Below are 115,343 nucleotides of genomic sequence, written 5' to 3'. Positions count from 1 at the left end.
CCGCCTTCGTCTTTGGACAGGATGTACACTTCAGATTCGAACTTGGTGTGTGGCTTGATTGAGCCTGGCTTAGCCAGTACCTGACCACGTTCGATTTCTTCACGTTTGATACCACGCAGCAGAACACCTACGTTCTCACCAGCACGGCCTTCGTCCAGCAGTTTGCGGAACATTTCAACGCCGGTACAGGTAGATTTCGCAGTATCTTTGATACCAACGATTTCAACTTCTTCACCTACTTTAACGATACCGCGCTCTACACGACCAGTAACAACGGTACCACGACCGGAGATGGAGAATACGTCTTCGATTGGCAGCAGGAACGGCAGGTCGATTGCACGTACTGGTTCTGGGATGTAAGAATCCAGGAAGCCAGCCAGTTCAACGATTTTAGCTTCCCACTCAGCTTCGCCTTCCAGCGCTTTCAGAGCAGAACCACGGATGATTGGGGTGTCATCGCCTGGGAAGTCGTACTGAGACAGAAGTTCACGCACTTCCATTTCAACCAGCTCCAGCAGCTCTTCGTCATCAACCATGTCGCATTTGTTCAGGAACACGATGATGTAAGGAACGCCAACCTGACGACCCAGCAGGATGTGCTCACGGGTCTGAGGCATAGGGCCGTCAGTCGCAGCAACAACCAGGATAGCGCCGTCCATCTGAGCAGCACCGGTGATCATGTTTTTCACGTAGTCGGCGTGCCCTGGGCAGTCAACGTGCGCGTAGTGACGAGTCGGGGTGTCGTACTCAACGTGGGAGGTGTTGATGGTGATACCACGAGCTTTTTCTTCTGGTGCGTTATCGATCTGGTCGAATGCACGAGCAGAACCACCGTAGGTTTTAGCCAGAACGGTAGTGATTGCAGCGGTCAGAGTGGTTTTACCGTGGTCAACGTGGCCGATAGTACCAACGTTAACGTGCGGTTTTGTACGTTCAAATTTTTCTTTAGACACGGCTATATTCCTTACTATTGTGCCCTCCCCTTGTGGAGAGAGCACGGGATCATTGTGTTAAAAGCGTTGGCTTATTTGCCACGAGCTTCGATTACGGCCTGAGCAACGTTGTTAGGTGCGTCATCATACTTCAGGAATTCCATGGAGTAAGATGCACGACCTTTGGTCAGAGAACGCAGCTGAGTTGCGTACCCGAACATTTCAGACAACGGAACTTCAGCATGAATCTGTACGCCAGTAGCGTTAGATTCCTGGCCTTTCAGCTGACCACGACGACGGCTAAGGTCACCGATAACGTCACCGGTGTTCTCTTCCGGAGTTTCAACTTCAACCTTCATGATAGGCTCAAGCAGAACTGGTTTAGCTTTCTTAAAGCCATCTTTGAAGGCAATAGAAGCGGCCAGTTTAAACGCCAGTTCGGAGGAGTCAACGTCATGGTAAGAACCGAAGTGCAGACGCACGCCGAGATCAACAACCGGGTAACCCGCCAGTGGACCAGATTTCAGCTGCTCCTGGATGCCTTTATCAACGGCAGGGACGTATTCGCCAGGAATTACGCCGCCTTTGATGTCGTTGATGAACTCGTAACCTTTAGGGTTAGAGCCCGGCTCCAGTGGGTACATGTCGATAACAACATGACCGTACTGACCACGACCACCAGACTGCTTGGCGTGTTTACCTTCGATATCGGTAACTTTAGCGCGAATCGCTTCGCGGTAAGCAACCTGAGGTTTACCGACGTTCGCTTCAACGTTGAATTCACGCTTCATACGGTCAACGATGATGTCGAGGTGCAGTTCACCCATACCGGCGATGATGGTCTGGTTAGATTCTTCATCAGTCCATACGCGGAATGATGGGTCTTCTTTAGCCAGACGGCCCAGAGCCAGACCCATTTTTTCCTGGTCAGCTTTGGTTTTTGGTTCAACGGCGATGGAGATTACCGGCTCTGGGAATTCCATACGCTCCAGAATGATAGGCGAATCTGGATCACACAGGGTGTCACCAGTAGTTACGTCTTTCAGACCGATAGCAGCCGCGATGTCGCCTGCGCGAACTTCTTTGATCTCTTCACGTTTGTTAGCGTGCATCTGAACGATACGGCCAAAGCGCTCACGAGCAGCTTTAACGGAGTTCAGCACGGTATCACCGGAGTTAACAACGCCGGAGTAAACGCGGAAGAAGGTCAGGTTACCAACGAACGGGTCAGTGGCGATTTTGAATGCCAGAGCAGCAAACGGCTCGTCGTCAGTTGCGTGACGCTCAGCCGGCGTGTCTTTACCGTCATCCAGAATACCGTTGATTGCCGGTACGTCGGTTGGTGCTGGCAGGTAATCGATTACCGCATCCAGCATCGCCTGAACACCTTTGTTCTTAAATGCAGAACCACAGGTAACCAGGATGATTTCGTTGTTCAGAACGCGCTGACGCAGAGCTTTCTTGATTTCTTCCTCGGACAGCTCTTCGCCGCCCAGGTATTTTTCCATCAGCTCTTCAGAGGCTTCTGCAGCGGACTCGATCAGGTTCTGGTGCCATTCGTCAGCCAGGTCCTGCATGTCAGCTGGGATATCTTCGTATTCGAAGGTAACGCCCTGATCTGCATCGTTCCAGTTGATGGCTTTCATTTTCACCAGGTCGATAACGCCGGTGAAACCTTCTTCAGCACCAATCGCCAGCTGAAGCGGAACAGGGTTCGCGCCCAGACGGGATTTGATCTGGCCTACAACTTTCAGGAAGTTTGCACCCATACGGTCCATTTTGTTAACGAACGCGATGCGTGGAACTTTGTATTTGTTAGCCTGACGCCATACGGTTTCAGACTGTGGCTGAACACCACCAACTGCGCAGTAAACCATTACTGCACCGTCAAGAACACGCATGGAACGTTCTACTTCGATGGTGAAGTCAACGTGCCCTGGGGTGTCGATGATGTTTACGCGGTGCGGTTCATACTGCTTAGCCATACCAGACCAGAATGCAGTAGTTGCAGCGGAGGTAATGGTGATACCACGCTCCTGCTCCTGCTCCATCCAGTCCATGGTTGCAGCGCCGTCATGAACTTCACCGATTTTGTGGTTTACACCGGTGTAGAACAGAATACGTTCGGTAGTCGTGGTTTTACCGGCGTCGATGTGTGCACTGATACCGATGTTACGGTAGCGTGCAATGGGTGTTGTACGAGCCATTTGATTCCTCTATATCCTGGGACGTTCAAGTTAAGTAACCCAAAGCGGGCAGCTTCATGAAGCGCCCGCTTGGGTAACACTACGAAGGATTTATTACCAACGGTAGTGAGCGAACGCCTTGTTGGCTTCAGCCATACGGTGAACGTCTTCACGTTTCTTCACTGCAGTGCCTTTGTTTTCTGCAGCATCAGACAGTTCATTCGCCAGGCGAAGAGCCATGGATTTATCACCGCGTTTACGAGCAGCTTCAACGATCCAACGCATTGCCAGAGCATTACGACGAACCGGACGAACTTCAACTGGAACCTGGTAAGTAGAACCACCTACACGGCGGGACTTAACTTCGACGGTCGGACGGACGTTGTCCAGAGCGACTTCGAAAGCTTCCAGCTCGTTTTTACCAGAACGCTGAGCCAGGGTTTCCAGCGCGGTATAAACGATAGATTCTGCAGTAGATTTTTTACCATCTACCATCAGGATATTTACAAATTTAGCCAGCAGCTCTGATCCGAACTTAGGATCCGGCAGAATTTTACGCTGACCAATCACGCGACGACGTGGCATAGGAATACTCCGTTGTTAATTCAGGATTGTCCAAAACTCAAAGAGTTTATTTTGACATTAATTTAAAACGTTTGGCCTTACTTAACGGAGAACCATTAAGCCTTAGGACGCTTCACGCCATACTTGGAGCGAGATTGCTTACGGTCTTTAACGCCGGAGCAGTCAAGCGCACCACGAACAGTGTGGTAGCGAACACCTGGCAGGTCTTTAACACGACCACCACGGATCAGGATCACGGAGTGTTCCTGCAGGTTGTGACCTTCACCGCCGATGTAGGAGGTGACTTCAAAACCGTTAGTCAAACGCACACGGCAAACTTTACGCAGTGCGGAGTTTGGTTTTTTAGGAGTGGTGGTATATACACGGGTACATACACCACGTTTTTGCGGGCAAGCTTCCAGCGCAGGCACGTTGCTTTTTGCAACTTTGCGTACGCGTGGTTTGCGAACCAGCTGGTTAACTGTTGCCATTAAATAGCTCCTGGTTTTAGCTTTTGCTTCGTAAACACGTAATAAAACGGCCTCATATAATATGAGGACGCAGAATTTTAGGGCTGAGCCGAAAAGGTGTCAAGAAATATACAGCGATCCGCCCTCACCAGGCGAACTGCTGGCTATGTTTTATCGTTAATCTGACGAAGTCAGTATAGCCGACACGCTCAATTTTGGATGAAATTTGAGCAGAGAGGCCACGAGCCTCAACATCTTCTTGCAGAGCGCTAACAGTAATGGGGGCGGAAAGCAGTAATTCAAGCGCCCGGCTGCCATTCAGCGCGGCAATCACGCCGTCTTCAATCAGCAGTAAATCGTCACCAGGCTGGGCATAACGCAGAATCTCGGTGATATCACACTGGAAGGGCGACTGACGTAAGGTATGCAGCATAGGAGCCTCAGAAGGTAAGTACCACATCGTACTGATTCAGTTTTTCCCGAAGCACATCAGGCTCAAGCGCTTCCGCATCGATAACCCAGGATGCCTGACCCGAAAGCCCTCTTTCCCTTACTGAGGCAGCGCAAAGGAAACACTGCTCAATATCGTACAGCGGCAAAATGCGGAAAGTGGCAATGTAATCCCTGCCCAGCACTTTGGCAGGCTGTTGCCCCGGCAGCAGCTGTAGAACGCCATCGCCAACAAAGAACACGCCGATATCTTCTGACAGGGCCGACGTCGACAATAATGCATCCAGCCCTTCCCGGCCAGCCGTGCAGCCGTGCGGCGCCGATCGAAAAACAAAAGCGACACGTTTCATTAGAACTGCACCATTCTTTCGCAGGTAAGCGCGGATTCTGCCAGCGCCCCGAGGCCACTAAGCGTAAAGCCAGGCTGGAGATTACTCACCTTGAGCCCCAAAGATTTGGCCTGCTCTTCATCGGTCACACCGCGACGCAATGCCGCAGCCACGCAAATATGCAGTGCCACACCGTGCTGCGCGCTCAGCCTCTGCCACTCGCGAACAAGATCAACTTCGTCGCTTGCCGGGGCGGTCAGCTGATTGGCGTTATAAATCCCTTCACGGTAGAAAAAAACGCTCTCCAGCGAGTGTCCTTCCGCCAGCAACGCCCGGGCAAACAGCAATGCACTGCTTGCCTGCTGCGTCCCATAAGCCGGGCCAGTAACCATCAAGGCAAAACGCATTACTTATCCTGACCGAGGAAGTCGCCGTTTTTGAACTGGCGAATGTAGAGATAAACGGTGTGTTTGGAAATGTTCAGCCGATCGGCAACCTGGTTGATGGCATCTTTGATGTCGAAGATCCCTTTTTCATAGAGGTTGAGCACTATCTGGCGGTTCTTGGCGTTATTTGAGACGTTACGATCGGCATTCACTTCTTCAATCGTGAATTCCAGCGTTTGCATCACCAGATCCTCCACGGAGGACGCAAAGTTTACCGAAGACGGCACTTCCTGATCCTGAGTTTCCGGTGGAATAAAGGTCGACATGATCTGGGAGAACGGCACGTCGAGGTTCATGTTAATGCAAAGCAAACCAATCACACGCTGGTCGCGGTTGCGAATCGCAATCGTCACCGACTTCATCAGAACGCCGCTTTTTGCGCGAGTGAAGTAGCATTTAGAGACGCTGCTGTCGGCCCCGGTCATATCGTGCAGCATGCGCAAGGCCAGATCGGTAATTGGCGAGCCTATTTTTCGCCCGGTATGCTCACCATTAGCGATACGAATAGCTGAACATTTCAGGTCCTGCAGGGAGTGCAGAACGATTTCGCAATGGGAGCCAATCAGCATCGCTAACCCGTCCACGACCGCTTCATAGGATTTTAATATTTCGAAGTCGGTTTGTTCAAAAGGACGCTGGTCCAGCAAATCAAGTTCACTGGTTTCGTTGGTTAAAAGCGAATTGGACATGAAAAAATACCACCCTCTCAGATTGATGACAAACGTCCGGACAACGGGGTTCTCGGGCGTTTGGGGTAAATCAGCAGACTTCGTCCATTATTTTTATTGCTGCAAATTGAGCGTGTTATGGATAAAAGACGTTGCCAGCAATTTACTCTAAAGAGAGCCTGTCGCGCTTTGATGGTGTCAGGGCAGACTCATACTCGGTTGAAACGCTGCCCGCTAAGGTAATACAACGTAAGATGTGCTTTCCAGTCTTTATTCTCCTCATTACGCGTGGGGGGAATAAACGCTGGTGCCAAAAACAAAACCGCCGCCCGGTGGGCGGCGGCTCAAACGACCTGCTAATTACTTGCTTTTGGCTGCGTCAGCGGCTTTAGCATCTGCAGCAGCGGCTGGCTTAGCGTCAGCTTTTGGCGCTTGTTTAATGTCCAGCAGTTCAACTTCAAACACCAGCGTAGAGTTGGCAGGGATCCCCGGCACGCCGGTTTTGCCATAAGCCAACTCTGGTGGAATAACCAGCTTGATCTTGCCGCCTTTCTTGATGTTTTTCAGGCCTTCAGTCCAGCCTGGGATCACGCCATCAAGACGGAAGGACAGTGGCTCACCGCGGGTATAGGAGTTATCAAACTCTTTACCGTCGATCAGCGTACCTTTGTAGTTAACCACAACGGTATCGGTATCCTTCGGCGCATCACCGGTACCGTCTTTCTCAACTTTATACATCAGGCCGGTAGAAGACGTTTTAACGCCTTTCTCTTTGGCGAAAGCATCACGGAAGGCTTTACCTTTGTCCGCGTTCTCTTTAGCGTCTTTCTCCATTTTCTCCTGAGCGGAGGCTTTTACGCGAGTCTCGAACGCCTGCAGAGTCTGTTCGATTTCCTGGTCAGACAGTTTGCTCTTATCCGCAAACGCATCCTGTACGCCCGCGATCAGCTGAGCCTTGTCCAGGGTGATCCCCAGTTTCTCCTGCTCTTTCAGGGAGTTTTCCATGTAACGCCCGAGCGATGCGCCTAATGCATAGGCGGCTTTCTGGTCGTCGTTCTTAAAGGCCGCTTTGCTGTCAGCCTGAGCCGCAGGTGCATCTTTCGCTGCAGCAGGCGCCGCAAAAGCAGGGGCATTAAGGGCAACGGCCATTGTGGTCGCCAGAAGCGTTACTTTAAATAATGATTTCATCCATCTCTCCAAGGGCCGGGGCCTCTCACCCCAGGGTTTCAAATAAGCTAAGTGACGTACTATAACGTCGTGAAAGAAATCTACACAATCTCTCAGCGAGTTATCGAGTCAAATTGAGATTCTTTTTGTTTAAAGAAGTTTCCTTCAACGTGCTTCTGCGCTGTAAAGCTGGGTCATTTTCAGTAAAATCACCGCATATTGTCCATCGCGCAGGCAAAAGAGGAACCGCCATGCACACTAAATCCACCGAACAACGGCTGGAAGATCTCGAGAGTCGTCTTGCCTTTCAGGAGATTACGATTGAAGAGCTGAACCAGACCGTGACGGCGCACGAGCTTGAGATGGTCAAACTTCGCGAGCATTTCCGTCTGCTGGTTGAAAAGCTCAAGGCCAGCCAGCCGTCGATGATCGCTTCAGAGTCCGAAGAGACGCCGCCGCCGCATTACTGAATAACAGACGTAAAAAAGGCCGCTAATGCGGCCTTTTCTCTTTCACAGCGATCAGTGGCAACCACAGCCGCCGTTACCGCAACCACCTTTACCATGCTCGTGACCATGGTCGTGATCGTGGCCGTGACCACCGCAGCAACCCTCGTGATCGTGGTCGTGATGATGGTCGTGCTCACCGTGAACGTGGCCATGGGCCAGCTCTTCAGCGGTCGCTTCGCGGATAGCAACAACTTCCACGTTGAATTTCAGGTTCTGGCCGGCCAGCATGTGGTTACCGTCAACCACAACGTGCTCGTCTTCCACTTCGGTAATTTCGACCGGCACTGGGCCCTGATCGGTTTCCGCCATAAAGCGCATACCAACCTGCAGCTCGTCAACGCCCATGAAGACGTCTTTCGGTACGCGCTGCACCAGGTTTTCGTCGTACTGACCGTAAGCGTCGTTCGCGCCCACTTCAACGTCAAACTTGTCGCCAACTTCGTGACCATCCAGCGCCGTTTCCAGGCCAGAAATCAGGGAGCCGTGACCGTGCAGGTAGTCCAGCGGCGCGCTCACCGGAGACTCATCGACCAACACACCGTCTTCTGTACGTACCTGATAGGCCAGGCTGACCACCAGGTCTTTTGCTACTTTCATGATATCTCCTGAACGAGCGTAGGGAAAAAACTGGCGCCGATTGTAGCGGAAATCTGCGCCGCTGTACCCTCTAGCTTAAAAAAAGCTGCTCCATCTCGCTAGTCGGGATGAAAAATCCCTATCACTTGCTCCTGCTCGCGAACGTGCTCGCGAACCTGCTTGTCGGCCTCTCGCATCTGATGGCCACACTTTACGCACTCAACGATATCAACGTTGTTCTCGCGCCACAGCGCGAGAGAATCCTTAGCCTGGCATTTGGGACAAACGGCCCCGGCAATAAAACGCTTACGCACTGACATTGGCTTCACCCTTATTCAAATTCGTCCCAGCCGTCCAGCTGCCGACGCTCTTGCTGCATTTCACGTTCAAAAATATCTTCCAGCTCACGCCGGGCTTCCCGCACCCTGGAAATCTGCGCACTGTCCGTGTGAATTGGCATCAGTTCACGCAGCATACGCATATCCAGTCGGCGGAAATGTAATTGAGCCCGGTGCGCCTGGTGAGGATGCATACCCAGCGTGAGCAAGGCCTTACGCCCAAGTTCAAGGGCGCTGGAGAAGGTTTCACGCGAGAACAGTTTAACGCCGGCCTGCAACAATTCATGTGCCTCAACGCGGCCGCGAGCACGCGCCAGTATGGCAAGATGTGGAAAGTGTTGTTGACAGAGATGGACTATCCGCATCGTATCTTCCGGCTCATTGCAGGTGATAACAATGGATTTGGCCTCTTCCGCTCCCGCCGAACGCAACAGTTCCACTTCCGTCGCATCGCCGTAATACACCTTATAACCGTATTTTCTCATCAGGCTTACGGCGCTGATATCCCGTTCAAGAACGGTGATACGCATCTTATTCGCCATCAACAGGCGGCCTATCACCTGACCAAAACGCCCAAATCCGACGATGATAACCTGCGGATGATCGTCCTCAACGTAAGGCGTCTCTTCTGTTTCCTCGCCCGGATTAAAGCGCCGGGCAAGAATCGCATCCACACCTTTCATCAGCAGCGGCGTGGTCATCATCGACAGCGTAACCGTGACCAGCAGCAGCGGCATTTGATCGCCCTGGAACAGCTTCTGTGAGGCCGCCGCGGAAAACAGCACGAAGGCAAACTCTCCGCCCTGGCTTAGCACGCCCGCAAACTGCAGCCGCTCAGAGCTACGCAAACCATACACCCGCGACAGGCCATACAAAATGGTGGCTTTCACCGCCACCAGCGCAACCACGCTCACTGCAATCCACAGTAAATGGGTGAACAAAACGCCCAGATTCAGTGCCATGCCAACAGAGATAAAGAACAGCCCCAGCAGCAGGCCTTTGAACGGATCGATAGCAATCTCAAGCTCGTGGCGATATTCACTTTCCGCCAGCAGCACGCCAGCCAGAAACGTTCCCAAGGCCATAGAAAACCCAAGCGCATCCATAAACAGCGCCGAGCCAAGGACCAGCAACAACGAAGCCGCGGTAAAGACTTCACGCACCCCGGACCCGGCAATAAAGCGGAAAACCGGGCGAAGCAAATAGCGCCCGCCCAATAGCATGCCGATAAACGCCAACGCCTTCAGGCCGACTTTAATCCAGTCGGTATGATCGTCGCCGTTCCCGGCCAGCAGCGGCACCAGCGCCAGCGCCGGGATCACCGCCAGATCCTGGAACAGAAGGACCGAAAAGCCTAGCTGACCGGATTCGCTGCGGTTCATGCTTTTATCGCGCATCAGCTGCAGCGCCATCGCTGTGGAAGACATCGCAAGGCCGATGCCGCCCACCACTGCCGCCTGCCAGGAAAAATTCGTCAGCATCAGCAGGCCCGCGAGCACCACCGCGCTGAGAATCACCTGCGCCGCCCCAACGCCAAAGATAGAGCGCCTCAGTTGCCATAGCTTCGACGGATTCAGCTCCAGCCCGATGATAAACATCAGGAACACCACGCCCAGTTCGGAGAAATGCAGGATTTCATCAACATCGCTGATAAACCCTAAGCCCCAGGGGCCAATAGCGATACCTGCCAGCAAATAGCCCAGCACGGCGCCGATGCCTAAACGTGCGGCAACCGGGACAGCAACAACCGCCGCGAAGAGAAACAACACCCCCGCCAACAGTAAATCAGAACCTTCCATCAGCGGCCTCCCATCGGCAACGGATTCGCCAGCCACTCACCATAAGCTTTCGCGTGGCTTTGCAGCTCCGGCTTAGACTGGCGGCGAGCCCAGTAAACGATAATCGGCATCAGCCAGTGCATCTTGCACATCGCCGCGGTGAGCTCAAAAGGTCGTAAAATTTCGGTTAAGGGGAAGCGGTTATAGCCGTCATAGCGATAGGCCCCTTCCGGCTCGCCGGTGGTGATCACACTGCGCCAGTACTTTCCCGCCAGCGCGTTGCCTCCGATGCCGCTGGCAAAGTCCCGGCTTAGGACGCGATCCATCCACTCTTTCAGCAACGCAGGGCAGCTGTAGGTATAAAGAGGGTGTTGAAAAACAATGACATCGTGCTCCAGCAGCAATGACTGTTCGTGATAAATATCGATAAAGAAATCGGGATAGTGCGCGTAGAGATCGTGCACGGTCACATTTTCAAGCTGCAGAGCCGGCTGAAGCAAAACCCGGTTAGCCACCGAGTCCTGGGATTCCGGATGGGCATACAGCAGCAAAACTTTCGGCGGCTGCGACATCATTACCCTCCAGGGCGTCGTCATAGTCATTATTTTGGGCTACCATGCAGCCCGACCTGTTGCCCAGGCGACATGTTAACGAATTACAATGACAATTTAACATACTCTGAACATACGGCGCTTTATGATTGTTTTCTCCTCGTTACAAATTCGTCGCGGCACCCGCGTTCTGCTGGATAACGCCACCGCCACCATCAACCCCGGGCAAAAAGTCGGCCTGGTGGGTAAAAACGGCTGTGGAAAATCCACGCTGCTGGCGTTGCTGAAAAACGAGATAAGCGCCGATGGCGGGAGCGCAAGCTTTCCCGGCAACTGGCAGCTTGCCTGGGTGAATCAGGAAACACCAGCCCTTGCGATGCCGGCGATAGAGTATGTGATCGACGGCGACCGTGAATTCCGCAAGCTGGAAGCCGAGCTAGACGTCGCCAACGAACGCAACGACGGTCACGCCATTGCGCTGGTTCACGGCAAGCTGGACGCGGTCGATGCGTGGACCATTCGCTCACGCGCCTCCAGCCTGCTGCACGGTCTGGGCTTCAGCAATGAACAGCTGGAACGCCCGGTAAGCGATTTCTCGGGCGGCTGGCGCATGCGTCTTAACCTTGCCCAGGCGCTCATTTGCCGTTCCGACCTGCTGCTGCTCGATGAACCAACCAACCACCTCGATCTGGACGCGGTCATCTGGCTGGAGCGCTGGCTGAAAAGCTACCAGGGTACCCTGATTCTTATCTCTCACGACCGGGACTTCCTCGATCCGGTGGTCGATAAAATTATCCACATCGAACAGGAAAATATGTTCGAGTACACCGGCAACTATTCGTCATTTGAGATCCAGCGCGCAACTCGCCTGTCTCAACAGCAGTCGATGTACGAAAGCCAGCAGCAAAAAGTGGCCCACCTGCAAAGCTTTATCGATCGCTTTAAAGCTAAAGCGTCCAAAGCCAAGCAGGCGCAGAGCCGCGTGAAAATGTTGGAGCGCATGGAGCTGATTGCCCCGGCTCACGTCGATAACCCGTTTCACTTCAGCTTCCGTGCGCCAGAAAACCTTCCCAATCCACTGCTGAGGATGGAAAAGGTCAGCGCAGGCTACGGTGAGCGAGTGATCCTCAACTCCATCAAGCTGAACCTTGTTCCTGGCTCGCGTATTGGCCTGCTGGGCCGAAACGGGGCGGGGAAATCCACGTTAATCAAACTGCTGGCCGGTGAATTGCAGCCGCTGCAGGGTGACATTGGCCTGGCCAAAGGCATCAAGCTCGGCTACTTCGCCCAGCATCAGTTGGAATACCTGCGCGCCGATGAATCGCCGCTTCAGCATCTGGCTCGTATTGCCCCACGCGAGCTGGAACAGCAATTGCGTGACTATCTGGGCGGCTTTGGTTTCCAGGGCGATAAAGTCACGGAACAAACGGCGCGTTTCTCCGGCGGTGAAAAAGCCCGGCTGGTGCTGGCGCTGATTGTCTGGCAGCGCCCTAACCTGCTGCTGCTCGATGAACCGACGAACCACCTCGATCTCGACATGCGCCAGGCGCTGACCGAAGCGCTAATCGACTTTGAGGGCGCGCTGGTTGTGGTTTCGCACGACCGCCACCTGCTGCGCTCCACCACGGACGATCTCTACCTGGTGCACGACGGCAAAGTGGAAGCTTTCGATGGCGACCTCGAGGATTACCAACAGTGGCTGAGCGACCTGCAAAAACAGGAGAATCAGCCCGCGGAATCAGCGAAAGATAACGCCAACAGCGCCCAGGCCCGCAAGGACCAGAAGCGCCGTGAAGCCGAACTTCGCACCCAAACTCAGCCGCTGCGCAAGCAAATTACCCAGCTTGAAAAGCAGATGGAAAAGCTGAACGCTCAGCTTGCAGAAGTAGAAGAGAAGCTGGCAGACAGCGCTATCTACGACCAGAGCCGTAAAGCCGAGATGAACGAATGCCTGCAAACGCAGGTAAAAGTGAAGTCGGCGCTGGAAGAGTGCGAGATGGAATGGCTGGATATTCAGGAACAGCTTGAACAGATGCTGCAGGCCGACTAAACGCGAACGTTTCCCTCTCCTCGCGAGGAGAGGGTTTGCCCTCAACGCCAGATAAGCAGCACGCAGGCGGCGGTTAACACGCCCATGCTGACGTTGAAAATAGCCCAGGAGCGACGGCTGCGCAGGAACAGGCCAATCAGGCTGCCAAAGGCTATCCAGATAACCCCGGCCACAATGTTCACCAGCGCAATCCCTACGCTAATCATCGCCACGGAATGCAGGTAGGCTGCGCCCGCCAGGCTGAAACTGGCTACCGCACCCAGCGCCATCAGCCACGCTTTAGGGTTAATCACCTGCAGCAGGCCACCTTGCCAGAAAGGTACCGGAGACGGCGGGGCCGCATCCGTTTCCAGGCGCTCGTATTTCGCGGTGCCAATTTTCCAGGCTAGCCACAAAAGGTAAACGCTCCCGGCAATCTTCAGGATAAGGTGCAGAGCGGGGTAAAGTAGGATTAAGCTGCCTACGCCGAAGGCAACAAGCACTAAAATGCACTGCATCCCAAGCATGATGCCAATCATCAGCGGCAGGCTGCGGAAGAAACCGTAATTCGCCCCGGATGCGGTAAGTAGCGTATTATTAGGGCCAGGTGTGATGGCGGCGACCCAGAGAAAGCCCAGCATCGAAAGAAAAAGCGTTAAGTCCATGAATTGGGTGCTCCACACCCGAAGAATAATTAGCGAACTAAACGAAACTAACAGTGTGATATGGCCAGTACAAGTCCTTTAGAATTGAATATTCATCATGATGAAGGTGACGATTTCCGCCCGATGCGCGGACTCAGTAACCCGCATCTGCAAACCATGATCCCACGTTTGATTCGTCGTCGAATCAATTTCAAACCCCACTGGCAGCGGCTGGATATGCCGGACGGGGATTTCGTCGATCTTGCGTGGAGCGAAGATCCGCAAACCGCTATGCACAAACCTCGCCTGGTCGTGTTTCACGGACTCGAAGGCAGCCTCCACAGCCCGTATGCTCACGGTATGATAGAAGCGGCGAAAAAACGCGGCTGGCTGGGCGTGGTGATGCATTTTCGCGGCTGCAGCGGCGTGCCGAACCGTAAAGAACGCATTTATCACTCCGGCGAAACCGAAGACGGTACTTACTTCCTCGAATGGTTAAACCAGCGCTACGGTGAAGTCCCCACCGCCGCAGTTGGTTTTTCGCTGGGTGGGAACATGCTCGCCTGCCTGATGGCAAAACAGGGCGCTGCCTGCACGCTGAAAGCCGGCGTGATTGTTTCCGCCCCGCTGATGCTTGAGCAGTGTTGCTACCACATGGAGCAGGGCTTCTCGCGCGTCTATCAGCATTACCTGCTGAATCTGCTGAAGAAAAATGCCGCCCGTAAGCTGAAGAGCTACCCTGGCTCGCTGCCAATCGACCTCCGCAAGCTGAAAAACCTGCGCCGCATTCGCGAGTTCGATGACTTAATTACCTCGAAGATCCATGGCTTTGCCGACGCGCTGGACTACTATCGCCAGTGCAGCGCCATGCCGCTTTTACCGGAAATTGCCGCTCCGACGCTGATTATTCACGCCAAAGACGACCCGTTTATGGATCACCACGTCATCCCGGATCGCGAAACGCTGCCGCCCAATATCCACTACCAGCTCACGACTTACGGCGGCCACGTTGGCTTTGTCGGCGGGACTCTGCTGCGCCCACAGATGTGGCTTGAGCAGCGCATTCCCGACTGGCTAACCCGCTTCCTGGACCACTGAAATGATCATTCCCTGGCAAGATCTCGACCCTGAAACGCTCGACAATTTGATTGAATCTTTTGTATTACGGGAAGGCACCGATTATGGTGAGCAGGAGCGCTCGCTGACGCAAAAAGTCGCCGACGTGAAGCGCCAGTTACAAAGCGGCGAGGCCGTGCTGGTTTGGTCTGAACTCCATGAAACGGTGAACATTATGCCGCGCGGGCAGTTTCGCGGCTGACCGCTGACTGGCAGGGTGATCTATACTGGCTGAAAAGTATAACAAGCAGATACAGATCTCTTTTCCGATCCCTCACGGAGTTTTCACCCTATGTCAGCCAAACACCCGGTTATTGCGGTCACAGGTTCCAGCGGCGCCGGCACCACGACCACCAGTCTCGCTTTCCGCAAGATTTTCCAACAGCTCAACCTGCGCGCCGCTGAAGTTGAAGGCGACAGTTTCCACCGCTATACCCGCCCGGAAATGGACATGGCTATCCGCAAAGCACGCGATGCTGGCCGCCATATTAGTTACTTTGGGCCAGACGCCAACGACTTCGGGTTACTGGAACGAACCTTTATCGAATACGGCCAGACCGGCAAAGGGCAAGCGCGTAAATACCTGCATACCTACGATGAAGCGGTGCCGTGGAACCAGGTGCCGGGCACTTTTACGCCCTGGCAGCCGCTCCCGGAGCCCACTGACGTCCTGTTTTACGAAGGCCTGCACGGCGGTGTAGTCACCCCTCAACATAACGTCGCCGACTGCGTCGATTTACTGGTAGGCGTGGTGCCCATCGTTAACCTGGAATGGATTCAGAAACTGGTGCGCGATACCAGCGAACGCGGCCATTCACGGGAAGCGGTGATGGATTCCGTAGTGCGCTCCATGGACGATTACATCAACTTCATTACGCCGCAGTTCTCACGTACCCATATCAACTTCCAGCGCGTTCCGACGGTAGACACCTCTAACCCGTTTGCCGCGCGAGCCATTCCGTCGCTGGACGAAAGCTTCGTGGTCATTCACTTCCGTGGGCTGGACGACATCGACTTCCCTTATCTGCTGGCGATGTTGCAGGGGTCGTTTATCTCCCACATCAATACATTGGTGGTACCGGGCGGGAAAATGGGGCTGGCGATGGAGCTGATCATGGCCCCGCTGGTGCAGCGGCTGGCGGAAGGCAGGAAAATTGCCTGATGGCGTAAGGGCGGTCTGTATACCGCCCTTTTCTACTTAGGCTTCAATAATTTCGTAGCTGTGGCTAATCTCTGCGGCTTTCTCCAGCATCAACGTCACCGAGCAATATTTCTCTGCGGTCAGCTCAACGGCGCGGGCAACCGCACTTTCTTTCAGCTCTTTCCCGGTCACAACAAAATGCAAATGAATGCGGGTAAACAGACGAGGTGCTTCTTCACGACGTTCGGAAGTCAGTTTCACCTCACAATTCGTCACATCATGGCGGCCTTTTTGCAGAATCGACACCACGTCAATTGAGCTACAACCGCCCGCGGCCATCAGCAGCATTTCCATCGGGCTTGGCGCTTTATCCCCGGAGTTCCCGTCCATCAGAACTTGGTGGCCAGAAGCGGATTCGCCGAGGAAGGTCATGCCTTCCACCCATTTAACACGTGCCTGCATTTTACCTACTCCCGTAATAAAAATTTCTTTCAGATTACGCGTCTACGTGAAAACTGGCAACGTAAGGCGATCCAGGTCATGCTGAAACGAGACAATACAAGACACTAACCAAAAGCTATGCTAAAACAATCCGGATGCTGCTGCGATACAGAGACGTTTATGCCGTAAGCAGAGGAAACGACTAATTACAGGCCGCAGGGTTAACCTGCCCGCCAGCTCCCAGGGCTTGGGAAAATTTCACGATTGCAACGCCAGACAAGAGGTTCCGCGTCTTGTCTTTGGTAGCCAGTTTATAACAGAGGATAACCGCGCATGGTGCTTGGCAAACCGCAAACAGACCCGACTCTCGAATGGTTCTTGTCTCATTGCCACATTCATAAGTATCCGTCGAAGAGCACGCTGATTCACCAGGGTGAAAAGGCGGAGACGCTGTACTACATCGTCAAAGGCTCCGTAGCTGTTCTGATTAAAGATGAAGAAGGCAAGGAGATGATCCTTTCTTATCTGAATCAGGGTGATTTCATTGGTGAATTAGGTTTGTTCGAAGAAGGCCAGGAGCGTAGCGCCTGGGTTCGCGCCAAGTCAGCCTGTGAAGTAGCTGAAATTTCCTATAAAAAATTCCGTCAGCTGATTCAGGTCAACCCGGACATCCTGATGCGCCTTTCTTCCCAGATGGCGCGCCGCCTGCAGGTAACTTCTGAGAAAGTAGGCAACCTCGCCTTCCTCGACGTGACCGGCCGCATTGCTCAGACGCTGCTGAACCTGGCTAAACAGCCGGATGCCATGACCCACCCGGACGGGATGCAAATCAAAATCACCCGCCAGGAAATCGGTCAGATCGTGGGCTGCTCCCGCGAAACCGTTGGCCGTATTCTGAAAATGCTGGAAGATCAGAACCTCATTTCCGCCCACGGTAAAACGATTGTCGTTTACGGCACCCGTTAATTAGCCCTTATAAAGGCGTGTCGCTTCGGTAACACGCCTTTTTTGTCTCTACAATTCAGGCTATGTGGAAGAGATTAATTTACCACCCGGAAGTTAACTACGCGCTGCGGCAAACGCTGGTGCTGTGTCTTCCCGTGGCTGTCGGCCTGCTGCTTGGCAACCTGCAAAACGGTCTGCTCTTCTCGTTAGTTCCCGCCTGCTGCAACATTGCCGGGCTGGACACGCCGCACAAGCGCTTCTTCAAACGATTGATCATCGGCGGCAGCCTGTTCGCTCTCAGCAGCCTTATCCTGCAGCTTCTGCTGCTTTACACCCACATCCCGCTCCCGGCGATATTGATCGTCATGGCTCTGCTGCTCGGCGTGACGGCAGAAATCAGCTCACTTCACGCCCGTCTGCTGCCCGCATCGCTGATCGCCGCTATTTTTACGCTCAGCATGGCCGGGAATATGCCGATCTGGAAGCCCATGGTACTCTATATCTTCGGCACCATCTGGTACGGCGCCTTCAACTGGTTCTGGTTCCGGCTATGGCGTGAACAACCGCTCAGGGAGTCGCTCAGCCTGCTGTACCGCCAGTTGGCAGATTACTGCGAAGCAAAGTACAGCCTGCTGACCCAGCATACCGACCCGGAAAAAGCGCTGCCGCCGCTGCTGGCCCGCCAGCAAAAAGCCGTCGACCTGATCACTACCTGCTACCAGCAGCTGCATATGCTATCGGCCAACCAGCAAAACGGCTACAAGCGTCTGTTACGCGCTTTCCAGGTTGCGCTGGATCTGCAGGAACACATTTCGGTTAGCCTGCATCAGCCTGAAGAGGTGCAAAAACTGGTCGAGCAAAGCCATGCGGAAGCCGTGATCCGCTGGAATGCTCAAACCATCGCCGCGCGCCTGCGCGTGCTGGCAGACGATATTCTTTACCACCGCTATCCAACGCGCTTTACCATGGATAAGCAGATCGACGCCCTGGAAAAAATCGCCCGCCAGAATCCGGACAATCCAGTGGGGCAGTTCTGCCATTACCACTTCAGCCGCATTGCCCGGGTACTGAAAACCCAGCGGCCGCTGTACGTGAGGGATTTAATGGAGGACAGGGAACGCCGTTTACCGTTTTTCCCGGCCCTGAAAAGCTATCTCTCGTTTAAATCCTCCGCTTTGCGCAGCTCCGCGCGCTTAGGTGTGATGCTGACCATTGCCAGCCTGCTGGGCTCCTTCTTACACCTGCCAAAGCCGTATTGGATCCTAATGACGGTGATGTTCGTGACGCAAAACGGCTACGGTGCAACGCGGGTGCGCATTGTTCACAGGGCGGCAGGTACCATGGCGGGGCTATGTATCGCGGGTATCACCCTGCACTTCCACGTCCCGGACAGCTACACCCTGCTGGCGATGTTAATGATTACGCTGGTGAGTTACCTGTTTATCCGCAAAAGCTACGGCTGGGCCACCATTGGCTTCACCGTCACGGCGGTATATACCCTGCAGCTCATCACCCTCAGCGCCGAGAGTTACATTATTCCCAGGCTGATAGACACTCTGCTTGGCTGCCTGATCGCCTTTGGCGGCATGATCTGGCTGTGGCCACAGTGGCAAACCGGCCTGCTGCGTCAGAACGCCCACGACGCGCTGGAGGCGGACCAGGACGCTATTCGGCTGATACTAAGCAACGATCCAGAGCCCACGCCGCTGGCCTGGCAGCGTATGCGGGTCAACCAGGCGCACAATGCGCTGTTCAACTCGCTCAATCAGGCGATGCAGGAGCCAGGCTTTAACTCCCACTACCTGGCAGACATGAAACTTTGGGTGACGCACAGCCAGTTCATCGTCGAGCATATCAACGCCATGACCACGCTGGCGCGCGAACACAACATGCTGACGCCGGACCTGGCGCAGAAATATCTACAGTCTTGTGAGATTGGGTTACAGCGGTGCCAGCAAAGGCTGGAGTATGACGGGCCTGGCGGGTCGAACGACACGAATATCCTGGAATCGGACACGCTGCCCACGGGGCCGTTAAGCACCATGGAGCAGCATTTACAGCGGATTATTGGCCACCTGAACACCATGCATACCATCTCCTCGGTCGCCTGGCGCCAGCGGCCTCATCATGGGATCTGGCTCAACCGCCGTCTGCGACGCTCGGGTTAGCCTTAGCTGGCTACCACGCTGGCAGCCGCTTTGGCGAAGCGCTGCATCCCTTCCAGGATATCCGCGTCCTCGACAATAAGCGAAGGCGCGAAGCGCATAACGTCCGGCCCGGCGTTCAATACCATCACACCTTCTGCCGCGCCAGCGTAGAGAAACTCGCGGGCGCGCCCTTTGTACTTCTCGTTAAGCTCTGCGCCAATCAACAGCCCCATGCCGCGAATGTCGCTGAACAGATCGAACTGTGCGTTTATCTTTTGCAGTTGTTCAACGAAAAGCTGACGTTTGTCCGCCACACCTTTGAGGACTTCCGGCGTGTTGATGATATCGAAAGCCGCCCCGGCCACCGCACAGGCCAATGGGTTGCCGCCGTAGGTAGAACCGTGGCTGCCGACGTGGAACGCGGAGGCAATTTCATGGGTAGTCAGCATAGCGCTTACCGGGAAACCACCGCCAAGCGCTTTGGCGCTGGTCAGAATATCTGGCGTGACGCCGTAGTTGATGTAAGCGAAAAGCTCGCCCGTGCGGCCCATGCCGGACTGCACTTCATCAAAGACCAGCAGCGCCTGGTGCTCATCACACAAATCGCGCAGCCCCTGCAGGAATTCCGGCGTCGCGGCGGTCACGCCACCCTCGCCCTGAATCGGCTCCACCACCACCGCGCAGGTATGATCGTCCATCACCGCTTTCACCGCCGCGAGGTCGTTATACGGCACATGAATAATATCGGCAGGTTTCGGGCCGAAGCCGTCGGAGTATTTAGCCTGTCCACCCACGGAAACGGTGAACAGCGAACGCCCGTGAAACGCATTGTAGAAGGCGATGATTTTGCTTTTGTACGGGCTATGGCGGGTCGAAGCATAATAGCGAGCCAGCTTGAAAGCCGTCTCGTTCGCTTCCGTACCGGAGTTCATGAAGACGACGCGCTCGGCAAAGGTGGCATCAATCAGCTTACGGGCAAGTTTCAGGGCGGGCTCATTAGTAAAAACGTTGCTGGTGTGCCACAGGGTTTCACCCTGGGTTTTCAGCGCCTCCACCAGCGCAGGGTGACAATGCCCCAGGGCGGTCACGGCGATGCCTCCGGCAAAATCCACGTACTCCTTCCCGGCGGTGTCCCACACGCGGCTGCCTTTCCCTTTCACTGGAATAAATTCTGCTGGTGCATAAATCGGCAGAATCACTTCATCGAAGGTTGCCCGCGTAACCGCTGATTGTTCAGTTGTCATTTATTCCCCACCCGTTTTTATGCGTTAGACACCAATGAAAATATAATCACGAAATATGCATAAAAAACCAAAAACAGGCAAGTACCAATTCATCTCTGGAGGAAATTCGCCAGCAGCGCATGCCCCTGCTCGCTGAGAATACTTTCCGGGTGGAACTGCACGCCCTCAAGATCCAGCGAGCGGTGACGGATGCCCATGATTTCCTGTTTGTCCGTCCAGGCCGTGACCTCAAAACAGTCAGGCAGAGTATCGGGATCAATGAGCAGCGAATGATAGCGCGTCACGGTCAGCGGATTATTCAGCCCACGGAATACGCCGCTGCCGTTATGGCTGATGGCAGAGGTTTTGCCATGCATCACCTGTTCGGCCCGCACGATAGCCGCCCCAAACACCTGCGCAATAGCCTGATGTCCGAGACAGACGCCAAGAATCGGTAGCTGCCCGGCAAAGTGATTAATGGCGGCAAGTGAAATACCCGCCTCGGTCGGGGTACAAGGGCCTGGAGAGATCACCAACTTGTCAGGGGTCAGGCGCTCAATACCGTCCAGCCCAATTTCATCGTTACGCTTAACCAACACCTCCTCACCCAGTTCGCAAAAATACTGGTAGAGGTTCCAGGTGAAGGAATCATAGTTGTCGATAAGCAGTAACATGGCAGCTCCAGGGCAAAAAAGAACGCGCTATTCTAGTCGCTTTCCAACGCCAGGCTCACCACTTATTGAAATTCTCTGCTTCAGGGAAGGCGTAGCGCGGGCGATTGAGGCCCGCGCAGAAATACTTAAGGCAGGACCTTCGCGGAAAGAATCACGATAGGTTTAGTCGGCACATTCTGGTACGGGCCGACGTCATGGCTTGGCGCCTGGGAAATTTTATCGGCAACGTCCAGACCTTTGACCACTTTACCAAATACGGCGTAGCCAAAGTCACGCTGGCCGTGGTCCAGGAAGGCATTATCGGCCACATTGATAAAGAACTGGCTGGTGGCGCTGTCTTTGTCTGCGGTACGCGCCATAGAAATGGTGCCGCGGGTATTGCGCAGGCCATTGTCCGCTTCGTTTTTGATAGGCGGGTTAGGCTGCTTCTGATTCATATCTTCGGTGAAACCGCCGCCCTGAATCATAAAGCCCGGGATTACGCGGTGGAAGGTCGTGTTGTTATAAAAACCGCTGTTGACGTAATCCACGAAGTTTTTGACCGAAACCGGCGCTTTTTGGCTATTTAACTCAAGCTCAATATTGCCAGCCGAGGTGGTCAACAGGACGTGCGGATCGCCTTTTGCAGCCAGCGCCGCAGGTGAAAGCGCAGAGAGGGCGAATACAGCTGCAACAGCCGCCAGTGTCGATTTGAGCATGAACAATTCCTTACGAAGGCAGTGAGTGAAGCAAGTGGCTTGATTGTAAAGAGGCACCGCAGCCGACGCCAGCCATTTACGGTTTTTTACTTACACGCAAATCAACGAGTTGCCGCGCCAACACGCTGAAATAGATTGAAATATGTGACACACCTCATGATTCAGTCAGTTTATTTCAGCAATAAATTCATAATTCATTTAAATAGATCACGCAAATGACTAAAATCTGCCCGTCCGCCGCGCTGTCAATGCGCTTTACATTTCCTTGCACAGGCTCGTTATGACTAACAGCAACCGAACCAAGCTCTTATGGATTAGCTTCTTCTCCTACGCCCTGACTGGCGCGTTGGTGATCGTCACCGGGATGGTGATGGGAAACATCGCAGAGTACTTCAATCTGCCGGTGTCCAGCATGAGTAATACCTTTACGTTCCTTAATGCCGGTATTTTAATCTCTATCTTCCTGAACGCCTGGCTGATGGAAATCGTGCCGCTGAAAACCCAGCTGCGCTTTGGTTTCCTGCTGATGGTGCTGGCCGTCGCTGGCCTGATCTTCGGTCATAACCTGGCTATCTTCTCCGCATCCATGTTCGTACTGGGCCTTGTGAGCGGGATAACCATGTCGATTGGTACCTTCCTGATCACCCATATGTATGAAGGGCGTCAGCGCGGTTCCCGCCTGCTGTTTACCGACTCCTTCTTCAGCATGGCCGGGATGATTTTCCCGATGGTCGCCGCTATTCTGCTGGCTCGCAGCATCAACTGGTACTGGGTCTACGTATGTATCGGCCTGGTCTATGTCGCTATCTTCCTGCTGACCCTGGGCTGTGAATTCCCGGCGCTGGGCAAACATGCGAAGAAAGACGACCAGCCTGTCACCAAAGAAAAATGGGGCATCGGCGTGCTGTTCCTGTCCATCGCGGCGCTGTGCTACATCCTCGGCCAGCTAGGCTTTATTTCCTGGGTTCCGGAATATGCCAAAGGCCTGGGCATGAGCATCAACGATGCCGGTAAGCTGGTGAGTGACTTCTGGATGTCTTACATGTTCGGCATGTGGGCGTTCAGTTTCATCCTGCGTTTCTTCGACCTGCAGCGCATTCTGACCGTGCTCGCCGGGGCAGCCACCGTGCTGATGTACCTGTTCAACCACGGTGACCCGGCTCACCTGGCGTGGTTTATTCTGTCGCTTGGTTTCTTCTCCAGCGCCATTTACACCACGATCATCACCCTGGGTTCACAGCAGACCAAAGTCTCTTCCCCGAAACTGGTTAACTTTGTCCTGACCTGCGGCACCGTGGGCACCATGCTGACCTTCATCGTCACTGGTCCAATCGTGGCGCACAGTGGCCCTCTGGCTGCTCTGCACACCGCCAATGGCCTGTACGCTGTCGTCTTCGTCATGTGCCTGCTGCTTGGGTTCGTCACCAGGCACCGCCGCCATGGCGCAGAAGCTGCGGCACACTGATAGTCCTGCGACTCACCCTCTCCTTTAACGGGGAGAGGGTTCTTTCACTCTCCCTCCCGCTATTATTACGTTTTTCGCAATAATGAATTGCCGATAAGGCTTATTCCTGCCCATTATTGCCTGTGGCAACCTGTTTGCATCGTTCGGGGATCTTCCCGCTCAGCCAATCAGGACTCTAAGCATGAAACTCTATAGCTTCCCTCTCTCAGGCCATGCCCACCGCGCACGCTTATTCATTTCCCTGCTCGGTCTCCCCCATGAAGTTGTTGAACTGGATCTGAAAACGGGCGCCAACAAACAGCCGGAATACCTGGCGCTTAACCCGTTTGGACAGGTGCCACTGCTGGATGACGAAGGCACGCTGATCCCTGACTCCAATGCCATTCTTGTCTACCTGGCGAAAAAAAGCGGCCAAAGTGCATGGTTACCGGAAGACCCGCAGGGTGCGGCAGCCGTTCAACGCTGGCTTTCCGTCGCGGCGGGAGACCTCGCTTTTGGTCCGGCAGCTGCGCGCCTGGTGACGGTTTTCGGCGCAAAATTTAATCCCGATGAGGTGATTGCCCGGGCACACGTGGTCCTGGGGCGACTTGAGCAACATCTTGCCGGCCGTGAATGGCTGGTCGGCGACCACCCGACCATCGCCGACGTTGCCATTTACAGCTACACCTCCAGCGCACCTGAAGGGAATGTTGATCTTTCTGCTTACCCGGCCGTTAACGCCTTCCTGCGCCGTATCGAAGCACTGCCGGGATTTGTGCCTTTCGTGAAAACGGCCGCCGGTCTGAACGCCGTCGCCTGATCTCGAGCTTCCGGGGAGAGTAAATAAATGAGCGATAAGCTGGCGAAGAAGTCCGTCTGGCATGAAGGTGAAATACTCCTTCAGGACAAGGTCGGCGTAACCGAACGCATGGCGGAGGTAGGCCAGCGAGTGATACGCGATCACATGCCCGAGCAGCATCGTGACTTCTACGCTCAGTTGCCTTTTATCGTCATCGGCAGCGTCTCCCCAACGGGTGAAGCGTGGGCAACATTTCTGGAAGGCGATCCCGGTTTTATCACATCTCCGACGTCGACCCGTCTGACAATTGCGGCGTCGTTGACAACGGAAGATCCGGCCGCCGAAGGAATGCGGGATCGCGCCTCCATTGGCCTGCTGGGAATCGAGCTTCATACCCGGCGGCGTAACCGGATGAACGGCACGCTCCTGCAAACGGACAACGGTTTTCAGGTCGAGGTCGACCAAAGCTTTGGCAACTGCCCGCGCTATATTCAGCTCCGCGAGTTCACTTTTAGCCGCGCGCCCGGTAGTCATGCAGGTGGTACGGTAGAGACCCTTCCGGGGCTGGACGCTGAAGCAAGCGCAATGATTCAGGCAGCTGATGCCTTTTTTGTCGCCTCCTGGGCCGAAAGAGAAGGTAAGCGACAGGCCGACGTTTCCCACCGCGGCGGTAAACCGGGCTTCATCCGGGTCGGCGACGACGGCACGCTGACCATTCCCGATTTCAACGGCAATCTCTTTTTTGCCACGCTCGGTAACATCCTGCTTAACGGCCAGGCTGGCCTGCTGTTCGTGGACTTTAACACCGGCGACATGCTGCAAATGACCGGCGAAGCAAAAGTCATTCTGGACTCACCGGAAATCGCCGCCTTCCAGGGCGCAGAACGGCTATGGACGTTTAAAGCCCGTCGGGTTGTACGCCGCCGCAACGCGCTGGCGCTGCGCTGGAAGTTTGAAGCCGAGGGGCTTTCTCCTCATTCGCTGATGACCGGAGACTGGCAGGCAGCCAGCAACCGCCTGAAAGCGACGGAACTCGCCACCCGCTGGCGGCCTTTTCGCGTGGCGAAGATTGAGGATGAGAGCCGCTCGATTCGCTCTTTCTATCTTCAACCTGACGACGATGCTGGCCTGCTGCCTCATCTCGCCGGGCAGCATTTACCCATTCGCGTGAAGCCTGATGCCGCAGGGGCGCCGGTTATCCGCACTTACACACTTTCCTCGGCTCCCTCAGATGCTTTTTACCGCATCAGCGTTAAGCGGGACGGAAGTGTCTCCCGGCACTTGCACGACAGCGTTTCCATTGGCGATAGCATTGACGTCCGTGCTCCGGCGGGTGATTTCACCCTGAATGCCCACGAGCCACGTCCGGCCGTCCTGTTGGCGGGCGGCGTCGGCATTACCCCGATGCTCGCCATGCTGCGGCACATTGTCTATGAAGGGTTACGCAAACAACGTATTCGACAAACCTTTTTGTTCCAGGCATCAAGACAGCGGGAAGATTTACCTTTTACTCACGAGATTGGCGAACTGGTCGCGGCGGCTAAAGGCGCCGTACAGGCGATTCGCGTCCTCAGCCAGCCAGGCGATGCCCGGCCAGATAAAGACTATGACGTGCATGGTCATATTGATATGTCGCTGCTCACGAGCCGTCTGCCGTTTAACGACTACGATTTCTATGTTTGCGGCCCGGCGGCGTTCACCCAATCTCTCTATGACGGACTGCGGAAATACAACATCGGCGATGACAGAATCCATGCCGAAGCCTTTGGTCCCTCAGCGTTGGTTCGCACCACAGCCAGTCAAATGCCAAAATCTGACGCCCTGCCTCCGGCCACCAGCCCCGTGCCAGTTGCTTTTATGCAATCGCTAAAAGAGGCTCGCTGGATGCCGGATTCAGGTTCGCTTTTAGACCTGGCCGAAGCCCGCGGATTAAGTCCGGAATTCAGCTGCCGGGAAGGCCACTGCGGAACCTGCCGGACTAAACTCCTCAAAGGCTCAGTCACCTACCCGAAAATACCGTCCGCAAGCACGGCAGATGATGAGGTCCTGATTTGCTGCGCAGTTCCGGCGCAGCTGCCTGCGGGAGAAGAAAACCGCATTCAGCTTGAGCTGTAATACCGGGATTGCGCCATACCCGGCGAATACCCGATACTGAAATTCCTTTCAGGCAGGTGATGAGGTTGCGCATGGATCGTTGGCAGGCGATGAAAATTTTCGTCAAAGTCGCAGAAACCGAGAGTTTTGCCGCTGCGGCACGCCAGCTCCATATCAGTGCGCCAGTGGTCACGCGTGCGGTTGCTGCCCTGGAAGAGGTCATCGGAACCCGGCTGTTTATCCGCACCACACGCACAGTGAAGCTGACCGAGCCTGGCCTGCGATATCTCAACGACTGCCGCACGATTCTCACCAGCATAGAGGAAGCCGAAGCGGCAGCGGCAGGCTCCTATGCCACGCCGTCTGGGATCCTGACGGTTACCGCCTCTGTGCTGTTCGGCCAGAAATTCGTCTTGCCGGCGATCACTGATTATCTTGATGCGTGGCCAACCATGCGCGCCCGGTCACTGTTCGTTGATCGCCAGGTAAACATCATCGAAGAAGGAATCGATGTCGCCGTTCGCATTGGGCATTTGCCCGATTCAGGGCTGACGGCAACCAAAGTCGGCACCGTGCGCCGGGTCGTTTGCGCTTCCCCAGGTTACCTGGAAAAACATGGCACACCGTTGACACCTGCGGACCTCAAAAACCACCGTATTGTCTCTTCGGCCAGTGCCTGGGCCTCACCGGAGTGGCGCTTTGCGGGTGAACAACGCCTCATGATCAACGCCGCGCTCCAGTGCAACAACAACGAGTCATCGATTGCCACCGCAAAAGCAGGCTGGGGGCTGACGCGAGTCCTGGATTATCAGATAGCGCCAGCCCTGCACGAGGGGGAACTGCAAATCGTACTGAGCGAATACGAGCTTGAGCCACTCCCCATACATGTGGTGCATACCGAAGGCCGCCACGCTTCCGCCAAAGTACGCACTTTTGTTGACTTTATTGTTGCCCGGCTCCGCGCGAACCCTTTGCTGAACTGAATATCCTCTAACGCCTGCTACTGGCGGAAAACCAGACAATTCCATAACTTACAAAAGCACATCAAAATCAATGATATACCTCTTAATGGGTATATAAAGGCGCATTTGATTTGCATCAATAATCACCACAGCTGAATCGTTAAGGTAGGCGGTAATAGAAAAGAAATTGAGGCAATTATGAGCAAAGTCAGAATCGCAGTTATCGGTAATGGCATGGTTGGCCATCGCTTTATCGAAGACTTACTTGATAAGGCCCCGCCGGACCAGTTCGACATCACCGTATTTTGTGAAGAGCCGCGTAAAGCCTACGATCGCGTACACCTTTCTTCTTATTTCTCTCATCATACCGCTGAAGAACTCTCCCTTGTCCGCGACGGCTACTACGAAAAACATGGCGTAAAAGTGCTGGTTGGCGAACGTGCCATCACCATCAATCGCCAGGAAAAAGTGATCCATTCCAATACCGGCCGCACCGTTTATTACGACAAACTGGTGATGGCGACAGGTTCTTACCCGTGGATCCCGCCGATTAAAGGCTCTGAAACCCAGGACTGCTTCGTTTACCGCACCATCGAAGACCTTAATGCCATTGAGTCCTGCGCCCGCCGCAGCAAACGCGGGGCCGTCGTCGGCGGTGGCCTTCTGGGGCTGGAAGCGGCCGGGGCGCTGAAAAACCTTGGCGTGGAAACCCACGTTATCGAATTCGCGCCAATGTTGATGGCCGAGCAGCTTGACCGCATGGGCGGCGAACAACTGCGCAGCAAAATCGAGCGCATGGGCGTGCGTGTGCATACCGGCAAAAACACCCAGGAAATCGTCCAGCAGGGCACTGAAGCCCGTAAAACAATGCGTTTTGCTGACGGCAGCGAGCTGGAAGTGGATTTCATCGTCTTCTCCACCGGTATTCGTCCGCAGGACAAGCTGGCTACGCAATGTGGGCTCGAAACGGCCCAGCGCGGCGGGATCACCATCAACGATAAGTGCCAGACTTCCGATCCGGATATTTATGCCATCGGGGAGTGTGCCAGCTGGAATAACCGCGTTTTTGGGCTAGTTGCGCCGGGTTATAAAATGGCTCAGGTCACGGCCGACCACCTGCTCGGCACGGAAAACACCTTTGAAGGCGCCGACATGAGCGCCAAGCTGAAACTGCTCGGCGTTGATGTCGGCGGCATTGGCGATGCGCACGCCCGCACGCCTAACGCCCGCAGCTACGTTTACCTCGATGAAAGCAAAGAGGTTTACAAGCGCCTGGTGGTTAGCGAAGACAATAAAACCCTGCTTGGTGCCGTACTGGTGGGCGACACCAGCGACTACGGCAACCTGCTGCAGCTGGTGCTGAACGCAATTGAGCTGCCGGAAAACCCGGATGCGCTGATCCTGCCGGCACACGCCAGCAGCGGCAAACCGTCTATCGGCGTCGATAAGCTGCCGGAAAGCGCGCAGATCTGCTCCTGCTTTGACGTCACCAAAGGCGACCTGATCAAAGCCATCAACAAAGGCTGCCACACCGTGGCGGCGCTGAAGGCCGAAACCAAGGCAGGGACCGGCTGCGGTGGCTGTATTCCGCTGGTGACTCAGGTGCTGAACGCCGAGCTGGCCAAAGCCGGTATCGAAGTGAACAACAACCTGTGCGAACACTTCGCCTTCTCGCGCCAGGAGCTGTACCACCTGATCCGCGTGGAAGGAATCAAATCCTTCGACCAGCTGCTGCACAAATACGGCAAGGGTTACGGCTGCGAAGTGTGTAAACCCACCGTGGGTTCGCTGCTGGCTTCCTGCTGGAACGACTACGTCCTGCAGCCTGAGCTGACGCCGCTGCAGGACACCAACGATAACTTCCTCGGCAACATTCAGAAAGACGGCACCTACTCGGTGATCCCGCGCTCGGCAGGCGGCGAAATCACGCCTGAAGGACTGATGGAAGTGGGTCGTATCGCCCGCGAATACAACCTGTATACCAAAATCACCGGCTCTCAGCGCATCGGCCTGTTCGGCGCACAAAAGGACGATTTGCCAGAAATCTGGCGTCAGTTGATTGAAGCCGGATTCGAAACCGGCCACGCCTATGCCAAAGCGTTGCGTATGGCGAAAACTTGCGTCGGCAGCACCTGGTGCCGCTACGGCGTAGGCGACAGCGTAGGCTTTGGCGTCGAGCTGGAAAACCGCTACAAAGGCATCCGTACCCCACACAAAATGAAGTTTGGCGTCTCCGGCTGTACCCGCGAATGTGCGGAAGCGCAGGGCAAAGACGTGGGTATTATCGCCACGGAGAAGGGCTGGAACCTGTATGTGTGTGGTAACGGCGGCATGAAACCGCGCCATGCGGACCTGCTGGCGGCGGACCTCGACCGCGACACCATCATCAAGTATCTCGACCGCTTCATGATGTTCTACATCCGCACCGCCGACAAACTTACCCGTACTTCCGTCTGGCTGGAAAACCTGGAAGGCGGCATTGATTACCTGCGTAGCGTGATTGTCGATGACAAGCTGGGCCTGAACGATCAGCTTGAAACGGAGCTTAACCGCCTGCGCGAGAAAGTAATCTGCGAGTGGACGGAAACTGTGAACACGCCGCAGGCGCAGGTTCGCTTCAAACACTTTATCAACAGCCCGCAGCGCGACCCGAATGTGCAAATTGTTAGCGAGCGCGATCAACACCGTCCGGCCACGCCGCATGAGCGTATTCCGGTCACTCTGGTAGAAGTGGAGGAACACGCATGAGCCAGTGGACAACCGTTTGTCAGCTAGACGATATCCTGCCAGCAACCGGCGTTTGCGCCCTGGTCGGTTCGGCGCAGGTGGCTATTTTCCGCCCGCGTAAAGACGAGCAGGTTTACGCCATCAGTAATATCGACCCGTTCTTTGAAGCCAGCGTGCTTTCCCGCGGACTGATTGCAGAACATCAGGCCGAGCTGTGGGTTGCCAGCCCGCTGAAAAAGCAGCACTTCCGCCTGCGGGACGGCCTGTGCCTGGAAGATGAAAGCCGTTCCGTACCGCACTATGAAGCGCGCGTGCAGGACGGGCTGGTGCAGATAAAAGCATAATCCATTCGCCCTCATCCCGGCCCTCTCCCTCCAGGAGAGGGAGAAAGTCACAAAGGCTTCTCCGGCGATCCCCTCTCCCCCAGGGAGAGGGTTAGGGTGAGGGGAAATCAGTTTTTTTTAATTTTTATTTTTTAACTTCATTGGGATAGCAAAAATGTTCACCGACACCATCAATAAGTGTGCAGCGAATGCCGCGCGCATTAACCGTCTCTCGCAGACAAATCCTCTGGGCTTCTGGGTCAGTTCCGCCATGGCTGGGGCCTACGTTGGCCTTGGCATCATCCTGATTTTCACCCTCGGTAATTTACTCGATCCGGCCATTCGTCCGCTGGTGATGGGGGCGACCTTCGGGATCGCCCTGACGCTGGTGATTATCGCCGGTTCCGAGCTGTTCACCGGGCACACCATGTTCCTGACCTTCGGCGTGAAAGCCGGCACCATCTCTCACGGCCAAATGTGGGCGATTCTGCCGCAAACCTGGCTGGGCAACCTGGTCGGCTCGGTATTTGTCGCGCTGTTGTATAGCTGGGGCGGCGGTAGTCTGCTGCCGGTAGATACCAGTATCGTGCACGCCGTCGCGCTGGCAAAAACCACTGCACCAGCGATGGTGCTGTTCTTTAAAGGGGCGCTGTGTAACTGGCTGGTTTGCCTGGCAATCTGGATGGCAATTCGCACCGAAGGGGCGGCGAAGTTCATCGCAATCTGGTGGTGCCTGCTGGCATTTATTGCCTCCGGCTACGAGCACTCCATCGCCAACATGACGCTGTTTGCCCTGTCCTGGTTTGGCCATCATAGCGAGGCTTACACGCTGTCCGGCATCGGCCATAACCTGCTGTGGGTCACGCTGGGGAACACCCTTTCCGGCGTGGTATTCATGGGTCTGGGTTATTGGTATGCTACGCCGAAAGCCGAACGCCCGCAGCCTGCCGCCGCAGGCGCAGCGGAAACCGCCCGTAATTAATTGAGGATTGACCGTGGATCACCTGCCGATATTTTGTCAGTTACGTGGCCGCGCCTGCCTGCTGGTAGGCGGTGGCGATGTCGCTGAACGCAAAGCGCGTTTATTGCTGGAGGCAGGTGCGCGCATCACCGTTAACGCCCTCGAATTCAGCCCACAGTTTAGGGTGTGGGCTGAGCAAAATATGCTGACGCTGGCCGAAGGGGCGTTCTCTGAAACGCTGCTGGACGAAAGCTGGCTGGCAATTGCCGCCACCGACAACGATGAGGTGAATCAGCAGGTTAGCGACGCCGCTGAATCCCGCCGGATCTTCTGCAACGTGGTGGATGCGCCGAAACAGGCGAGCTTCATTATGCCGTCGATTATCGACCGCTCCCCGCTGATGATCGCCGTCTCTTCCGGCGGCACGTCCCCTGTTCTGGCCCGACTGCTGCGCGAAAAGCTGGAAGCCAGCCTGCCGCTGCATCTGGGTAAAATCGCCGCTTTTGCAGGTACTCTGCGTGGCCGTGTGAAACAAGCTTTTGCCACCATGGGCGAGCGTCGCCGCTTCTGGGAGAAGTTTTTCACTAACGATCGCCTGGCGCAGTATCTGGCCAACGAAGACCAGCTTGCCGTTGAAAAAGAGACGGAATCGCTGTTCTCCACCCCGCTCGATCACCGAGGTGAAGTGGTGCTGGTTGGCGCTGGCCCCGGCGATGCTGGCTTGCTGACGCTGAAAGGCCTGCAGCAAATTCAGCAGGCCGATGTTGTAGTTTATGACCGCCTGGTGTCGGACGACATCATGAATCTGGTCCGCCGCGATGCAGACCGCGTGTTTGTCGGCAAGCGGGCGGGCTACCACTGCGTGCCGCAGGAAGAGATTAACCAAATCCTGCTGCGGGAGGCGCAAAAAGGTAAACGCGTAGTTCGCCTGAAAGGCGGCGATCCGTTTATCTTTGGGCGCGGCGGTGAAGAGCTGGAAACGCTGTGCAACGGCGGAATTCCGTTCTCTGTCGTGCCGGGGATCACCGCAGCTTCCGGCTGTTCCGCCTACTCAGGCATTCCGCTTACTCACCGGGATTACGCGCAAAGCGTGCGCCTGGTCACCGGCCATTTGAAAACCGGGGGCGAACTCGACTGGGCTAACCTGGCGGCAGAGAAACAAACGCTGGTGTTTTACATGGGGCTTAATCAGGCCTCGGCTATTCAGCAGCAGCTGATCGCCCACGGGATGGAAGAGAGCATGCCGGTTGCGCTGGTAGAAAACGGCACGGCGGTGAATCAGCGCGTCGTGGACGGCACCCTAAACCAATTAGGCGAGCTGGCCACCCAGGTTGGCAGCCCGGCGCTGATTATTGTAGGCCGAGTGGTGGGCCTTCGTGACAGGCTAAACTGGTTCTCAAACCATTAAATACCAAGGGAGGCACCAGCCTCCCTTTTACTTTTCTGCCTCTGCACAGCTTTCCCGCAAAATTCTTAACACGGTTTCTGCGCCGCTGCGGTTCGGGTTGATGCGGATCATCCGCTTTTCCAGCTCCGGCTCAGACTGTCTAAAGGTCCCGGAAAGCCGATAAAAAAGCGGCGGGATTTCATACTTAGATTCTGCGCCTACCGGATAAGGTAATGCACCCAGCTTTTGTGCGGCCGCCAACACTTTTTCGGCAATCGGTCGATGAAACTCCACCAGCAGCACCTTCGACTGCGCATTGGCGATAAATGCACTTTTAACCTGAGGCACAGCGCCCTGAGACAATAACGCAACCAGCGCATCGTTCACCTGCGCCTGAACGGCATGCATCACCGGGGCGAAGACTAACCCGCGCAGCACCTCCATAGCCTGGAAGCCCTGCACCTGACTGCCGCCCGAGTACATGCTCTGACGCACAGCCTGAACGGCCGATTTATCACCGACCACAACGCCAACGCCCACCGGGCCGAATAGCTTAAAGCAGGAGAAGGTCGACAGCGTGGCTCCACACTCGCAGCCGATGTTGTCGACCTTCATCACCGCATAATTATCGTCGGCCAGCGACGGCAAAGCGTGGCGATTAAAACAGGCCACCACATCAGCCAATGAATAGGCGTCATCCAATGTCTGGCGGGAATGCTGAATCAAAGCTGCAGCCGGACGATGAGCCGCAATAGCGGCTTCCACATCATTTAACGTATTGAAATCTGACCGAATCAGCTCCAGCCCCATCTGTTCGGCGATAACCGCCGTGGTTGGGTACAGCGGAGCCTGATGAATCAGCAGCTTATCGCCAGCGTTTAGCAATGCCACCAGCCCGCTACGAATAGCCCCGGTGCCGGCTCCCTGCACCAGCGCGGCGGCTGGCGCAGAGAAGAAATCAGCCAGAACGGCCTCAACCCGCTGCGTGGTGCTGGGCTGATTCAGACCGGGCACCAGGCCGATATCCCCCAGGCTCAGAAAATCAGCCCCAGGAAAATGCCGGCAGATGATATCCACCAGGGCGAACTGCTTCTGCTGGGCCTGAGCCAGGCTCAGGCTTTGCAATGGCCAGCTTTCCACATAACCCCCTTAGGCCGGGATAAACAGGCCGCAGAAGAACAGAATATTCAACACAATGCCGGTTATCATCACCGCCACAACCGGCGCGGCCATTTTCTGCACCGGGCGACCCAGCGATTCGTTCAGGAAGTACAGCGCTGTCGCAAGGGTGAAGCCGGTATAACCCGCCATTTTGATGGCGGCAAAGATAGAGCCAATCAGCAGCGCCATCTCCATCAGCATGTTCATCGCGTTGCGGATGTTGTCCGAGGCGTTACGCACCGAAGGATAGCGGCCCAGCCATTTCCCGATAGAGCGCAGCAGCAGGACTTCAGCGGAAATCACCAGCGCCCCGACCACAAAAGCGAGTAGCGGGTTAGCAATCAGGTAGCCGACGGCGAATACAAAGGTGAACCCGGCCACGGCATAAACGCCGGTCGCCAGCGCCGTCGTGGCAATCATCGGCACAAAGCCCAGGCCACGCATAAACTCAGCCAGTGCGGCCTGATCAATCAGGCTTTGAGACTGGGTCGGATCCAGCCCAACCTTGTAGGCTTTTTCCAGCGTAAAGATAGAGACCTCGCTGCCTGCAAACAGCTTCATGCTGGCAACGGTGGCGATCAGCCCGCCAACGATGGCGATATACGGCAAATTCTTGATAATACGGGACGTCCGCTCTTCAAACACCGACTGCCCGTGAGCATCGTGTTCATGTTTATCCCGGGAGCGCAGATCCTGAAAAATCGCAATCGCCAGCAGCATAATCATACCCACGAAAATCTCGATCGACTCCGGGTTCAGCTGTGGGAAGAAACGCACCACCAGCACGCGAGTCAGCAGCACAACCACCGCCGCGAACAGGCTGTTCTTCCAGCCAAACTGGTAGAAAATCGCGACCAACGGGAATAGCGCAAAGGCAGATACTACCGGAGAACTCAGCTCACCCAACGAGCCGAGAACATCTACCGGCAGCGCGGTCAGCAGGTGGTTGACCGGCACCAGGCAGGTCAGGATCAGGATCCCCCAAACGGCACCCAGCCCAAACGCCAGCACGCTGTTGGCCGCCAGCACGCCGAGGATGTCGGTCGGCAGGAACAGCAGCCAGCTGTTAAGCAGCCCGGTTTTCAGGGTGAAGGAGATCCCGACGGAAGCCACAAAGCCGATGCTCAGGCCGAAAGCGATACTCCCCGCCTCGCGGCGGTTCATATTGCCTTCAATAAGCTGCGGCAGAATCGGTCGAATCCCGTCATGGAACACCGCCGCGGAGCGGTGCGCCAGTAAAGCCGTCATCCCGGTCAGCAAGGCAACAACAACAAGGTGAAGGTAGAATTCCATACGGATGCCTTTATTTTAAGTGGTTAACGAGCAACGGGATGGCGTGCTCGATATGCTCAACGGAGAGACCAAACGCCACTTTGCCTTCTGAAACCAGGCGGGCAATTTGCTCTTCTTTCGCTTTAATGCCGGGCTTAGCGATGGTGCAGCTGCGGTTGTAGCCAATCACCGCGATGGCGATAGACAATGCCGCACCTGCCCCGGTATTACAGGCCCCAATGTAGTAATCAAGCTGGCCGGATTTCACCTTCAGCGCGGCGTCCATGTCGTTATAGATAAACACTTCGAAGCTGCCCGGCGCGGCGGTTTCGATGGTTTGTTTGATGAGTTCGCGCTGTAGGCCAGCGACACCGATCTTTTTCATGGGAAATCCTTACTTATAAAAGACAGAGGGGTTGTCACGTAACATCAAATCGACGTCTGGCTGGCTGAAACCGGCCTCCAGCAGCATCGGCACAAACGTGGTAAGCAAATAGTCAAAACCTGGCCCGCCGTTCGCTTTCAAATGGGAGCGACGAGTAATGTCCATCGACAGCATGACGTGGTCGAGCAGTCCGCGATCTTTAAGCGCGCTCAGCATCGCAATGCGTTTTTCGTCCGGGTAATAGCTGTTTTTGCCGATGGTATCGAACTGGACGTAGGCGCCCTGATCGATCATCCGCAGGATGTTGTCCAGATTGTCTTTCAGGTCGCAGTGCCCGACGGTGACGCGGGAAAGATCCACGCACCATGACTTCAGAAGCGCCAGTTGCTCAAGGCCCATGGTGCTGAATGACGTATGGGTTGAAATCGGCCTGCCGGTTTCATGATGCGCGATGGCTGCCGCCTGGAAAACTCGCTTCTCCACCGGGGTGATAACGTCCACGCTGGAGCCTATTTCCGCGATGATTCCCGCTTTTAACGCCGTGCCGTCGATGCCAATTTCTATTTCATCGATCATCTCCTGCGCCAGCACTTTAACCGGCGTGGTGGCCACGTGCGGCGGGAAGAAATCGTGCTGGTAGTAGCCGGTGCAGGCCATCACGTTAATTCCAGTATCACGGATAATATCCAGCAGGAACTGGGGGTTGCGCCCCATGTAGCGGTTGGTCATTTCAATGATATTGCGCACACCCTGCGCGTAGAGTGACTTCATTTCACCGCAAATCAGCTCGTACTGATCCAGTCGGCAATCGATGTTGTCCTTGAAGCTGGAAAGATCGATATGAAGATGCTCGTGGGCATAGGTATAGCCCGATGGATCGATATGCTTATACCCCGTCATGATTCACTCCACCTGTTGAAGAGACATTCAGCAGCGGCAGGAACGACGTTCCGTTCTGCGGCGCGGCTGCCCTAAAAAAGTCACAAACCGTGGCGCCGACATCAGAAAGCGTAGCGCGTGCGCCCAGATAAGCGCCTGTTATACCGGGCTGCCAAACCAGCAACGGCACGTTTTCACGAGTGTGCTTGCTGTGGCCAATCGTCGGGTCGTTCCCGTGATCCGCCATGACGACCAGGCAATCCCCGACCTGCATATCGGCCATCAGCAGAGCCAGGTTTTTGTCTACCAGCTCAAGCCGCTCGGCATAGCGCGCAACGTCTTCAGCGTGGCCCGCCAGATCGGTTTCCTGAATGTTGGTACAAATAAAGGCGCTGCCAGGTTTATTCAGCTCATCCCGGGTGATATCAAGAATGCGCTGCGAATCGACCAGATTCTGGTAGCTGATGCCGTGCGGGTTAATCGCAATATCCGCCACTTTACCCACCAGCACGGTTTTAACACCGACCTGATGCAGCTGCTGTGGAGCCTGAACGCTGGCATCCACGCCGTAGCCCATATGCACCACCTGGAACCCACTTTTGTATACCCCGGAACGCGGGGCGTTAATGCCGACATAAAGCCCCTGTTTCTCTTCCGCGGCGTTAATCAGCTGCTCGCTGCTCTCAAGCAAGCCACCAAAGGCAATGACCCGACCCACTTTGACGCAGTGGCGCACGACTTCACCAATGGCGCGTACCTGCTCAAACGGTATGGTGCTGAGATTGCCGCTGATGTTAAACACCTGTCCAAGATCGGCCTCAAGGTTATCTCCCACGGCGACAGCCTGATTTACCCACAGAAACTGCAGCTCGCCACCTCTGCGTTCAACCTGCCAGCCAGCGTCAGCCAGTTCACGTTCTACGTCGTCGATCACTGCAGAAAACGGCATACGGAGTGGCGTTTGTGGCCTTGTGCCCAAAATTTCCTGGTGACCCATAAAAGTGTCCCCACCTTCATGCTGCAATTCGGCTGTGCCATACGCGGCATCGGCGTTCGGCAGCATCACATTGGCCGTAAAACCCAGCGCGTTAATCAGGCCCAGCTTCTCAAGCGTGGGTAAACGCAGGTCGGGAAAGTGCTGCAGGATATGTCCGCAGGTATTCGCGCCGATGTCCTGAGGCCTGACGTCCGGTACATCGTCCATTGCGCCCACGCCGAAGCTGTCTATGACCAGCACCAGAAACTTACTCATGTTGACCTCCCGGAATCGGATGCCCAAGGCTGTCGTACAGCGCTTCGAGCACCGGGTTCCCGCTCTGGATGCCGGACACCAGCGCCACGTCGCTGCGGGTGACAAAAATCTGCGTGCGGAAGCACATCACCACCGGGCTGCCAACGGGGTAGTGGCCCTCCAGCGCCAGGTGATAATCAATGCTGGTGTTGTCTGGCGGCAGCAATCGCGCCTGCTCGGCCTGCACATCGCGGCTGAACACCAGCGCATTCTGCGCATGCCCGCGACGATAATATCCCCCGCCGAAGCAATAGCTTTTGCCCTGAAACTGATGGGAAACTTCTGTCAGATAGAGCATGGCAATCGCCTCGGGCTGATCGCCATGCTGGTTCGCCGGAATGGTGCCGGTCAGCGCGTGGCCCGGTTCGGCATGAGTTACCCCGTGCTCAGCCAGAATGGAGAAAGTGCTGCAGCTTGAGGCCGACGGCGCGTTGATTTGCTCGATCTCAATCCCCTGTTCGTGCAGCAAGTCTCGCGCCTTCAGCAGCGTGATCAAGTTGCGGGTTGGCTGCGTCTGTTGCTGCTCTTCGTTCCAGAGCAGACAGGGAAAATGCGTCAGCCCGGCAAGCCGAATGCCAGGCATTGCGCGAATGGCACGTACCACGTCGTCCAGCTCACCGAGCGGAAAACCGGCTTCCTGGCCCGGGTAAAGTCGGTCGTACTCGGCGAATACCTTCAGCATTACAGCCTGAACACGCCCGCTCGCCAGCGCGGCATCGGACACTTCGCGGGCTTTTTCCAGCGAGAAAAGCGTGATGATTTCCGTCTCGCCGTTCACATTCTCTTCAACCAGGGCCACCGGCACCTGCACCAGATGGCCCACATGTGAGACGGGCACATTGGCTTCACGCAGCGTGCGGGCTTCTTTAAAATCAACGGCCACGGCGCCTTTAAAGCCCAACTCAATCAGCTTGTTGGCAAGCCAGGGGTTACGCCCGATTTGCTTGGTCATAAAGTAGAGCGTGATGCCGTGCTTCTGCGCGGCCGCGAGCAGTTTCCGGCCGTTCTCCAGAACCTGATCGACATCGATAATCCAGGTATCGGGAAGTACCGCGCCCTGCCGCCAAAGCGTTCTGGCCGCATCAATCAACGCCGGGTTCTGTGCCTTGAGTGCCTCAATAAACATGCCTTGCCTCGCGACCTGATAAATAAACCTCTTAAATAATCATTTTTTTGAATATTTAAGCTAAGAAAAAACGCTGTAAATAAATCCGTTAGCCCTTATGAATCAGCCACAGGCTGAACAGGTTAGCCAGCAGATACCCTTCTTCGTTCGGATGCAGCTGCACGTTGAACGGCGCCAGCAATGCGTGGTGGGCCTGCTCAACATCACCAAAGACGCTGTCGGTTTTAATCTCAGCCAACAGCTCTTCATCCAGTGGGTTCACCTCTTCCCCACGGCGGCTGCGCATCAGCGCGTTAGCCATGTGGGTGATGGCCATTGCCCCCTGATCGTTCTGCAGCGGAATAGCCCAGTGGGTCTCCAGCTGCGTCACAACCACTTTCATGCCATCACAAATATCCCGGTCGATGACGCCTGCCTCGCAGAGCAGATTGAGCCGGTCTTCCATACTGATTACCTCTGTCAATAGCTTGGTTCCTGTTCACCGCTCAGCACGCTTTGCTGATGCGCCAGCAGGGCATTCTTATCCACCACCGTTCTCAGCAATTGCTGAATAGGGATATCTTCACTTCGCGTCAGCACCACCGCTTCCGATGCCGTCAGGAAACATTTGTCCCCGCTTAACGGGAGGGCAGTCAGCCCCAGTGCCGTCAAATCGGCTTCGTTGCTGACGTTCCAAATCACCGCATCCACGCTGCCCTTCGCGATTCTGTGCAGACACTCGTGGTACGACACATCAAGCAATTCCACATCCTGCCCGGAGAAATACACATCCGTCATGATGCGCTGATCCGCCGAACGAGGATCAATCCCAATACGGCGGATGCTCTCCTGCTGTCCGGCGCGGCAAATCAGCTTGTGCTCGCCCACGTATGTGTGCGGCCCCAGCGTCAGCGCGATAAAAAGATCCGGGTTGCTGAGGTAGCTGTCCGCTGCCAGCCTGGACACGACGGCCAGGTCATAAACGCCATTCAGCAGACATTCCACGCGAACATCCGACCCACGCATGTGGGCATAATAAAACGGGATCCCGTCAAACTGCGCCTTCAGACCGCTGGCAAGCCCTTCATAAAGCCGGGTGTACGGCAGCGGCATAGCACACACTACATTGCCGATGTCCGCGAACGCCAATAGGGCTTTGTTATCCATGCTCAGCAGGTAGCTGCCGTTGCGGCCACGGCGCTCAACGCTCACGGCCCCGGCCTTCTCCAGCGTCTTCAATGCGGCCTGCGTCAGGCCAACGGAAAAGCCGCATTCACCAGCTAATTCATCTATGGTTTTCAACCTGTTACCACATTTCTCACCCAGTAAATAACGGGCCAGGCTGGACTGGGCAACGCCCTCTTTTTTAATAAAGCTGCGGCTCATCGGTTATCTTCAATTTATTGAATGAATATATCTTCATAAAATTGAATATAGATGGCAAAGGGGAAAATGACAAAAGGAGAATGCAGTCACAAAAAAGAAATAACCCGCCAGGCGGCGGGTTATTCATAGGGAAAGATTATGGATGCGCGACGAAACCGATCGCTTCGTAGACCTTTTTCAGCGTCTCTCCGGCGCGGGCGCGGGCTTTTTCAGCGCCCTCTTTCATGACCTGCTGCAGGAAAGCTTCGTCGTTACGGTAACGGTGATAGCGCTCCTGAAGCTCGGTCAGCATACCGGACACGGCTTCCGCCACTTCGCCCTTCAGATGACCATACATCTTGCCTTCAAAGCTGGCTTCCAGCTCAGGAATCGCTTTGCCGGTGACGCCGGAAAGAATGTCCAGCAGGTTAGAAACGCCCGCCTTCTCTTTCACGTCGTAGCGCACCACAGGCGGCTCTTCGGAGTCGGTCACCGCGCGCTTGATCTTCTTCACCACGGATTTCGGATCTTCCAGCAGGCCGATGACGTTATTGCGGTTATCGTCAGACTTGGACATCTTCTTGGTCGGCTCCAGCAGGGACATCACGCGGGCACCGGACTTGGGAATAAATGGCTCAGGCACTTTGAAGATGTCGCCGTACAGCGCGTTGAAGCGGCTGGCCACGTCGCGGCTCAGCTCCAGATGCTGTTTCTGGTCTTCACCCACCGGGACCTGGTTGGTCTGATACAGCAGAATGTCTGCGGCCATCAGCACCGGGTAGTCAAACAGGCCGGCGTTGATGTTTTCTTCATAGCGGGCAGATTTGTCCTTGAACTGCGTCATGCGGCTCAGCTCGCCGAAATAGGTGTAGCAGTTCAGCACCCAGCCCAGCTGCGCGTGCTCCGGCACGTGGGACTGAACAAAGATGGTGCTTTTTTTCGGGTCAATACCACAGGCCAGATACAGCGCCAGAGTGTCCAGCGTCGCTTTGCGCAGCGCGGTCGGGTCCTGACGAACGGTGATAGCATGCTGGTCAACGATGCAGTAAATGCAATGGTAATCATCCTGCATGTTTACCCACTGACGCAGCGCACCCATGTAGTTACCGATAGTTAATTCGCCTGACGGCTGGGCGCCGCTAAATACGATGGGCTTACTCATGTTCTGCTTCCTGATTTGCTAAAGGTGGTAGCCCGAAAGCGGGCAATAAGTCTTCGAAACGATCGAACACAACGTCCGGGTTGCTCAGCCCAATCGCTTCGCCATAGTTATAGCCCCAGGTCAGGCCGACGCTTGGGCAGCCGGCCGCCTGTGCAGCCTGAATGTCATTACGGGAATCGCCGACAAAAAGCAGCTCATCCGCCGCCAGCCCCAGGGTTTCCATGACTTTGTACAGCGCTTCCGGGTGTGGCTTTTTCTCTTTCACATCGTCCCCGCCGATGATGGTCTGGAAATAATGGGCAATGCCCAGATCTTCCAGCAGCGGCGTGACAAAAGGCGTGGGTTTGTTGGTGACGACGGCGAGCGGCAGGCCTTTTTCTTTCAGTGCAGCAAGCGTTGCGGCTACGCCAGGGAACAAGAAGCTCCCCTCTTCCACCGTTTCCGCATAGAAGCGATCGAACAGTTTGCGCGCCATATTCAGCTGGGCGAGGTCGGGTTCTTTATCTTTCAGCGACCACTTAAGCGCCCGCTGCATCATGATATCTGCGCCGTTGCCGATCCAGGTGACAACGCGATCTTCGCCGGCCACAGGCAGTTCAAGCGCATAAAGCGCCAGATCAACGGCCTGACTCAGGCCAAGCGCCGTGTCGATGAGCGTGCCGTCGAGATCGAAGGCAACACCCCGAATTTTTTGAAACTTATCCATGACTTACCTTAGCCAGTTCAGAACGCATGCGGTCAACCACCGCTTTATAATCAGGCTGGCCGAAAATAGCGGAACCTGCAACGAACATATCCGCGCCCGCGGCGGCAATTTCCGCAATGTTGTCGGCTTTGACGCCGCCATCCACTTCAAGGCGAATATCATAGCCGGAGGCATCAATACGTTCGCGAACCTGGCGCAGTTTTTCCAGCGTGTGTGGAATAAACGACTGGCCGCCAAAACCAGGGTTGACGGACATCAGCAAAATGACATCCAGTTTGTCCATGACGTGATCCAGCCAGGAAAGCGAGGTCGCCGGGTTCAGTACCAGGCCCGCTTTACAGCCGTGTTCTTTGATCAGTTGCAGAGAGCGATCGACATGTTCAGAGGCTTCAGGATGGAAGGTAATAATGCTGGCACCGGCCGCGGCGAAATCAGGAATGATGCGGTCAACGGGTTTCACCATCAGGTGAACGTCGATAGGCGCAGTGATACCGTAATCGCGCAGCGCCTTAAGCACCATTGGCCCCATCGTCAGGTTAGGGACGTAGTGGTTGTCCATAACGTCAAAATGGACGACGTCACCACCTGCGGCAAGTGCTTTAGCCGTATCCTCGCCCAGTCGGGCGAAGTCGGCAGAGAGGATTGAGGGGGCAATCAAATACTGTTTCATCCGCTTCTCCAGGAGTCATTCATCTTTCGGCGGCGGGCGAAACGGCTCAGGCAACCTTCGCTTTATAAAGGGCCAGAAGTTCGTCCACCTTGTTACGTTTACCACCGTTTCGGCTGATGCTGCGGCGAACCTGCAGCTTATGGAAATCGGTGGCGTTCTGATACCACTGGCGAGTCAGCTCGGTGTCGTGATTAGAGATCAGCACCGGAATACTCTGCTCCCGCAGCCTTTCAGCCAGCTCGGCCAGGTGCTGCTGCTGCACCATACTGAAGCTGTCCGTGTGATAAGCGGTAAAGTTGGCGGTGGCGGAAAGCGGCGCATAGGGCGGATCGCAATACACTACGGAACCCGCAGCAACGTTTACCATGCTGACATCATAAGACTGGCAGACAAAAGTGGCATTTTTAGCCCGTTCGGCAAAGTTGTACAGTTCCTCTTCAGGGAAGTAAGGTTTGCTGTAGCGGCCAAACGGTACGTTAAATTCACCGCGCAGATTATAACGACACAGGCCGTTGTAACAATGGCGGTTGAGGTACAAAAACAACACCGCGCGCCGGAATTTGTCAGTGCATTGGTTAAACTCAGTGCGGCAAGCGTAATAAATCGCTTCCTCGTTTTGCGCTTTGGTAAAGAGCAAACGAGACTCCCGCACGTACTCATCTGCGCGGTTTTTGACAATGTCGTAGAGATTAATCAGATCGCTATTGATATCGGCGAGGACGTAGCGTGAGTAGTCGGTATTAAGAAATACCGACCCCGCGCCAACAAAGGGCTCAATCAGACAGTCGCCTTCCGGCAGATGCTTTTTTATGTCGTCCAGCAGGGGGAATTTCCCCCCTGCCCATTTCAGAAAAGCGCGATTTTTTTTCATGCTGTCTTACTATTTACACCTTATCCAGCTGTGGAAAGGCTCCGACAGCGACTGCGCTTATTTTCACTTGAGGTCAGACTGCACCTGATGAATAGGTTTTGCCCACGGATTCTTAGCCTGAACGTCTGCCGGCAGGCTTGTCACCGCGCGTTTTGCATCGTCTTTCGTGGCATAAACACCGCTCACCAGCACGAACCAGGGCTGACCGTTACGCTGAGTCTGGTAAACCATATAGTGCTGCAGATTCTCTTTTTTCGCCCACGCATTCAGGTTTGCGGAGTTTGAAGAAGAGCTCAGCTGCAGCGTGTAGTGGCTGCCTGGCGCACTCTTAATGGCGCTCGCATCCCCCGTTACCGTGCCGCCAGTGCTGGCCGTCGCTGCAGCTTGCGGTGCTGCTTTTGGCGCAGTAGATGCTGTTGCTTTCGGAGCCGGGGTTGAAGTAGCTGCGCTGGTTGATGGTGCAGTGACCGGAGCTGAAACCGCCGGGGCAGGTTCGCTACGTTTCACCGTTGCCACTGGTTTGCTTTCAGCTTTCACCTGTGGTTTAGGCTCGGCTTTACGCACAGGCTCAATCACCGTTTTCTTGCGCTCAGGACGAGATTCAACGGTGCGGGTTGGCTCCTGGGTACCGGCCAGCTTACGCGGTTCGGTTTTGCTGCCAGCGATTGGCGCGACGGTAGCGGGTTCAGTTGGCAGCGTGGAATTGCTCACCACGTTGTCAATCTGGCCCTGTTGCTGAGGCTGAGTCAGGGCGTTATTCAGGTTTCCAGGAACCTCAACGCGCTGCTGCCCTTCCGGCTGCGGCTGCGTCTGAGCCTGGGTTGGTGTAGAAGAAATAGGTGGCAGGGAAACATCCTGCGGATTCTGCTGTCCAGCCGCTGGGGTATTCCCTGCCTGTGGCTGAGCAGCATTTGCCTGGTCGGCAGGTGCCGCACCGTTCGAACCGGAGAGATCGATGCTCTTCTCCGCGCCTGGTTTTTGCTCGGCAGTATCTGGGGTAGATGAAGGTGCTTTCAGGGCTGAACCGATGCCGATGATAAGCAGCAGCAGGACCAGAATCCCGACGCCCATCATGATGTGCTGGCGAGAAGCAGGTGCTTTCTGTTTTGCTGCCTTTTTACGCCCACGCGCCGGACGAGGCTCTGCGGCCAGGCCGTCATCACCTTCGTACTCTTCCTCAACCTCTTCTTCACGCTCACGGCGTGAACGAGAAGGACGACGATCGTCCGCATCAAGATCGACGTCATCAACGTTGATCTGCGGTTCTTTATCGAACTCGTCAGGTTTGCGGGAACGCCCAGGACGACGATCGCTTGGATCGGGTTTCAGCTCGTCTTCTGGTTTAAACTCATCCATTTAACACCCCACTCAAAGGCGTATGCTCATCTCTGCATCACGCCCGAAGTTAAATACTATAAAAATTCTAGTTGTTAAGCCTGCTGGCAATCAGCAATGGCTGATAGAACGACATCGTGCGGTACTCCACCGCGCACTTCACTCTTCCCTATCGCCAGCGGCAGAATCAAACGCAGCTCGCCGGCTAATACTTTTTTGTCACGCATCATGTGGGGCATATACGCGTCAGGGGACATTTCCTGCGGCCCGGTAACCGGTAACCCGGCTCGCACCAGCAGCGCAATCACGCGCTGAACTTCTGCCTCACTGAATTGACCCAGGCGCTGAGCGGTACGCGCCGCCATCACCATACCGGCCGCCACGGCTTCGCCATGCAGCCAGTTGCCATAGCCCATTTCAGCTTCAATGGCATGGCCAAACGTATGACCCAGATTCAGTAAAGCACGTAAGCCGCTTTCTCGCTCGTCTGCGGCAACAACTTCGGCTTTCAGCTCACAACAACGACGAATGCAGTACGCCATTGCCTTGCCGTCCAGCTTTAACAATGCGTCGATGTTTTCTTCCAGCCAGTCAAAGAACTCGCCGTCCAGAATGATGCCGTATTTAATGACTTCCGCCAGGCCCGAAGCCAGCTCCCGAGCAGGCAAAGTCGACAGGCAGTCGAGATCCACCACCACCGAAGCGGGCTGGTAAAACGCGCCAATCATGTTTTTGCCGAGGGGATGGTTAACGGCAGTTTTACCGCCAACGGAGGAGTCCACCTGCGAAAGCAGTGTGGTAGGGACCTGGATAAAACGCACCCCGCGCTGATAGCTCGCTGCGGCAAAACCGGTTAAATCGCCCACAACGCCACCGCCTAAAGCAATCAAGGTGGTGTCGCGGCCGTGAGGTTTTTCCAACAGCGCCGTAAAGACGGTATCAAGCACCGCGAGGCTTTTAAACTGCTCGCCATCCGGAAGAATGACGGTATCCACTTTAACGCCTGCCTGTTCCAGAAGGCCACGAACCTTGTCCAGATAGAGCGGTGCAAGGGTTTCATTGGTAACCAGCATGGTCTGGTCGCCAGCCTTCAGCGGCCAAAAGGAAGCCGGGTCATTGAATAACCCGGCGGCAATGGTAATAGGGTAACTACGTTCCCCGAGAGTGACTGTCAGCCTCTCCATTACGCGGAGCCCACCTTATTGTTGCTTTGCCCGCAGGCGTTTCTTGATTAAGCCAGAATCAGTTGCTTTCCAGCATATGAATGATCTGGTTTGCGACCACTTTGGCGCTTTGATCATCGGTGCGAATTGTGACATCGGCAATCTCTTCATACAGCGGATTGCGTTCACCTGCCAGCGCTTCCAGAACTTCACGAGGTGGAGTCTCAACCTGCAGCAGCGGACGTTTTTTATCGCGCTGAGTACGTGCAAGCTGTTTCTCAATCGTGGTTTCAAGATAAACCACTACGCCACGGGCGGAAAGACGATTGCGGGTTTCACGAGATTTCACAGAACCGCCACCGGTAGCCAGCACGATGCCCTGTTTTTCAGTGAGTTCGTTGATGATTTTTTCTTCGCGATCGCGGAAGCCTTCTTCGCCTTCAACGTCGAATACCCAGCCCACATCAGCTCCGGTACGTTTCTCAATCTCTTGATCAGAATCGAAAAATTCCATATTGAGTTGCTGAGCTAACTGACGCCCAATAGTGCTTTTGCCGGCACCCATAGGCCCAACCAGAAAGATATTGCGTTTCTCTGCCATTTTTTCGGTACTACTAAGACAATTCGTTGATGATAAACCCGCCCGGTAACAACTTGCTGCGGCGGGACATGAACTGAAACCTCATAAGCGTGAGTTCGAGAATCAGACTAAAAATTATCTCAACACTCAAGGGGGTTTGGCAACCGAATAAATCACCTGGCGCCCAGCTTGGGACGAAAACCGTGCGCCAGCTTTACCGGCCGCAGGCTCTCAATACCCAGCCTCCCGAAACGGTACACCTTGTAAGCTAATTCCTCTCTGCCGTCAAACACCTGGGCGCTGTTTGGCAGAAAAACCCGCAGGCGGAAGAGGAAACACGCTAAGGTAATGCAATCAACCTGGGCGTAATGAACACGACCAATTCCCGACGTTGGTGCTTTTTCCCGTCGTGCCGGAACAATTGGCCGATAAAAGGAATATTTCCCAGTAAAGGAACGCTATCCCTGGTGTGGTTGTTCTGCTGCTGGAAGATTCCGCCTAACGCCAACGTCTCACCGTCCTTCACCTCGACCTGCGTTTCAATCTCTTGCTTATCAATGGCGAGGGCTTCCCCATCTGCGTGCTGGAGGCTGCGTCCTGGCATATTTTGACTGATGCGAAGCTGCAGGCGAATGGTTCCGTGGTGACTTATCGTCGGCATGACCTCCATACCTAACACCGCCTCCTTAAATTCCACCGACGTGGCTTCATTCTTGCCATTAGAGACTTGATACGGGATTTCAGTACCCTGCTTGATGCTGGCCGACTGTTGGTGTGCGACCAGCAAGCGTGGGCTGGCGATGATTTCCAGCTGTTGCTGCTGCTCCAGCGCGCTGAGTTCAAGCTCAAGCATACGGCCGTTGATCCGGCCAATATTAAACCCTACCGTTGTGGTTGCCGCGTTTACGGCTAACTCACTTGAGACAGTAGTGGTTTGGTATAACCCGGATGCCGTCTCACCTACCGGGGCGCTCCACTTCACGCCAAGCTCTCGCAGCTTATCCTGGTTGATGGTGACAATATGCGCGGACAGCTCGACCTGCCCCATCGAAACATCCATATCTTTAATCCAGGCCGCAACACGCTTTTGCGCCTGCTGGCTGTCGCGCACCACCAGCCGGTTTGTGCGTTTATCCACGGTAATGCCGCCCCTGGGTCCAAGCAGTTTTTCTTCATTAGCTTTGATCCCCGCGGCAAGGTCGGCAACTTCAGCATATCGCGGCGTATAAACCGCTTGTACCAGCGGCTGTTCAAGCGCTTTTTGCTTACGAGCGGCCTCTTGCTGAGCGCGCCGTTGCGCCGGATCCTGTTTCTGCTGGATTTGAAGAATATTGCCCGTCTTCGACGAAGTCAGGTTTGCTAATCTGAGTACCTGCTGGAAAGCCTGCTCCCACGACACATCGGCCAAACGTAGCGAGAGATTCCCCGTCACCTCAGGCGCAATCATCACGTTAAAGTTTTGCTGCTCGGCCAGCGCCTGCAACACCTGTACGACAGGCGTTTCATCTAGCGTCAGAGTGACGCGATTATTCGTCCACGCCGTCAGGGGCATCAGCATCAGTACGCCTGCCACGATGTGCCTTATCATTGACTCTTCCCTCTATTTTCCAGTGGTAGTAGCGTCCTTCGCAGGCGCCGTTGAGCGAAGCTCTCAACTGCCGCTCAAGAAGCGTGGTCACCTGCACACCAGGCTCCAGAAACAAACCTTCTTTTACCCTTTGCCAGCGTTTCCCCGAGAATTGCATTAAGGCAATACTTTCTGCAGAGCCAGTCGGGTAAAACACGCCGCGTAACTGCCAGCCATCAAGCCGCTTAAGCAGCGCTTCACAGGGTGATACGGGTAAAAGAAAAGGATTACGCGGTGACGACTGCAGAGGCGAGCTGAGTGCGGCCAGTAACATCCAACTAGCGGCTTTCATCGATAAACTCCAGAGTAAGCAAAACCCGCACTTTTTCCCCGGCCTCACTCAAGATAAACGCCGGTATCTTCAGGCTTGAATAGCCGGTCAGTTCCTTAAAAAGGGGCGGCACATTGGGCCAGGGAAGCAGCATTTCCAACACAGAATGTCGCGGTTCAGGCCGCCACATCACCAGTCTCCCGCCGGACCGTTTTACCGCAGCCATGGCAGAAAACGTCTCCAGCGGCACCGCATCAGGCAGCGGCTCTGGTTTCGGCAAAACGGCAATTTTCCGCTGCTGCGAGAGCACATGCTGCCAGCGCTGCTGGTTGTGCTGTTCCTTCACCTGCAATTCCTGTCGCAGGGGCCAAACCAGCAGCCATAAGCAGGCTAAAGCGGTTAATAACAGACACACCAACAGGCTCAACACCCGATATGCAACATGCCCGTCAATGAGGCGCTCCAGGTTACTGAGCATGCTCGCCATCCGGGGTGTTTAAGATGAAGGTAAAGACCAGACCTTTGTGTTTTTCATCGCGCAACTCACCGGGCTTGACCTTAAACGCCCCGGGTAAATCAGCCAGAACTGCTTCAACCTGCACCAGTTCCCGTGCATCTCCCGCTACGCCAGAGATGGTTGCGCTTTCATTTTGCCAGCTAACACTCTGCAGCCAGCTGTTTTCGGGCAAGCGTGAGGCCAGCATATTCAGCACGTTTTCCCAACGTGAAATGTTGCCTTTCCGCATCACCTCCGCCTGCAATATCGCCCACCGCTGCTGGTTATCTTTCAACTCTGTTAGCTGACGTGACAACAGCGCCTTCAGGGCGGACTCATGCACCTCATATTGGGTTGACTGGGCCTGTTGCCAGCGCACTTTCATGGCGAGAAACTGAGTCCAGAGCAGCATCAGCCCCATCATTAAAAGCACGCCACATATGAGAAGGCTGCCCCAAAGTTTTAGCCGATGACGGCGTTTTAACGGCCGCCATGGCAGAAGATTCATCAGCGGCATCATTAGCGTTCGGCTCCCAGAGCGAGCCCCAAAGCGAGCGTGTAAAGTCCGCCATGACGCGGCAACGGCGGCTGCTGGCGGACAAGGGGTTGCCAGGCATTCAGCCTTTCTGCTCCGGCAGGCCAGGAGCGCCCGGCATCGGCATGGCTAAAGGCAATTTCGTCGGCGCTGGCCTCCAACTGCTGACATAGAGCCGGGAAATCCACTGTTTGCCGTTTATCCAGCCAACCGGAACGTTTGCGGTTATTGACTGATGCCCACAGCCAGTAGCCCGGCTCTTCATGAACCAGAAAACGACAATGCGCTGGATAACAATTCTGAGGCAAGGCGCTCAGAATTTTGTCTCCCGGCGTTATCGTACGGGGAAAGAGATTCATGCTGGCAAAAATGGCCTGCAATGCAGCAATATCCGCCTGTTTCGCCGCCGTCACGGAAAATGACGAATCATCCTCCAGGTAGTCGTAGCAAAGTTGTTCCGAGGGCATTTGCAACTGGCGAGCCGTTGCACCCGAGATATACTTCTCTTGAGCCGATTCCTGTAACCGCTGGGGAGGCCTGGGAACCTGGCGTTGCAAAGCCCTCTGTGCAGGAAAACCAACCCGCAGATGATGGCGCACGGGGATTTCTTTACGCCATGCGGCAAGTACCTCGCGCAGTGTGTCCAGTTCGGGTAACATGCCGTCCGCAAGTGTTTGTTTCGGGAAAGGTAAATGCCACCAATGGCGCAACTGCCACCCTTGCCGGTGCCACTGTACGGCTGCGGCACGTATGCCCTCCGCCTGAATATCCAGGCCAATCCGCCAACCAGGAAACATCATGGTTTCGATCTCCTTATCCAGATGATAAACAGCCCTGACCCCGAAACAGTAACGGGTATATCAAAGCTCCTGGCTTGCCTTTATACTACCGCGCGGTTGTTTAGAAACTGCCCAATTGAAACCTGATGGGAAATTTAAGGTGAAGTTCGTAAAGTATTTATTAATCCTTGCAGTCTGTTGCGTTCTGCTGGGAGCTGGCTCGATTTACGGTTTATACAAATACATCGAGCCCCAGCTGCCCGACGTGGCGACATTGAGAGATGTGCGACTGCAGATTCCAATGCAGGTTTACAGCGCTGACGGCGAGCTTATTGCTCAGTACGGCGAAAAACGCCGTATTCCACTGACCCTGAACCAGATCCCTCCGGTGATGGTAAAAGCGTTTATCGCAACAGAAGACAGCCGCTTTTATGAGCACCACGGCGTTGACCCGGTGGGCATCTTCCGTGCTGCAAGCGTAGCGCTGTTCTCAGGCCATGCTTCTCAGGGCGCAAGTACCATAACGCAGCAGTTGGCGCGTAACTTCTTCCTGAGCCCCGAACGCACCCTGATGCGTAAAATTAAGGAAGCGTTTCTTGCGGTTCGCATTGAACAGATGCTGAACAAAGACGAGATCCTTGAGCTCTACCTGAACAAAATCTACCTCGGTTACCGCGCCTATGGCGTCGGCGCTGCCGCTCAGGTTTACTTCGGCAAAACGGTCGATCAACTGACCCTGAGCGAGATGGCGGTGATTGCCGGGCTTCCTAAAGCGCCGTCAACGTTTAACCCGCTGTACTCCATGGATCGTTCAACGGCACGCCGTAACGTGGTGCTGTCGCGCATGCTGAGCGAAGGTTACATCAGCCAAAGCCAGTACGATGAAGCACGTAGTCAGCCGATTGACGCCAGCTATCACACGCCTGAAATCGCCTTCTCCGCGCCATATCTTTCAGAGCTGGTGCGTCAGGACATGGTCGCCCGCTACGGCGATAAAGCCTACGAAGATGGCTACAAGGTTTACACCACGCTGAGCCGTAAAATTCAGCAGGGTGCCCAGGATGCCGTCCGCAACAACGTCATGGCCTACGACATGCGCCATGGCTACCGCGGCCCATCTAATGTGCTGTGGAAAGTGGGAGAAAGCGCCTGGGATAAGAAAAAAATCACCGATTCGCTGAAAAGCCTCCCGGTTTATGGCCCGCTCTTCCCGGCGGTTGTCACCCGCGCCGTACCTGATGAAGCCACGGCCATGCTGGCCGACGGCAGCTCTGTTTCACTGAATATGGAAGGCATGCGCTGGGCGCGTCCGTATCGTTCCGACACCGCGCAAGGCGCCACGCCACGCAAAGTAACGGACGTGGTACAGGCCGGACAGCAGATTTGGGTACGCAAGGTGGACGATGCCTGGTGGCTTAGCCAGGTGCCCGACGTTAACTCAGCGCTGGTTTCACTCAATCCACACGATGGCGCCGTGCTGGCGCTGGTCGGCGGTTTTGACTTTAACCAAAGCAAGTTCAACCGTGCGACCCAGGCGCTGCGCCAGGTAGGGTCAAACATCAAACCTTTCCTGTATACCGCAGCCATGGACAAAGGCCTGACGCTGGCAAGCATTCTTAATGACGTGCCTATTTCACGCTGGGATGCCGGGGCAGGCTCCGACTGGCGGCCGAAGAACTCTCCGGCCCAATATGCCGGGCCGATTCGTCTGCGTCAGGGTCTGGGCCAGTCCAAGAACGTAGTGATGGTACGTGCGATGCGGGCGATGGGCGTCGATTATGCCGCAGAATATCTGCAGCGCTTTGGCTTCCCTGCAGCAAATATTGTGCATACCGAATCGCTGGCCCTGGGCTCCGCCTCATTTACGCCAATGCAGGTTGCCCGCGGTTACTCCGTCATGGCAAACGGCGGCTTCCTGGTTGACCCTTACTACATCACCAAAATCGTCGACGACGCGGGTAATACCGTGTTTGAGACCAGGCCTAAGGTTGCCTGTGCCAGCTGCGATATTCCGGTCATTTACGGCGATACGCCAAAATCAACGGTACTGGAAAACCAGGACGTAGAAGACGTTGCCGTTTCGCAAACGCCGCAAAACAGCAGCGTACCGATGCCTCAACTGGAGCAAGCTAACCGCGGTCTGGTGGCAAAAGCACAGGGCGAGGAGTATGCACCACACGTGATCAACACGCCGCTGTCTTTCCTGATCAAAAGTGCGCTTAACAGCAACATTTATGGTGAGCCGGGCTGGCAGGGAACCGGCTGGCGAGCAGGCCGTGATTTGAAGCGTAAGGATATCGGCGGCAAAACCGGGACAACCAACAGTTCGAAAGATGCCTGGTTCTCCGGTTACGGCCCGGGCGTGGTCACGTCAGTCTGGATTGGCTTTGACGACCACCGCCGCGACCTTGGCCGCACCACGGCTTCAGGCGCGATTAAAGATCAGATCTCCGGCTACGAAGGCGGCGCGAAGAGCGCCCAGCCAGCCTGGGATGATTTCATGAAAATCGCGCTGGCGGGTGTGCCAGAAGAGCCGATGACGCCACCACCGGGTATCGTCACTGTCAATATTGATCGCAGTACCGGGCAGTTAGCCAACGGCGGCAACAGTCGTGAAGAGTATTTCATCGAAGGTACGCAGCCTACGCAACAGGCCGTGCATGAAGTAGGCACGACGCTTATCGATAACGGGGAAGAGCACGAGCTGTTCTAATCCAACCCAAAATAGTAAAGGGCCGCTTAGCGGCCCTTTTTCATTCTTTAGCGGTCAGTCTTTCAGCCTGCCCTGCTGCCTTAACCATTCCCGGACAAGGAACAAAGCGCTGACGTTACGCGCCTCGCTGAAATCATCTTCATTGAGCAAATCCATCATGTTCGCCAGCGGCCACCGTACTTGCGGCAGTTCTTCCGGCTCATCCCCTTCCAGGGATTCGGGATACAGATCTTCCGCAATCACAATGTTCATTTTGCTCGAGAAATAGGACGGGGCCATCGTCAGCTTTTTCAGAAACGTTAGCCGGTTCGCGCCAAAGCCCACTTCTTCTTTCAGCTCACGGTTAGCGGCCTCAAATACCGTTTCGCCCGGGTCGATCAGCCCTTTAGAGAACCCTAGTTCATAGGATTCTGTGCCAACCGCGTATTCACGGATTAAGATCAAGTGGTCATCAACAACAGGCACTATCATTACCGCCTCGCGGGAAGACGGTTTCATGCGTTCGTAGACGCGGCGAACGCCATTGCTAAATTCCAGATCCACCGTTTCGACATTAAACAGCCGCGAACGCGCCACGGTTTCGACATTTAAAATCGTTGGTTTTATTAGTGATTTGCTCATGTGGCCGGGTTCAACAGTGAAAGAGGTAAGTTATTGTGCGGTATGCCGCACATATCGTGCAACGAGCATTGGCTATTATTTACATTTTTGTAACGTTTGGCGCGCTAAAACACGTAATTTTACCCGCTGTCAAGGCAGGTACTATTGAATAGGAATTTACTTGTATTTCGGACGAAGTCGCTTTGCTAACATTGTGTTACTGTAAGTCGGTCGCCTTAAAAATAGCTCAAGTTTGCAGCTTTACCTGCCGATAATGACTTCTGACTCCTTAACCATTTGAAAGGCCGATCTTTTGCCGAGTTTGATGAAAAAGACGATTGTTTGATGGGGAAAGCATGAGCACCTTATTATTTCTGTTAGCTGCTATGCTGGCCTGCGCACTGATTGCCGGATGGCTGATTTGGCGAAGCCTGAAGCTACGTGCCCAGGTTTCGCACGATCGTTCCTTCTCCGGTGCCACCACGCGCAAACTAACCCCAGAAGAGCGCGTTGCCGTCGAAAATTACCTCGAGCGTTATTCCCGTTCCCAGGAGCTGATTGGCCCCTCCGGCGCGAGCAATCCACTGCCAAGACTAACGCTCACCGCGCAAAGCAGTACAGTTTTCTCCCTGACCCGGTCGATCACTCGCTACGGCCTCTCTGCCGATGACGCCAATAAATGGCGTTATTACCTTGATTCTGTTGAAGTTCACCTCCCGCCGCTCTGGGAGCAGTACATCACCAACGATAACGACGTAGACCTGATTCGGACGAGCAGCATCCCGCTGGTGATTTCGCTCAATGGCAATACGCTGCAAAACGATACGCTGGATGTGCAGCAGTACGCCCTGGAAGGCTATTCAGGCAATCAGGCCTCCATTCGCGGCGAAGAAAGCGAGCAAATCGAGCTGCTAAACATTCGCCAGGAAACTCAGGAAGAGTATTCCCTGAGCCGCCCCGACGGCGTGCGCGAAGCCGCGCTTATTTGCATCGCTTTTATCATGCTGTTCCTGAGTCTCGTGACGCCGTCGGTGTTCCTGCCCTGGTTAATTGGCGGCGCCGTCCTGCTGATTGCCGCTGGTTTGTGGGGCCTGTTTGCCCCTCCGGCGAAAACGGCATTGCGCGAGATCCACTGCCTGCGCGGCACACCCAAACGCTGGGGGCTGTTCGGCGAGTCTGACCAGGAACAGATGAACAACATCTCCCTGGGCATTATCGATCTGGTGTATCCGCCCCACTGGCAGCCTTTTGTGGCTCAGGATCTGGGGCAGAAAACCGATATTGATATCTATCTTGACCGCCATGTGGTGCGTCAGGGACGTTTCCTTTCACTCCATGATGAAGTGCGTAACTTCCCGCTACAGCACTGGGTGCGTAACCTGCTGGTTGCCGCCGGCGCGCTGCTGGTCCTGCTGATGATGACTATTTGGGTGCCGCTGGAAATGCCTATCAAGCTTAGCGCCTCATGGTTGAAGGGCGCTCAGTCCATCGAAGCCACCAGCGTTGAGGAACTCGCCAAATACAAGCTGCAGGTAGGCGATACGCTGAGAGTGAATGGCACGGGGATGTGTAATATTCAAACGCCAGGCGGTTATCGCTCGCGGCAAAACTTCCCATTCACCCCCTTCGACTGCTCGCAGATCATCTGGAATACCGCCCGCCCTCTGCCCTTGCCGGAGTCCGACATCATGGACAAAGCGGTCGCTCTGACCAAAGCCGTCAGCGGGCAAATTCATCCTCAGGGTGGAGAAGGTGACAGCAAAGTTAACCCACAGCTCGCGGACGCCATTCAGAAATCAGGCATGGTCCTGCTGGATGATTTTGCCGGGATTGTGAAAAAAACCCAGGCGCTGTGTACCGCAGAAGAAGAGTGCGTCCGCCTGAAGAATGCGCTAGTAAACCTGGGCAACACTAAAGACTGGGATTCCCTGATCAAGCGCGCGGATTCAGGAAAACTGACCGGGGTGAACGTCCTTCTACGGCCAGTTAGCGCCGAGTCGCTGGATAACCTGGTGGCCACCTCAACCGCACCTTTCTTTATTCGTGAAACCGCCCGCGCCGCACAGGCATTAAATAGCCCTGCTCCTGGCGGGTACATCATCATCAACGATGAAGGTGGTGATTTCGTAGACCAGCCGCTGCCGCCAATGTCGCTGTATGACTTCCCGGCCCAGGAACAATGGACCGAATTCCAGCGACTGGCGGAAATGCTGCTGCACACGCCGTTCCACGCCGAAGGGATCATTACCGGCATCTACACGGATGCCAACGGCACACAGCACGTCACCCTGCATCGGATCTCAGACACTCATAGCCTCTGGAGCTACATCGGCATTTCTCTGATGCTGATTGCGATGTTGGCCTGCGCCGCGATAAACGGCGTTCTGGCGGTGACTCGCTATCGCCGTGCCAGTACGAGGCTGGCTGAAATTCAGCGCTATTATGATAGCTGCCTCAACCCCACACTGACTCCGCCTGCGCCGCTGAAGTAGCCGCTACGGGTAAACTTTGCGTACCGGGTTGTGCTACCCTGGTACGCTATTTTCCCTCAATCGAGACTAAAGCTATGTCTGGTGCTATTGCCTGGCAGGACGTGGACACCCTGCTGCTGGATATGGACGGGACCCTGTTGGACCTGGCCTTTGATAACCATTTCTGGAAAAAGCTGGTGCCGGAAACCCTTAGCCTTCAGCGCGGCATTCCGTTGCAGGATGCGTATGAATTAATTTCCCGCGAATACCACGCCGTGCAGCATACGCTAAACTGGTACTGTCTCGACTACTGGAGCGAACGCCTCGGGCTGGATATCTGTGGCATGACCACCGAACAGGGGCCAAAGGCCGCGCTGCGTGAAGATACCGTGCCGTTTCTTGAAGCGGCGAAAGCCAGCGGCAAGCGCCGCATTCTGCTCACCAATGCGCACCCGCATAATCTGGCGGTGAAGCTTGAGCACACGGGTTTGAACCAGCACCTTGATTTATTACTTTCCACCCACACATTTGGTTATCCGAAAGAAGATCAGCGTTTATGGCAGGCGGTGGCCGGGCATACCGGATTCGATGCGGCCCGAACCGTCTTTATCGACGACAGCGAAGCGATTCTTGATGCAGCCGCAACGTTTGGGATTCGCTACTGCTTTGGTGTCCTCAACCCGGACTCAGGTGAAGCGGAAAAAACGTTTGAGCGCCACCCAGGCCTGAGCGATTACCGTAGCCTGATCCCGTCGCTTTCCGCTTAAGGAGGCGCAATGAAAGAAAAAACCGCCGAGGGCGTACGCCTGGATAAATGGCTGTGGGCCGCACGCTTTTACAAAACCCGTGCGGTGGCGCGGGAAATGGTTGAAGGCGGGAAAGTGCACTACAACGGCCAACGCAGCAAGCCGAGTAAACTGGTTGAGCTTCATGCGGTACTCACGCTGCGCCAGGGAAACGACGAGCGCACCGTAACCGTCCTGGGTATTACCGAACAGCGCAGGCCAGCCGCAGAAGCCTCTCAGCTTTATGAAGAGACGGCGGAAAGCATCGCCAAACGGGAAAAAGTGGCGCTGGCGCGCAAAATGAACGCACTGACCATGCCGCATCCCGATCGCCGCCCGGATAAAAAAGAGCGGCGAGATTTGATGAAATTTAAACACGGTGGCGAAGCGTAAATTCGCCGACCAGTAAGAGAGATGACGATGACTCAACACGACCAACTACACCGCTATCTGTTTGAAAACCACGCCGTGCGCGGCGAGCTGGTGACGGTTTCCGAAACCTGGCAGCAGATCATGGAAAACCATGATTACCCGCAGCCGGTCAAAAAAATTCTGGGCGAACTGCTGGTCGCCACCAGCCTGCTGACCGCCACGCTGAAGTTTGACGGAGATATCACCGTTCAGCTTCAGGGCGATGGCCCGATGACGCTGGCCGTGATTAACGGCAACAACAAACAGCAAATGCGCGGCGTAGCGCGTGTACAGGGTGATATCCCGGCGGATGCTGCATTAAAAGATCTGGTGGGTAACGGTTATCTGGTGATCACCATCTCCCCAAGCGAAGGCGAGCGCTATCAGGGCGTGGTCGGTCTGGAAGGGGATACGCTGGCCTCCTGCCTGGAAGATTATTTCATGCGTTCCGAGCAGCTGCCAACTCGTCTGTTTATTCGTACCGGTGAAGTAGACGGTAAAGCGGCGGCGGGCGGTATGTTGCTGCAGGTTCTGCCGGCGCAAAACGCGGAAACCGACGACTTCAACCACCTCGCGACGCTGACCGAAACCATCAAGGCCGAAGAGCTGCTGACGCTACCAGCGAACGATGTGCTATGGCGCCTGTATCACGAAGAAGAAGTCACGCTGTACGATCCTCAGGACGTAGAGTTCAAATGCACCTGCTCACGCGAGCGCTGTGCTGACGCGCTGCGCACGCTGCCGGATGAAGAGGTCGACAGTATTCTGGCCGAAGATGGCGAAATCGACATGAACTGTGATTACTGTGGCAGCCGCTATGTGTTTGACTCCATGGACATCACGGCGATCCGCAACAATGCCTCTCCGGCGGATCCGCAGGTTCACTAAGTTTGCAAAACGCCTCCGATTGGAGGCGTTTTTTTTCAGCGGTAATAGTCGATTTTAACCCGCTGCCCCTGCACCATCACGTCCTGCCAGACCTTCGGCGCCGCCGTCAGTTTTCCTTCAGAAGCGGCCTGCTTCAGCGCTGACATCATCTGGTTTTTATCCAGATCCCGGGCCTGACCGATATCCTTCCAGTTCCCGTCTATCTTGCCGTACACTTTGCAGTAGCTCATTTCCGGCTGGCACAGCAGCCATTCATCCTGCCCGTCGCCGTTCAAATCCATCCCAACCAGCAGACACTTATCCTCGTCATCCAGACACTCGCGAGCCTGGTAACTTTCATCTTTTACCATGGCCTGCCACCACGCGTTTTCCGGCACGCGATTTTTATCCGCCAGCACGATACGCTGACGCAGAGATTCAACCGTCAGCTTCACCACCGCCACACCGCCCGTTTTGCCATTGCTCAACAGCATCGCCAATTGCCTTCTGCGATCGGGACTGGCGACAAACACCGGGTCTTTTTGCAGCTCGCTGAGCGCATCGTAGCCCCGCCGCCCGGCGTATTGCAGCATGGTCATACTCACCTTCTCGGGCTTCAGGACGCCGCTGTGGTAACGCGCCATTTGGTTATTAACGCTGATCCGGTAAGGGTCCAGAAGCGGGGAATTCACCGCGACCAGCAAGGCCAGCGCCAGCAAAAGCACCGCGCGGTTAATCCCTCCCGGCTGTAGAACAGTCTCCCGACGCTGGCGAACGAGCGTGACGACATAGCCAAAGGCCCACACCAATACGGTGAAGGTTATCAGCGCCGCATATACCCTTGTTGGCGTCCAGCCGTATGACGAAACGCGCAGCCACAGCGCATAGCTTGCCAGCAAGGCATAAACCGGCGACAGCAATAACGTCAGCTTTATCGCACCATCAAGCAGAGCAGGATAAGGTCGGGTTTCTCTTTCCGGATGATAAGCCACTGCGGCAGTGCCCATCACCATCAGCGTCAGCGTGTTGAGCAGCGCATTACAGGAGAAGTGCAGTGAAATCGACCCCAGGCCAACCACCGGCAGCGTCGCCAAAAACATAAGAGAAATCAGCGACAGCAGCGGTAAAAGCCCCGTGGCAAAAACGCTGAAGAAATGTTTTACCGCGTTAATAGCCCGAACCTGGTCACGGCAAAGCGTGACCGCCAGCGCCGCTGCCGTACAGGTAGCAATCCAGGCAAACGCCGACGAACTGAAAAACAGGCGATCAAAGAAGGCGATATCCACCAGCTTAAATAACCCGGCCCAAAGCGCCAGCACGCCCCAGAAAAAGAGCACCAGCAGCCCGGTCAGCAGCAGAGTAATACCGTTCCGCCAGAGCTGGCCGTAGAATACCTGCCAGCCTCCCCAACCGCGATTCGAGTGCAGCCGCCCCTGCAGCCAGGGCAAGGTCAGAAACAGCATCACCGCCAGCGAACAGAGATACCCCAGCACAATATCGTGCCGACTCCAGCTTTCCAGCCCCTGGGTCGTCCAGTTCACCCAGCCGCTCATCAGCGCCACAATCGGCAAGGGGAGCAACGCCAGGCCCCAAAATCGCAGGCCATTGAAACGCACGGTGATAAGCGCCAGCGTCGCCGCCAGCACTACGGACAGGGAGCGCAGATACAGGGCTTGATTATCCCCTCGCAGCCAGATGCTACTCACCCTGTCTCCTTCGGTGAGGTACAGCACCACGCCTAAAAGAAACCCCACCAGCAAAATCCCCCAGCGGGTCGCCTTAGGCAACGGTTCAGACATGAACATAGTTGTCATCCCTTATTAGCTCATTTTTGACTTAGTGTAACGACCTGCTGCGACTTGCAAATGACGCTCTTGTTTCATTGCGTTGCGCATGAGAGCGCGTTCATTCACAAAGTTCTTCGTTATTATCCTAATTATTAACATATCTGCCATATTTTCCCCGAAAGCCAGCGAATTCCTGCCATACTCTGCCCCCGTTGCGGCATCCCCTGTGCATTTCCCCTGTTAAATTTAAGCAGGCGCGTAAATTTATGATAGTGGTCGCGGTTAACACCCCCTAAACAACCCTACAATATTCGGCAGTATAAATTGGCTAAGGAGCAGTGAAATGCGAGTTAAAGGCATAACCCCGCAGGATCTCAAGGCTTATGGCATTCATGACGTCAGCGAAGTCGTCTATAACCCCGATTACGACACCCTTTACCGCGAAGAACTCGACCCTAACCTGCAGGGTTTTGAGCGCGGTGTGGTCACTAACTTAGGCGCCGTCTCCGTAGATACCGGGATCTTTACCGGCCGCTCTCCAAAAGATAAATACATCGTCCGCGATGACACCACCCGCGACACCTTATGGTGGGCCGACAACGGTAAAGGCAAAAACGATAACAAACCGCTTTCCGAAGAAACCTGGCACCAGCTCAAAGGGCTCGTCACTCATCAACTGTCGGGCAAGCGCCTGTTTATTATTGACGCTTTCTGCGGGGCCAACGCCGATACCCGCCTGTCAGTGCGTTTTATCACCGAGGTTGCCTGGCAGGCACACTTCGTGAAAAATATGTTTATTCGCCCAACGGACGAAGAGCTGGCAACGTTTGAGCCCGATTTTGTGGTGATGAATGGGGCTAAATGTACCAATCCAAACTGGAAAGAACAGGGCCTGAACTCCGAAAACTTTGTGGCGTTTAACCTGACTGAACGCATGCAGCTTATCGGCGGCACCTGGTACGGTGGCGAGATGAAGAAAGGGATGTTCTCTATCATGAACTACCTGCTGCCGCTGAAGGGCATCGCCTCCATGCACTGCTCGGCAAACGTCGGTGAAAAAGGGGATGTGGCGGTGTTCTTCGGCCTGTCCGGCACCGGTAAAACGACGCTTTCTACCGACCCGAAACGCCGCCTGATTGGCGACGATGAGCACGGCTGGGACGACGACGGTGTGTTTAACTTTGAAGGCGGCTGTTACGCGAAAACCATTCGTCTGTCAGAAGAAGCTGAGCCGGATATCTATCACGCGATTCGCCGCGATGCGCTGCTGGAAAACGTGACCGTCCGTGCCGACGGCACAATCGACTTCGACGATGCGTCCAAAACGGAAAACACCCGCGTTTCTTACCCGATTTATCACATCGACAACATCGTTAAGCCGGTGTCGAAAGCGGGTCACGCTACTAAAGTCATCTTCCTGACTGCGGATGCCTTCGGCGTACTGCCACCGGTTTCCCGCCTCACCGCGAACCAGACTCAGTACCACTTCCTGTCCGGTTTTACCGCCAAACTGGCGGGTACCGAACGCGGCGTGACGGAGCCAACGCCAACCTTCTCCGCCTGCTTCGGCGCGGCGTTCCTGTCGCTGCACCCAACGCAGTATGCTGAAGTGCTGGTGAAACGCATGCAGGCATCCGGTGCCCAGGCGTACCTGGTGAATACCGGCTGGAACGGTACCGGCAAACGCATTTCGATCAAAGACACCCGCGCGATCATCGACGCTATTCTCGACGGCTCGCTGGACGACGCAGAAACCTTTACGCTGCCGATGTTTAACCTCGCCATTCCAACCTCGCTCGCGGGCGTTGATACCCAAATTCTGGACCCGCGTAATACCTACGCATCCCCGGAGCAGTGGCAGGAAAAAGCTGAGCAACTGGCGAAGCTGTTTGTCGAAAACTTCGAGAAATACACCGATACTCCTGCCGGTGCGGCCCTGATCGAAGCCGGTCCGAAGCTGTAAATCTGAAGCATTAGACGAAAAAAAACGAACCCTTCGGGGTTCGTTTTTTATTGGGCCACAGGCCAGCTAGCTTTCCCGATGAGTCACCACCCGGGTTATCGGCAGCGGGAGATAAGCCCTGATTCGCAGCCCTCCCCGCTCGCTCTTCCCGAGATCCAACATCCCGTTATGGTTGTCGATGATGCGCTGCACGATGGCTAAACCCAGCCCTGTGCCGCTGGTACTGCGGGCGCTATCGCCGCGAACAAACGGCTGGAACAGATGCTGAAGCTGGTCTGGCTCAATGCCTGGGCCATCATCTTCCACCTGGAACCAGGCGCGGTTTAATTCGCTGCCGCTGCTGACTTTGATCCAGCCATTGCCGTAGCGCGCCGCGTTCACCACCATATTCGCCACCGCGCGCTTGATAGACAGCGGATGGATATTCAGGCGGATTTCGCCGGCCTGCAGATCGGTATCGATTTCACGCTCGTAACCGCTTTCTGCCGCAATAACTTCCCCGAGCACGCCGTTGAGATCCGCCATTTCCAGCGGCATCTCCTGCCCGGTGCGCAGGTAGTCGATAAACTGTTCGATAATCGCATTACACTCTTCGATATCTTTGTTAATCGACTCGGCCAGATAGCCATCCTCCTGCCCCATCATTTCAGTCGCCAGGCGGATACGCGTCAGCGGCGTGCGCAGATCATGGCTAACGCCCGCCATCAGCAGCGTGCGGTCATCGGCCAACTGTTTAACACCCGCGGCCATATGGTTAAACGCCCGCGTTACCGACCGCACTTCCGAAGCGCCATATTCGCGCAAAGGAGGAGGAATAATCCCTTTACCGACCTGCAGCGCAGCGTGCTCCAGGTCGACCAGCGGTCGGTTCTGTATTCGAATAAACAGCCATGCGCCGCCTATCGCCAACAGCATGATCGCTAGCGTGTAGCGGAACAGCGGGGAGAAATCGCCCTGATGGATTTCGGTCAGCGGAACGCGGACCCAGATATTCGGCGACAGCCAGGTCTTCAGCCAGACAACCGGGGAGCTTTTGTTCACCTCAACGCGCACTTCGGTCGGGCCGCCAAGCTGCTGCGCCATTTGCTGGCTCAGAAACTCGTAGTGCTGCGCCCAGCGCAGGCCAGCGTCTTCCGCCGCCTCGTTGGAGTAAAGTGAAATGCCCAGCTCGCGGTAAATCTCACGACGAAACGCAGGCGGCACCACAAGCTGAGTGCCGTCTTCAAGCTGCAGTTTGTCGGTCATTAGCATTCTGACTTCGTACGCCAGCACCTTATTAAACTGCTGCAGGCTCGGCAGAATCGCGAAGTTCAGAACGACAAGATAAGTCGTCACCAGGCTGACGAACAGCAAGGTGACGATCAGCAACAGCGTACGGGCAAACGAGCTTCTGGGGGAGAAGCGAACTCGCCTCATGCCTTAGCGCCGTCCGGGACAAAGACGTAGCCAAGACCCCAAACGGTCTGGATATAACGCGGATGCGCCGGGTCCTCTTCCACCATGCGGCGCAGGCGAGAGATTTGCACGTCAATGGAACGCTCCATCGCGGAGTATTCGCGGCCACGGGCCAGGTTCATCAGTTTGTCGCGGGAAAGCGGCTCGCGCGGGTGGCTGACCAGCGCTTTCAGTACCGCAAACTCACCGCTGGTCAGCGGCATTGGCTCGTCTTCGCGAAACATTTCACGAGTGCCTAGATTCAGCTTGAACTTACCGAAAGCGATAACTGCTTCTTCCTGAGAAGGCGCACCCGGCAGTTCGTTCGCCTGACGGCGCAGGACCGCGCGAATACGGGCCAGCAGTTCACGCGGGTTAAACGGCTTAGGAATATAGTCATCAGCGCCGATTTCCAGGCCGACGATACGGTCAACTTCTTCACCTTTAGCGGTCACCATGATGATCGGCATTGGGTTACTCTGACTGCGCAGACGGCGGCAGATAGAAAGACCATCCTCGCCCGGCAGCATGAGATCCAGCACCATCAGGTGGAAGGATTCACGGGTCAGCAGGCGATCCATTTGTTCGGCGTTAGCGACGCTGCGAACCTGGAAGCCCTGCTCGGTGAGATAACGCTCTAACAGCGCGCGCAGACGCATGTCGTCATCGACCACCAGAATTTTATAGTTCTCTTGCATCGTTTGTACTCCCAAAGGCTCGAACAGTTGAGTGTGTATTCTTAAAAAACTGCGCTAATACAACCAGTCAATTCTGGTATACATTCTAGTCGAAATTGTTACAAAGCATATTAAACAGTCGGTTATCAACGTTTTAAATCAAAATTTGGTGACTTGCTTCCCAAAATGCGCCGGTTGCATTCCTTATTGAGCATCGGTTTAAATCACACTCTGATTTTACAGGCTGTAGGGCAGAAAGATGAAAACGCCGTTAATCACCCGTGAAGGCTACGAAAAGCTCAAAAAAGAGCTGGATTATCTGTGGCGTGAAGAGCGCCCCGAAGTGACCAAAAAAGTGACCTGGGCCGCCAGCCTCGGCGATCGCAGCGAAAACGCCGACTATCAGTACAACAAAAAACGCCTGCGTGAAATTGACCGCCGGGTTCGCTACATCACCAAATCTCTGGAGCGCCTGAAAATCGTCGATTACTCACCGCAGCAGGAAGGCAAAGTCTTCTTCGGCGCGTGGGTCGAAATTGAAAACGACGACGGCGACATGCTGCGTTTTCGCATCGTTGGTTACGACGAGATTTTTGGCCGCAAGGACTACATTTCTATTGATTCGCCGATGGCGCGCGCGCTGCTCAAAAAAGAAGTGGGCGATTTAGCCGTGGTGCAAACGCCGGCGGGAGAAGCGCAGTGGTACGTCAATGAAATTGAGTACCCTAAACCCGAGTAATGTGCACAGAACTGTCTGAAACCCAATATCCGTGGGTCGTCGGCTGGCATTTTCACGCCCCGATCCGTATAACTGTTTGCTGAATTTTCCGTACTACACAGATGAAAAGCCATGATGAATGATTCGCTTTGCCGCATTATTGCGGGTGAGCTTCAGGCCAGAAACGAACAGGTGGAAGCCGCCGTTCGCCTGCTGGATGAAGGGAATACCGTGCCGTTTATTGCACGTTATCGTAAGGAAGTCACCGGCGGTCTGGATGACACGCAACTGCGTCAACTGGAGACTCGTCTTAGCTACCTGCGCGAGCTGGAAGAGCGCCGTCAGTCCATCCTCAAGTCTATTGCCGAGCAGGGTAAACTGAGTGACGAACTTGCCGGTGCCATCAACGGCACGCTGAGCAAAACCGAACTCGAAGACCTTTACCTGCCGTATAAACCCAAGCGCCGTACCCGCGGGCAAATCGCCATCGAAGCCGGCCTTGAGCCGCTGGCGGATTTGCTGTGGAACGAACCTTCACACGACCCGGAGCAGGAAGCCGCTCGCTTTGTGGATGCCGACAAAGGCGTCACCGACACCAAAGCCGCGCTGGACGGCGCACGCTACATCCTGATGGAACGCTTCGCCGAAGATGCCGCTCTGCTGGCAAAAGTGCGCGACTATTTGTGGAAAAATGCGCATCTGGTTTCCGCCGTGGTAAGCGGTAAAGAGGAAGAAGGCGCGAAATTCCGCGACTACTTCGCCCACCACGAAGCCATTGCCACCGTTCCCTCTCACCGAGCGCTGGCGATGTTCCGCGGGCGTAACGAAGGTATTTTACAGCTGTCGCTGAATGCCGACCCGCAGTTTGATGAGCCGCCGCGCGAGAGCTACTGCGAGCAGTTGATCATCTCTCACCTGAATCTGCGCCTGAACAATGCCCCGGCCGACAGCTGGCGTAAGGCCGTGGTGAGCTGGACCTGGCGCATCAAGGTGTTAATGCACCTTGAAACCGAGCTGATGGGCACCGTGCGCGAACGCGCCGAAGATGAAGCCATCAACGTTTTCGCCCGCAACCTTCACGATCTGCTGATGGCGGCCCCGGCTGGCCTGCGCGCCACCATGGGCCTCGATCCGGGCCTGCGTACCGGCGTAAAAGTCGCGGTGGTTGACGCCACCGGCAAGCTGGTAGCGACCGATACTATTTATCCGCATACCGGTCAGGCTGCGAAAGCCGCCGTGGCCGTGGCTGCCCTTTGTGAAAAACATAACGTCGAGCTGGTCGCTATCGGCAACGGTACCGCATCCCGTGAAACCGAGCGCTTCTTCCTGGATGTGCAAAAACAGTTCCCGAAAGTCACCGCCCAGAAGGTAATAGTCAGCGAGGCGGGCGCTTCCGTTTACTCAGCTTCCGAGCTGGCGGCACTGGAATTCCCGGATCTGGACGTGTCTATTCGCGGCGCGGTCTCGATTGCCCGCCGTCTGCAGGATCCGCTGGCCGAGCTGGTGAAAATTGACCCGAAATCTATCGGTGTGGGCCAGTACCAGCACGATGTCAGCCAGACTCAGCTGGCGAAAAAACTGGATGCGGTCGTCGAAGACTGCGTGAACGCCGTTGGCGTGGATCTCAACACCGCTTCCGTGCCGCTGCTGACCCGCGTGGCAGGCCTGACCCGCATGATGGCGCAGAACATCGTCAACTGGCGTGACGAAAATGGCCGCTTCCAGAACCGCCAGCAGTTGCTAAAAGTCAGCCGCCTGGGGCCAAAAGCTTTTGAGCAGTGTGCGGGCTTCCTGCGCATCAACCACGGCGATAACCCTCTGGATGCCTCTACCGTACACCCGGAAGCCTATCCGGTGGTCGAACGTATTCTGGCCGCCACTCAGCAGGCGCTGCAGGACCTGATGGGCAACAGCAGCGAATTACGCGATCTGAAGGCCAGCCAGTTTACCGATGAGCGTTTCGGCGTCCCAACCGTGACGGACATTATCAAAGAGCTGGAAAAACCGGGCCGCGACCCGCGCCCTGAGTTTAAGACCGCACAGTTTGCCGAAGGCGTGGAAACCATGAACGACCTGACGCCGGGCATGGTGCTGGAAGGCGCGGTGACCAACGTCACCAACTTCGGCGCATTTGTCGACATCGGCGTGCATCAGGACGGCCTGGTGCATATTTCGTCCCTGTCGGACAAATTCATCGACGATCCGCACAAAGTGGTGAAAGCGGGCGATATCGTTAAAGTTAAAGTCCTGGAAGTGGACCTGCAGCGGAAACGCATCGCCCTGACCATGCGCCTTGATGAACAGCCTGGCGAAGGTGGCAGCCGTCGCGGTAATGGGGGTGGCAACGCACCTCGCGAGCAAAAAGGCAGGCCAACAGCACAACAAAAACCGCGCGGGCGTGAAAACGCCGCCGGTGGGAATAGCGCGATGATGGATGCGCTGGCCGCTGCGATGGGCAAGAAGCGTTAATTGTCTGACCTCTCCCTTCGGGGAGAGATCTTATTTTTTCCATCGCCGACAAAAAGCAGAAAAATAACGTACTCTTGATCTAAATCAATTTTCAATATCTACCCCGCCATGAAACCAGCAATTATCATCCCTGTAACATCGGCAATAACGAAATAACATTCATCGTTCACCAAAGAGAAGCCATTACTCTATTTTTCATGCAATTAAGAAACCAATTTCTTCCGCTCGTTAAAAACAACCCCACTAAATCAGCCAGAAAAATACCTATTTTGGTTAAATTCACTCAGAAAAATAAATATTGTCGACAGTAACCATTCTCATTATCATTGCATTGAACGATATTTCTTCTCTTTCTTCCGATAGCTTAATTCGTTTTTATTACACGCATCGCTCGTGAATAAAGCGATCATTCAGTCAGCGTCAATGCAGAGCCCAGCTCTAAGTAGGTCTTATGCAATTCATACCGAATAGCGCGTGGAAAATTACCGGCTTCGCCAGTGAAATCAGTCCGGCTTATCGCCAAAAATTATTGTCCCTCGGCATGCTGCCGGGTTCCTCATTCAACGTCGTCCGCGTGGCGCCTCTCGGCGACCCTATTCATATCGAAACGCGCCGCGTTAGCCTGGTGCTGCGCAAAAAAGATCTCGCGCTGGTCAATATCGAAGCCGTGGCGTAACGGCGGGGAAACGTTCGCGTTATTTTGCACATTCAACGAAGTTTACGAATAAAATGAAAAACTTAACCATAGGTTTAATCGGTAATCCTAACTCGGGTAAAACCACGTTATTTAATCAGTTGACGGGTGCCCGCCAGCGCGTGGGGAACTGGGCGGGTGTCACCGTAGAACGCAAAGAAGGTCAGTTTTCCACCCTTGAGCACCAGGTCACGCTGGTTGATTTACCCGGCACCTACTCACTCACCACCATTTCGTCACAAACTTCGCTTGATGAGCAAATCGCCTGCCACTACATCCTGAGCGGCGATGCCGATCTGTTAATCAACGTAGTGGATGCTTCTAACCTTGAGCGTAACCTCTACCTGACGCTCCAGCTACTCGAGCTGGGCATCCCGTGCGTGGTGGCGCTCAATATGTTGGATATTGCCGAGAAACAGGCGATTCGCATCGACATCGACGCGCTGGCCGCCCGCCTCGGCTGCCCCGTCGTGCCGCTGGTGTCTACTCGCGGGCGCGGTATTGAAAGCCTGAAACTCGCCATTGACCGCAAGCAGCCCAACGAGAAAAACGAGCTGGTGCACTATCCGCAGATTTTGCTGCAAGAGGCAAAAAAGCTGGCCGAGGATATGCCGCAGGAAATGCCGGTGACGCAGCGCCGTTGGCTGGCGCTGCAGATGCTGGAAGGGGATATCTACAGCCTCGCGTATGCGGGCAATGCCACAGACAAACTTGATTCAGCGCGCGCGCGCCTGGCAGAGACCATTGACGATCCCGCGCTGCTGATCGCAGATGCTCGTTACCAAAGCATCGCTTCCATTTGCGACGCGGTTAGCAATAGCCTGACAGCCGAACCCAACCGGCTGACGGTGGCGATGGATAAAATCATCCTCAATCGTTACCTCGGCCTGCCGATCTTCATGCTGGTGATGTATCTGATGTTCCTGCTGGCGATTAACATCGGCGGCGCGCTGCAGCCTATTTTTGATGGCGGTTCGGTGGCGATATTCATTCACGGCATCCAGTGGCTCGGTTATACGCTGCACTTCCCGGAATGGCTGACGATTTTCCTGGCCCAGGGGATCGGCGGCGGGATCAATACCGTGCTGCCGCTGGTGCCACAAATCGGCATGATGTACCTGTTCCTTTCCTTCCTCGAAGATTCCGGCTATATGGCGCGCGCAGCCTTCGTGATGGATCGCCTGATGCAGTCGCTGGGTTTACCGGGTAAATCCTTTGTGCCGCTGATTGTCGGCTTCGGCTGTAACGTGCCTTCGGTCATGGGCGCCCGTACCCTTGATGCGCCGCGCGAAAGGCTGATGACCATCATGATGGCGCCGTTTATGTCCTGCGGTGCGCGCCTGGCGATTTTCGCGGTGTTTGCCGCCGCATTCTTCGGCCAGCAGGGCGCGCTGGTGGTGTTCTCGCTTTATATTCTCGGCATTGTGATGGCTATTCTCACCGGCCTGATGCTGAAGCACACCATCATGCGCGGCGAAGCTTCGCCGTTTGTCATGGAGCTGCCGGTTTACCACGTCCCTCACCTCAAGAGCCTGATTTTACAAACCTGGCAGCGCCTGAAAGGCTTCGTGCTTCGCGCCGGGAAGGTCATCGTGATCGTCAGTATTTTCATCGGCGCCCTGAACAGCTTCTCCTTTAGCGGCAAGCCAGTAGATAGCATCAATGATTCCGCCCTTGCCTCCGTCAGCCGTGTGTTGACGCCGCTGCTGAAGCCGATCGGTGTCCATGATGACAACTGGCAGGCTACCGTTGGACTGTTTACCGGTGCGATGGCCAAAGAAGTTGTGGTCGGCACGTTAAATACCCTCTATACCGCCGAAGATATTCATAATGAAGAGTTTGATGCCGCAAGCTTTAACCTGCTTGATGAACTGGGCGCTGCCGCCGATGAAACCTGGCAGGGGCTGAAAAACACCTTCAGCCTGAGCGTGCTGGCGAACCCGATTGAGGCAAGCAAAGGCGACGGTGAAATGTCCTCCGGGCCGATGGGCGTGATGAGCACGAAATTCGGCAGCGAAGCCGCCGCCTACAGCTATCTGATTTTCGTTCTGCTCTATATTCCGTGCATCTCGGTGATGGGGGCCATCGCCCGTGAATCGAGCCGGGGCTGGATGACATTTTCCGTGCTTTGGGGGCTGAACATTGCCTATTCGCTCTCCACGCTTTACTACCAGAGCGTCACCTTCAGCGAGCACCCGCAGTTCAGCCTGATTTGCATCCTCGCGGTGATATTGTTCAACGTCCTGCTGCTTGGCGGGCTGCGCCGGGCAAGAAGTCGCGTGGATGTATCGCTGCTCGCCACCAGAAAAACGCCGTCGTCCTGCTGCCAAAGCAGCACCGGCGACTGTCACTAAGGAGCGATGATGGCAAGCCTGATTGATATCCGTAACGCCCTGGCGCTTCAGGGCCGCCTGGAAGCGAAGCAGATAAGCCAGCAGCTTGCCACGCCTCTGCCGCTGGTAGCCGCCATGCTCGATCGACTGGAAGCGATGGGCAAAGCCAGACGCATCAGCGAAGATCCGAGCAGTTGCCTGACGGGAAGCTGCAAAAGCTGTCCAGAAGGGAAAAAATGCGTACGGGAACTTTGGGCACTGCGTTAAGTTAATCTGATGAAAGGCGGGCTACCCCGCCTTTTTACTGCCCGTCAGCTAAGCCGTTGTTGCCCCCAGGCCAGCAGAGCCTGGCAGAATTCAGCCGGATGAGAGATAAACGGCGCGTGGGCGGCCTTGTCGAAGATAACCGAGCTGGACTGCGGCCACAGGGCGTCCAGCAGGGGAACCACTTTCCGTGGCACAAGCCCGTCCAGTCGGCCATACAGACGTAAATGTGGTATTACAGAATGCGAAAGCTCCTGGCGCAGATCGGCGGTTCTCAGGATCTCAAGCCCGCCATTAAGCACGGCCACGTCCGGCATCGGCTGTTCCAGAACAACGGTTTTGAGCAGGCGAGCATCCTGGCGCGCGGTTTCTGTGCCCAGGGTTTGCAACGCCAGAAAACGCTCCACGGTACGCTGAAAATCTTCGCTTAACTGCTGCTGGAACCCGGCCAGCACGTCCGGTTTAATGCCCGGCCAGTCTTCTGCGGCGGTAAAACAGGGTGAGGAAGCCACCGTCACCAGCGCATTCACACGTTCAGGCCTGGCGAGCGCAGCCTGGCTTGCTACCAGCCCACCCAGGCTCCAGCCAAGCCATGTGGCACATTCAGGCGCTTTAGCCAGCACAATGTCGGCCATTTCCTCCAGCGTTAGCGCACCAAACCCCCTGCTCCGGCCATACCCCGGTAAGTCGACCAGATGCAGCCGAAATTGCGAGCCGAGTTCGGATTCTATGTTGTGCCAAACCTCCGCATTCAGTCCCCATCCGTGCAGCAGCACAAGATCGCTTTTTCCTTTACCTTTTGTTTGCCACCACAGCTCACTCATCAGTTACCGTTCTCATTTTCATCAGCAAGGAGAACGCTATGCTAGCAATCCCTGGCCGCTGTTGGCTATGCCGGTTACCGCTTGCCCGTCCGACATGGGGCATTTGCTCATGCTGCGCCGCCTCGCTGCTTCAGCCCCTGGCCTGCTGTTTACTGTGTGGTTTACCGGCACTGAGCGGGCATTTGCCCTGCGGGCGTTGCCTGCAAAGAGCGCCTGAGTGGGACGCAATGGCCTATGTGACAGACTACCTGCCGCCGTTAAGCACGCTGATTCATCACCTAAAATTTACCGGAACGCCCTCGCTTGCACCGCCCTTAGCCCGCCTTTTGCTACTGCGTATTCTGGCAGCCAGGCGAGAGGGCAGGCTTCATTTGCCTGATGCTATTTTGAGTGTACCGCTGCACCATACCCGAGCGTGGCGGCGCGGCTATAACCAAAGCGCACTTATTGCTACTCCGCTGTCTCGCTGGTTAGGGCTGGAGCATTATCCCTCTGCAATCAAACGCATACGCGCCTCACCAGCCCAACATACGTTGACAGCAAAGGAAAGAAAGAGGAATTTGAAAGGCATCTTTAGGGTTGAAATTCCCGTTGCGGGTCGCCATATGGCGATTGTGGATGATGTCGTGACGACGGGTAGTACTGTTGCGGAGATAGCGCGATTGCTGAAAAGGCAGGGCGCGGCGACTGTCCAGGTATGGTGCCTGTGTCGAACCTTGTAGACCCTCGATGATGGGCGTATTATAACCGACTAAAATAGTCAACTATTGAGCAATCGTTATGATCCGTATTTCCGATGCTGCACAATCCCACTTTGCCAGGTTGCTGGCAAATCAGGAAGAAGGGACGCAAATCCGCGTATTCGTTATCAATCCTGGCACCCCGAATGCGGAGTGTGGTGTGTCTTATTGTCCGCCGGATGCGGTTGAAGCGACCGACACGGCGCTGCCGTTCGAGCAGTTAACCGCTTATGTCGATGAGCTGAGCGCGCCTTATCTGGAAGATGCCGAAATCGACTTCGTCACCGACCAGCTCGGTTCCCAGCTGACGCTGAAAGCCCCTAACGCAAAAATGCGTAAGGTGTCTGACGACGCGCCGCTGATGGAGCGCGTTGAGTATATGCTGCAGGCGACCGTTAACCCACAGCTGGCGGGCCACGGTGGTCGCGTCACGCTGATGGAAATTACCGACGAAGGCTATGCCATTCTGCAGTTTGGCGGCGGCTGTAACGGCTGTTCTATGGTGGATGTGACGCTGAAAGAAGGGATCGAGAAACAGCTTCTGGCTGAGTTCCCTGAGCTGAAAGGCGTACGTGACCTGACCGAACACCAGCGCGGTGAGCACTCTTACTATTAGTTTGACCCTCACCCTAACCCTCTCCCTAAAAGGGAGAGGGAATAGACCGCGAAACGTGAGACGAAACTACGTCTTCTTACGCCGCTTATCCAAATCTTTCAGCAACTTATTCACCCGTTCATCGGCAAACATCGCTTCCAGAGAGACCGTCAGCTTGCGCCGCCAGTTCTTATACTGATCGCTGGTGCCAGGAATATTCACCGGCTCGGCCATATCCAGCCAGTCCTCCGGCTGCAGCCCCAGCAGCGCGCTATGGCTGTCGGCGATATAACGCTGCATTCCACGGTTGAGCGTGTCGGTCATCGTCATTAACGCGGCCTTATGTCCCGCCCGCTTCGGCAAGCAGCCGTATTTATGCAGCCCGTCCAGCAGGCCTTGCTTAGCCCTTTCGCGGTCTTCATACAGCCCCGCCAGCACCTCTTCATCAGGGTAAAGTCCCAGCGTTTTGCCCAGCGTTAAATCACCGCTATTCCAGTAGCCACGCAGCGTGGGCAAGTCGTGCGTTGTGGCAACCGCCATCGACTGCTTAGGCCATGTGGCCGGAGCCCGGAATTGCTTCTCTCCGTCGTGTTCAAAGTACAGCACTTTGTAAGAATAAACGCCGCTGTCGCGAAGCTTGCCGACGATTTCAACCGGCACGGTACCGAGGTCCTCGCCAATCACCATGCAGCGGTGACGCTGGCTTTCCAGGGCCAGAATCGAAAGCAGATCGTCCACCGGGTACTGCACATAGGCGCCTTTATCCGCCGTCTCGCCGTACGGGATCCACCACAGCCGCAGCATCGACATAACGTGGTCAATGCGCAGGGCGCCGCAGTGGGTCATATTGGCGCGCAGCAGTTCGATAAACGGCTGATAGCCGCGAGCGGCCATGACGTGGGGATCCATCGGCGGCAGCCCCCAGTTTTGGCCTAACGGGCCGAGGATATCCGGCGGCGCGCCAACGGAGGCTTTCAGGCAGTAAAGCTCACGGTCACACCAGGTTTCAGAGCCGCCTTCCGCTACGCCCACCGCCAGGTCGCGATAAAGGCCAATCGGCATCCCGTCATGCTGGCTGGCATCCCAGCAGGCCTTAAACTGACGCCAGGCGAGATACTGCAGCCAAAGCCAGAAGTTGACCTCATCGCAATGTTGCTCACAGAACTGCTTCACTCCCGGGCTATGGGCGTCGCGATAGCCTTCCGGCCACACCGGCCAGCCCCAGCGCAGAGGATCTTCGTTAACCTGGCTGGCATGAAGCGCATCGTAGGCAGCCTGGTAGAACAGACCTTCTCCTCCTTCCGCAACGAACCTGCCAAACGCGACGACTTGTTCATCGCTGGCTGTACGCAACGAGAACTGCTGCCACGCTAAACGCAGTCCCGCAACTTTGAGGGCCGTAACGGCAGAATAATCCACCCACTCGGCATCTCTCGCGGCCTGAAGCTGTTTCTGCACTGTGGATGTTTTCCACCACGTCTGCGCCGCTTTGCTATTCTGGAAATCTTCTACCGCATTGACGTCGATATAGATGACATTCAGCCAGCGGCGTGACGAAGGGCTGTATGGGCTGGCGCTCTCCGGGTTAGCCGGGTAAAGCGAATGAATCGGGTTGAGGCCGATAAACGCCCCGCCCCGCTTCGCCACATCCCCCAGCATCTGCTTCAAATCGCCAAAGTCGCCGATGCCCCAGTTAGCCGCCGAGCGCAGCGTGTAAAGCTGCACACATGCCCCCCACAGCTTTTTGCCCTGCAGTAACGCGTCCGGCTCATAGCAGCGCGGCGGGGCGACGATAATTCGGCTCGTCCAGCTCTGCTTTTGCCGACTGACCACCAGCGAATGGTAGCCCTCGGGTAGCTTTGTTGGCAGCGATAACGTCTTCCCACCGGAAACTTGCCCGCGGTGGGTATGACCTTCTTCAGTGGTCAGCGTCCAGCTAAATTCACCCTCGCCTTCCAGCGTCAGCTGCATTCGCTGCCCGGCAGTGAAAACCTGAACCGCTGGCACAGGATCGGTCGACTTTTTTGCAACAGCGGTGCGGTTCATGGCCTCGAGCAGACGCAGTTTTGTCTCCGCAGGAATAGCCTGCGGTTTGCCGTGGGCATTGATGTAGTTCGGGCTGATACCCGCCGCCAGAGCGGCGCTATCAAGACGTTTGCTCTCCATGGCGCTCCCTTAGCGTTTTGCCTGCCAGATACGTTGTTGGTAATCGCGGATCGAGCGATCGGAGCTGAACATGCCGCAACGGGCGCTGTTCAAAATGGCGGCGCGCGTCCAGGCTTCCTGGTCCAGATAAAGTTTGTCGGCAAGCTTTTGCGCCTCGGCATAAGCAGTGAAGTCCGCCATCAACAGGTAAGGATCGCCGCCCTCTTTGCCGATGCTGTGCAGCATCTGATCAAAGGCGTGTTTATCTCCTTCACTGTATTTGCCCTGCTCCAGTTCTTTAAGCACGGCATCCAGCACTTTATCTTTTTTGCGCCATTTCACCGGATCATAGCCTTTGGCTTTCAGGGCTTTAACCTGCTCGACGGTGTGGCCGAAAATAAAGATATTCTCTTCACCCACCTTCTCCGCAATTTCAACGTTGGCACCGTCCAGCGTCCCCACCGTCAGCGCGCCGTTCAGCGCCAGCTTCATGTTACCGGTGCCGGATGCCTCTTTACCGGCAGTCGAAATCTGTTCGGAAATATCAGCCGCCGGGATCATGATTTCCGCCGCTGATACGCAATAGTCCGGCAGGAAAACGACCTTCAGTTTGTCGCCCACCAGCGGATCGTTGTTGATCGCCTCAGCCACTTTGTTGATAGCAAAGATAATATTTTTGGCCAGGTAATAACCCGGAGCCGCCTTCGCGCCAAACAGGTAAACGCGCGGCACACGGTTTGCTTTCGGGTTCTCGCGGATCTCTTTGTACTGCGCCAGGATATGCAGCAGGTTCAAGTGCTGACGTTTGTATTCGTGCAGGCGTTTGATTTGCACGTCGAATAACGCATCCGGGCTAATCACGATGCCGGTACGAGCCTTCACAAATGCAGCCAGTTTTACTTTGTTCTGATGCTTGATTTCGCGCCAGGTCTGGCGGAATTTGGCGTCATCGGCGTGCTTTTCCAGTCCTTCCAGCACGTCGAGGTTATTCGCCCACTCTTTCTTCAGCGTCTTGTCGAACAGCGTGGCAAGCGCCGGGTTGCACTGCTTGATCCAGCGGCGCGGCGTAATGCCGTTCGTCACGTTATGGAATTTGTTCGGCCACAGCTGGTGGTATTCCGGGAACAGATCTTTCACCACCAGCTCAGAATGAAGCGCCGCAACGCCGTTCACCGCAAAGCCTCCGACCACGCACAGATTAGCCATACGTACCTGCTTGCTATGCACCACGGCAAGCTTCGCCCAGACGGCTTCATCCCCCGGCCAGGTTTTGTCGACCAGCAGCTTAAAGCGTTTGTTAATCTCATTGATGATTTGCATATGGCGAGGCAGCAGCGCTTTCACCAGCTTCTCGTCCCAGCACTCCAGAGCTTCAGGCATCAGGGTGTGGTTAGTGTAGGCGAACGTTTTACTGGTAATCGCCCAAGCGTCATCCCAGCTAAGCTGATGTTCGTCAATCAGCACGCGAAGCAGCTCAGGGATAGCGATGGTTGGGTGGGTATCGTTCAGTTGAATCACTTCGTAGGCCGGCAGCTCGGCGAGCTTGCGGCCTGCCAGATGATGGCGGCGCAGAATGTCAGCCACCGAACAGGCACACTGGAAATACTGCTGCATCAGGCGCAGCTTTTTACCGTTCAGGTGATTGTCATTCGGATAGAGCACCTTGGTGAGCTTTTCAGCGTCAATGCCCTGCTGCTCGGCTTTAAGAAACTCACCGTCATTAAATTTAGTCAAATCAAATGGATGAGCATGTTTTGCCTGCCACAGGCGCAGCGGCTGCGCCACGCCATTTCGGTAGCCCAGCACCGGTAAATCCCACGCCTCGCCCTGGAAAATAAAGGCTGGCTCCCAGCGGGAACGCTTACCGTCCTTCACGAGTTTCCCGCCAATGCCCACCTGCACATCCAGCGCGCTGTTGTGGCGGAACCAAGGGTAGCTCCCGCGCTGCCAGTCATCCGGGGCTTCCATCTGTTTGCCGTCCTTAAAGGACTGGCGGAACAGGCCATACTGATAGTTGAGGCCATAGCCGATGGCCGATTGCCCGACCGTGGCCATTGAGTCCAGGAAGCAGGCCGCAAGCCGTCCCAACCCGCCGTTGCCTAAAGCCGGGTCCGTTTCTTCTTCCAGTAAATCGGTGAGGTTTATCTGGTAATCCTTCAGCACATCGCTCACCTCAGTGAACCAGCCAAGATTAAGCAGGTTATTCCCCGTCAGGCGGCCTATCAGAAACTCCATCGAGATGTAGTTTACGTGGCGCTGTTTGGCTTCAGGTTTTGCTGTTGGCTGAGCCGCTAAGTGCTCTGCAAGCGCACCACTAACCGCCTGCCACCACTGATGCTGAGTCATTTCACTGGCATCATGGAGGCCATAACGCTGCCACTGGCGCGTCAGAGCGGACTGGAACTGTTCTTTACTGAAGATCGGCTGTGACATAGAAAATCGGTCCTGTAATGTTCGAAAATCATTACCCGTTAGTGTGCCGGGCAGCCCGTGGGAGTTCCTCCTCCCGGCGCGGATTAGGCGGGGAGGAGTAGCGAGGATGAGCGAAAAATGTGATCTCTGCCACTCGATGCGGCGGTGTAACAGGTTTCAGCCGCGCTGCCACAAGCAGTGAGCAATCGCATTCATGAAAAAATGGAACTGTGACAGGGTGCAACTTACCGAGCTCGGAAAGTTCAACAACCTTGCAATAAAAAGCATTCTGGCAGACCTTATCCGTAAGCATTAATTACGAAGCGTAAAAAAAATCGCATCCTTGAACTTTTCCCTCCATTATTTTCTCTGCAGTCCGGCCGCCCCGCCCTGCAGCGCGAAAAATGCCGGGGAAATTTATACACAGTGAAGTGATCAACTATGTTAATCCCATCCAAATTAAGCCGCCCCGTTCGGCTGGAAAACACTGTGGTTCGCGATCGCCTGTTGGTGAAGCTTTCAACTGCCGCCAACTATCGCTTAGCGCTGATCGCCAGCCCGGCCGGTTATGGTAAAACGACCCTCGTGTCGCAGTGGGCGGCGGGGCGAAAAGAGCTGGGTTGGTATTCCCTCGATGAGGGAGATAACCAGCAGGAGCGCTTTGCCAGCTACCTGATTGCCGCCGTGCAGCACGCCACCGGCGGCCACTGCGCCAGTAGCGAAATCATGGCGCAAAAGCGGCAATACGCCAGCTTGTCTTCGCTCTTTTCTCAGTTGTTCATTGAGCTGGCGGGATGGGACAAACCGCTGTACCTGGTGATTGATGATTATCATCTGATTGCCAACCCGGTTATTCATGAAGCCATGCGCTTTTTCATTCGCCACCAGCCAGAAAACCTGACATTGGTGATCCTGTCGCGCAATCTCCCGCAACTTGGCATTGCCAACCTTCGCGTGCGCGATCAGCTCCTGGAAATTGGTAGCCAGCAGCTCGCCTTTACGCATCAGGAAGCCAAACAGTTCTTCGACAACCGCCTGGCAACGCCGATTGAACAAGCGGACAGCAGCCGCCTGTGTGATGACGTTGCTGGCTGGGTAACGGCGCTCCAGTTAATCGCCTTGTCCGCGCGCCAGAGCAATACGCCAGCTCAACATTCCGCACGCCGTCTGTCGGGCATTAACGCCAGCCATCTTTCAGATTATCTGGTGGATGAAGTCCTGAACAACGTTGATGCCGATACCCGCAACTTCCTGCTGAGAAGCTCCATCCTGCGCTCAATGAATGACGCATTGATCATCCAGGTAACGGGTGAAGAAAATGGCCAGATGCGGCTGGAGGAGATTGAGCGACAGGGCTTGTTCCTGCAGCGTATGGACGATTCCGGCGAATGGTTCTGCTTCCACCCGCTGTTTGGCAGTTTCCTTCGCCAGCGCTGCCAGTGGGAGCTGGCCGCAGAGCTGCCGGATATTCACCGGGCGGCCGCCGAAAGCTGGATGGCGCAAGGCTTCCCAAGCGAGGCTATTCACCACGCGCTGGCGGCAGGTGATGCCAATATGCTGCGCGATATTCTGCTGGGCCACGCGTGGGCGCTGTTTAACCACAGCGAACTGACGCTGCTCGAGGAGTCACTGAAGGCGCTGCCGTGGGAAAGTCTGCTGGAAAACCCAAAACTTGTGCTGCTGCAGGCCTGGCTGATGCAAAGCCAGCACCGCTACGGCGAAGTGAATACCCTGCTGGCAAGGGCCGAGCAGGAAATGGACCTGGTCATCGACGACACGTTGCACGGTGAATTTAACGCCCTGAGAGCCCAGGTTGCCATCAACGCGGGCGATCCGGCGGAAGCCGAGCGTCTGGCCATGGTCGCGCTGGAAATGCTGCCGCTGGCCAATTTTTACAGCCGCATAGTAGCAACTTCGGTTCACGGCGAAGTGCTGCACTGCAAGGGCGATCTGACGAAGTCTCTTTCCGTTATGCAGCAGACCGAGCAAATGGCCCGCCGCCACGATGTGTGGCACTACGCGCTGTGGAGTCTCATTCAGCAAAGCGAAATCCTGCTGGCTCAGGGGTTCTTACAGGCCGCCTGGGAAACCCAGGAGAAAGCCTTTGTGCTGATCCGCGAGCAGCACCTCGAACAATTGCCACTGCATGAGTTTCTACAGCGTATCCGCGCCCAGCTGCTTTGGGCCTGGGCCCGGCTGGATGAAGCCGAAGCGGCAGCCCGCAGCGGAATGGAGGTCCTTTCCAGCTTCCAGCCGCAGCAACAGCTCCAGTGTCTGGCGCTGCTGGTGCAGTGCTCACTGGCGCGCGGTGACCTGGATAATGCTCGCAATCACCTTAATCGCCTTGAAAATTTGCTTGGGAACGGTCCCTGGCACAGCGACTGGGTCTCCAACGCCGACAAGGTGCGGGTGATTTACTGGCAAATGATTGGCGATAAAAAGTCGGCAGCCAACTGGCTGCGCCAGACGCCGAAGCCTGAATTTGCCAATAACCACTTCCTGCAAAGCCAGTGGCGGAATATCGCCCGCGTACAAATCCTGCTGGGTGAGTACGATCCGGCGGAAATGGTGCTGGAAGAACTTAACGAAAACGCCCGCAGCCTGCGTCTGATGAGCGACCTTAACCGCAACCTGCTGCTGCTCAACCAGCTTTACTGGCAGGCGGGCAGAAAAAGTGACGCTCAGCGCGTGCTGCTGGAAGCTCTGGCGCTGGCAAACCGCACCGGGTTTATCAGTCACTTCGTTATCGAAGGGGAAGCGATGGCGCAGCAGCTGCGCCAGCTTATTCAGCTCAACACGCTGCCGGAGCTGGATCAGCACCGCGCTCAACGCATCCTGCGTGAGATAAACCAGCACCACCGCCATAAGTTTGCGCACTTTGATGAAAGCTTTGTGAACCGCCTGCTGAATCACCCGGAAGTGCCGGAGCTTATCCGCACCAGCCCGCTGACGCAGCGAGAATGGCAGGTGTTGGGGCTGATTTATTCCGGTTATAGCAACGAGCAGATCGCCGGAGAGTTGGATGTTGCGGCCACCACCATCAAAACGCATATCCGAAATCTTTACCAGAAGCTGGGCGTGGCGCACCGTCAGGACGCGGTACAGCATGCACAGAAATTACTGAAGATGATGGGGTATGGGGTTTAGCTGGAGATATTCTGAAGGCTAGTTTCAGCCCCTCACCCCATAGGGGAGAGGGGGGATAAAAATCTGAAGATGAGCGGAACCGGCCAACACTCGGACTGAAAAGGGTTCAACTCTCTTTAAGACGCCAGCGACAGTCCCGCTTTAGCCGCCTGCTTGACCAGCCATTGCGCCACCCGCGCCTGCTGCTCTTCGTTCAGCCACATGCCCAGTTTGGTGCGGCGCCACAGCGCATCTTCCGCACATCTGACCCATTCATGCTCAACCAGGTAGCGAAGCTCGGCTTCATAAAACTCATGGCCAAAATCTTCGCCCAGATCGCCCAGGGTTTTGGCCTCGCCCAGCACCAGGTCGCTGTTGCTGCCATAGGTGCGCGCCAGGTGACGGGCAAGGCTTTCGGTCAGGAAACCGTAACGACGGCGCAGTTTGGCCGCATAATCATCGCGATCGCCACCGATGTCACCGCCAGGCAGGCGGCACTCTTTGGTCCAGGCCGGGCCGATATTCGGGTAGTAACGCTCCAGCTTATCCAGCGCATGTTCAGCCAGCTTACGGTAGGTCGTCAGTTTACCGCCGAAGACCGACAGCAGCGGTGCCTGACCATTTTCGTCATGAATATCGAGAGTGTAATCGCGGGTCACCGCCTGCGGAGAATCAGACTCGTCATCACACAGCGGGCGCACGCCAGAATAGGTCCAGACGATATCATCTTTGGTCAGCGTCTTTTTGAAATGCGCGTTGTAAACGTTCAGCAGATAGCTCACTTCTTTGTCATCAATCTGCACCGCTTTCGGGTCACCGTGGTATTCCACGTCGGTGGTGCCGATGATGGAGAATTCGTCCATCCACGGGATCACAAACACAATACGTTTATCTTCGTTTTGCAGGATGTAAGCCTGCTTCTGGGTATGCACGCGAGGCACCACGATGTGGCTGCCTTTGATCAGGCGGATACCGTAAGGCGAAGGCAGGTGTAGCCCTTCGTCAAAGAAGGTTTTCACCCACGGACCGGTGGCGTTCACCAGGCCTTTCGCGCGCCAGGTAAAGGTTTCGCCGGTATCAATATCCTGCGCTTCAACGACCCACAGCCCATTTTCGCGGGTTGCTTTGGTGGCGCGAGTACGGGTTTTCACCTCTCCGCCCTTGCGGGTCACCATTTGGGCGTTAGCCAGCACCAGGCGAGCATCATCCACCCAGCAATCGGAATATTCGAAACCGCGCACGATCTCAGGCTTCAGCACTGAATCTGCGCCAAAACGCAAGCCGGTCGAGGCCGGCAAACTGGTGCGTTTCCCCAGATGATCGTACATGAACAGGCCAGTCCGAATCATCCAGGCCGGACGAAGGTGCGGCCGGTGCGGTAAACGGAAGCGCATCGGGAAAGCAATGTGCGGCGCCATTTTCAACAGCACTTCACGCTCCGCCAGCGCCTCACTCACCAGGCGAAACTCATAATGCTCCAGGTAACGCAGGCCGCCGTGAATCAGCTTCGAGCTGGCGGAAGAGGTCGCGCAGGCCAGATCCTGTCCCTCCAGCATCAACACGGATAACCCGCGGCCAGCGGCGTCCGCCGCAATACCGGCGCCGTTGATTCCACCGCCAATAACAATCAGATCTTTGGTTTCCATGTTGCCCTCACGCACTTTCGTTAAAGCTCAAAAATGTTCGATATCGCTCATGATAGCAAGTGTTCGCCCGCTTTGGTAACGAAATAAAAACATTTCTACGTGATATGGATAACATATTGGCGTTAATATCAGCGCCAGCGGGGCGCGATGCCTTAACATGCCCCTTGTTTCCTTTCTTTCTCGACGAGTAAAACCATGGATCAATTTGAATGTATTGGTGTGGAAGAAGCACACCAGAAACTCCAGCAGCAGCAGGCGGTATTGGTGGATATCCGCGATCCGCAGAGCTTTGCCATGGGACACACGCCGGGGGCTTACCACCTTACCAACGACACGCTGGTGAATTTTATGCAGCAAACCGACTTCGACACGCCGGTCATGGTGATGTGCTACCACGGCAACAGCAGCAAAGGCGCCGCCCAATATCTGCTGCAGCAAGGCTATGACCAGGTCTACAGCATCGACGGTGGCTTTGATGCCTGGCACCGCCATTTCCCGGCTGAAGTCGCTCACGGCGCGTAAAGTTCAGCCCTTGTCGCTCCCTGCAGGTATACTGCTTGCCTTTGTACGGCTTTATAGACGAAGTTGGTTAAACTTTCATGATCATGATTACCTCTTTCGCCAACCCGCGCGTGGCGCAGGCTTTTGTCGATTACATGGCAACTCAGGGCGTTATTCTTACGATTCAGCAACATACGCAAAGCGATGTCTGGCTGGCGGATGAGAACCAGGTACAGTATGTCCGCGCCGAGCTGGAAAAGTTCGTCGCGAACCCTGGCGACCCGCGCTATCAGGCCGCCAGCTGGAGCACCGGCCACAGCGGCGTCGGTTTCAGCTATAAACGCTATCCTTTTTTCGCCACCATCAAAGAGCGCGCCGGCCCGCTGACGCTTATCGTCATCGGCGTGTGTATCGCGCTGTTTGTCCTGCTCAATATCGTGGGCTTCGGTCCGGTGATCTCCGTGCTTGGCTGGCCGCTCGTGCCCGAGCAGCGCTTTGAGTTTTGGCGCTATTTCACGCACGGATTACTGCATTTCTCCTTGCTGCATATCCTCTTTAACCTACTATGGTGGTGGTATTTAGGCGGCGCGCTCGAAAAACGCCTCGGCACCGGCAAACTGCTGACGCTGACGCTTATCTCCACCCTGCTGAGCGGTTTTATGCAGGCAAAATTTACCGGCCCACTGTTTGGCGGCCTGTCAGGCACGGTGTTTGCGCTGATGGGTTATGTCTGGCTGCGCGGAGAGCGAGATCCCGACAGCGGCATTCAGATGCAGCGCGGGCTGCTGGCGTTTGCGGTAATTTGGTTGGTTATTGAGGTCTTCACTCAGTCCGCTGTCATTCCAGCGCACCTGACCGGCATGCTGGTTGGCCTGGCGATGGCGCTGGTAGATACCCTGAATGCGCGAAAACGAACATAACAATGCTGGAGTAGCTTGTGAAGCAGACACAACGTCATGACGCGATTATTGAGCTGGTTAAGCAGCAGGGATACGTCAGTACCGAAGAGTTGGTGGAACAGTTTGCCGTCAGCCCGCAAACCATCCGCCGGGATTTAAACGACCTGGCCGATCAGAATATGATCCTGCGCCACCACGGCGGGGCGGCCCTGCCCTCCAGCTCGGTTAACACCCCGTGGCATGACCGAAAAGCAACGCAAACCGCAGAAAAAGAGCGTATTGCGCAGAAGGTTGCCAGCCAAATTCCTAACGGCGCCACGCTGTTTATCGACATCGGCACGACGCCGGAAGCCGTGGCGCATGCGCTGCTTAATCACAGCAATCTGCGCATTGTGACCAACAACCTCAACGTGGCGAACACGCTGATGGCTAAAGAAGATTTCCGTATCATTCTGGCCGGCGGAGAGCTGCGCAGTCGCGATGGCGGCATTATCGGCGAGGCCACGCTGGACTTCATTTCCCAGTTCCGTCTCGACTTCGGCATTCTCGGCATCAGCGGGATCGACAGCGACGGCTCGCTGCTTGAGTTCGACTACCACGAGGTTCGCACCAAGCGCGCGATTATCGAAAACTCTCGCAGCGTGCTGCTGGTCGTGGACCATTCGAAGTTTGGCCGTAATGCGATGGTGAATCTGGGCAGTATTAGCCTGGTGGATACCGTGTATACCGACGTGGTGCCGCCCGCAGGAGTGATGCAGGTGATTAAAGAGAATAACGTGCAGCTGGAGCTGTGCTGAGTTTTATCCTCGCCCCGGCCCTCTCCTGAAAGGGAGAGGGGGAAAAGAATTTGGTCCTTTTCTCCCATCTAAGTAGGGGATGAAGAAGCATCCTTGTTCTGATCCCCTCTCCCTCGTGGGGAGAGGGTTAGGGTTAGGGTTAGGGTTAGGGTTAGGGTTAGGGTTAGGGTTAGGGTTAGGGTTAGGGGAAAAGTTACAATCTCACCGGCTTAATATGCCAAATCTCGTCGGCATACTCCTGAATCGTCCTGTCTGACGAGAAATAGCCCATATTGGCAATATTGTGCATCGTGCGGATAGTCCACTCCTCCGGCTGCTGGTAAACCTCATCCACCTTGTCCTGACAGTCCACATAGCTGCGGTAATCCGCCAGCACCTGGTAGTGATCGCCAAAGTTAATCAGCGAGTCGACTAAGTCCCGATAGCGCCCCGGCTCCCCGGGGCTGAATGCCCCCGTCGCGATTTGCGTCAGCACCTGGCGCAACTCTTCATCCTTCTCGTAGTACTCCCGAGGGTTGTAGCCTTTACTGCGGAGTGTCTCCACCTCTTCTGCGGTGTTGCCGAAGATAAAGATGTTGTCCTTGCCGACGTGGTCGAGCATCTCCACGTTGGCGCCGTCCAGCGTCCCGATGGTCAACGCCCCGTTAAGCGCAAACTTCATGTTACTGGTCCCCGAAGCTTCGGTTCCCGCCAGCGAAATTTGCTCGGAGAGATCTGCCGCCGGAATAATCAACTGGGCGAGGCTGACGCTGTAGTTGGGGATAAACACCACCTTCAGCTTATCTTTAACCTGCAGGTCGTTGTTGATGACCTCCGCAACGTCGTTGATAAGATGAATAATATGCTTCGCCATGTAATAGGCCGATGCCGCTTTACCCGCGAAAATATTCACGCGTGGCACCCATTCCGCCTCAGGATCGGCCTTGATGCGGTTATAGCGTGCGATCACATGCAGGACATTCATTAGCTGGCGCTTATATTCATGAATGCGCTTAATCTGCACGTCGAATAAGGCGTCCGGGCTCACCACGACGTTTAGTTGCTGCCCAATGTACGTCGCCAGCCGTTTTTTATTCGCCAGCTTGGCCTTACGCACCGCCTGATGCACCGTCGGGTAGTCAATGTGCTGCTTCAGGTCGTTCAGTTGGCTTAAGTCCGTCCGCCAGGTCTGCCCGATATTCTCATCCAGCACTTCAGACAGCGCCGGGTTGGCAAGCGCCAGCCAGCGGCGCGGCGTGACGCCGTTCGTTTTGTTGCTAAAGCGCATCGGGAAGATACTGGCGAAGTCGGCAAACAGGGACTGCACCATCAGATTGGAGTGCAGCTCAGACACGCCGTTCACCTTATGGCTGACCACCACCGCGAGCCAGGCCATCCGCACTCGCCTGCCGTTGGATTCGTCGATGATCGATGCCCTGCCCAGCAGCCCCGTGTCGTTCGGGTACTGCTCCTGCAGGGTTTTCAGGAAGTAGTCGTTAATCTCAAAGATGATCTGCAGATGGCGCGGCAGGATCTTGCCGAGCATGTCCACCGGCCAGGTTTCCAGGGCTTCGCTCATCAGCGTGTGGTTGGTGTACGAGAAGACCTGGCAGGTCACTTCGAACGCTTCCTCCCATTCAAACTTATGCTCGTCAATCAGCAGCCGCATCAACTCCGGAATCGACAGCACCGGGTGAGTGTCATTCAGGTGAATCGCAATTTTATCCGCAAGGTTGGCGTAGGTTTTATGCAGCTGATAATGGCGGCTCAGAATGTCCTGCATGGTCGCCGAAACCAGGAAATACTCCTGGCGCAGGCGAAGCTCACGCCCGGAATAGGTCGAGTCATCGGGATAAAGCACGCGGGACACGTTTTCAGAGTGGTTTTTGTCTTCCACCGCCGCGAAATAATCACCCTGGTTAAACTTACCGAGGTTGATCTCGCTGCTCGCCTGAGCGTTCCACAGCCGCAGCGTGTTGGTCGCGTCGGTGTCGTAGCCCGGAATAATCTGGTCATAGGCAACCGCGAGGATCTCTTCGGTTTCGACCCAACGAGACTTTTTCCCTTCCTGCTGAATACGCCCGCCGAAACGCACCTTGTAGCGCGTATTGTGGCGTTTAAACTCCCAAGGGTTGCCGTACTCAAGCCAGTAGTCCGGCGACTCTTTCTGGCGGCCATCAACGATGTTCTGCTTGAACATCCCGTAGTCGTAACGAATGCCGTAGCCACGCCCAGGCAGCCCCAGGGTCGCCAGCGAATCGAGGAAACAGGCGGCGAGACGCCCCAAACCGCCGTTGCCCAGGCCGGGGTCGTTCTCCTCGTCAATCAACTCTTCGAGGTCGAGGCCCATCTCTTCGAGGGCATTTTTCACATCTTCATAGATGCCGAGGGAAAGCAGCGCGTTCGACAGCGTGCGTCCGATCAGAAACTCCATCGACAGGTAGTAAACCTGGCGAACTTCCTGGGAAAGCTGGGCGCGGTTGGAACGCAGCCAGCGCTCCACCAGCCTGTCGCGCACGGCAAACAGCGTCGCGTTAAGCCACTCGTGTTTATTGGCGATGGCAGGGTCTTTCCCCACCGTAAACATCAGCTTATAGGCAATCGAGTGTTTAAGCGCCTCGACGCTCAGCGTGGGTGATGCATAGGAAAAGGGTGCATTCATATCAGTGATTCCTGGTGTATGGGTAATTACATCAAGCGTTGATAAAGGTCGCGGTATGACTGCGCCGCTACCTGCCAGCTAAAATCCATATTCATTGCCTGCCGCTGCACAAAACGCCACAGCGACGGGCGGGACCACAGCACGAAAGCACGCCGGATCGCGCGAAGCAGCGACCAGGCATTACTGTCTTCAAACACAAAACCGGTCGCCACACCGTCAGCCAGATTCTCGAGAGAAGTATCAGACACGGTGTCAGCCAGGCCACCGGTTCGCCGCACCAGCGGCAAGGTGCCATATTTCAGACCGTAGAGCTGCGTTAAGCCGCAGGGCTCAAAGCGGCTCGGGACTAAAATCACGTCGGCACCGCCCATGATGCGGTGGGAAAATGCCTCGTGATAGCCAATCTGGACGCCGACCTGGCCGGGATGCTCGGCCGCCGCCGCCAGGAACCCTTCCTGCAGCACGGAATCCCCGGCCCCCAGCAGCGCCAGCTGCCCGCCCTGCTCCAGCAACCCCGGCAATGCCTCAAGCACCAGATCCAGCCCTTTTTGGTTGGTTAACCGACTGACCACCGCGAACAGCGGGACTTTGTCGTTCACCTTCAGCCCCATCGCTACCTGCAACTGGCGTTTGTTTTCCGCTTTCTCCTCCAGCGAATCGCGGTTATACCGCGAGGCCAGCAGCAGGTCGCTTTCCGGGTTCCAGATCTTGTCGTCCACGCCGTTTAAAATGCCCGACAGGCGCCCTTCACGCTGGCGCTGGCGCAGCAGCCCTTCCATGCCATAGGCAAAATGCGGGTCGGTAATCTCCCGAGCATAGGTTGGGCTGACGGCGGTAATATGGTCGGCATAGTAAAGCCCGGCCTTCAGGTACGAAATCTGGCCGTGGAATTCCAGCCCGTTCATGTCGTAGACCCACCACGGCAAATCAATTTCACTTAAGTGATGAGCATAGAACATTCCCTGATAGGCGAGGTTATGGACGGTAAATACCGACCTGGCTGGCCGCCCGCGAACCTCGAGATAGGCCGGCGTCAGCCCGGCGTGCCAGTCGTGGGCATGCACCACATCAGGATGCCAGAAAGGATCCAGGCCGCAGGCCATTTCCGCCCCAACCCAGCCAAGCAGCGCAAAGCGCAGTACGTTGTCCTGGTAAGCAAACTGGTTCGTGTCGTGGTATGGGCTGCCCGGGCGTTCATAAAGATGGGGGGCATCAATCAGATAAATACCTACGCCGTTGTAGTGGCCGTAGAGCAGACGCATTGGGCCTGCGAACGTCTGTCGGTGGGCAACCACCTGAATATCTTCGATTCCTCGCCGCACATCAGGAAAGGCGGGCAGCAGGACGCGCGTATCAACGCCGCCGGCAATTTGTGCCGCAGGCAAAGCGCCCAGCACATCCGCAAGGCCGCCCGTTTTCAGCAAAGGAAACATCTCGGAACAGACATGTAAGACCTGCATTATCGCTCCCATATGGAAAGTCGCGGCGCTGTGTCTTAATCATCAGGCAACGCCGAACGATAAAATAACCGCGCACGGCATCACCGTGCGCAGGCCAATCTTCTACGCGTTTCAGCCCTGCAGCTTCGCCAGCATCTCACGCGTGACCAGTACAATGCCCTCTTCAGAGCGATAAAAACGGCGCGCATCCTCTTCGGCATTTTCGCCAACCACCATGCCTTCAGGGATCACGCAGGCGCGGTCGATAATGCAGCGGCGTAATCGGCAGGAGCGCCCGACAATAACGTCCGGCAGCAGGACGGATGAATCGATGTTGCAGAACGAGTTGATACGCACGCGAGGAAACAGCACCGACTGCACAACGACTGAACCAGAAATAATGCAGCCGCCGGACACCAGCGAGTTCAGCGTCATGCCGTGACTGCCGGAGCGATCCTGAACGAATTTAGCGGGCGGCAGCGGCTCCATATGGGTGCGGATCGGCCAGGCCTGGTCATACATATCCAGTTCCGGCATCACCGAGGCCAGGTCAAGGTTGGCTTTCCAGTAGGCTTCCAGCGTGCCTACATCGCGCCAGTAAGGCTCGGCGTTAGGGTCGGACTGTACGCAGGAGAGCGGGAACGGGTGGGCGTAAGCTTCTCCCGCGCGAGTGATTTTCGGGATAATGTCTTTGCCAAAATCGTGGCTGGAGTTTTCATCCCGGTCATCTTCTTCCAGCAGCTTAAACAGGTAATCCGCATCAAAAACGTAAATGCCCATGCTGGCCAGAGACTTACTGCTGTCGTTGGGCATCGTCGGCGGGTTTTCCGGCTTCTCCACGAAATCGATAATTTTTTCGTCCGCATCCACCGCCATAACGCCAAACGCTGATGCTTCATGTACCGGCACCGGCATGCAGGCCACGGTGCAGCGTGCGCCCTTTTCGACGTGATCGATCAGCATGCGCGAGTAGTCCTGCTTGTAGATGTGGTCCCCGGCCAGGATGACCACATATTCGGCGTCGTAACGTCGAATAATGTCGAGGTTCTGGGTCACGGCGTCCGCCGTGCCGCGATACCAGTTTTCACCGTGTACGCGCTGCTGGGCGGGCAGCAAATCCACAAACTCGTTCATCTCTTCGCTGAAAAAAGACCAGCCGCGCTGAATATGCTGCACCAGGGTGTGCGATTGATATTGAGTAATCACCCCAATGCGGCGAATGCCGGAGTTAATGCAGTTGGATAGCGCAAAATCAATAATGCGGAACTTGCCGCCAAAGTGAACAGCAGGCTTGGCGCGGGTCGACGTGAGATCCTTCAGTCGAGTCCCGCGGCCACCGGCCAGAATTAACGCAACGGATTTGATGGGCAGCTGGCGGGCCAACATCAGCGGATCGTTTTTCTCAAACCTAACCATGACGAACTCCTTTTTCATGACTTGTGGAACACGCAAACTCCGTGCGCGGGACCATGCCATACAACCATCACGACCGGGTTGTCCTCTCCGGCAAACGGAGGAACAGCGTGCCATTCCCCCTCAGGTAGAACGATGTCCGCAACTTCTTCGGTCGCGTTAATTGCGATAAGCCAGCGGTCGGACAGCTGGATTTGCAGGCGATGTACGCCGTTTTGCCACTCATCGACGTTCAGGGGCTGTGCGTCTTTATTCAGCCAACGGACGTTGCCATCACCCTCTTCCCACCAGCGGTTGGCGGTCAGCGCCGGGATCGCCTGTCGAAGTTGGAGGAGCGCCGCCGTAAAGGCAGTCAGGCCGTCATTGCCCTCAGCCCAGTCAAGCCAGGTCAGCACGTTGTCCTGGCAGTAGGCATTGTTGTTGCCGTGCTGGCTGTGGCCGTGTTCATCCCCGGCAAGCAGCATCGGTGTGCCCTGCGAGAGCAGCAGCGTGGTGAGCAGGGCATGCACGCTGTCGCGCCGCCGTTCCTTGGTAATCAAGCTGGCTTCAAGCCCTTCAAACCCATAGTTGTTACTAAAATTGCTGTTGGTGCCGTCGCGGTTATCTTCGCCGTTGGCTTCGTTATGCTTCTGGTTAAAACTTACGCAATCCCGCAGCGTAAAACCATCATGGGCGGTGATTAAATTAATGCTGGTGGAAGGCAGCCTTTCGCCGTGGCGATAAACGTCGCTCGAGCCAGCAAAGCGGCAGGCGAAGCCGCCCAAAGAGAGATCCTGCTGGAGCCAGAAGCGGCGCATCCCGTCCCTGAAATGATCGTTCCATTCGGCAAACAGCGGAGGGAAATTACCGACCTGATAACCACCCTGGCCGATGTCCCAGGGCTCCGCAATCAGCTTCACCTGCGACAGGTGAGGATCGTTTTTGATTGCCTCAAACAGCGGGGCGTCCTGCCGAAATTCGGGCGTGCGCCCCATTACCGAAGCCAAATCGAACCGGAAACCGTCCACGTGAAAACTGTCCACCCAGTAGCGCAGGCAGTCGATCATCAGGGCAACCACGCCCGGCGTGCTGAGATTCAGGGTGTTCCCGCAGCCGGTCCAGTTCTGGTAATCGCCATTGTCCATTAACCAATAATAGCTACGGTTGTCGATTCCGCTCAGCGACAGCGTTGGGCCGTCCTTGTCCAGCTCCGCGCTGTGGTTCAACACAATGTCGAGGATCACTTCTATACCGGCCTGATGCAGCGCTTTGATGGCGCCACGCAGCTCGTTGGCAGCGTTGTGGGGGTTCTGGTCTATCGCGTAGTAGCTTTCAACGGCATAAAAAGCGCGAGGGTTGTAACCCCAATAGTTACTCAGCCCAAGCTGGGAAATGCGTGGCTCGGTAACAAAATGCGCCACGGGCAGCAGCTCAAGCGCCGTGATGCCCAGGCGCTTGAAGTAGTCGATGATCACCGGATGCCCCAGCGCCGCATAAGTCCCACGCAGCTCTTCCGGGATGCCGGGGTGGAGCAACGTCAGCCCGCGAACATGGGCTTCATAGATAACCGTGTTGCCCCACGGCGTCCGGAGCGGCCGGTCGTCTTCCCAGTCAAATTTTTCTCTGACCACCACGCACTTCGCCATGTGCGGGGCGCTGTCTTCAAGGTTGGGCTCATCGTAGCCGCAGTGAAAATGCGGGTGATCTTCTGCCCCGCCGACGACCACGCGAGCACAAGGATCGAGCAGCAGCTTCGCCGGGTTGAAACGGTGGCCCTGTTCAGGTGCCCACGGGCCATGAACCCGGTAGCCGTACAGCTGCCCCGGCTTGCCATCCGGCAAATAGCCATGCCAGATATCCCCGGAGCGCGCAGGCATGTCGTAGCGGCGCTCGTGGCCATGCTCGTCGAACAAGCACAGCTCGACCTTTTCCGCATGCACGGAATAGAGCGTGAAGTTAACGCCTTTGCCGTCGAAATACGCCCCAAAGGGAGCCGAATTGCCTTGGGTAAGCTGCGTCATGCGTCCCCCTCGCGGATCAACCAGAGCGTGGACAGCGGCGGTAGCGTAATACACAGCGAATGGTCGCGACCGTGGCTCGGCACCGCCTCGCTACGCACCGTGCCGCTGTTACCGGCGTTGCTGCCGTGATAGTGCATGGAGTCGGTATTCAGCTCTTCGCGCCAGCGCCCTCGCTGGTTGATGCCGAAGCGATAGTGGTAACGCGGCACCGGCGTAAAGTTGCTGGCGACAATCACTTCATTGCCCTCGGCATCACGCCGCACGAAAATAAAGACTGAATTGGCCTTATCTTCCACCACCAGCCATTCAAAGCCGTAGCCGTCAAAATCCAGCTGATGCAAGGCCGCATGACGCCGATAGGTATGATTCAGGTCGCGTACGAGGCGCTGCACGCCATGGTGCCAGTTGTCACCGCCCTGCAGCAGGTGCCAGTCGAGGCTGCTGTCGTGGTTCCACTCTCGCCCCTGGGCAAATTCGTTGCCCATAAACAGCAGCTTTTTGCCTGGAAATGCCCACATCCAGCCGTAGTAGGCGCGAAGATTGGCAAACTTCTGCCAGGCATCCCCCGGCATACGATCAAGAATGGATTTTTTGCCGTGCACGACTTCATCGTGAGACAGCGGCAGCACAAAGTTTTCGGTGCCGTTATACAGCATGCCGAAGGTCATTTTGTCGTGATGGTACTGGCGGTAAACCGGGTCAAGCTTCATGTAATCGAGCGTGTCGTGCATCCAGCCCAGGTTCCACTTAAACCAGAACCCCAGGCCGCCCATACCTGGTGGGCGAGAGACACCGGCAAAATCGGTGGACTCTTCTGCCATAGTCACCGCCCCCGGGGTTTGCTCGCCGATGATGCGGTTAGTGCTACGCAAAAACGCAATCGCTTCCAGGTTCTCACGCCCGCCGTGCTCATTCGGCACCCATTGGCCGCTTTCCCGGCTATAGTCGCGATAAATCATCGACGCCACGGCATCCACACGCAGGCCGTCAATGCCAAACCGCTCAATCCAGTAGAGCGCGTTGCCCACCAGATAGTTGCTGACTTCCCGGCGGCCATAGTTGTAAATCAGCGTGTTCCAGTCCTGGTGGTAGCCCTCTTGCGGATTGCCGTGCTCATACAGCGCGGTGCCGTCGAACTTCGCCAGCCCGGCGTCATCCGTCGGGAAATGGCCCGGTACCCAGTCCAGCAGAACATTAAGCCCGGCTTCGTGGGCGGTTCTGATGAAATAGAGGAAGTCGTCGCGAGTACCGAAACGACGCGTCGGCGCGTAAAGCCCCTGCGGTTGATAGCCCCAGCTGCCGTCAAACGGATGCTCGTTAACCGGCAGCAGTTCAAGATGGGTAAAGCCCATCTCTTTGACATAGGGAATGAGCTGATCCGCCAGTTCGCGGTAGCTGAGCCAGAAATTATTGTCGGTGTGGCGACGCCAGGAGCCGAGATGCACCTCATAGATGGAGATGGGTTGATCAAAACCGTTAGCTTTCTGCCGCTCGGGGCTGAGCGTGGTTTTCTCCGGCAGGCCGCAAATCAGCGAGGCCGTTTCCGGGCGCATTTGCGCTTCAAAAGCATAAGGATCGGCTTTAATACGCAGCCGCCCTTCGGCGTCCAGCAATTCAAATTTATAAAGCTGGCCGTTGTGCGCCCCGGGGATAAACAGCTCCCAAATGCCGCTTTCGCGCCGCAGCCGCATCGGATGGCGGCGGCCATCCCAATAGTTAAACTGCCCCACCACGGAAACGCGACGGGCGTTGGGGGCCCACAGCAAGAAACGCGTTCCGGTCACGCCGTCCATGGTATCTGCATGCGCACCCAGCGTTTCATAAGGGCGTAAATGCGTGCCTTCTGAGAGCAGCCAGCTATCCAGCTCCTGAGTCAAAGGACCAAAACGGTAGGGATCGTCGATCAGGTTTTCCTGGCCGTGCCAGACAACGGCAAGCTGGTAGCGAAAAACATTTTTACGGCGAGGGATCAGCCCGCAGAAGAAGCCGCGGGAATCGAGGCAGTCGAGCTGGGCGACTTTACGCCCTGTTTTAGGCTCAATAACCCACACTTCGGTGGCGTCAGGCAGGAGTGCCCGAACTTCAAGCCCGGCGTCGGTTTGGTGCATTCCCAGCAGGGAAAACGGATCGGCAAAATGACCCGCAATTAGCGCATTAATCACGTCTCTTTCCGGCAGAACAGACATGGCATTTTCCTTTTTTATGTGTCACCGATGACCCGCCCTACGCCTGCGTGCGGATACGACACTTATCATTGACCCCGACGAACGGCGCGCAACTCCTGTAAGCCAGTTCGCCCAATACTCGCCAAAACGCTTGCGCGTGCTGACTTAAGCATAGCCAACGCTTTATTAACTCCTCGTGAAATTAATTAATGAATTCCGTTGTACCTTAAATTACGGGCAAAAAAAGAGGGGCCACAAAGCCCCTCAGGTAAATAAGTGTAATTATGCGAGTGACCGCAGCATTCTGCGCAGCGGTTCGGCGGCGCCCCACAGCAGCTGGTCACCGACGGTGAAGGCGGAAAGGTACTCCGGCCCCATGTTCAGCTTGCGCAGACGGCCAACCGGCGTCGACAGCGTGCCGGTTACCGCGGCAGGCGTCAGTTCACGCATGGTGATATCGCGGTCGTTTGGCACCACTTTCGCCCACGGGTTGTGCGCGGCCAGCAGCTCTTCCACGGTAGGAATAGACACGTCTTTTTTCAGCTTGATGGTGAACGCCTGGCTGTGGCAGCGCAGCGCGCCAACGCGCACGCACAGACCGTCAACCGGGATAACAGCAGAGGTCGCAAGAATTTTGTTGGTCTCGGCCTGGCCTTTCCACTCTTCACGGCTCTGGCCGTTGTCGAGCTGCTTGTCGATCCACGGGATCAGGCTCCCGGCCAGCGGCACGCCGAAGTTATCCACCGGCAGTTTGCCGCTGCGGCCAAGTTCGGTGACCTTACGTTCGATATCAAGAATAGCGGAAGCCGGATTTGCCAGTTCGGTAGAGACTTCGCCGTACAGCTGGCCCATTTGGTTCAGTAGCTCGCGCATATGACGCGCGCCGCCGCCGGATGCCGCCTGGTAAGTCGCCACGGAAACCCAGTCAACCAGGTCGTTGGCAAACAGGCCGCCGAGGGACATCAGCATCAGGCTGACGGTGCAGTTACCGCCGACGAAGGTTTTCACGCCTTTGTTCAGGCCTTCCTGAATAACGTGCTGGTTTACCGGGTCGAGGATAATAATCGCGTCATCTTTCATGCGTAGAGAAGAAGCTGCGTCGATCCAGTAACCCTGCCAGCCGCTTTCACGGAGCTTTGGATAGATTTCGTTGGTATAATCGCCGCCCTGGCAGGTCACGATGATATCCAGCGCCTTCAGCGCTTCCAGATCAAATGCGTCCTGCAGTGTACCGCCGGTGGTGCCGGCAAACGTAGGGGCTGCCTGCCCAAGCTGGGAAGTGGAGAAGAAAACCGGACGAATGGCGTCAAAATCGCGCTCTTCCACCATGCGTTGCATGAGTACAGAGCCGACCATACCGCGCCAGCCAATAAAACCAACATTTTTCATAGCGACTTAATCCTGCAGAGATGATTGCGTGTGTAAGCGCTGGCCGTGGGCCAGAACATCACTCCACCTTACAAAATGCAGCCAAAGTCGCAAGTGAAATTAATCAATGATATCCACCGAGTCAGAAACAAAGCTTATTACCAGAAACAACTTGCCAGATTTTGGGGAAAACAGATGACTGAAATCATATCCGCCGCGGTACTCCTGATCCTGATTATGGACCCGCTGGGTAACCTGCCGATCTTTATGTCGGTCCTAAAACACACGGAGCCAAAGCGCCGCCGGGCCATTATGATCCGCGAACTGCTTATTGCTCTGCTGCTGATGCTTATCTTCCTGTTTGCCGGAGAAAAAATTCTTGGCTTCCTGAATTTACGCGCTGAAACCGTGTCGATTTCAGGCGGCATCATTCTGTTCCTGATTGCCATTAAGATGATTTTCCCAGGCCAGGAAGGCAGTTCATCCGGCCTGCCTGCGGGTGAAGAACCGTTTATCGTACCGCTGGCGATTCCGCTGGTTGCTGGCCCTTCTTTGCTGGCGACGCTGATGCTGCTTTCGCACCAGTATCCAAATCAGATGGGGCATTTAGTGGCCGCGCTGATGCTGGCCTGGGGCGGTACCGTGGCAATTCTGCTGCAGTCTTCCCTGTTCCTGCGCATGTTGGGTGAGAAAGGGGTTAACGCCCTGGAGCGTCTGATGGGGCTGGTGCTGGTGATGATTTCCACCCAAATGTTCCTGGACGGCATCCGCGCCTGGATGCGTGGGTAGGACATCCCTCCCTCTGGGAGAAAGCCTGTTCAGGAGTAATAAAAAAGGCAGCCTCCGAAGAGCGCTGCCTTTTTGCTGGTCAGGATACTTTAACTCAGCAGGCTGAACGCAATCATCCCGACAATCGCCCCGGTGGTGCCGAGAATGGTTTCCATCATCGTCCAGGTTTTCAGCGTCTGCGCTTCGGTTGCGCCGGTAAACTTACCGAACAGCCAGAAGCCCGCGTCGTTCACGTGGCTCACCACAATAGAACCGCCGGCGATACAAATCGACAGAGCCGCCATTTGAGCGCCGTTATAATTCAGCTGCTCGATAACCGGCATCACCAGGCCAACCGCCGTCAGACAGGCCACGGTAGCGGAACCCTGAATGATACGCACCGCCGCCGCCAGCACGAAGCAGGTAATCGCGATAGGCAGGCCCATTCCGGTCAGCGCTTCGCCCAGTGCCGGGCCCACGCCGGAGTCAACCAGCACCTGTTTGAACACGCCACCGGCACCGATAACCAGCAGGATAATGCCCGCCGGCTGCAGCGCCTGGCCGCAAATCGCCATCACTTTTTCTTTATCCATGCCCTGACGATACGCCAGGCCATAAATAGCCACCAGGCAGGCGACCAGAATCGCAGTAAACGGATGGCCGATGAATTCGAGCCATTCGTACAGCGAAGAACCCGGCGCGGTAAAGCGAGCAGCGATAGTTTTCAGGCCAACCAGCACCAGCGGCAGCAGGATCAGCGACAGGCTGAAACCGAAGGACGGCAGCTTGCCTTCACCCAGATGCGGCTCGGAAATGTCTTCCGGAATTTCCAGCGAAACAAATTTGCTGATGAAGTTCCCGAACAGCGGCCCGGCAATAATCATGCCCGGAATCGCGGCGCACAGGCCAATCAGGATCATCCAGCCAAAGTCAGCGTGCATCTGGGAGGCCAGCAGCATTGGTGCAGGCCCCGGCAGCAGGAACGCCGCAGCGGCAGCGACGCCAGCAAACAAAGGAATCACCAGTTTCACCAGGTTCGTCCCGGTGTGGCGCGCCATTGAAAATGCCACGCTAATCAGCAGCACGATAGCCACTTCAAAGAACAGCGGCAGCGCGCAAATCAGGCCGGCCAGGCCAATCGCATAGTGCGCACGGCTGTGGCCGAAGGATTTCAGCATTTTGACGGCAATCTGATCCACCGCGCCGGTTTCATGCAGGATTTTACCGAACATGGCACCCAGAGCGACCACAATCGCCAGGAAGCCCAGCGTCCCGCCCATGCCTTTCTGCATGGTGTCGGCAATTTTGTCGAGCGGCATGCCGGAGAAAAGCCCGGCACCAATAGAAACCACCATCAAAGCCACGAAGGCGTGCATACGCGCCTTCATCACTAAAAACAGCAGGAGCAGCACGGAGCCGACCGCGGTTAAAACAAGCGTTAATGTACTCACTCTGCGCTGCCTTGGTTGATCAATGCGAGGGTGCTGGCGACGACGCCGTCCAGCGGCTGGTCGATATCGACGATCAGCACGTCTTTTTCATCCGCCTGCGGTTCTTGCAGGGTTTCGAATTGGGTCACCAGCATCTGGGTTTTAAAGAAGTGGCCTTTCCGCGCCTTCAGACGGTTTTCAATCACTTCAAAATCACCTTTCATATAGATGAAGGAGAGGTTCGGGTTACCGTCACGCAGCAGGTCACGATAGTGCTTTTTCAGCGCCGAGCAGACGATCAGCGAAACCTTGTTGGTGCGCTGCATCGCAAACGCGGCATCGTTCAACGCTTTCAGCCACGGGGTACGGTCGTCGTCGTTCAGCGGCTCGCCGGAGGCCATTTTCAGGATGTTGCTGCGGGGGTGCAGGAAGTCGCCGTCAAGAAACGCGGCGTTCAGCTGATGGGCAACTTCGCTGGCAACGGCGGATTTACCGCTGCCGGAGACGCCCATCAGGACGTAAATGTGGTGGTCGTGGTTAGTAGTGCTCATGATGGCTCCGACTCTGACACAAAGCAATGCGCCTGATTTTGTTACGGGTAACAGTTACCGATAACATTTTCCAGTCTGGCTGAGCAATAAGCAATAACCATTAGCTTGCAAAGTGTATAAGTGTGAGCTACATCAAATAAAAAAATTTGGCCTAGATCGAGCCACCAGGCGACAACGTAAAACCTAAATCCAGCATTTTCGGGGTAATGATTTCACCGCGAATACGCGCCAGCAAACGCTCTGCGCCGATACGCCCCATGCGCTCTCGCGGGGTCAGCACGCTCGCCAGACGCGGCTCCATCACCTGCCCAATATCGTGGCCGTGGAAGCCGGCAATCGCCATATCTTCCGGGATACGCAGCCCCTGGCGCTGGCATTCAAAGGCCGCACCAATCGCTAAGTCATCGTTGGTGCAGAAGATGCTGTCGAGCTGCGGATATTCGCGTTTTGCCTGGCGCAGCAGTTCAATGCCGGTGGAATAAGACGAGGAGTTTTCAATCATCACGCTGTACGGCGTCAGCCCGGCGTCGAGCATCGCCTGCTCGTAGCCTTTTTGCTTGATGAGGGTACGTTCATCGAGGCGCGCCCCCAGGTAAGCCACGTGTTTATGACCACGGGCAATAATGCTGGCCGTCATTTGACGAGCCGCCTCGAAGTTATCAAAACCTACGGCGATATCCAGGCAAGGAGAAACGCTGTCCATCAGCTCCACCACCGGAATACCGGCAACTTCAATCATTTTCAGCGTTCTGGGCGTGTGGTTGCGCTCGGTCAGGATCAGGCCGTCGATATTCCAGGACAGCATGGATTCCAGACGCTCCTGCTCCAGTTCCGGCTTATAGCCGTAGTGAGCCAGCATGGTCTGGTAACCGTGGGCATCAATGACGTTTTCAATGCCGCGCAGCACTTCGGCGAACACCTGGTTGGTCAGGGAAGGCAGCAGGACGCCAATGGCCCGGCTGGTTGAATTAGAAAGGATATCCGGCGCACGGTTCGGGATATAGCCCAGTTCATCTAACGCGGCGGCAATTTTAACCTGCAGCGCGGCAGACACCTGATCCGGGTTGCGTAAAAAACGGCTGACCGTCATTTTGGTCACCCCAACGCGATCTGCAACATCCTGTAGTACCGGTCTTTTCTTTTTCATTGTCCTGCGCGACTTGTGAGTTTCGACAGCCGAGTTTAGCACGGACAAAAGAAAACCCGCCCCTTTTTCAGGGGCAGGCTGTGACGGGTAACGTTATACTGGTGGCAGGTCGAACAGCAGGATCTCGCTCGCTTCGTTGGCGTGAACGGAAATCGCCTGTTCATCCCAGACCGCGATCGCGTCGCTGGTTTTTGCCTGCGTACCGTTAATGGACACATCGCCTTTTACGACCTGGATCCAGACGCGGCGGTCGGCCGGAATTTGATAAACCGACTGTTCGTCTTTGGCCAGCGCCCAGCGGGACAGTTCCATATCCTGGTAAACCTTCAGCGAACCGTCGCGTGCATCCGGGGAAAGCACCAGTTGGCGCCCCTGAGGCGCATCAAAACGGCGCTGATCGTAGCGCGGCGTAATCCCGGTTTTTTCTGGAATGATCCAAATCTGGTACAGGCGCAGCGGTTCGGTCTGGCTGGCGTTGTACTCAGAGTGACGGATCCCGGTCCCGGCGCTCATGATCTGGAACTCACCCGCAGGCACGCGTTCTTTGTTGCCCATGCTGTCCTGGTGCTCAACCGCGCCTTCCAGCACATAGGTCAGGATTTCCATGTCTTTGTGCGGATGGGTCCCAAAACCCTGCCCCGCATCGATCACGTCTTCGTTAATGACCCGCAGCGCCGAGAAGCCCATAAAGTTGGCGTCATAATAGTCGGCAAAAGAGAAGGTATGCCAGCTGTCCAGCCAGCCGTGGTTCGCATGGCCGCGGTCCTGTGCTTTTCTTAAGTAGATCATGGTATGTCCTCCGCAATTCGTTTGATGGGATAAGTGTGGACCCATTTCGCGGAGGATCATAGAGGGTGAAAATTGACTCCTCTGTTCAAAAAAAGTGAACGAGTTGGAGGAGTCAAAAAGTTATCAGGCAAGGCTTACTGTCGCAGGAGAAGGCTGTTCAAAACCGCGCTCGAGGATTTCCAGGTTGGTGAGAACTTCAATCTCTCTGACGTAATTAGGCTTGCCGCCGATCAGCGTGTCGTACAGCGCATCATAGACGCGGCCATAGTCGCCCACTTCCGGTTTCCACTCCTCGCGCACCGTTTCCCCGGCTTCGTTAACATACTCCAGCGTCGCTACGCTGCTGTCGGCCCCGAACCCTGGCTCACCCGGCATGATGTACGCTTTGAGGCTGGTTTCCTGCTGATCGATGCCGTACTTCACGAACGAGCCTTTGGTACCGTGCACGATAAATTTCGGGTAATCGATTTTCACCAGATGGCTGGTTTTCACGATCGCTTTCAGGTCGCCGTAGAACAGCTGGGCTTCAAAGGTATCGTCCGGATTAGCTTTGTTTCGCAGGCTGCGGATGTCATAGGCGACGTGGTCCGGGCGACCAAACAGGGAGATGATTTGGTCCATGGTGTGCACGCCCAGGCCGTAGAAAGCGCCGTCCGCCGGTTTACCAGGATTCGCAGGCGCATCCGGGCGATACATATCGAAGTGGCTTTCAATTTCCACAATCTTGCCGAGCTTACCGCTCTCGATGGCTTTTTTCATCGTCAGGAAGCAGGCGTCAAAGCGACGGTTCTGGTAAGGCGTCACGACCAGGCCCTTCTCTTTTGCCAGCACAAACAGCTCGCGCGCTTCGGCAAGCGTCGGGGTGAAAGGTTTTTCCACGAGCACGTTTTTACCCGCTTCGAGCGCTTTTTTCGCGTACTCAAAATGGCTGTCAACGTGGGTGCAAATCACCACCAGTTTGACTAACGGGTCATTGAGAATGTCATCGAGCTGGCTGGTGAAGTGAATTCCCGCGTACTGCGGCTGTTGTTCCAGTTCCGGCTTTTCGCTGCGGCGGAAGATATGGGCCACGTTGAGTTTGTCTTTACGAACCAGAACGAACGGCAGGTGATAGCGGGTGGTACTTTTACCAAAGCCGATGAAGGCACAGTGCAGAGTCATTTCATTGTCCTTTTTGATTTGAGCTGCCTGTACCTTACTGCATTTTTCACCCACGTTTTATTAAAACTGGACAAAGGTTTGCCCAGAGGAGTTGGCGCTGTAGCAAGGCGGCAAGGGAAGGTATCCCGATGAGCTTACTTCGGTAAGTGATTCGGGCAACTGAGCGCAGCCAACGCGGCTACGGGTTCAAATAAGAAAGGCAAAAAAAAAGCCAGCACCCGGCTGGCTAAAGTAATACTGGAAGCAATGTGAGCAATGTCGTGCTTTCAGGATGTCTCCGTAGGGGTCTCCCCTGAACGCATGGCAATAATAATCATTATCATTCGCACTTGTAAAGCGTTTTTTGAAAAAAATAGCGTTGACTTATTGTTCAAAGTCAATGATGTTTAAAAGGTTTTCTATAACTCATTGAGGAGAAAAGGATGAAATCAGTTGTTGTGCGTCACGCCGAACCTGGCGATGCGGAAGCTTTACAGAAAATGTATGCCCATCCGGCGCTTTACCGCGACACGCTGCAGCTACCTCATCCTCCTCTAAAAGCCTGGCTGGACCGAATTACCGACCCCAGACCGGGGAGCCGACATCTGGTGGCATGCATCGACGATGAGATTGTGGGGCAGCTAACGGTCACGGTGGAACAGTCCCCACGCCGCAGCCACGTCGCCACTTTCGGCATGGGCGTGCATTACGATCATCAGGGGAAAGGCATCGCTTCGGCTTTGCTTAAGGAAATGGTTGGCCTGTGCGATAAGTGGCTGCGCATCGAGCGCATCGAGCTGACGGTGTATACCGATAACGCGGCTGCGCTGGCGGTGTACCGCAAGTTTGGCTTCGAGGTGGAAGGCACCGGAAAGCGCTTTGCGCTGCGCGACGGCGAGTATGTGGATGCCTATTTTATGGCGCGTTTTAAGTCGGAGTGATTTTTACCCTCACCCCGCCCCTCTCCCTAAAAGGGAGAGGGGGAAAACAAGCGTGTTTCTTGCCGCCCTCTCTGTGCGGGGGGCAATCAATACCCCGCGGTTAAATCATCCACCGAACGTGGATCAGACGCGCCATACAGCTTGCCGTCCGGCGCAATCATAATACTTTGCGTGCTGCCCATCGCAGCCTTCACCTGGACGTTTTGCCCCTTCTCTTTCAGCAACCTGAGCGTATCCGGGCTAAAGCCCTTCTCCACCCGCAGTTCGTCCGGCAGCCACTGGTGATGGAAGCGCGGCGCGTTGGTCGCTTCTGCCACGTTCATGCCAAAATCGATGCTGTTGACCACCATTTGCAGCACGGTGGTGATAATTCGGCTCCCGCCTGGGCTGCCCGTGACCAGCCAGGTTTTCCCGTCCTTCACCACGATGGTTGGAGACATAGAAGATAGCGGGCGCTTGTGCGGCCCCACGGCGTTGGCTTCCCCACCGACCAGACCGTACACGTTCGGCACGCCCGGTTTAGCGGAGAAATCATCCATCTGGTTGTTCATCAGAATGCCGGTATTCCCGGCCACGATCCCGGTGCCGAAGGTAGTATTCAGCGTATAAGTCACCGCCACGGCGTTACCGTCTTTATCCACCACGGAGAAATGCGTGGTCTGGTTACTTTCATACGGGGCCAGGTTACCCGGCTTGATTTCGCTCGACGGGCGAGCCTTGTTGATATCAATTTTCTCCGCCAGCGATTTCGCATAAGCCTTGCTGGTCAACGCCTGCCACGGCACCTTCACAAAGTCCGGATCGCCGAGGTATTCAGAGCGGTCGGCGTAGGCGTATTTTTCCGCCTCGGCCATGATTTGCAGGGCGTCCGCGCTGCCAAAGCCGTATTTCGCCAGATCGAAGTTTTCGAGAATATTGAGGATCTGCACGATGTGGATCCCGCCGGAAGACGGCGGCGGCATGGAATAGACTTCGTAGCCACGGTATTCCCCGCTGACGGGCTGACGCTCAATGGCTTTGTAATTGGCCAAATCCGCCTTGCTTATCAGCCCGCCGTTCTTCGCCATCTCTTCGCTAATCTGGTCGGCAATCACCCCCTTGTAGAAGGCATCCGGCCCCTGCTCGGCAATCATCTCCAGGCTTTTCGCCAGGTTGGCCTGCACCAGCCTGTCACCTTTCTGCAGCGGCTCTCCGTCCGCTTTCCAGAATATAGACTTGCTGTTGGCGTGATTCGGGATCACTTCCGCCCCGTACTGTTTCAGGTCGTCCGCCAGCGCATCGTTCACAATGATGCCGTCTCGTGCCAGTTTGATAGCCGGTTGCACGACTTTATTCAGCGGCATGGTGCCGTACTTTTCCAGCGCCAGGCTAAAGCCTGCCACTGTACCCGGGGTGCCGGAAGCCAGGTGCGAGGTCAGCGACTTCTTGCTGTCCGCATTGCCTTTATCATCGAGGAACATATCCCGGCTGGCTTTTTCCGGCGCCATTTCCCGGAAGTCTATCGCGGTTGTTTTGCCGTCTTTAGTGCGCAGCATCATAAAACCACCGCCGCCGATATTGCCCGCCTGCGGGTGCGTGACCGCAAGGGCATAACCCACGGCGACCGCGGCATCTACCGCATTACCGCCCTGCTTTAAAATATCGACGCCCACCTGAGTCGCCGCTGCGTCCACCGAAGCCACCATACCGTGCTCCGCGCGCACCGGATGGTAAACGTCCATTTCCACGCCATAAGAGACCGGCGGAGGAGCGGCTATAACCGTCAAACACAGCCCGATTGTCAGGGCTGGAATCGCTACCCAGCGTAAAATTTTCCACTGCTTTATCATCGTTATATCCTCATTTACCCGGGGAAAGTCCCCGCTTAAGCCTGGTTCACAAATCCGAAATAATCACCGTGATAAAGGAAACGGAGTAAACTTAAGCAACCCCTGATGGGAGGAGATAACGATGAAAAAGGTATGGCTTCTGGCAGCCTTGCTGCCGCTAACCGCGCTCGCACAGCCGCTCAACACGACCAACAACCCTAACCTGCCGGTCTATCAGAACCCGAGCCAGCAGCGGATGCTGACGCAGATGCAAACGCAGCAGTCTCAGCAGCAGGGGATGTTAAAGCAGCAGATACAATCGCAAAATCAGCTTCAACAACAGCAGCTTCAGACGCAGTTGAACAATAATCAGCAGCGTGTCCTGCAGTCGCAGCCGGGCATGAACCCGCTGCCGAACACCAACGGTGGGATGCTAAGAGGAAATAACGGCGGCATGTTGAAGCCAAACAGTTCAACGCTGCCGCCGCCAGTCACGCCGTAAGGCGTTATGCGGAGAAGTCCGGGCCTATCTCGTCGATGCGGTCGGTACAGATGGCATCGACGCCCCACTGCAGCAGCACGGCCGCGCGGTGGGGAACGTTCACGGTATAAACCAGAATATACAGTCCAGCGGCTTTCAATGCCTTCACCCGAGCCTCATCAAGCAGCTGATGATTCAGGTGAATAGACACGCACTGTAACCGGGTCGTCAGTTCCTGCCAGTCATCACGCCATTCATCCAGCAGCAGACCGCGAGGCAGTTCAGGGGCCGCAAGCTGTGCGGCTTCCAGAGCTTCAATCTCAAAAGAAGAAAGCAGCGGTGCGGTTTGCCCGGTCCACAGCTCACGGGCAGCCAGCGCAACCACTTTGCCGGTTTCGGTTTCCAGGCCGGTGGTTGGCTTGATCTCAATGTTGGCCATCATGCCGTGCTGTTTACAGCGTTCAGCCACCTGAGAAAGCAGCGGCAGCGGCTCGCCCGCATATTCACGGCTGAACCAGCTTCCCGCGTCAACTTTCAGCAGATTGTCCCAGGTCAGTTCGCCGGCAACCCCCCAGCCATTGCTGGTACGCTCGAGCGTGTCGTCGTGGAGGAGGAAGATTTGCCCGTCGCGCGAGAGCTTGGCGTCAAACTCAATCATGGTGTGGCCGTAACGCGCTCCGACGTCGATTGCCGCAAGAGTGTTTTCCGGCGCAAGTTTACCGCCGCCACGGTGGGCGACGATTTTTGGGTAAGGCCAGTTGCTCATAAACGTTGTCCGTTTTTGCCATCAAAGAAGTGCAGATGTTCTTCTGGCAGATGCACCCAAAGCGTGGTGCCCGGCTGCGGGCGTTCCTGATGCCCAAGGCGAATCACCACTTTTTGACCGCCCCAGCGGCCGTGAACCAGGTTATCAGCCCCCAGCATTTCAAGGGTTTCCACCACAATAGGGATGCCACCTGCAGCCTGTGAGCTTAGCGCAATATGTTCCGGGCGGATACCCAGCGTCATTGGCCGGCCAACCCACTGCAGGCGCTGGCTGCCGGTCGGCAACGCATCGCCGCCGTCCAGCTCAAAGCGTGAGCCGTCGATACTGATGTTGCCATCCAGCAGGTTCATTGCCGGAGAGCCAATAAAACTTGCCACAAAGCGGCTCGCCGGGCGCTCGTAAACCTCGACTGGCGTACCAATCTGCTCCGCCACGCCTTTGTTCATCACCATCACGCGTTGGGCGAGGGTCATGGCCTCAACCTGGTCGTGCGTCACGTACAGGCTGGTGGTTTTCAGGCGGCGATGAAGCTGTTGAAGCTCAAGGCGCATCTGCACGCGCAGCTTGGCATCAAGGTTGGATAGCGGCTCGTCAAACAGGAATACCGCCGGATCGCGCACGATGGCGCGGCCCATGGCAACGCGCTGGCGCTGGCCGCCAGATAGTTCGCGCGGGCGGCGAGTTAACAGCGCATCCAGCTCCAGAATACGGGCGGCTTCCAGCACTTTCTGGCGGATCTGTTCTTTGCCCAGACCGCGAATTTTCAGGCCCCAGGCCATGTTCTCTTCCACCGTCATGTGCGGATAGAGCGCATAGTTCTGGAACACCATGGCGATGCCACGCTCTTTGGGCTCCATGTCGGTGACGCGCTGGCTGTCGATCCAGATATCCCCGCTGGTCACCTGCTCCAGCCCGGCGACCATACGCAGCAGCGTAGATTTCCCGCAGCCAGAAGGCCCGACCATAACGATGAATTCGCCATCCGCTACGTCCACGGTCAGCGGCTGAATCACCTGGGTTTTACCGTCCCAGCTCTTGGTTACTGCCTGTAATTTTAAACCAGCCATGAAAGGTTCCTACTTCTCGCTATCAACCAGACCACGCACAAAGGCGCGCTGCATAACTAAAACAATAACAACCGGCGGAACAAGCGTGAGCAGCATCGCTGCCATCACCTGGTTCCACTGCGTCACGCCATCACCGCTGGCAATCATGCTCTTGATACCCGCCACGGCGGTGCCCAGATCGGCATCGGTGATAATCAGCAGCGGCCAGAGATACTGGTTCCAGCCATAGATAAAGGTGATCACGAACAGCGCCGCCAGGTTGGTTTTGGACAGCGGCAGCACGATGTCAAAGAAAAAGCGCATCGGCGAGGCGCCGTCGATGCGGGCCGCTTCCATCAGCTCGTCTGGCAGCGTCATGAAAAACTGGCGAAACAGGAACGTGGCCGTGGCCGACGCCATCAGCGGCAGCGTCAGGCCGGTGTAGCTGTCGAGCATTTTCAGGTTAGAGATAACCTCAACCGTCGGGAAAATACGCACTTCGACCGGCAGCATCAGGGTGATAAAAATCATCCAGAAGAACAGGTTACGCAGCGGGAAACGGAACCAGACGATGGCGAAAGCCGACAGCATCGACACGGCGATTTTGCCGATGGTGATCACCAGCGCCATCACCGTGCTGTTAAACAGCATCCGGCCGAACGGGGCGCTGTTGACCGCCACGCCGTTGGTCCAGATGTAGCTGATGTTTTCCCACAGGTGAGTACCGGGGATCAGCGTCATCGGCGTATCGAAGACGGCTTTGTTGTCCAGCGTCGCGGCAACAAATGCCACGTACAGCGGGAACAGAATGACGATGATGCCCAGAATCAGCATGGTGTGGCTGAATATAGTCAGCCCGCGACGGTTCTCAATCATTGGTAGCGCACCTTACGTTCAACGAAGCGGAACTGAACCACCGTCAGGACAATCACCAGCAGCATCAGCACCACGGATTGCGCCGCCGAGGAAGAGAGATCCAGCCCGGTAAACCCTTCGCGATAAATCTTGTAGATAAGCGTGGTGGTTGCCTGCACCGGGCCACCGCCTGTTGCCGCGTCGATCACCGGGAAGGTGTCGAAGAAGGCATACACCAGGTTCACCACCAGCAGGAAGAAGCTCACCGGGGCAATCAGCGGCAGCGAGATAAAGAAGAAGCGGCGCACGGGGCCAGCTCCGTCAATGGCTGCGGCTTCCACCAGCGAACGCGGAATCGACTGCAAAGCGGCAAAGAAGAACAGGAAGTTGTAGCTAATCTGTTTCCACACGGACGCGAACACGACCAGGAACATGGCCTGCCCGCTGTTCTGCGCGTGGTTCCAGTTGTAGCCAAACTCTTCCAGCGTGTGGGTAATTAGCCCGCGCCCTGGGTTGAACAGGAAAATCCACAGCACCGCAGCAATGGCGGGTGCAACGGCATAGGGCAGCAGCATCAGCGTTTGATAAAAACGGCTGCCGCGTACCACATAATCCACCAGCGCGGCGAAGAACAGCGAAGCCAGAAGCCCGCAGCCCGCCACCAGCCCGCTGAAGATCATGGTGGTGTAGAAAGAATCCAGATAGTAGCTATCGTGGAAAAGCTGCACGAAGTTATCCAGGCCAACGAAATGGCTGGACAGACCAAACGGGTCAAGGTTTTGCAGCGAGTACCAGAGGGCTTCGCCCGCCGGCCAGATAAAGAAAATGACGGTGATGATCAGCTGCGGCAGAACCAGCGCATAAGGTAGCCAACTTGAACGGAACACCGGGCGAGATGATGACATAGGGTTACTCGGTTAATGTTAGAACAGGCGATGCTTTGCCCCTTAGCACAACGCCCTCCTGTGACAGAGAGCGCGGTACTTTGCCCCCTCCTTTTGGGAGGGGACGAGGGTAGAACTTAAGACTTGGTAGACTGCTCGAAGCGGCGCAGCAGCTGGTTACCACGCTCAACGGAAGCGTCCAGCGCCTGCTGTGGCGTTTTCTTACCGGTCCAGACGGATTCCAGCTCTTCGTCAACCACGGTACGAATCTGCGGCATGTTGCCCAGACGCAGGCCTTTGGTGAACGGCAACGGTGGCTTGTTCAGCATCTGGCGAGTTGCGGTGTCCGCGCCCGGATTCTTGTCGTAGAAGCCTTCTTTACGAGTCAGCTCGTAAGCGGCGGTGGTGATTGGCAGGTAGCCGGTTTTCTGGTGCCATTCAGCGGCGATTTCTGGTTTAGCCAGGAACTGCATGAACTCGGCCACGCCTTTGTAGGTTGGCTTGTCTTTGCCCTGCATTACCCACAGGCTTGCCCCACCGATGATGGCGTTCTGTGGCGCGCCTTTCACGTCTGCGTCGTAAGGCATCATGCCTACGCCGTAGTTGAATTTCGCGTACTGACGAATGTCAGCCAGAGAGCCGGAAGACGCGGTAGTGATCGCGCAGTCACCGTTGTAGAACTTCTCGGTGGACTCATCTTTACGACCGAAATAGGTGAAGTCGCCCTTCTTGTTCATCTCTTCCAGCAGGGCAATGTGTTTCACCTGCTCAGGTTTGTTGAACTCCAGCACGGCATCAGTGCCGTCAAAGCCGTTGTTTTTGGTGGCGAACGGCAGGCCGTGCCAGGCGCTGAAGTTCTCCAACTGGATCCAGCCCTGCCAGCCGCTGGCGTAGCCACACTTCATGCCCGCTGCGCGCAGTTTGGCACTGTATGCCGCCACGTCCTGCCAGGTTTTAGGTGGCTGATCCGGGTTCAGACCGGCTTTCTTGAAAGCGTCTTTGTTGTAGTAAAGCACCGGGGTGGAGCTGTTGAAAGGCTGGGACAGCAGGTGGCCCGTTTTAGAGTCGGTGTAGTAACCGGCCACGGTCGGGACAAACTGGGATTCGTCGAAGTTGATGCCAGCGTCTTTAAACACTTCGTAGACCGGTTTGATAGCCTTGGAAGCCATCATGGTCGCGGTGCCAACTTCATATACCTGCAGGATGGCCGGGGCGTTACCGGAACGGTATGCCGCGATACCCGCCGCCAGGCTTTGATCGTAGTTGCCTTTATAAACCGGCACAATTTTGTAATCAGGGTGCGTTTCATTGAAACGGTTTGCCAGAGAATCCACTTCTTTACCCAGTTCCCCGTCCATTGAATGCCAGAAAGGAATCGTGGTAACGGCCATCGCCTGGGAGGCAAATGCCAGACCAAGCGTCAGCGCTAAAGCTGTGTGTCGTAACGATGTCATTCGGTTATCTCTCTTGTTGTGCCGGATGCGCGAAATCACGCGTTTTATGCTCGCGAGGTAACATGACACGCTCGAATGACAGAAAAATAACGGCTGGATGACAGAATAGTTACAGCGGAGTGAATGAAATGTTTCTTTGTCGACGGGAGATATATTTTTCTTTCCCCGTGTATTCCCTGAATAATTCAAACTCAACCCATGCTGTTCCCTCTCCCACAGGGAGAGAGTGCAAACAAAAAAAACGGCAACCGAAGTTGCCGTTATGCTTTTTATTAGCCGCCCAGATAGGCGCTTCTTACTGCCTCGTTCGCCAGCAGCGCATCGCCGGTATCTTCCAGCACGACGTGGCCGTTTTCCAGCACGTAGCCCCGGTCAGCCAGCTTCAGCGCCTGGTTGGCGTTCTGCTCCACGAGGAAGATGGTCATCCCTTCGCTGCGCAGCTGCTCAATGGTGTCGAAAATTTGCTGGATGATGATAGGCGCCAGACCCAGCGACGGTTCATCTAACAGTAACAGACGCGGCTGGCTCATGAGTGCGCGGCCTATCGCCAGCATCTGCTGCTCACCGCCGGACATGGTACCCGCCCGCTGAATGCGGCGTTCGTGCAGACGCGGGAACAGATCGTAGACGCGCTTAATACGCGACTGGAACTGGTCACGTTCGGCAAAAAAGCCGCCCATCGCCAGGTTCTCTTCCACCGTCATGCGGGAGAAAACACGGCGCCCTTCCGGCACAATCGCCACGGCCTCACGCATGATGCGCGCGGTGTGCCAGTCTGTAATATCTTTGCCATCAAACACGATGCGGCCGCTGGTCGCGCGCGGGTCGCCGCAAAGCGTGCCAAGCAGCGTCGTTTTACCAGCGCCGTTAGCGCCGATGAGCGTAACAATTTCGCCCTGTTTAATATGCAGACTGACGTCGTGCAGCGCCTGAATTTTGCCGTAGTGGGCGCTCACCTTGTCAAACGACAGCATTACATTTTCCATCTTAAGCCTCACCCAGATAGGCGCGAATGACATCAGGGTTGTTGCGGATTTGCTCCGGCGTGCCGTTGGCTAACGGCGTTCCCTGGTTCACCACGTAGATACGGTCAGAAATGCCCATGACCAGCTTCATGTCATGCTCAATCAGCAACACCGTGGTGTTGTGATGATTGCGCAGCTCCATGATCAGCTCATCCAGCTCATGGGTTTCTTTCGGGTTAAGGCCGGCGGCAGGTTCATCCAGCATCAGGATTTCCGGCTGGGTCACCATGCAGCGAGCGATTTCAAGGCGACGCTGATCGCCATAGGCCAGGTTGCTTGCCTGGCGGTTAGCGTGCTCCAGCAGCCCGATACGTTCGAGCCAGGTGGCCGCTCTGTCCAGCGCTTCGCTCTGGGCGCGACGGAAGCCTGGGGTTTTCAGCAAGCCCGAGAAAATACCGGTTTTCAGCTGTTGATGTTGCGCCACCAGCAGGTTCTCAATCACCGTCATTTCACGGAACAGGCGAACGTGCTGGAAGGTACGCACCACGCCCATGCGCGCAATCTGCTGGCCCGGTAAGCCTTCCAGATGCTGGTCGCGCAGCAAAATGGTGCCGCCGGTCGGCTTGTAAAAGCCGGTCAGGCAGTTAAACACCGTGGTTTTACCGGCGCCGTTCGGGCCGATAAGCGAAACAATTTCCTGTGGATGCAGCTCGAGCGAGACATTGTTGACGGCCAGCAGGCCGCCGAAACGCATCATCAGACCGCTTACGGATAACAATGGCTGACTCATGCCTGCTCTCCTTTCACTTGCTCTTTCTTCAGCTTCAGATGCGGACGCGTCATCGGCAGCAAGCCTTGTGGACGCCAGATCATCATCAGCACCATCAGGCCACCGAGCACCAGCATGCTGTACTCGTTCAGGTCACGCATCAGCTCGCGGGAAACCACCAGCAGAACAGCGGCCAGAATCACCGCGAACTGCGAGCCCATCCCGCCGAGCACCACAATCGCCAGCACAAACGCCGACTCGGCGAAGGTGAAGGATTCCGGGCTGACAAAGCCCTGGCGTGCGGCGAACAACGTCCCGGCAAAGCCCGCAAAAGCGGCGCTGATGGTGAACGCAGTCAGCTTGATACGGGTTGGGTTCAGGCCCAGCGAACGGCAGGCGATCTCATCTTCGCGCAGCGCTTCCCAGGCGCGGCCAAGCGGCATACGCAGCAGGCGGTTAATCACGAACAGCGACAGCACCACCAGCAGCAGCGCTACCAGGTACAGGAAAATAATCCTGTCGCTCGGGTCGTAGGCCACGTTAAAGAAATTACTGAAGGTATCCCAGCCGCCTTCGCGGGCGGTACGGCTAAACTCCAGGCCGAAGAAGGTCGGTTTTGGGATCTGGCTGATGCCGTTCGGGCCGCCGGTAATATCGGTGTTGTTCAGCAGCAGGATACGGACGATTTCCCCGAAGCCCAGCGTCACGATCGCCAGGTAGTCCCCACGCAGGCGCAGCACCGGGAAGCCGAGCAGGAAGCCTGCGGCAGCAGCCACCAGCCCCGCCAGCGGCAGGCAGGTCCAGAAGCCCAGGCCGTAATAGTGGTTCAGCAACGCAAAAGTGTAAGCGCCGATAGCGTAGAAGCCGCCATAGCCCAGCACCAACAGGCCAGACAGCCCCACCACCACGTTCAGCCCCAGGCCGAGGATGATGTAAATCATGGTTAATGTAGCAATGTCCACGGTGCCGCGTGAAACAAGGAACGGCCACGCCACAGCGGCAACCAGCAGCGCCACCAGGAACAGCTTCTGCTTAGCCGTGGAACCATCCAGCGCCGGCAGCACAAACTTCGGCCCGGACACTTTCTTCATGCCCTTCTGGAACAGCGGGCGCAGCAGTTGGAACACCAGCACCGCAGCGGTGCCGATGAAGACCCATTCCCAGCGCACGGAAGGCGCGCTGTTCACCACCAGTTTGGTGCCGTCCAGGCTAAGCTGAACGCCCATAAATACCGATGCTAAAACAAAAAACATGGCTGCGGAGAGCAGCGAAAAAACAATATGCATCGGTTTCATACTTTCTCAACCTCCGGACGACCCAGGATCCCGGTAGGCATCACCAGCAGCACCACTATCAGCAGCGCGAAGGAGACGACGTCTTTATATTCCGTGCTCAGGTAGGCTGAAGTCAGCGCTTCGGCCACGCCGAGGATCAGGCCGCCAATCATGGCGCCAGGAATACTGCCGATGCCGCCAAGTACCGCCGCGGTAAAGGCTTTCATCCCTGCCATAAAGCCGATGTAGGGGTTGATTACACCGTAGAACTGGCCCAACAGTACGCCAGCCACTGCCGCCATCGCGGCACCGATGACGAAGGTGAGCGAGATAACGCGGTCGGTATTAATCCCGAGCAGGCTGGCCATTTTCAGGTCTTCAGCACAGGCGCGGCAGGCGCGGCCCATGCGGGAATAACGGATGAACAGCGTCAGCGCCAGCATAGCCAGGAAGGTCACAACCCAGATAACCAGCTGCATGGTGGTGATGGTGGCGGTGAAGTTATCGCTCGCCCCCACAATCCACTGCCCGTTAAACAGGCTTGGCAGCGCGATGTCGCGCGAACCTTCCGTCAGGCTGACGTAGTTTTGCAGGAAGATAGACATCCCGATGGCGGAAATCAGCGCGATCAGGCGCTTGGAGTTACGCACCGGCTTGTAGGCGACGCGCTCAATGCTCCAGCCGTAGGCGCTGGCGATGATAATGGCGCCAATAAAGCCTGCGCCTACCAGCATCCAGCCCACATCAATACCGAGCATCATTAACGCGGCGATGATCATGAAAGAGACGTAGCTGCCGATCATATACACTTCGCCGTGGGCGAAGTTGATCATGCCAATAATGCCGTACACCATCGTGTAACCGATGGCGATCAGCGCGTAGGTACTGCCCAGCGTGACGCCGTTAAACATCTGCTGCAGGAAGTAGAGAAACTGCTCGGACATAACTTAACCTTTTAAAAACCCCCGGCATAGGCCGGGGGTGGGATGACTGTGCAGCCTTCGCCTTACTTCGCCACGGAGGACGAACCATCGGCGTGCCACTGGAAGACACCGAATTCAAATCCTTTCAAATCGCCTTTATCATCCCAGTTCAGCGGCCCAATCACGGTGTTCGCACCGTGTGCTTTTAAATCTTTCACCAGCGCAGCAGGATCTTTGCTGCCGGTGCGGTCCATGGCGGTGGCCAGAGACTGAACTGCCGCGTAGGTGATCCACACATACGGGCCGCTCGGGTCTTTCTTCGCCGCTTTCAGCTCATCAACGATAGCTTTATTGGCCGGATCCTGGTCATAGCGCTTAGGCATGGTGACCAGCATCCCTTCGCCCGCAGGGCCAGCGATATTGGACAGAGAAGCGTTACCCACGCCTTCCGGCCCCATAAACTGAGTTTTCAGGCCAACGGCGCGTGCCTGGCGCAGGATCTGCCCCATTTCCGGGTAGTAGCCGCCGTAGTAAACGAAGTCGATATTTTCTTTCTGCAGACGCGCCACCAGGGTGGAGAAATCTTTGTCGCCGGCGGTGATCCCGTCGAAGAACACGATGTTAGCGCCGCCTTTTTTCAGGCCATCCTGCACGGAGCGCGCCAGACCTTCGCCGTACTGCTGCTTATCGTGGATGATCGCGATGCGCTGCGGCTTAACGTGCTCCAGAATATATTTGGACGCCGTTGGCCCCTGAGAAGAGTCGAGGCCCGCGGTACGCATGATCATGCCGTAGCCACGCTGGGTCAGCTCAGGGTTGGTCGCGCCCGGAGTGATCATCAGGATGCCTTCATCTTCATAGATGTCTGAAGCTGGCTGGGTGGAAGAGGAGCACAGGTGGCCGATAACGTACTTCACGCCGTCGTTAACGATTTTGTTGGCAACCGCCACGGCCTGTTTTGGATCGCAGGCATCGTCATATTCAACGCCAACCAGCTTGTCGCCTTTGATCCCGCCTTTGGCGTTGATGTCTTTGATAGCCTGGCGAGCGCCGTTAAATTCCATGTCGCCCCACTGCGCGACCGGGCCTGACATTGCCCCGACAACAGCCACTTTGATATCACCCGCGGTTGCCGCGTGAGACACGGCCAACGCCACCAGCCCGGCCAGTAATGTCTTCGCGTTCATCTTCATTCGTTCCATCCCCATAACTTGGTTAAAAAGCACTCAGTACCTTTTATAATCAATGACCATTTTTATCAGTGCCGTTAAGGAGTTAGCGGTAAATTTTACAATTTATCAGACTAAACTCTCTATTTTTCAGGCGATTAAGTAGAGATAATATTCTGTATTTCGCCATAGTTAAACAAAAAAAAGCACCAAAATCAGCATAAAATAGCGGTACAAAGAGCCGAACAATTCACTGGATTTTAGTGCTTTATCCTGGTCAGGATTCAATCTGCCGCGTTAAAGGCTGGCTTATCTTTTCGCTAAAAAGTAATCAACTGCTGAACGGCATAAAAAAGATAAAGCGTCTGAGGCAAATAAATTGGTTACACTCGGGGTTTTCCCGCTTTTTGGTTAGGTCACTTATGAAACTCACTATCATTCGTCTGTTTGAGTTTAGCGCTCAGGATAAAATTGACCTCGGCAAGATCTGGCCGGAATACTCCAGCGGTTCACTGACCCTTAGCGACAGTGAAAGGATCTACGCCGCAAAATTTAACGAACGCCTGCTCGGCGCGGTGCGCGTCACGCTCACAGGGGATGCCGGAGCGCTGGATTCTCTGCGCGTTCGTGAAATTACCCGCCGCAGAGGCGTGGGGCAGTATTTGCTGGAAGAGGTTATGCGGGATAACCCGGCGATTAAACGCTGGTGGCTGGCAGATGTTGGCGTTGAGGATCGTGCCGTGATGACGGCGTTTATGCAGGCTTCCGGGTTCTGTGAGCAGAGCGGCGGTTGGGGGAGGTAAGCGGGTTTCCCACCTGCATCCTTGCAGCAGATAAGTCGCTCTATGAAGGTACGGCTTTTCCCTCATCCACAACGTCGCTGCTTGTTTACCCTCACCCTAACCCTCTCCCTA

104 protein-coding genes (1 of these 104 running past the window's edge) are annotated in these 115,343 nt (G+C 55.7%); 36 read left to right on the top strand and 68 right to left on the bottom strand.

Going from position 1 to position 115,343, the window contains the following annotated elements; genetic code table 11:
• From tuf to fkpA, 9 genes are all read right to left on the bottom strand, one after another.
• Positions 1-953, bottom strand: partial view of an elongation factor Tu gene (tuf, locus tag AAIE02_RS21585; protein WP_038478205.1) — the 5' portion only. Its footprint begins 232 nt before the window's first position; 953 of the gene's 1,185 nt are visible here — the first part of the coding sequence; it begins with the start codon at positions 951-953; its stop codon lies off the left edge, out of view.
• Between the two features lie 71 nt (positions 954-1,024).
• Positions 1,025-3,139 (bottom strand): elongation factor G, encoded by a 2,115-nt coding sequence (fusA, locus tag AAIE02_RS21580; RefSeq protein ID WP_008457107.1) that lies wholly within the window; start codon positions 3,137-3,139, stop codon positions 1,025-1,027.
• 93 nt (positions 3,140-3,232) lie between these two features.
• On the bottom strand, positions 3,233-3,703 hold the full coding sequence (rpsG, locus tag AAIE02_RS21575; RefSeq protein ID WP_008457106.1) for a 30S ribosomal protein S7: 471 nt from the start codon (positions 3,701-3,703) through the stop codon (positions 3,233-3,235).
• 95 nt (positions 3,704-3,798) lie between these two features.
• A complete protein-coding gene (rpsL, locus tag AAIE02_RS21570) occupies positions 3,799-4,173 on the bottom strand; it encodes a 30S ribosomal protein S12 (protein ID WP_008457105.1) in 375 nt (124 codons plus the stop codon).
• A 124-nt stretch (positions 4,174-4,297) separates the two neighbouring features.
• Positions 4,298-4,585 (bottom strand): sulfurtransferase complex subunit TusB, encoded by a 288-nt coding sequence (gene tusB / locus AAIE02_RS21565; protein WP_166994595.1) that lies wholly within the window; start codon positions 4,583-4,585, stop codon positions 4,298-4,300.
• A gap of 7 nt (positions 4,586-4,592) precedes the next feature.
• Positions 4,593-4,952, bottom strand: a complete 360-nt coding sequence (gene tusC, locus AAIE02_RS21560) for a sulfurtransferase complex subunit TusC (protein WP_498533239.1) — start codon at positions 4,950-4,952, stop codon at positions 4,593-4,595.
• A complete protein-coding gene (gene tusD / locus AAIE02_RS21555; protein WP_336983134.1) occupies positions 4,952-5,338 on the bottom strand; it encodes a sulfurtransferase complex subunit TusD in 387 nt (128 codons plus the stop codon). The genes tusC and tusD overlap by 1 nt, the downstream gene beginning before the upstream one ends.
• Entirely contained in the window at positions 5,338-6,066 is a 729-nt protein-coding gene (locus tag AAIE02_RS21550; RefSeq protein ID WP_008457101.1) for a helix-turn-helix transcriptional regulator, read from the bottom strand. Before AAIE02_RS21550 ends, tusD begins: the two co-directional genes overlap by 1 nt.
• A gap of 339 nt (positions 6,067-6,405) precedes the next feature.
• Positions 6,406-7,233, bottom strand: coding sequence for an FKBP-type peptidyl-prolyl cis-trans isomerase (fkpA, locus tag AAIE02_RS21545; protein ID WP_008457100.1), 828 nt, complete (start codon positions 7,231-7,233; stop codon positions 6,406-6,408).
• Between the two features lie 230 nt (positions 7,234-7,463).
• Between fkpA and AAIE02_RS21540 the strand changes: the two genes are divergently transcribed.
• The gene (locus AAIE02_RS21540) at positions 7,464-7,682 is read left to right on the top strand and encodes a protein SlyX (protein WP_008457099.1); all 219 of its coding nucleotides are present in this window, start codon (positions 7,464-7,466) and stop codon (positions 7,680-7,682) included.
• Between the two features lie 51 nt (positions 7,683-7,733).
• Here AAIE02_RS21540 and slyD read toward each other — a convergent pair whose 3' ends face one another.
• From slyD to kefG, 4 genes are all read right to left on the bottom strand, one after another.
• Positions 7,734-8,318 carry a peptidylprolyl isomerase gene (gene slyD, locus AAIE02_RS21535; protein ID WP_008457098.1) on the bottom strand — a complete coding sequence of 195 codons (585 nt, stop codon included), beginning with the start codon at positions 8,316-8,318 and terminating at the stop codon, positions 7,734-7,736.
• A 98-nt stretch (positions 8,319-8,416) separates the two neighbouring features.
• Positions 8,417-8,617, bottom strand: coding sequence for a YheV family putative zinc ribbon protein (locus AAIE02_RS21530; RefSeq protein WP_016538480.1), 201 nt, complete (start codon positions 8,615-8,617; stop codon positions 8,417-8,419).
• 11 nt (positions 8,618-8,628) lie between these two features.
• Positions 8,629-10,434, bottom strand: coding sequence for a glutathione-regulated potassium-efflux system protein KefB (gene kefB, locus AAIE02_RS21525; protein WP_008457096.1), 1,806 nt, complete (start codon positions 10,432-10,434; stop codon positions 8,629-8,631).
• Positions 10,434-10,985 carry a glutathione-regulated potassium-efflux system ancillary protein KefG gene (kefG, locus tag AAIE02_RS21520; RefSeq protein ID WP_008457093.1) on the bottom strand — a complete coding sequence of 184 codons (552 nt, stop codon included), beginning with the start codon at positions 10,983-10,985 and terminating at the stop codon, positions 10,434-10,436. The genes kefB and kefG overlap by 1 nt, the downstream gene beginning before the upstream one ends.
• 124 nt (positions 10,986-11,109) lie before the next feature.
• Here kefG and AAIE02_RS21515 point away from each other — a divergent pair, with 124 nt between their 5' ends.
• Complete coding sequence (locus AAIE02_RS21515) at positions 11,110-13,014, top strand: ABC transporter ATP-binding protein (protein WP_336706432.1); 1,905 nt, start codon at positions 11,110-11,112, stop codon at positions 13,012-13,014.
• 41 nt (positions 13,015-13,055) lie between these two features.
• On the opposite strand, the gene AAIE02_RS21510 is transcribed toward AAIE02_RS21515, so the two are convergent.
• Positions 13,056-13,658, bottom strand: a complete 603-nt coding sequence (locus AAIE02_RS21510; protein ID WP_008457089.1) for a LysE family translocator — start codon at positions 13,656-13,658, stop codon at positions 13,056-13,058.
• Positions 13,659-13,718: 60 nt separating this feature from the next.
• Between AAIE02_RS21510 and AAIE02_RS21505 the strand changes: the two genes are divergently transcribed.
• The 3 genes from AAIE02_RS21505 to AAIE02_RS21495 all read left to right on the top strand — a co-directional run bounded on the left by AAIE02_RS21505 (position 13,719) and on the right by AAIE02_RS21495 (position 15,915).
• The gene (locus AAIE02_RS21505; protein WP_498533238.1) at positions 13,719-14,735 is read left to right on the top strand and encodes a hydrolase; all 1,017 of its coding nucleotides are present in this window, start codon (positions 13,719-13,721) and stop codon (positions 14,733-14,735) included.
• A 1-nt stretch (position 14,736) separates the two neighbouring features.
• Positions 14,737-14,955, top strand: coding sequence for a YheU family protein (locus tag AAIE02_RS21500; protein ID WP_008457083.1), 219 nt, complete (start codon positions 14,737-14,739; stop codon positions 14,953-14,955).
• 90 nt (positions 14,956-15,045) lie between these two features.
• A complete protein-coding gene (locus AAIE02_RS21495) occupies positions 15,046-15,915 on the top strand; it encodes a phosphoribulokinase (RefSeq protein WP_008457077.1) in 870 nt (289 codons plus the stop codon).
• Positions 15,916-15,951: 36 nt separating this feature from the next.
• Here the strand turns inward: AAIE02_RS21495 and AAIE02_RS21490 are convergent, their stop codons facing one another.
• On the bottom strand, positions 15,952-16,356 hold the full coding sequence (locus tag AAIE02_RS21490; protein ID WP_498533237.1) for an OsmC family protein: 405 nt from the start codon (positions 16,354-16,356) through the stop codon (positions 15,952-15,954).
• A gap of 312 nt (positions 16,357-16,668) precedes the next feature.
• On the opposite strand from AAIE02_RS21490, the gene crp reads away from it, so the two are divergent.
• The gene (crp, locus tag AAIE02_RS21485) at positions 16,669-17,301 is read left to right on the top strand and encodes a cAMP-activated global transcriptional regulator CRP (RefSeq protein WP_003852956.1); all 633 of its coding nucleotides are present in this window, start codon (positions 16,669-16,671) and stop codon (positions 17,299-17,301) included.
• Positions 17,302-17,363: 62 nt separating this feature from the next.
• Complete coding sequence (locus tag AAIE02_RS21480) at positions 17,364-19,448, top strand: YccS/YhfK family putative transporter (protein WP_498533236.1); 2,085 nt, start codon at positions 17,364-17,366, stop codon at positions 19,446-19,448.
• 2 nt (positions 19,449-19,450) lie between these two features.
• On the opposite strand, the gene argD is transcribed toward AAIE02_RS21480, so the two are convergent.
• The 3 genes from argD to ppiA all read right to left on the bottom strand — a co-directional run bounded on the left by argD (position 19,451) and on the right by ppiA (position 22,022).
• A complete protein-coding gene (argD, locus tag AAIE02_RS21475; RefSeq protein ID WP_498533235.1) occupies positions 19,451-20,671 on the bottom strand; it encodes a bifunctional acetylornithine/succinyldiaminopimelate transaminase in 1,221 nt (406 codons plus the stop codon).
• A gap of 89 nt (positions 20,672-20,760) precedes the next feature.
• Positions 20,761-21,324: an aminodeoxychorismate synthase component 2 gene (pabA, locus tag AAIE02_RS21470; RefSeq protein WP_498533234.1), complete on the bottom strand. Its 564-nt coding sequence runs from the start codon at positions 21,322-21,324 to the stop codon at positions 20,761-20,763.
• A 125-nt stretch (positions 21,325-21,449) separates the two neighbouring features.
• Complete coding sequence (gene ppiA, locus AAIE02_RS21465; RefSeq protein WP_008457067.1) at positions 21,450-22,022, bottom strand: peptidylprolyl isomerase A; 573 nt, start codon at positions 22,020-22,022, stop codon at positions 21,450-21,452.
• Positions 22,023-22,302: 280 nt separating this feature from the next.
• Here ppiA and tsgA point away from each other — a divergent pair, with 280 nt between their 5' ends.
• The 8 genes from tsgA to cysG all read left to right on the top strand — a co-directional run bounded on the left by tsgA (position 22,303) and on the right by cysG (position 32,740).
• Entirely contained in the window at positions 22,303-23,487 is a 1,185-nt protein-coding gene (tsgA, locus tag AAIE02_RS21460) for an MFS transporter TsgA (RefSeq protein WP_008457065.1), read from the top strand.
• Between the two features lie 181 nt (positions 23,488-23,668).
• Entirely contained in the window at positions 23,669-24,286 is a 618-nt protein-coding gene (locus AAIE02_RS21455) for a glutathione S-transferase family protein (protein WP_336983129.1), read from the top strand.
• A 27-nt stretch (positions 24,287-24,313) separates the two neighbouring features.
• Entirely contained in the window at positions 24,314-26,380 is a 2,067-nt protein-coding gene (locus tag AAIE02_RS21450) for a 2Fe-2S iron-sulfur cluster-binding protein (RefSeq protein ID WP_498533233.1), read from the top strand.
• 71 nt (positions 26,381-26,451) lie between these two features.
• Positions 26,452-27,342 (top strand): LysR family transcriptional regulator, encoded by an 891-nt coding sequence (locus tag AAIE02_RS21445; RefSeq protein WP_498533232.1) that lies wholly within the window; start codon positions 26,452-26,454, stop codon positions 27,340-27,342.
• A 177-nt stretch (positions 27,343-27,519) separates the two neighbouring features.
• A complete protein-coding gene (nirB, locus tag AAIE02_RS21440) occupies positions 27,520-30,069 on the top strand; it encodes a nitrite reductase large subunit NirB (protein WP_008457055.1) in 2,550 nt (849 codons plus the stop codon).
• Entirely contained in the window at positions 30,066-30,392 is a 327-nt protein-coding gene (gene nirD, locus AAIE02_RS21435) for a nitrite reductase small subunit NirD (RefSeq protein ID WP_008457053.1), read from the top strand. The genes nirB and nirD overlap by 4 nt, the downstream gene beginning before the upstream one ends.
• Positions 30,393-30,546: 154 nt before the next feature.
• Positions 30,547-31,353: a nitrite transporter NirC gene (gene nirC / locus AAIE02_RS21430; RefSeq protein WP_008457795.1), complete on the top strand. Its 807-nt coding sequence runs from the start codon at positions 30,547-30,549 to the stop codon at positions 31,351-31,353.
• A 13-nt stretch (positions 31,354-31,366) separates the two neighbouring features.
• Positions 31,367-32,740 (top strand): siroheme synthase CysG, encoded by a 1,374-nt coding sequence (gene cysG, locus AAIE02_RS21425; protein WP_498533231.1) that lies wholly within the window; start codon positions 31,367-31,369, stop codon positions 32,738-32,740.
• Positions 32,741-32,767: 27 nt separating this feature from the next.
• On the opposite strand, the gene AAIE02_RS21420 is transcribed toward cysG, so the two are convergent.
• From AAIE02_RS21420 to AAIE02_RS21325, 20 genes are all read right to left on the bottom strand, one after another.
• Entirely contained in the window at positions 32,768-33,859 is a 1,092-nt protein-coding gene (locus AAIE02_RS21420) for a PLP-dependent transferase (RefSeq protein WP_166994629.1), read from the bottom strand.
• 9 nt (positions 33,860-33,868) lie between these two features.
• The gene (locus AAIE02_RS21415) at positions 33,869-35,173 is read right to left on the bottom strand and encodes a YhfT family protein (RefSeq protein ID WP_008457800.1); all 1,305 of its coding nucleotides are present in this window, start codon (positions 35,171-35,173) and stop codon (positions 33,869-33,871) included.
• Between the two features lie 10 nt (positions 35,174-35,183).
• Complete coding sequence (locus tag AAIE02_RS21410; RefSeq protein ID WP_038478118.1) at positions 35,184-35,537, bottom strand: DUF2620 domain-containing protein; 354 nt, start codon at positions 35,535-35,537, stop codon at positions 35,184-35,186.
• A 9-nt stretch (positions 35,538-35,546) separates the two neighbouring features.
• Entirely contained in the window at positions 35,547-36,437 is an 891-nt protein-coding gene (locus AAIE02_RS21405) for a phosphotriesterase-related protein (RefSeq protein WP_498533230.1), read from the bottom strand.
• Positions 36,424-37,668 carry a phosphopentomutase gene (locus AAIE02_RS21400; RefSeq protein WP_498533229.1) on the bottom strand — a complete coding sequence of 415 codons (1,245 nt, stop codon included), beginning with the start codon at positions 37,666-37,668 and terminating at the stop codon, positions 36,424-36,426. Before AAIE02_RS21400 ends, AAIE02_RS21405 begins: the two co-directional genes overlap by 14 nt.
• A complete protein-coding gene (locus AAIE02_RS21395) occupies positions 37,661-38,833 on the bottom strand; it encodes a YhfX family PLP-dependent enzyme (protein WP_498533228.1) in 1,173 nt (390 codons plus the stop codon). Before AAIE02_RS21395 ends, AAIE02_RS21400 begins: the two co-directional genes overlap by 8 nt.
• A gap of 88 nt (positions 38,834-38,921) precedes the next feature.
• On the bottom strand, positions 38,922-39,278 hold the full coding sequence (locus AAIE02_RS21390) for a hypothetical protein (RefSeq protein ID WP_008457820.1): 357 nt from the start codon (positions 39,276-39,278) through the stop codon (positions 38,922-38,924).
• Between the two features lie 14 nt (positions 39,279-39,292).
• Complete coding sequence (yhfZ, locus tag AAIE02_RS21385) at positions 39,293-40,198, bottom strand: GntR family transcriptional regulator YhfZ (RefSeq protein WP_498533227.1); 906 nt, start codon at positions 40,196-40,198, stop codon at positions 39,293-39,295.
• A gap of 136 nt (positions 40,199-40,334) precedes the next feature.
• Positions 40,335-41,339 carry a tryptophan--tRNA ligase gene (gene trpS / locus AAIE02_RS21380; protein ID WP_008457824.1) on the bottom strand — a complete coding sequence of 335 codons (1,005 nt, stop codon included), beginning with the start codon at positions 41,337-41,339 and terminating at the stop codon, positions 40,335-40,337.
• Entirely contained in the window at positions 41,332-42,045 is a 714-nt protein-coding gene (locus AAIE02_RS21375; protein ID WP_008457827.1) for a phosphoglycolate phosphatase, read from the bottom strand. Before AAIE02_RS21375 ends, trpS begins: the two co-directional genes overlap by 8 nt.
• The gene (gene rpe / locus AAIE02_RS21370; RefSeq protein ID WP_039288419.1) at positions 42,038-42,715 is read right to left on the bottom strand and encodes a ribulose-phosphate 3-epimerase; all 678 of its coding nucleotides are present in this window, start codon (positions 42,713-42,715) and stop codon (positions 42,038-42,040) included. The genes AAIE02_RS21375 and rpe overlap by 8 nt, the downstream gene beginning before the upstream one ends.
• Positions 42,716-42,761: 46 nt before the next feature.
• Complete coding sequence (gene dam, locus AAIE02_RS21365; protein ID WP_166994640.1) at positions 42,762-43,586, bottom strand: adenine-specific DNA-methyltransferase; 825 nt, start codon at positions 43,584-43,586, stop codon at positions 42,762-42,764.
• Between the two features lie 63 nt (positions 43,587-43,649).
• Complete coding sequence (gene damX / locus AAIE02_RS21360) at positions 43,650-44,942, bottom strand: cell division protein DamX (RefSeq protein WP_498533226.1); 1,293 nt, start codon at positions 44,940-44,942, stop codon at positions 43,650-43,652.
• A 74-nt stretch (positions 44,943-45,016) separates the two neighbouring features.
• Positions 45,017-46,105, bottom strand: a complete 1,089-nt coding sequence (gene aroB / locus AAIE02_RS21355; RefSeq protein WP_336706458.1) for a 3-dehydroquinate synthase — start codon at positions 46,103-46,105, stop codon at positions 45,017-45,019.
• Positions 46,106-46,163: 58 nt separating this feature from the next.
• Positions 46,164-46,685 carry a shikimate kinase AroK gene (gene aroK, locus AAIE02_RS21350; RefSeq protein WP_008457837.1) on the bottom strand — a complete coding sequence of 174 codons (522 nt, stop codon included), beginning with the start codon at positions 46,683-46,685 and terminating at the stop codon, positions 46,164-46,166.
• Between the two features lie 319 nt (positions 46,686-47,004).
• A complete protein-coding gene (gene pilQ / locus AAIE02_RS21345; RefSeq protein WP_166994646.1) occupies positions 47,005-48,252 on the bottom strand; it encodes a type IV pilus secretin PilQ in 1,248 nt (415 codons plus the stop codon).
• Positions 48,191-48,583 (bottom strand): HofP DNA utilization family protein, encoded by a 393-nt coding sequence (locus tag AAIE02_RS21340; protein WP_166994648.1) that lies wholly within the window; start codon positions 48,581-48,583, stop codon positions 48,191-48,193. The genes pilQ and AAIE02_RS21340 overlap by 62 nt, the downstream gene beginning before the upstream one ends.
• A complete protein-coding gene (locus AAIE02_RS21335; protein WP_498533225.1) occupies positions 48,570-49,049 on the bottom strand; it encodes a HofO family protein in 480 nt (159 codons plus the stop codon). The genes AAIE02_RS21340 and AAIE02_RS21335 overlap by 14 nt, the downstream gene beginning before the upstream one ends.
• Entirely contained in the window at positions 49,030-49,470 is a 441-nt protein-coding gene (locus tag AAIE02_RS21330) for a PilN domain-containing protein (RefSeq protein WP_498533224.1), read from the bottom strand. The genes AAIE02_RS21335 and AAIE02_RS21330 overlap by 20 nt, the downstream gene beginning before the upstream one ends.
• A gap of 107 nt (positions 49,471-49,577) precedes the next feature.
• Positions 49,578-50,393, bottom strand: a complete 816-nt coding sequence (locus tag AAIE02_RS21325) for a pilus assembly protein (RefSeq protein WP_166994654.1) — start codon at positions 50,391-50,393, stop codon at positions 49,578-49,580.
• A gap of 139 nt (positions 50,394-50,532) precedes the next feature.
• Between AAIE02_RS21325 and mrcA the strand changes: the two genes are divergently transcribed.
• Positions 50,533-53,085, top strand: coding sequence for a peptidoglycan glycosyltransferase/peptidoglycan DD-transpeptidase MrcA (gene mrcA, locus AAIE02_RS21320; RefSeq protein ID WP_498533223.1), 2,553 nt, complete (start codon positions 50,533-50,535; stop codon positions 53,083-53,085).
• Positions 53,086-53,139: 54 nt separating this feature from the next.
• On the opposite strand, the gene nudE is transcribed toward mrcA, so the two are convergent.
• Positions 53,140-53,706 (bottom strand): ADP compounds hydrolase NudE, encoded by a 567-nt coding sequence (gene nudE / locus AAIE02_RS21315; protein ID WP_336706468.1) that lies wholly within the window; start codon positions 53,704-53,706, stop codon positions 53,140-53,142.
• 335 nt (positions 53,707-54,041) lie between these two features.
• Here nudE and AAIE02_RS21310 point away from each other — a divergent pair, with 335 nt between their 5' ends.
• The 4 genes from AAIE02_RS21310 (at position 54,042) to hslO (ending at position 58,240) form a co-directional block, all read left to right on the top strand.
• Positions 54,042-56,177, top strand: a complete 2,136-nt coding sequence (locus AAIE02_RS21310; RefSeq protein ID WP_498533222.1) for an intracellular growth attenuator family protein — start codon at positions 54,042-54,044, stop codon at positions 56,175-56,177.
• A gap of 74 nt (positions 56,178-56,251) precedes the next feature.
• Positions 56,252-56,923, top strand: coding sequence for a GMP/IMP nucleotidase (yrfG, locus tag AAIE02_RS21305; RefSeq protein WP_008457854.1), 672 nt, complete (start codon positions 56,252-56,254; stop codon positions 56,921-56,923).
• A gap of 9 nt (positions 56,924-56,932) precedes the next feature.
• Complete coding sequence (gene hslR / locus AAIE02_RS21300; RefSeq protein WP_008457857.1) at positions 56,933-57,334, top strand: ribosome-associated heat shock protein Hsp15; 402 nt, start codon at positions 56,933-56,935, stop codon at positions 57,332-57,334.
• A gap of 27 nt (positions 57,335-57,361) precedes the next feature.
• Complete coding sequence (gene hslO / locus AAIE02_RS21295; protein WP_498533221.1) at positions 57,362-58,240, top strand: Hsp33 family molecular chaperone HslO; 879 nt, start codon at positions 57,362-57,364, stop codon at positions 58,238-58,240.
• A gap of 35 nt (positions 58,241-58,275) precedes the next feature.
• Here hslO and AAIE02_RS21290 read toward each other — a convergent pair whose 3' ends face one another.
• Positions 58,276-60,024 (bottom strand): DUF4153 domain-containing protein, encoded by a 1,749-nt coding sequence (locus AAIE02_RS21290; protein WP_166994660.1) that lies wholly within the window; start codon positions 60,022-60,024, stop codon positions 58,276-58,278.
• Positions 60,025-60,349: 325 nt separating this feature from the next.
• Here AAIE02_RS21290 and pckA point away from each other — a divergent pair, with 325 nt between their 5' ends.
• Positions 60,350-61,969, top strand: a complete 1,620-nt coding sequence (gene pckA, locus AAIE02_RS21285; protein WP_498533220.1) for a phosphoenolpyruvate carboxykinase (ATP) — start codon at positions 60,350-60,352, stop codon at positions 61,967-61,969.
• A gap of 66 nt (positions 61,970-62,035) precedes the next feature.
• Here pckA and envZ read toward each other — a convergent pair whose 3' ends face one another.
• Together envZ and ompR are read right to left on the bottom strand one after the other, a co-directional pair.
• Positions 62,036-63,385, bottom strand: coding sequence for a two-component system sensor histidine kinase EnvZ (gene envZ / locus AAIE02_RS21280; protein ID WP_008457865.1), 1,350 nt, complete (start codon positions 63,383-63,385; stop codon positions 62,036-62,038).
• Positions 63,382-64,101 (bottom strand): osmolarity response regulator transcription factor OmpR, encoded by a 720-nt coding sequence (ompR, locus tag AAIE02_RS21275; RefSeq protein ID WP_006177890.1) that lies wholly within the window; start codon positions 64,099-64,101, stop codon positions 63,382-63,384. Before ompR ends, envZ begins: the two co-directional genes overlap by 4 nt.
• A gap of 238 nt (positions 64,102-64,339) precedes the next feature.
• Between ompR and greB the strand changes: the two genes are divergently transcribed.
• The 5 genes from greB (at position 64,340) to feoC (ending at position 70,561) form a co-directional block, all read left to right on the top strand.
• Positions 64,340-64,819, top strand: coding sequence for a transcription elongation factor GreB (gene greB / locus AAIE02_RS21270; RefSeq protein WP_008457871.1), 480 nt, complete (start codon positions 64,340-64,342; stop codon positions 64,817-64,819).
• A gap of 111 nt (positions 64,820-64,930) precedes the next feature.
• Positions 64,931-67,267 carry a Tex family protein gene (locus AAIE02_RS21265; RefSeq protein WP_498533219.1) on the top strand — a complete coding sequence of 779 codons (2,337 nt, stop codon included), beginning with the start codon at positions 64,931-64,933 and terminating at the stop codon, positions 67,265-67,267.
• Positions 67,268-67,718: 451 nt separating this feature from the next.
• Complete coding sequence (feoA, locus tag AAIE02_RS21260; RefSeq protein WP_008457875.1) at positions 67,719-67,943, top strand: ferrous iron transporter A; 225 nt, start codon at positions 67,719-67,721, stop codon at positions 67,941-67,943.
• Positions 67,944-67,996: 53 nt separating this feature from the next.
• On the top strand, positions 67,997-70,315 hold the full coding sequence (gene feoB, locus AAIE02_RS21255) for a Fe(2+) transporter permease subunit FeoB (protein ID WP_166994664.1): 2,319 nt from the start codon (positions 67,997-67,999) through the stop codon (positions 70,313-70,315).
• A 9-nt stretch (positions 70,316-70,324) separates the two neighbouring features.
• Complete coding sequence (gene feoC, locus AAIE02_RS21250) at positions 70,325-70,561, top strand: [Fe-S]-dependent transcriptional repressor FeoC (RefSeq protein ID WP_008457879.1); 237 nt, start codon at positions 70,325-70,327, stop codon at positions 70,559-70,561.
• Positions 70,562-70,605: 44 nt separating this feature from the next.
• Here feoC and bioH read toward each other — a convergent pair whose 3' ends face one another.
• Positions 70,606-71,382 (bottom strand): pimeloyl-ACP methyl ester esterase BioH, encoded by a 777-nt coding sequence (bioH, locus tag AAIE02_RS21245; RefSeq protein WP_498533218.1) that lies wholly within the window; start codon positions 71,380-71,382, stop codon positions 70,606-70,608.
• A gap of 38 nt (positions 71,383-71,420) precedes the next feature.
• On the opposite strand from bioH, the gene gntX reads away from it, so the two are divergent.
• Together gntX and nfuA are read left to right on the top strand one after the other, a co-directional pair.
• Positions 71,421-72,104, top strand: coding sequence for a DNA utilization protein GntX (gene gntX / locus AAIE02_RS21240; protein WP_498533217.1), 684 nt, complete (start codon positions 71,421-71,423; stop codon positions 72,102-72,104).
• 58 nt (positions 72,105-72,162) lie between these two features.
• Complete coding sequence (nfuA, locus tag AAIE02_RS21235) at positions 72,163-72,738, top strand: Fe-S biogenesis protein NfuA (protein WP_498533216.1); 576 nt, start codon at positions 72,163-72,165, stop codon at positions 72,736-72,738.
• 66 nt (positions 72,739-72,804) lie between these two features.
• On the opposite strand, the gene malQ is transcribed toward nfuA, so the two are convergent.
• Both malQ and malP read right to left on the bottom strand, forming a co-directional pair.
• On the bottom strand, positions 72,805-74,883 hold the full coding sequence (gene malQ, locus AAIE02_RS21230) for a 4-alpha-glucanotransferase (protein ID WP_498533215.1): 2,079 nt from the start codon (positions 74,881-74,883) through the stop codon (positions 72,805-72,807).
• A 9-nt stretch (positions 74,884-74,892) separates the two neighbouring features.
• A complete protein-coding gene (gene malP, locus AAIE02_RS21225; protein ID WP_498533214.1) occupies positions 74,893-77,295 on the bottom strand; it encodes a maltodextrin phosphorylase in 2,403 nt (800 codons plus the stop codon).
• Positions 77,296-77,715: 420 nt separating this feature from the next.
• On the opposite strand from malP, the gene malT reads away from it, so the two are divergent.
• Positions 77,716-80,421 carry an HTH-type transcriptional regulator MalT gene (malT, locus tag AAIE02_RS21220; RefSeq protein ID WP_008457891.1) on the top strand — a complete coding sequence of 902 codons (2,706 nt, stop codon included), beginning with the start codon at positions 77,716-77,718 and terminating at the stop codon, positions 80,419-80,421.
• Between the two features lie 116 nt (positions 80,422-80,537).
• Here the strand turns inward: malT and glpD are convergent, their stop codons facing one another.
• Positions 80,538-82,046, bottom strand: coding sequence for a glycerol-3-phosphate dehydrogenase (gene glpD / locus AAIE02_RS21215; protein ID WP_008457892.1), 1,509 nt, complete (start codon positions 82,044-82,046; stop codon positions 80,538-80,540).
• A gap of 195 nt (positions 82,047-82,241) precedes the next feature.
• On the opposite strand from glpD, the gene glpE reads away from it, so the two are divergent.
• The 3 genes from glpE (at position 82,242) to AAIE02_RS21200 (ending at position 84,243) form a co-directional block, all read left to right on the top strand.
• Entirely contained in the window at positions 82,242-82,568 is a 327-nt protein-coding gene (gene glpE, locus AAIE02_RS21210) for a thiosulfate sulfurtransferase GlpE (protein ID WP_008457894.1), read from the top strand.
• Positions 82,569-82,645: 77 nt separating this feature from the next.
• On the top strand, positions 82,646-83,467 hold the full coding sequence (gene glpG / locus AAIE02_RS21205; RefSeq protein WP_008457895.1) for a rhomboid family intramembrane serine protease GlpG: 822 nt from the start codon (positions 82,646-82,648) through the stop codon (positions 83,465-83,467).
• Positions 83,468-83,484: 17 nt separating this feature from the next.
• Positions 83,485-84,243, top strand: coding sequence for a DeoR/GlpR family transcriptional regulator (locus AAIE02_RS21200; protein ID WP_008457897.1), 759 nt, complete (start codon positions 83,485-83,487; stop codon positions 84,241-84,243).
• A gap of 193 nt (positions 84,244-84,436) precedes the next feature.
• Here the strand turns inward: AAIE02_RS21200 and glgP are convergent, their stop codons facing one another.
• The 6 genes from glgP to asd all read right to left on the bottom strand — a co-directional run bounded on the left by glgP (position 84,437) and on the right by asd (position 95,290).
• Positions 84,437-86,884 (bottom strand): glycogen phosphorylase, encoded by a 2,448-nt coding sequence (gene glgP / locus AAIE02_RS21195; RefSeq protein ID WP_008457899.1) that lies wholly within the window; start codon positions 86,882-86,884, stop codon positions 84,437-84,439.
• A 26-nt stretch (positions 86,885-86,910) separates the two neighbouring features.
• Positions 86,911-88,344 (bottom strand): glycogen synthase GlgA, encoded by a 1,434-nt coding sequence (glgA, locus tag AAIE02_RS21190; protein ID WP_008457900.1) that lies wholly within the window; start codon positions 88,342-88,344, stop codon positions 86,911-86,913.
• Between the two features lie 111 nt (positions 88,345-88,455).
• Positions 88,456-89,739 (bottom strand): glucose-1-phosphate adenylyltransferase, encoded by a 1,284-nt coding sequence (gene glgC, locus AAIE02_RS21185; protein WP_008457902.1) that lies wholly within the window; start codon positions 89,737-89,739, stop codon positions 88,456-88,458.
• A 14-nt stretch (positions 89,740-89,753) separates the two neighbouring features.
• Positions 89,754-91,736 carry a glycogen debranching protein GlgX gene (gene glgX, locus AAIE02_RS21180; RefSeq protein WP_498533213.1) on the bottom strand — a complete coding sequence of 661 codons (1,983 nt, stop codon included), beginning with the start codon at positions 91,734-91,736 and terminating at the stop codon, positions 89,754-89,756.
• Complete coding sequence (gene glgB / locus AAIE02_RS21175; protein WP_336983103.1) at positions 91,733-93,922, bottom strand: 1,4-alpha-glucan branching enzyme; 2,190 nt, start codon at positions 93,920-93,922, stop codon at positions 91,733-91,735. The genes glgX and glgB overlap by 4 nt, the downstream gene beginning before the upstream one ends.
• 261 nt (positions 93,923-94,183) lie before the next feature.
• Complete coding sequence (asd, locus tag AAIE02_RS21170) at positions 94,184-95,290, bottom strand: aspartate-semialdehyde dehydrogenase (RefSeq protein ID WP_166867984.1); 1,107 nt, start codon at positions 95,288-95,290, stop codon at positions 94,184-94,186.
• Between the two features lie 174 nt (positions 95,291-95,464).
• Here asd and AAIE02_RS21165 point away from each other — a divergent pair, with 174 nt between their 5' ends.
• The gene (locus tag AAIE02_RS21165) at positions 95,465-96,058 is read left to right on the top strand and encodes a YhgN family NAAT transporter (RefSeq protein WP_498533212.1); all 594 of its coding nucleotides are present in this window, start codon (positions 95,465-95,467) and stop codon (positions 96,056-96,058) included.
• An 89-nt stretch (positions 96,059-96,147) separates the two neighbouring features.
• On the opposite strand, the gene gntU is transcribed toward AAIE02_RS21165, so the two are convergent.
• The 5 genes from gntU to AAIE02_RS21140 form a co-directional block, all read right to left on the bottom strand.
• A complete protein-coding gene (gene gntU / locus AAIE02_RS21160; protein ID WP_008457911.1) occupies positions 96,148-97,488 on the bottom strand; it encodes a gluconate transporter in 1,341 nt (446 codons plus the stop codon).
• Positions 97,485-98,018: a gluconokinase gene (gntK, locus tag AAIE02_RS21155; protein WP_008457913.1), complete on the bottom strand. Its 534-nt coding sequence runs from the start codon at positions 98,016-98,018 to the stop codon at positions 97,485-97,487. Before gntK ends, gntU begins: the two co-directional genes overlap by 4 nt.
• Before the next feature lie 151 nt (positions 98,019-98,169).
• Complete coding sequence (gntR, locus tag AAIE02_RS21150; RefSeq protein WP_008457915.1) at positions 98,170-99,165, bottom strand: gluconate operon transcriptional repressor GntR; 996 nt, start codon at positions 99,163-99,165, stop codon at positions 98,170-98,172.
• Between the two features lie 93 nt (positions 99,166-99,258).
• The gene (locus tag AAIE02_RS21145) at positions 99,259-99,954 is read right to left on the bottom strand and encodes a pirin family protein (protein WP_166867980.1); all 696 of its coding nucleotides are present in this window, start codon (positions 99,952-99,954) and stop codon (positions 99,259-99,261) included.
• A 123-nt stretch (positions 99,955-100,077) separates the two neighbouring features.
• On the bottom strand, positions 100,078-101,115 hold the full coding sequence (locus AAIE02_RS21140; RefSeq protein WP_498533211.1) for an oxidoreductase: 1,038 nt from the start codon (positions 101,113-101,115) through the stop codon (positions 100,078-100,080).
• 422 nt (positions 101,116-101,537) lie between these two features.
• Between AAIE02_RS21140 and AAIE02_RS21135 the strand changes: the two genes are divergently transcribed.
• Entirely contained in the window at positions 101,538-102,035 is a 498-nt protein-coding gene (locus AAIE02_RS21135; RefSeq protein ID WP_498533210.1) for a GNAT family N-acetyltransferase, read from the top strand.
• Between the two features lie 86 nt (positions 102,036-102,121).
• Here AAIE02_RS21135 and ggt read toward each other — a convergent pair whose 3' ends face one another.
• The gene (ggt, locus tag AAIE02_RS21130; RefSeq protein ID WP_498533209.1) at positions 102,122-103,864 is read right to left on the bottom strand and encodes a gamma-glutamyltransferase; all 1,743 of its coding nucleotides are present in this window, start codon (positions 103,862-103,864) and stop codon (positions 102,122-102,124) included.
• A gap of 121 nt (positions 103,865-103,985) precedes the next feature.
• On the opposite strand from ggt, the gene AAIE02_RS21125 reads away from it, so the two are divergent.
• Entirely contained in the window at positions 103,986-104,345 is a 360-nt protein-coding gene (locus tag AAIE02_RS21125; protein WP_008457926.1) for a DUF2756 family protein, read from the top strand.
• A 4-nt stretch (positions 104,346-104,349) separates the two neighbouring features.
• Here AAIE02_RS21125 and ugpQ read toward each other — a convergent pair whose 3' ends face one another.
• The 10 genes from ugpQ to livK all read right to left on the bottom strand — a co-directional run bounded on the left by ugpQ (position 104,350) and on the right by livK (position 114,453).
• Positions 104,350-105,090, bottom strand: coding sequence for a glycerophosphodiester phosphodiesterase (gene ugpQ, locus AAIE02_RS21120; RefSeq protein WP_008457928.1), 741 nt, complete (start codon positions 105,088-105,090; stop codon positions 104,350-104,352).
• Positions 105,087-106,157 (bottom strand): sn-glycerol-3-phosphate import ATP-binding protein UgpC, encoded by a 1,071-nt coding sequence (locus tag AAIE02_RS21115; RefSeq protein WP_008457931.1) that lies wholly within the window; start codon positions 106,155-106,157, stop codon positions 105,087-105,089. The genes ugpQ and AAIE02_RS21115 overlap by 4 nt, the downstream gene beginning before the upstream one ends.
• A gap of 9 nt (positions 106,158-106,166) precedes the next feature.
• Positions 106,167-107,012: a sn-glycerol-3-phosphate ABC transporter permease UgpE gene (ugpE, locus tag AAIE02_RS21110; protein ID WP_008457932.1), complete on the bottom strand. Its 846-nt coding sequence runs from the start codon at positions 107,010-107,012 to the stop codon at positions 106,167-106,169.
• Entirely contained in the window at positions 107,009-107,896 is an 888-nt protein-coding gene (ugpA, locus tag AAIE02_RS21105) for a sn-glycerol-3-phosphate ABC transporter permease UgpA (protein ID WP_008457934.1), read from the bottom strand. Before ugpA ends, ugpE begins: the two co-directional genes overlap by 4 nt.
• A gap of 116 nt (positions 107,897-108,012) precedes the next feature.
• Complete coding sequence (ugpB, locus tag AAIE02_RS21100; protein ID WP_008457936.1) at positions 108,013-109,329, bottom strand: sn-glycerol-3-phosphate ABC transporter substrate-binding protein UgpB; 1,317 nt, start codon at positions 109,327-109,329, stop codon at positions 108,013-108,015.
• 272 nt (positions 109,330-109,601) lie between these two features.
• Positions 109,602-110,315, bottom strand: a complete 714-nt coding sequence (livF, locus tag AAIE02_RS21095; RefSeq protein WP_085938903.1) for a high-affinity branched-chain amino acid ABC transporter ATP-binding protein LivF — start codon at positions 110,313-110,315, stop codon at positions 109,602-109,604.
• 1 nt (position 110,316) lies between these two features.
• Complete coding sequence (gene livG / locus AAIE02_RS21090) at positions 110,317-111,084, bottom strand: high-affinity branched-chain amino acid ABC transporter ATP-binding protein LivG (protein WP_008457941.1); 768 nt, start codon at positions 111,082-111,084, stop codon at positions 110,317-110,319.
• The gene (locus AAIE02_RS21085) at positions 111,081-112,358 is read right to left on the bottom strand and encodes a high-affinity branched-chain amino acid ABC transporter permease LivM (RefSeq protein ID WP_008457943.1); all 1,278 of its coding nucleotides are present in this window, start codon (positions 112,356-112,358) and stop codon (positions 111,081-111,083) included. Before AAIE02_RS21085 ends, livG begins: the two co-directional genes overlap by 4 nt.
• Positions 112,355-113,281, bottom strand: coding sequence for a high-affinity branched-chain amino acid ABC transporter permease LivH (livH, locus tag AAIE02_RS21080; RefSeq protein WP_008457946.1), 927 nt, complete (start codon positions 113,279-113,281; stop codon positions 112,355-112,357). Before livH ends, AAIE02_RS21085 begins: the two co-directional genes overlap by 4 nt.
• Before the next feature lie 62 nt (positions 113,282-113,343).
• Positions 113,344-114,453: a high-affinity branched-chain amino acid ABC transporter substrate-binding protein LivK gene (gene livK, locus AAIE02_RS21075; RefSeq protein WP_166994686.1), complete on the bottom strand. Its 1,110-nt coding sequence runs from the start codon at positions 114,451-114,453 to the stop codon at positions 113,344-113,346.
• A 398-nt stretch (positions 114,454-114,851) separates the two neighbouring features.
• On the opposite strand from livK, the gene panM reads away from it, so the two are divergent.
• Positions 114,852-115,232, top strand: a complete 381-nt coding sequence (gene panM / locus AAIE02_RS21070; RefSeq protein WP_498533208.1) for an aspartate 1-decarboxylase autocleavage activator PanM — start codon at positions 114,852-114,854, stop codon at positions 115,230-115,232.
• Positions 115,233-115,343: the final 111 nt, after the last annotated feature.

Source organism: Cedecea sp. Ae19-4 (genome assembly GCF_059801165.1).
This window is presented reverse-complemented; position numbering and strand designations above follow the sequence as displayed.

Bases quoted from the DNA above. Each gene is read 5' to 3' on its own strand.
- ompR (WP_006177890.1), bottom strand. From the start codon at position 64,101: ATGCAAGAGAACTATAAAATTCTGGTGGTCGATGACGACATGCGTCTG.
- tusB (WP_166994595.1), bottom strand. From the start codon at position 4,585: ATGCTGCATACCTTACGTCAGTCGCCCTTCCAGTGTGATATCACCGAG.
- AAIE02_RS21410 (WP_038478118.1), bottom strand. From the start codon at position 35,537: ATGAAAAAGATCGGTGTCGCTGGCCTACAGCGCGAACTCATCAAACAA.
- ugpA (WP_008457934.1), bottom strand. From the start codon at position 107,896: ATGTCATCATCTCGCCCGGTGTTCCGTTCAAGTTGGCTACCTTATGCG.
- nirC (WP_008457795.1), top strand. From the start codon at position 30,547: ATGTTCACCGACACCATCAATAAGTGTGCAGCGAATGCCGCGCGCATT.
- malQ (WP_498533215.1), bottom strand. From the start codon at position 74,883: ATGGAGAGCAAACGTCTTGATAGCGCCGCTCTGGCGGCGGGTATCAGC.
- ugpQ (WP_008457928.1), bottom strand. From the start codon at position 105,090: ATGAGCAACTGGCCTTACCCAAAAATCGTCGCCCACCGTGGCGGCGGT.
- AAIE02_RS21330 (WP_498533224.1), bottom strand. From the start codon at position 49,470: ATGCTGCTCTGGACTCAGTTTCTCGCCATGAAAGTGCGCTGGCAACAG.
- nudE (WP_336706468.1), bottom strand. From the start codon at position 53,706: ATGAGCAAATCACTAATAAAACCAACGATTTTAAATGTCGAAACCGTG.
- bioH (WP_498533218.1), bottom strand. From the start codon at position 71,382: ATGAGTGAGCTGTGGTGGCAAACAAAAGGTAAAGGAAAAAGCGATCTT.
- AAIE02_RS21510 (WP_008457089.1), bottom strand. From the start codon at position 13,658: ATGGACTTAACGCTTTTTCTTTCGATGCTGGGCTTTCTCTGGGTCGCC.
- argD (WP_498533235.1), bottom strand. From the start codon at position 20,671: ATGACAACTGAACAATCAGCGGTTACGCGGGCAACCTTCGATGAAGTG.
- AAIE02_RS21395 (WP_498533228.1), bottom strand. From the start codon at position 38,833: ATGTTTATTGAGGCACTCAAGGCACAGAACCCGGCGTTGATTGATGCG.
- AAIE02_RS21325 (WP_166994654.1), bottom strand. From the start codon at position 50,393: ATGATGTTTCCTGGTTGGCGGATTGGCCTGGATATTCAGGCGGAGGGC.
- damX (WP_498533226.1), bottom strand. From the start codon at position 44,942: ATGGATGAGTTTAAACCAGAAGACGAGCTGAAACCCGATCCAAGCGAT.
- glpE (WP_008457894.1), top strand. From the start codon at position 82,242: ATGGATCAATTTGAATGTATTGGTGTGGAAGAAGCACACCAGAAACTC.
- AAIE02_RS21310 (WP_498533222.1), top strand. From the start codon at position 54,042: ATGAGCACCTTATTATTTCTGTTAGCTGCTATGCTGGCCTGCGCACTG.
- yhfZ (WP_498533227.1), bottom strand. From the start codon at position 40,198: ATGAGCCGCAGCTTTATTAAAAAAGAGGGCGTTGCCCAGTCCAGCCTG.
- AAIE02_RS21455 (WP_336983129.1), top strand. From the start codon at position 23,669: ATGAAACTCTATAGCTTCCCTCTCTCAGGCCATGCCCACCGCGCACGC.
- AAIE02_RS21335 (WP_498533225.1), bottom strand. From the start codon at position 49,049: ATGGCGAGCATGCTCAGTAACCTGGAGCGCCTCATTGACGGGCATGTT.
- feoB (WP_166994664.1), top strand. From the start codon at position 67,997: ATGAAAAACTTAACCATAGGTTTAATCGGTAATCCTAACTCGGGTAAA.
- AAIE02_RS21340 (WP_166994648.1), bottom strand. From the start codon at position 48,583: ATGAAAGCCGCTAGTTGGATGTTACTGGCCGCACTCAGCTCGCCTCTG.
- glgC (WP_008457902.1), bottom strand. From the start codon at position 89,739: ATGGTTAGGTTTGAGAAAAACGATCCGCTGATGTTGGCCCGCCAGCTG.
- glgX (WP_498533213.1), bottom strand. From the start codon at position 91,736: ATGACGCAGCTTACCCAAGGCAATTCGGCTCCCTTTGGGGCGTATTTC.
- asd (WP_166867984.1), bottom strand. From the start codon at position 95,290: ATGAAAAATGTTGGTTTTATTGGCTGGCGCGGTATGGTCGGCTCTGTA.
- AAIE02_RS21265 (WP_498533219.1), top strand. From the start codon at position 64,931: ATGATGAATGATTCGCTTTGCCGCATTATTGCGGGTGAGCTTCAGGCC.
- ugpB (WP_008457936.1), bottom strand. From the start codon at position 109,329: ATGACATCGTTACGACACACAGCTTTAGCGCTGACGCTTGGTCTGGCA.
- kefG (WP_008457093.1), bottom strand. From the start codon at position 10,985: ATGTCGCAGCCGCCGAAAGTTTTGCTGCTGTATGCCCATCCGGAATCC.
- AAIE02_RS21415 (WP_008457800.1), bottom strand. From the start codon at position 35,173: ATGGAATTCTACCTTCACCTTGTTGTTGTTGCCTTGCTGACCGGGATG.
- AAIE02_RS21515 (WP_336706432.1), top strand. From the start codon at position 11,110: ATGATTGTTTTCTCCTCGTTACAAATTCGTCGCGGCACCCGCGTTCTG.
- gntR (WP_008457915.1), bottom strand. From the start codon at position 99,165: ATGAAAAAGAAAAGACCGGTACTACAGGATGTTGCAGATCGCGTTGGG.
- gntK (WP_008457913.1), bottom strand. From the start codon at position 98,018: ATGAGCACTACTAACCACGACCACCACATTTACGTCCTGATGGGCGTC.
- glpG (WP_008457895.1), top strand. From the start codon at position 82,646: ATGATCATGATTACCTCTTTCGCCAACCCGCGCGTGGCGCAGGCTTTT.
- glgP (WP_008457899.1), bottom strand. From the start codon at position 86,884: ATGAATGCACCCTTTTCCTATGCATCACCCACGCTGAGCGTCGAGGCG.
- crp (WP_003852956.1), top strand. From the start codon at position 16,669: ATGGTGCTTGGCAAACCGCAAACAGACCCGACTCTCGAATGGTTCTTG.
- livF (WP_085938903.1), bottom strand. From the start codon at position 110,315: ATGGAAAATGTAATGCTGTCGTTTGACAAGGTGAGCGCCCACTACGGC.
- AAIE02_RS21550 (WP_008457101.1), bottom strand. From the start codon at position 6,066: ATGTCCAATTCGCTTTTAACCAACGAAACCAGTGAACTTGATTTGCTG.
- AAIE02_RS21390 (WP_008457820.1), bottom strand. From the start codon at position 39,278: ATGGAAGACCGGCTCAATCTGCTCTGCGAGGCAGGCGTCATCGACCGG.
- AAIE02_RS21495 (WP_008457077.1), top strand. From the start codon at position 15,046: ATGTCAGCCAAACACCCGGTTATTGCGGTCACAGGTTCCAGCGGCGCC.
- fusA (WP_008457107.1), bottom strand. From the start codon at position 3,139: ATGGCTCGTACAACACCCATTGCACGCTACCGTAACATCGGTATCAGT.
- AAIE02_RS21165 (WP_498533212.1), top strand. From the start codon at position 95,465: ATGACTGAAATCATATCCGCCGCGGTACTCCTGATCCTGATTATGGAC.
- AAIE02_RS21115 (WP_008457931.1), bottom strand. From the start codon at position 106,157: ATGGCTGGTTTAAAATTACAGGCAGTAACCAAGAGCTGGGACGGTAAA.
- glgA (WP_008457900.1), bottom strand. From the start codon at position 88,344: ATGCAGGTCTTACATGTCTGTTCCGAGATGTTTCCTTTGCTGAAAACG.
- kefB (WP_008457096.1), bottom strand. From the start codon at position 10,434: ATGGAAGGTTCTGATTTACTGTTGGCGGGGGTGTTGTTTCTCTTCGCG.
- rpsL (WP_008457105.1), bottom strand. From the start codon at position 4,173: ATGGCAACAGTTAACCAGCTGGTTCGCAAACCACGCGTACGCAAAGTT.
- AAIE02_RS21530 (WP_016538480.1), bottom strand. From the start codon at position 8,617: ATGTCAGTGCGTAAGCGTTTTATTGCCGGGGCCGTTTGTCCCAAATGC.
- AAIE02_RS21375 (WP_008457827.1), bottom strand. From the start codon at position 42,045: ATGGATAAGTTTCAAAAAATTCGGGGTGTTGCCTTCGATCTCGACGGC.
- malT (WP_008457891.1), top strand. From the start codon at position 77,716: ATGTTAATCCCATCCAAATTAAGCCGCCCCGTTCGGCTGGAAAACACT.
- panM (WP_498533208.1), top strand. From the start codon at position 114,852: ATGAAACTCACTATCATTCGTCTGTTTGAGTTTAGCGCTCAGGATAAA.
- slyD (WP_008457098.1), bottom strand. From the start codon at position 8,318: ATGAAAGTAGCAAAAGACCTGGTGGTCAGCCTGGCCTATCAGGTACGT.
- AAIE02_RS21405 (WP_498533230.1), bottom strand. From the start codon at position 36,437: ATGACGGGGTATAAGCATATCGATCCATCGGGCTATACCTATGCCCAC.
- AAIE02_RS21445 (WP_498533232.1), top strand. From the start codon at position 26,452: ATGGATCGTTGGCAGGCGATGAAAATTTTCGTCAAAGTCGCAGAAACC.
- AAIE02_RS21290 (WP_166994660.1), bottom strand. From the start codon at position 60,024: ATGTTCATGTCTGAACCGTTGCCTAAGGCGACCCGCTGGGGGATTTTG.
- glgB (WP_336983103.1), bottom strand. From the start codon at position 93,922: ATGTCTGTTCTGCCGGAAAGAGACGTGATTAATGCGCTAATTGCGGGT.
- hslR (WP_008457857.1), top strand. From the start codon at position 56,933: ATGAAAGAAAAAACCGCCGAGGGCGTACGCCTGGATAAATGGCTGTGG.
- rpe (WP_039288419.1), bottom strand. From the start codon at position 42,715: ATGAAACAGTATTTGATTGCCCCCTCAATCCTCTCTGCCGACTTCGCC.
- AAIE02_RS21480 (WP_498533236.1), top strand. From the start codon at position 17,364: ATGTGGAAGAGATTAATTTACCACCCGGAAGTTAACTACGCGCTGCGG.
- tusC (WP_498533239.1), bottom strand. From the start codon at position 4,952: ATGAAACGTGTCGCTTTTGTTTTTCGATCGGCGCCGCACGGCTGCACG.
- AAIE02_RS21490 (WP_498533237.1), bottom strand. From the start codon at position 16,356: ATGCAGGCACGTGTTAAATGGGTGGAAGGCATGACCTTCCTCGGCGAA.
- aroB (WP_336706458.1), bottom strand. From the start codon at position 46,105: ATGGAGAGGCTGACAGTCACTCTCGGGGAACGTAGTTACCCTATTACC.
- ugpE (WP_008457932.1), bottom strand. From the start codon at position 107,012: ATGATTGAGAACCGTCGCGGGCTGACTATATTCAGCCACACCATGCTG.
- greB (WP_008457871.1), top strand. From the start codon at position 64,340: ATGAAAACGCCGTTAATCACCCGTGAAGGCTACGAAAAGCTCAAAAAA.
- dam (WP_166994640.1), bottom strand. From the start codon at position 43,586: ATGAAAAAAAATCGCGCTTTTCTGAAATGGGCAGGGGGGAAATTCCCC.
- AAIE02_RS21145 (WP_166867980.1), bottom strand. From the start codon at position 99,954: ATGATCTACTTAAGAAAAGCACAGGACCGCGGCCATGCGAACCACGGC.
- AAIE02_RS21085 (WP_008457943.1), bottom strand. From the start codon at position 112,358: ATGAAACCGATGCATATTGTTTTTTCGCTGCTCTCCGCAGCCATGTTT.
- AAIE02_RS21540 (WP_008457099.1), top strand. From the start codon at position 7,464: ATGCACACTAAATCCACCGAACAACGGCTGGAAGATCTCGAGAGTCGT.
- nfuA (WP_498533216.1), top strand. From the start codon at position 72,163: ATGATCCGTATTTCCGATGCTGCACAATCCCACTTTGCCAGGTTGCTG.
- AAIE02_RS21125 (WP_008457926.1), top strand. From the start codon at position 103,986: ATGAAAAAGGTATGGCTTCTGGCAGCCTTGCTGCCGCTAACCGCGCTC.
- ggt (WP_498533209.1), bottom strand. From the start codon at position 103,864: ATGATAAAGCAGTGGAAAATTTTACGCTGGGTAGCGATTCCAGCCCTG.
- glpD (WP_008457892.1), bottom strand. From the start codon at position 82,046: ATGGAAACCAAAGATCTGATTGTTATTGGCGGTGGAATCAACGGCGCC.
- nirD (WP_008457053.1), top strand. From the start codon at position 30,066: ATGAGCCAGTGGACAACCGTTTGTCAGCTAGACGATATCCTGCCAGCA.
- malP (WP_498533214.1), bottom strand. From the start codon at position 77,295: ATGTCACAGCCGATCTTCAGTAAAGAACAGTTCCAGTCCGCTCTGACG.
- trpS (WP_008457824.1), bottom strand. From the start codon at position 41,339: ATGAGTAAGCCCATCGTATTTAGCGGCGCCCAGCCGTCAGGCGAATTA.
- pabA (WP_498533234.1), bottom strand. From the start codon at position 21,324: ATGTTACTGCTTATCGACAACTATGATTCCTTCACCTGGAACCTCTAC.
- tusD (WP_336983134.1), bottom strand. From the start codon at position 5,338: ATGCGTTTTGCCTTGATGGTTACTGGCCCGGCTTATGGGACGCAGCAG.
- rpsG (WP_008457106.1), bottom strand. From the start codon at position 3,703: ATGCCACGTCGTCGCGTGATTGGTCAGCGTAAAATTCTGCCGGATCCT.
- envZ (WP_008457865.1), bottom strand. From the start codon at position 63,385: ATGAGGCGAGTTCGCTTCTCCCCCAGAAGCTCGTTTGCCCGTACGCTG.
- feoC (WP_008457879.1), top strand. From the start codon at position 70,325: ATGGCAAGCCTGATTGATATCCGTAACGCCCTGGCGCTTCAGGGCCGC.
- pckA (WP_498533220.1), top strand. From the start codon at position 60,350: ATGCGAGTTAAAGGCATAACCCCGCAGGATCTCAAGGCTTATGGCATT.
- AAIE02_RS21400 (WP_498533229.1), bottom strand. From the start codon at position 37,668: ATGAGTAAGTTTCTGGTGCTGGTCATAGACAGCTTCGGCGTGGGCGCA.
- ppiA (WP_008457067.1), bottom strand. From the start codon at position 22,022: ATGCTCAAATCGACACTGGCGGCTGTTGCAGCTGTATTCGCCCTCTCT.
- aroK (WP_008457837.1), bottom strand. From the start codon at position 46,685: ATGGCAGAGAAACGCAATATCTTTCTGGTTGGGCCTATGGGTGCCGGC.
- AAIE02_RS21500 (WP_008457083.1), top strand. From the start codon at position 14,737: ATGATCATTCCCTGGCAAGATCTCGACCCTGAAACGCTCGACAATTTG.
- livK (WP_166994686.1), bottom strand. From the start codon at position 114,453: ATGAAGATGAACGCGAAGACATTACTGGCCGGGCTGGTGGCGTTGGCC.
- hslO (WP_498533221.1), top strand. From the start codon at position 57,362: ATGACTCAACACGACCAACTACACCGCTATCTGTTTGAAAACCACGCC.
- AAIE02_RS21135 (WP_498533210.1), top strand. From the start codon at position 101,538: ATGAAATCAGTTGTTGTGCGTCACGCCGAACCTGGCGATGCGGAAGCT.
- nirB (WP_008457055.1), top strand. From the start codon at position 27,520: ATGAGCAAAGTCAGAATCGCAGTTATCGGTAATGGCATGGTTGGCCAT.
- yrfG (WP_008457854.1), top strand. From the start codon at position 56,252: ATGTCTGGTGCTATTGCCTGGCAGGACGTGGACACCCTGCTGCTGGAT.
- AAIE02_RS21505 (WP_498533238.1), top strand. From the start codon at position 13,719: ATGGCCAGTACAAGTCCTTTAGAATTGAATATTCATCATGATGAAGGT.
- livG (WP_008457941.1), bottom strand. From the start codon at position 111,084: ATGAGTCAGCCATTGTTATCCGTAAGCGGTCTGATGATGCGTTTCGGC.
- livH (WP_008457946.1), bottom strand. From the start codon at position 113,281: ATGTCCGAGCAGTTTCTCTACTTCCTGCAGCAGATGTTTAACGGCGTC.
- AAIE02_RS21450 (WP_498533233.1), top strand. From the start codon at position 24,314: ATGAGCGATAAGCTGGCGAAGAAGTCCGTCTGGCATGAAGGTGAAATA.
- pilQ (WP_166994646.1), bottom strand. From the start codon at position 48,252: ATGATAAGGCACATCGTGGCAGGCGTACTGATGCTGATGCCCCTGACG.
- gntX (WP_498533217.1), top strand. From the start codon at position 71,421: ATGCTAGCAATCCCTGGCCGCTGTTGGCTATGCCGGTTACCGCTTGCC.
- tsgA (WP_008457065.1), top strand. From the start codon at position 22,303: ATGACTAACAGCAACCGAACCAAGCTCTTATGGATTAGCTTCTTCTCC.
- fkpA (WP_008457100.1), bottom strand. From the start codon at position 7,233: ATGAAATCATTATTTAAAGTAACGCTTCTGGCGACCACAATGGCCGTT.
- AAIE02_RS21140 (WP_498533211.1), bottom strand. From the start codon at position 101,115: ATGACTCTGCACTGTGCCTTCATCGGCTTTGGTAAAAGTACCACCCGC.
- feoA (WP_008457875.1), top strand. From the start codon at position 67,719: ATGCAATTCATACCGAATAGCGCGTGGAAAATTACCGGCTTCGCCAGT.